Origin of the sequence: Limnohabitans sp. MORI2, assembly GCF_027925025.1 — a bacterium.
Lineage (GTDB): Bacteria > Pseudomonadota > Gammaproteobacteria > Burkholderiales > Burkholderiaceae_C > Limnohabitans.
The window spans coordinates 1,015,923-1,131,265 of the sequence record NZ_AP027058.1 but is presented as its reverse complement, the minus strand read 5'-3'; the positions used below and the strand labels follow the sequence as shown (position 1 = coordinate 1,131,265).

Annotated in this window: 107 protein-coding genes, 1 other RNA gene and 1 pseudogene (2 of these 109 cut by a window edge); 50 read left to right on the top strand and 59 right to left on the bottom strand. The window is 55.1% G+C overall.

Going from position 1 to position 115,343, the window contains the following annotated elements; genetic code table 11:
• The 3 genes in view from moaA to glp are tightly spaced (at most 24 nt apart) and all read left to right on the top strand, a layout consistent with a single transcriptional unit that may run on beyond the window.
• On the top strand, window positions 1-353 hold the 3' end of the coding sequence (gene moaA / locus QMG27_RS05735; protein WP_281814189.1) for a GTP 3',8-cyclase MoaA. The gene continues 811 nt to the left of window position 1, outside the view; only the last 353 of its 1,164 coding nucleotides appear in the window; its start codon lies off the left edge, out of view; the stop codon is at window positions 351-353.
• Window positions 354-377: 24 nt separating this feature from the next.
• On the top strand, window positions 378-1,016 hold the full coding sequence (mobA, locus tag QMG27_RS05730; RefSeq protein ID WP_281814187.1) for a molybdenum cofactor guanylyltransferase MobA: 639 nt from the start codon (window positions 378-380) through the stop codon (window positions 1,014-1,016).
• Entirely contained in the window at window positions 1,013-2,296 is a 1,284-nt protein-coding gene (gene glp / locus QMG27_RS05725) for a gephyrin-like molybdotransferase Glp (RefSeq protein ID WP_281814184.1), read from the top strand. Before mobA ends, glp begins: the two co-directional genes overlap by 4 nt.
• A 47-nt stretch (window positions 2,297-2,343) precedes the next feature.
• Here glp and QMG27_RS05720 read toward each other — a convergent pair whose 3' ends face one another.
• The 4 genes from QMG27_RS05720 to QMG27_RS05705 all read right to left on the bottom strand — a co-directional run bounded on the left by QMG27_RS05720 (window position 2,344) and on the right by QMG27_RS05705 (window position 8,242).
• Entirely contained in the window at window positions 2,344-5,445 is a 3,102-nt protein-coding gene (locus QMG27_RS05720; protein ID WP_281814181.1) for an efflux RND transporter permease subunit, read from the bottom strand.
• 20 nt (window positions 5,446-5,465) lie between these two features.
• Window positions 5,466-6,908: an efflux RND transporter periplasmic adaptor subunit gene (locus QMG27_RS05715; RefSeq protein WP_281814178.1), complete on the bottom strand. Its 1,443-nt coding sequence runs from the start codon at window positions 6,906-6,908 to the stop codon at window positions 5,466-5,468.
• 96 nt (window positions 6,909-7,004) lie between these two features.
• Window positions 7,005-7,457: a ribonuclease HI gene (rnhA, locus tag QMG27_RS05710; protein WP_281814175.1), complete on the bottom strand. Its 453-nt coding sequence runs from the start codon at window positions 7,455-7,457 to the stop codon at window positions 7,005-7,007.
• Entirely contained in the window at window positions 7,454-8,242 is a 789-nt protein-coding gene (locus QMG27_RS05705) for a methyltransferase domain-containing protein (protein ID WP_281814172.1), read from the bottom strand. Before QMG27_RS05705 ends, rnhA begins: the two co-directional genes overlap by 4 nt.
• Here QMG27_RS05705 and gloB point away from each other — a divergent pair.
• Together gloB and QMG27_RS05695 are read left to right on the top strand one after the other, a co-directional pair.
• A complete protein-coding gene (gene gloB, locus QMG27_RS05700) occupies window positions 8,241-9,023 on the top strand; it encodes a hydroxyacylglutathione hydrolase (protein ID WP_281814169.1) in 783 nt (260 codons plus the stop codon). The genes QMG27_RS05705 and gloB overlap by 2 nt on opposite strands.
• Entirely contained in the window at window positions 9,020-10,348 is a 1,329-nt protein-coding gene (locus QMG27_RS05695; protein WP_281814167.1) for a transglycosylase SLT domain-containing protein, read from the top strand. Before gloB ends, QMG27_RS05695 begins: the two co-directional genes overlap by 4 nt.
• Window positions 10,349-10,384: 36 nt before the next feature.
• On the opposite strand, the gene recR is transcribed toward QMG27_RS05695, so the two are convergent.
• From recR to dnaX, 3 genes are read right to left on the bottom strand one after another with little or no spacing between them, the layout of a single operon-like run.
• The gene (recR, locus tag QMG27_RS05690; RefSeq protein WP_281814164.1) at window positions 10,385-10,981 is read right to left on the bottom strand and encodes a recombination mediator RecR; all 597 of its coding nucleotides are present in this window, start codon (window positions 10,979-10,981) and stop codon (window positions 10,385-10,387) included.
• 11 nt (window positions 10,982-10,992) lie between these two features.
• The gene (locus tag QMG27_RS05685; protein WP_281814160.1) at window positions 10,993-11,316 is read right to left on the bottom strand and encodes a YbaB/EbfC family nucleoid-associated protein; all 324 of its coding nucleotides are present in this window, start codon (window positions 11,314-11,316) and stop codon (window positions 10,993-10,995) included.
• Window positions 11,317-11,345: 29 nt separating this feature from the next.
• Complete coding sequence (gene dnaX / locus QMG27_RS05680) at window positions 11,346-13,247, bottom strand: DNA polymerase III subunit gamma/tau (protein ID WP_281814157.1); 1,902 nt, start codon at window positions 13,245-13,247, stop codon at window positions 11,346-11,348.
• A 35-nt stretch (window positions 13,248-13,282) separates the two neighbouring features.
• Between dnaX and ffs the strand changes: the two genes are divergently transcribed.
• Window positions 13,283-13,379, top strand: an RNA gene (ffs, locus tag QMG27_RS05675) — signal recognition particle sRNA small type.
• Window positions 13,380-13,469: 90 nt separating this feature from the next.
• Window positions 13,470-13,712: a hypothetical protein gene (locus QMG27_RS05670; RefSeq protein ID WP_281814156.1), complete on the top strand. Its 243-nt coding sequence runs from the start codon at window positions 13,470-13,472 to the stop codon at window positions 13,710-13,712.
• Window position 13,713: 1 nt separating this feature from the next.
• Here the strand turns inward: QMG27_RS05670 and cyoE are convergent, their stop codons facing one another.
• From cyoE to QMG27_RS05655, 3 genes are read right to left on the bottom strand one after another with little or no spacing between them, the layout of a single operon-like run.
• Window positions 13,714-14,592: a heme o synthase gene (gene cyoE / locus QMG27_RS05665; protein ID WP_281814154.1), complete on the bottom strand. Its 879-nt coding sequence runs from the start codon at window positions 14,590-14,592 to the stop codon at window positions 13,714-13,716.
• Window positions 14,593-14,608: 16 nt separating this feature from the next.
• Window positions 14,609-15,280, bottom strand: a complete 672-nt coding sequence (locus QMG27_RS05660) for a hypothetical protein (protein ID WP_281814152.1) — start codon at window positions 15,278-15,280, stop codon at window positions 14,609-14,611.
• A 5-nt stretch (window positions 15,281-15,285) separates the two neighbouring features.
• Window positions 15,286-15,996, bottom strand: a complete 711-nt coding sequence (locus QMG27_RS05655) for an SURF1 family protein (protein ID WP_281814150.1) — start codon at window positions 15,994-15,996, stop codon at window positions 15,286-15,288.
• A gap of 54 nt (window positions 15,997-16,050) precedes the next feature.
• On the opposite strand from QMG27_RS05655, the gene QMG27_RS05650 reads away from it, so the two are divergent.
• Entirely contained in the window at window positions 16,051-16,251 is a 201-nt protein-coding gene (locus QMG27_RS05650; RefSeq protein WP_281814147.1) for a DUF2909 domain-containing protein, read from the top strand.
• A 19-nt stretch (window positions 16,252-16,270) separates the two neighbouring features.
• On the opposite strand, the gene QMG27_RS05645 is transcribed toward QMG27_RS05650, so the two are convergent.
• From QMG27_RS05645 to QMG27_RS05620, 6 genes are read right to left on the bottom strand one after another with little or no spacing between them, the layout of a single operon-like run.
• A complete protein-coding gene (locus QMG27_RS05645; protein ID WP_281814144.1) occupies window positions 16,271-17,134 on the bottom strand; it encodes a cytochrome c oxidase subunit 3 in 864 nt (287 codons plus the stop codon).
• Between the two features lie 7 nt (window positions 17,135-17,141).
• On the bottom strand, window positions 17,142-17,846 hold the full coding sequence (locus QMG27_RS05640) for a cytochrome c oxidase assembly protein (protein ID WP_281814141.1): 705 nt from the start codon (window positions 17,844-17,846) through the stop codon (window positions 17,142-17,144).
• Between the two features lie 5 nt (window positions 17,847-17,851).
• Window positions 17,852-19,456, bottom strand: coding sequence for a cytochrome c oxidase subunit 1 (locus QMG27_RS05635; protein ID WP_281814139.1), 1,605 nt, complete (start codon window positions 19,454-19,456; stop codon window positions 17,852-17,854).
• 38 nt (window positions 19,457-19,494) lie between these two features.
• On the bottom strand, window positions 19,495-20,286 hold the full coding sequence (gene coxB, locus QMG27_RS05630) for a cytochrome c oxidase subunit II (protein WP_281814136.1): 792 nt from the start codon (window positions 20,284-20,286) through the stop codon (window positions 19,495-19,497).
• 57 nt (window positions 20,287-20,343) lie between these two features.
• Window positions 20,344-20,574, bottom strand: a complete 231-nt coding sequence (locus QMG27_RS05625; RefSeq protein WP_281814133.1) for a hypothetical protein — start codon at window positions 20,572-20,574, stop codon at window positions 20,344-20,346.
• A 12-nt stretch (window positions 20,575-20,586) separates the two neighbouring features.
• On the bottom strand, window positions 20,587-21,234 hold the full coding sequence (locus tag QMG27_RS05620) for a c-type cytochrome (RefSeq protein WP_281814130.1): 648 nt from the start codon (window positions 21,232-21,234) through the stop codon (window positions 20,587-20,589).
• Between the two features lie 107 nt (window positions 21,235-21,341).
• On the opposite strand from QMG27_RS05620, the gene QMG27_RS05615 reads away from it, so the two are divergent.
• Genes QMG27_RS05615 through QMG27_RS05600 form a run of 4 tightly spaced genes read left to right on the top strand, consistent with a single transcriptional unit; the run spans window position 21,342 to window position 25,018 of the window.
• Window positions 21,342-22,325: a COX15/CtaA family protein gene (locus QMG27_RS05615; protein ID WP_281814128.1), complete on the top strand. Its 984-nt coding sequence runs from the start codon at window positions 21,342-21,344 to the stop codon at window positions 22,323-22,325.
• Between the two features lie 6 nt (window positions 22,326-22,331).
• The gene (locus tag QMG27_RS05610) at window positions 22,332-23,039 is read left to right on the top strand and encodes a c-type cytochrome (protein WP_281814126.1); all 708 of its coding nucleotides are present in this window, start codon (window positions 22,332-22,334) and stop codon (window positions 23,037-23,039) included.
• A complete protein-coding gene (locus QMG27_RS05605) occupies window positions 23,036-24,334 on the top strand; it encodes a cytochrome c (protein WP_281814124.1) in 1,299 nt (432 codons plus the stop codon). The genes QMG27_RS05610 and QMG27_RS05605 overlap by 4 nt, the downstream gene beginning before the upstream one ends.
• 54 nt (window positions 24,335-24,388) lie before the next feature.
• Window positions 24,389-25,018 (top strand): hypothetical protein, encoded by a 630-nt coding sequence (locus QMG27_RS05600; RefSeq protein WP_281814122.1) that lies wholly within the window; start codon window positions 24,389-24,391, stop codon window positions 25,016-25,018.
• Here QMG27_RS05600 and QMG27_RS05595 read toward each other — a convergent pair.
• The gene (locus QMG27_RS05595; RefSeq protein ID WP_281814120.1) at window positions 24,996-25,286 is read right to left on the bottom strand and encodes a hypothetical protein; all 291 of its coding nucleotides are present in this window, start codon (window positions 25,284-25,286) and stop codon (window positions 24,996-24,998) included. The two genes, QMG27_RS05600 and QMG27_RS05595, sit on opposite strands and share 23 nt — an antisense overlap.
• An 85-nt stretch (window positions 25,287-25,371) precedes the next feature.
• On the opposite strand from QMG27_RS05595, the gene QMG27_RS05590 reads away from it, so the two are divergent.
• On the top strand, window positions 25,372-26,244 hold the full coding sequence (locus QMG27_RS05590) for a formate/nitrite transporter family protein (RefSeq protein ID WP_281814118.1): 873 nt from the start codon (window positions 25,372-25,374) through the stop codon (window positions 26,242-26,244).
• Here QMG27_RS05590 and QMG27_RS05585 read toward each other — a convergent pair.
• Window positions 26,241-26,894: a DsbA family oxidoreductase gene (locus QMG27_RS05585; protein ID WP_281814116.1), complete on the bottom strand. Its 654-nt coding sequence runs from the start codon at window positions 26,892-26,894 to the stop codon at window positions 26,241-26,243. The genes QMG27_RS05590 and QMG27_RS05585 overlap by 4 nt on opposite strands.
• A gap of 71 nt (window positions 26,895-26,965) precedes the next feature.
• Here QMG27_RS05585 and trxA point away from each other — a divergent pair, with 71 nt between their 5' ends.
• On the top strand, window positions 26,966-27,298 hold the full coding sequence (trxA, locus tag QMG27_RS05580) for a thioredoxin TrxA (RefSeq protein WP_108283933.1): 333 nt from the start codon (window positions 26,966-26,968) through the stop codon (window positions 27,296-27,298).
• Window positions 27,299-27,508: 210 nt separating this feature from the next.
• Entirely contained in the window at window positions 27,509-28,771 is a 1,263-nt protein-coding gene (gene rho / locus QMG27_RS05575; protein WP_281814112.1) for a transcription termination factor Rho, read from the top strand.
• Between the two features lie 7 nt (window positions 28,772-28,778).
• On the opposite strand, the gene QMG27_RS05570 is transcribed toward rho, so the two are convergent.
• The 4 genes from QMG27_RS05570 to QMG27_RS05555 all read right to left on the bottom strand — a co-directional run bounded on the left by QMG27_RS05570 (window position 28,779) and on the right by QMG27_RS05555 (window position 34,288).
• On the bottom strand, window positions 28,779-29,732 hold the full coding sequence (locus tag QMG27_RS05570; RefSeq protein ID WP_281814110.1) for an alpha-E domain-containing protein: 954 nt from the start codon (window positions 29,730-29,732) through the stop codon (window positions 28,779-28,781).
• A 2-nt stretch (window positions 29,733-29,734) separates the two neighbouring features.
• Window positions 29,735-31,180 carry a circularly permuted type 2 ATP-grasp protein gene (locus QMG27_RS05565; protein WP_281814108.1) on the bottom strand — a complete coding sequence of 482 codons (1,446 nt, stop codon included), beginning with the start codon at window positions 31,178-31,180 and terminating at the stop codon, window positions 29,735-29,737.
• 45 nt (window positions 31,181-31,225) lie between these two features.
• Complete coding sequence (locus tag QMG27_RS05560) at window positions 31,226-33,745, bottom strand: DNA internalization-related competence protein ComEC/Rec2 (RefSeq protein WP_281814106.1); 2,520 nt, start codon at window positions 33,743-33,745, stop codon at window positions 31,226-31,228.
• 111 nt (window positions 33,746-33,856) lie between these two features.
• Window positions 33,857-34,288 carry a surface-adhesin E family protein gene (locus QMG27_RS05555; RefSeq protein ID WP_281814104.1) on the bottom strand — a complete coding sequence of 144 codons (432 nt, stop codon included), beginning with the start codon at window positions 34,286-34,288 and terminating at the stop codon, window positions 33,857-33,859.
• A gap of 133 nt (window positions 34,289-34,421) precedes the next feature.
• On the opposite strand from QMG27_RS05555, the gene QMG27_RS05550 reads away from it, so the two are divergent.
• The 4 genes from QMG27_RS05550 to QMG27_RS05535 are packed head-to-tail and all read left to right on the top strand — an operon-like array spanning window position 34,422 to window position 41,997.
• Window positions 34,422-37,880 carry a transglutaminase family protein gene (locus tag QMG27_RS05550; RefSeq protein WP_281814102.1) on the top strand — a complete coding sequence of 1,153 codons (3,459 nt, stop codon included), beginning with the start codon at window positions 34,422-34,424 and terminating at the stop codon, window positions 37,878-37,880.
• A 44-nt stretch (window positions 37,881-37,924) separates the two neighbouring features.
• Window positions 37,925-40,561, top strand: coding sequence for a circularly permuted type 2 ATP-grasp protein (locus QMG27_RS05545; RefSeq protein ID WP_281814100.1), 2,637 nt, complete (start codon window positions 37,925-37,927; stop codon window positions 40,559-40,561).
• Between the two features lie 3 nt (window positions 40,562-40,564).
• Window positions 40,565-41,509: a transglutaminase family protein gene (locus QMG27_RS05540; protein ID WP_281814098.1), complete on the top strand. Its 945-nt coding sequence runs from the start codon at window positions 40,565-40,567 to the stop codon at window positions 41,507-41,509.
• 32 nt (window positions 41,510-41,541) lie between these two features.
• Window positions 41,542-41,997 carry a RidA family protein gene (locus QMG27_RS05535; protein ID WP_281814096.1) on the top strand — a complete coding sequence of 152 codons (456 nt, stop codon included), beginning with the start codon at window positions 41,542-41,544 and terminating at the stop codon, window positions 41,995-41,997.
• On the opposite strand, the gene QMG27_RS05530 is transcribed toward QMG27_RS05535, so the two are convergent.
• The 10 genes from QMG27_RS05530 to QMG27_RS05485 form a co-directional block, all read right to left on the bottom strand.
• On the bottom strand, window positions 41,994-43,283 hold the full coding sequence (locus QMG27_RS05530) for a TolC family protein (protein ID WP_281814094.1): 1,290 nt from the start codon (window positions 43,281-43,283) through the stop codon (window positions 41,994-41,996). The genes QMG27_RS05535 and QMG27_RS05530 overlap by 4 nt on opposite strands.
• Window positions 43,280-46,387 carry a CusA/CzcA family heavy metal efflux RND transporter gene (locus tag QMG27_RS05525; protein ID WP_281814092.1) on the bottom strand — a complete coding sequence of 1,036 codons (3,108 nt, stop codon included), beginning with the start codon at window positions 46,385-46,387 and terminating at the stop codon, window positions 43,280-43,282. Before QMG27_RS05525 ends, QMG27_RS05530 begins: the two co-directional genes overlap by 4 nt.
• A complete protein-coding gene (locus QMG27_RS05520; RefSeq protein WP_281814090.1) occupies window positions 46,387-47,481 on the bottom strand; it encodes an efflux RND transporter periplasmic adaptor subunit in 1,095 nt (364 codons plus the stop codon). The genes QMG27_RS05525 and QMG27_RS05520 overlap by 1 nt, the downstream gene beginning before the upstream one ends.
• Before the next feature lie 58 nt (window positions 47,482-47,539).
• Window positions 47,540-47,968, bottom strand: a complete 429-nt coding sequence (locus tag QMG27_RS05515) for a hypothetical protein (protein ID WP_281814088.1) — start codon at window positions 47,966-47,968, stop codon at window positions 47,540-47,542.
• 7 nt (window positions 47,969-47,975) lie between these two features.
• Entirely contained in the window at window positions 47,976-48,554 is a 579-nt protein-coding gene (locus QMG27_RS05510; RefSeq protein ID WP_281814085.1) for a hypothetical protein, read from the bottom strand.
• A 47-nt stretch (window positions 48,555-48,601) separates the two neighbouring features.
• Window positions 48,602-49,660 carry a rod shape-determining protein gene (locus tag QMG27_RS05505; protein WP_281814082.1) on the bottom strand — a complete coding sequence of 353 codons (1,059 nt, stop codon included), beginning with the start codon at window positions 49,658-49,660 and terminating at the stop codon, window positions 48,602-48,604.
• 150 nt (window positions 49,661-49,810) lie between these two features.
• Entirely contained in the window at window positions 49,811-50,002 is a 192-nt protein-coding gene (locus tag QMG27_RS05500) for a hypothetical protein (protein ID WP_281814080.1), read from the bottom strand.
• Between the two features lie 190 nt (window positions 50,003-50,192).
• A complete protein-coding gene (locus QMG27_RS05495) occupies window positions 50,193-51,335 on the bottom strand; it encodes a branched-chain amino acid ABC transporter substrate-binding protein (protein WP_281814078.1) in 1,143 nt (380 codons plus the stop codon).
• 32 nt (window positions 51,336-51,367) lie between these two features.
• Window positions 51,368-51,814: a DNA polymerase III subunit chi gene (locus QMG27_RS05490; RefSeq protein ID WP_281814076.1), complete on the bottom strand. Its 447-nt coding sequence runs from the start codon at window positions 51,812-51,814 to the stop codon at window positions 51,368-51,370.
• Window positions 51,814-53,283, bottom strand: a complete 1,470-nt coding sequence (locus tag QMG27_RS05485) for a leucyl aminopeptidase (protein ID WP_281814073.1) — start codon at window positions 53,281-53,283, stop codon at window positions 51,814-51,816. Before QMG27_RS05485 ends, QMG27_RS05490 begins: the two co-directional genes overlap by 1 nt.
• A 24-nt stretch (window positions 53,284-53,307) precedes the next feature.
• On the opposite strand from QMG27_RS05485, the gene lptF reads away from it, so the two are divergent.
• The 15 genes from lptF to QMG27_RS05410 all read left to right on the top strand — a co-directional run bounded on the left by lptF (window position 53,308) and on the right by QMG27_RS05410 (window position 68,472).
• Window positions 53,308-54,396: an LPS export ABC transporter permease LptF gene (gene lptF, locus QMG27_RS05480; protein ID WP_281814071.1), complete on the top strand. Its 1,089-nt coding sequence runs from the start codon at window positions 53,308-53,310 to the stop codon at window positions 54,394-54,396.
• Window positions 54,397-54,410: 14 nt separating this feature from the next.
• A complete protein-coding gene (gene lptG / locus QMG27_RS05475) occupies window positions 54,411-55,511 on the top strand; it encodes an LPS export ABC transporter permease LptG (protein ID WP_281814069.1) in 1,101 nt (366 codons plus the stop codon).
• A gap of 7 nt (window positions 55,512-55,518) precedes the next feature.
• Window positions 55,519-55,875 carry a CbiX/SirB N-terminal domain-containing protein gene (locus QMG27_RS05470; RefSeq protein WP_281814067.1) on the top strand — a complete coding sequence of 119 codons (357 nt, stop codon included), beginning with the start codon at window positions 55,519-55,521 and terminating at the stop codon, window positions 55,873-55,875.
• Between the two features lie 62 nt (window positions 55,876-55,937).
• Window positions 55,938-57,104, top strand: coding sequence for a nucleotide sugar dehydrogenase (locus tag QMG27_RS05465; protein WP_281814065.1), 1,167 nt, complete (start codon window positions 55,938-55,940; stop codon window positions 57,102-57,104).
• 23 nt (window positions 57,105-57,127) lie between these two features.
• Window positions 57,128-57,931 (top strand): phosphatase PAP2 family protein, encoded by an 804-nt coding sequence (locus QMG27_RS05460; protein WP_281814063.1) that lies wholly within the window; start codon window positions 57,128-57,130, stop codon window positions 57,929-57,931.
• Window positions 57,928-58,857: a lysylphosphatidylglycerol synthase domain-containing protein gene (locus QMG27_RS05455; RefSeq protein WP_281814061.1), complete on the top strand. Its 930-nt coding sequence runs from the start codon at window positions 57,928-57,930 to the stop codon at window positions 58,855-58,857. Before QMG27_RS05460 ends, QMG27_RS05455 begins: the two co-directional genes overlap by 4 nt.
• A gap of 12 nt (window positions 58,858-58,869) precedes the next feature.
• Window positions 58,870-59,883: a glycosyltransferase family 2 protein gene (locus tag QMG27_RS05450; protein ID WP_281814060.1), complete on the top strand. Its 1,014-nt coding sequence runs from the start codon at window positions 58,870-58,872 to the stop codon at window positions 59,881-59,883.
• Window positions 59,880-61,442, top strand: coding sequence for a glycosyltransferase family 39 protein (locus QMG27_RS05445; RefSeq protein ID WP_281814058.1), 1,563 nt, complete (start codon window positions 59,880-59,882; stop codon window positions 61,440-61,442). Before QMG27_RS05450 ends, QMG27_RS05445 begins: the two co-directional genes overlap by 4 nt.
• Complete coding sequence (locus tag QMG27_RS05440) at window positions 61,439-62,977, top strand: glycosyltransferase family 39 protein (RefSeq protein WP_281814056.1); 1,539 nt, start codon at window positions 61,439-61,441, stop codon at window positions 62,975-62,977. Before QMG27_RS05445 ends, QMG27_RS05440 begins: the two co-directional genes overlap by 4 nt.
• Window positions 62,974-63,660 (top strand): phosphatase PAP2 family protein, encoded by a 687-nt coding sequence (locus QMG27_RS05435; protein WP_281814053.1) that lies wholly within the window; start codon window positions 62,974-62,976, stop codon window positions 63,658-63,660. The genes QMG27_RS05440 and QMG27_RS05435 overlap by 4 nt, the downstream gene beginning before the upstream one ends.
• Window positions 63,661-63,691: 31 nt before the next feature.
• Entirely contained in the window at window positions 63,692-64,699 is a 1,008-nt protein-coding gene (locus QMG27_RS05430; protein ID WP_281814051.1) for an NAD-dependent epimerase, read from the top strand.
• Window positions 64,700-64,757: 58 nt separating this feature from the next.
• Window positions 64,758-65,699, top strand: coding sequence for a CysB family HTH-type transcriptional regulator (locus tag QMG27_RS05425; RefSeq protein WP_281814047.1), 942 nt, complete (start codon window positions 64,758-64,760; stop codon window positions 65,697-65,699).
• Between the two features lie 8 nt (window positions 65,700-65,707).
• Complete coding sequence (locus QMG27_RS05420; protein ID WP_281814045.1) at window positions 65,708-66,871, top strand: pyridoxal phosphate-dependent aminotransferase; 1,164 nt, start codon at window positions 65,708-65,710, stop codon at window positions 66,869-66,871.
• A gap of 10 nt (window positions 66,872-66,881) precedes the next feature.
• The gene (locus QMG27_RS05415; RefSeq protein WP_281814043.1) at window positions 66,882-67,508 is read left to right on the top strand and encodes a ParA family protein; all 627 of its coding nucleotides are present in this window, start codon (window positions 66,882-66,884) and stop codon (window positions 67,506-67,508) included.
• Between the two features lie 13 nt (window positions 67,509-67,521).
• A complete protein-coding gene (locus tag QMG27_RS05410; RefSeq protein WP_281814041.1) occupies window positions 67,522-68,472 on the top strand; it encodes a cyanophycinase in 951 nt (316 codons plus the stop codon).
• Here the strand turns inward: QMG27_RS05410 and QMG27_RS05405 are convergent.
• The 6 genes from QMG27_RS05405 to hrpA all read right to left on the bottom strand — a co-directional run bounded on the left by QMG27_RS05405 (window position 68,469) and on the right by hrpA (window position 76,985).
• A complete protein-coding gene (locus tag QMG27_RS05405) occupies window positions 68,469-68,786 on the bottom strand; it encodes a hypothetical protein (protein WP_281814039.1) in 318 nt (105 codons plus the stop codon). The two genes, QMG27_RS05410 and QMG27_RS05405, sit on opposite strands and share 4 nt — an antisense overlap.
• Window positions 68,787-68,805: 19 nt before the next feature.
• Window positions 68,806-69,060, bottom strand: a complete 255-nt coding sequence (locus QMG27_RS05400) for a MoaD/ThiS family protein (RefSeq protein WP_281814036.1) — start codon at window positions 69,058-69,060, stop codon at window positions 68,806-68,808.
• Window positions 69,061-69,070: 10 nt separating this feature from the next.
• Entirely contained in the window at window positions 69,071-70,414 is a 1,344-nt protein-coding gene (locus QMG27_RS05395; RefSeq protein ID WP_281814033.1) for an FAD-dependent oxidoreductase, read from the bottom strand.
• A gap of 12 nt (window positions 70,415-70,426) precedes the next feature.
• On the bottom strand, window positions 70,427-72,274 hold the full coding sequence (locus QMG27_RS05390; RefSeq protein ID WP_281814030.1) for an aldehyde ferredoxin oxidoreductase family protein: 1,848 nt from the start codon (window positions 72,272-72,274) through the stop codon (window positions 70,427-70,429).
• A 15-nt stretch (window positions 72,275-72,289) separates the two neighbouring features.
• Entirely contained in the window at window positions 72,290-72,766 is a 477-nt protein-coding gene (locus tag QMG27_RS05385) for a 4Fe-4S dicluster domain-containing protein (protein ID WP_281814027.1), read from the bottom strand.
• Between the two features lie 100 nt (window positions 72,767-72,866).
• On the bottom strand, window positions 72,867-76,985 hold the full coding sequence (hrpA, locus tag QMG27_RS05380) for an ATP-dependent RNA helicase HrpA (protein WP_281814025.1): 4,119 nt from the start codon (window positions 76,983-76,985) through the stop codon (window positions 72,867-72,869).
• 79 nt (window positions 76,986-77,064) lie between these two features.
• Between hrpA and argA the strand changes: the two genes are divergently transcribed.
• The gene (argA, locus tag QMG27_RS05375; protein WP_281814023.1) at window positions 77,065-78,411 is read left to right on the top strand and encodes an amino-acid N-acetyltransferase; all 1,347 of its coding nucleotides are present in this window, start codon (window positions 77,065-77,067) and stop codon (window positions 78,409-78,411) included.
• Between the two features lie 67 nt (window positions 78,412-78,478).
• Here argA and QMG27_RS05370 read toward each other — a convergent pair whose 3' ends face one another.
• On the bottom strand, window positions 78,479-79,033 hold the full coding sequence (locus tag QMG27_RS05370) for a hypothetical protein (RefSeq protein ID WP_281814021.1): 555 nt from the start codon (window positions 79,031-79,033) through the stop codon (window positions 78,479-78,481).
• 51 nt (window positions 79,034-79,084) lie between these two features.
• Window positions 79,085-79,672 carry a disulfide bond formation protein B gene (locus QMG27_RS05365; RefSeq protein ID WP_281814018.1) on the bottom strand — a complete coding sequence of 196 codons (588 nt, stop codon included), beginning with the start codon at window positions 79,670-79,672 and terminating at the stop codon, window positions 79,085-79,087.
• A gap of 43 nt (window positions 79,673-79,715) precedes the next feature.
• Between QMG27_RS05365 and QMG27_RS05360 the strand changes: the two are divergent.
• From QMG27_RS05360 to QMG27_RS05335, 6 genes and pseudogenes are all read left to right on the top strand, one after another.
• Window positions 79,716-80,240, top strand: a pseudogene (locus QMG27_RS05360) (cysteine dioxygenase); the annotation flags it as partial.
• Window positions 80,241-80,309: 69 nt separating this feature from the next.
• Window positions 80,310-81,941 (top strand): rhodanese-like domain-containing protein, encoded by a 1,632-nt coding sequence (locus QMG27_RS05355; RefSeq protein WP_281814542.1) that lies wholly within the window; start codon window positions 80,310-80,312, stop codon window positions 81,939-81,941.
• A gap of 55 nt (window positions 81,942-81,996) precedes the next feature.
• Window positions 81,997-82,269, top strand: a complete 273-nt coding sequence (locus tag QMG27_RS05350; RefSeq protein WP_281814016.1) for an oxidative damage protection protein — start codon at window positions 81,997-81,999, stop codon at window positions 82,267-82,269.
• A 6-nt stretch (window positions 82,270-82,275) separates the two neighbouring features.
• Complete coding sequence (gene mnmC, locus QMG27_RS05345) at window positions 82,276-83,829, top strand: FAD-dependent 5-carboxymethylaminomethyl-2-thiouridine(34) oxidoreductase MnmC (RefSeq protein ID WP_281814014.1); 1,554 nt, start codon at window positions 82,276-82,278, stop codon at window positions 83,827-83,829.
• An 11-nt stretch (window positions 83,830-83,840) separates the two neighbouring features.
• Window positions 83,841-85,190, top strand: coding sequence for a chromate efflux transporter (chrA, locus tag QMG27_RS05340; protein ID WP_281814012.1), 1,350 nt, complete (start codon window positions 83,841-83,843; stop codon window positions 85,188-85,190).
• Between the two features lies 1 nt (window position 85,191).
• The gene (locus tag QMG27_RS05335; protein ID WP_281814011.1) at window positions 85,192-86,499 is read left to right on the top strand and encodes a leucine-rich repeat-containing protein kinase family protein; all 1,308 of its coding nucleotides are present in this window, start codon (window positions 85,192-85,194) and stop codon (window positions 86,497-86,499) included.
• 13 nt (window positions 86,500-86,512) lie between these two features.
• On the opposite strand, the gene QMG27_RS05330 is transcribed toward QMG27_RS05335, so the two are convergent.
• A complete protein-coding gene (locus tag QMG27_RS05330) occupies window positions 86,513-88,417 on the bottom strand; it encodes a PhoX family phosphatase (protein WP_281814008.1) in 1,905 nt (634 codons plus the stop codon).
• 96 nt (window positions 88,418-88,513) lie between these two features.
• On the opposite strand from QMG27_RS05330, the gene QMG27_RS05325 reads away from it, so the two are divergent.
• Window positions 88,514-90,022 carry a Ppx/GppA phosphatase family protein gene (locus QMG27_RS05325; RefSeq protein WP_281814006.1) on the top strand — a complete coding sequence of 503 codons (1,509 nt, stop codon included), beginning with the start codon at window positions 88,514-88,516 and terminating at the stop codon, window positions 90,020-90,022.
• A 75-nt stretch (window positions 90,023-90,097) separates the two neighbouring features.
• Window positions 90,098-90,535 (top strand): hypothetical protein, encoded by a 438-nt coding sequence (locus tag QMG27_RS05320; protein WP_281814003.1) that lies wholly within the window; start codon window positions 90,098-90,100, stop codon window positions 90,533-90,535.
• Here QMG27_RS05320 and QMG27_RS05315 read toward each other — a convergent pair.
• The 4 genes from QMG27_RS05315 to asd form a co-directional block, all read right to left on the bottom strand.
• Window positions 90,504-91,004 (bottom strand): histidine phosphatase family protein, encoded by a 501-nt coding sequence (locus QMG27_RS05315; RefSeq protein ID WP_281814001.1) that lies wholly within the window; start codon window positions 91,002-91,004, stop codon window positions 90,504-90,506. The two genes, QMG27_RS05320 and QMG27_RS05315, sit on opposite strands and share 32 nt — an antisense overlap.
• A gap of 10 nt (window positions 91,005-91,014) precedes the next feature.
• Window positions 91,015-93,144, bottom strand: coding sequence for a polyphosphate kinase 1 (gene ppk1, locus QMG27_RS05310; protein ID WP_281813998.1), 2,130 nt, complete (start codon window positions 93,142-93,144; stop codon window positions 91,015-91,017).
• Window positions 93,145-93,217: 73 nt separating this feature from the next.
• Window positions 93,218-93,577, bottom strand: coding sequence for an MAPEG family protein (locus tag QMG27_RS05305; protein WP_281813996.1), 360 nt, complete (start codon window positions 93,575-93,577; stop codon window positions 93,218-93,220).
• 79 nt (window positions 93,578-93,656) lie between these two features.
• Window positions 93,657-94,532 carry an archaetidylserine decarboxylase gene (gene asd / locus QMG27_RS05300; protein WP_281813993.1) on the bottom strand — a complete coding sequence of 292 codons (876 nt, stop codon included), beginning with the start codon at window positions 94,530-94,532 and terminating at the stop codon, window positions 93,657-93,659.
• Between the two features lie 56 nt (window positions 94,533-94,588).
• Here asd and QMG27_RS05295 point away from each other — a divergent pair, with 56 nt between their 5' ends.
• A complete protein-coding gene (locus tag QMG27_RS05295) occupies window positions 94,589-96,220 on the top strand; it encodes an aminotransferase class III-fold pyridoxal phosphate-dependent enzyme (RefSeq protein WP_281813991.1) in 1,632 nt (543 codons plus the stop codon).
• Between the two features lie 54 nt (window positions 96,221-96,274).
• On the opposite strand, the gene QMG27_RS05290 is transcribed toward QMG27_RS05295, so the two are convergent.
• Window positions 96,275-96,883 carry a hypothetical protein gene (locus QMG27_RS05290; RefSeq protein WP_281813988.1) on the bottom strand — a complete coding sequence of 203 codons (609 nt, stop codon included), beginning with the start codon at window positions 96,881-96,883 and terminating at the stop codon, window positions 96,275-96,277.
• Window positions 96,884-97,110: 227 nt separating this feature from the next.
• Here QMG27_RS05290 and QMG27_RS05285 point away from each other — a divergent pair, with 227 nt between their 5' ends.
• On the top strand, window positions 97,111-98,229 hold the full coding sequence (locus QMG27_RS05285; RefSeq protein WP_281813986.1) for a glycosyltransferase family 1 protein: 1,119 nt from the start codon (window positions 97,111-97,113) through the stop codon (window positions 98,227-98,229).
• On the opposite strand, the gene lplT is transcribed toward QMG27_RS05285, so the two are convergent.
• The 4 genes from lplT to QMG27_RS05265 all read right to left on the bottom strand — a co-directional run bounded on the left by lplT (window position 98,230) and on the right by QMG27_RS05265 (window position 102,523).
• Window positions 98,230-99,435, bottom strand: coding sequence for a lysophospholipid transporter LplT (gene lplT, locus QMG27_RS05280; protein ID WP_281813983.1), 1,206 nt, complete (start codon window positions 99,433-99,435; stop codon window positions 98,230-98,232).
• Window positions 99,436-99,846: 411 nt separating this feature from the next.
• The gene (locus QMG27_RS05275) at window positions 99,847-100,908 is read right to left on the bottom strand and encodes a glycosyltransferase family 1 protein (protein WP_281813980.1); all 1,062 of its coding nucleotides are present in this window, start codon (window positions 100,906-100,908) and stop codon (window positions 99,847-99,849) included.
• The gene (locus QMG27_RS05270) at window positions 100,905-101,675 is read right to left on the bottom strand and encodes a UDP-2,3-diacylglucosamine diphosphatase (RefSeq protein WP_281813977.1); all 771 of its coding nucleotides are present in this window, start codon (window positions 101,673-101,675) and stop codon (window positions 100,905-100,907) included. Before QMG27_RS05270 ends, QMG27_RS05275 begins: the two co-directional genes overlap by 4 nt.
• On the bottom strand, window positions 101,675-102,523 hold the full coding sequence (locus QMG27_RS05265; protein ID WP_281813975.1) for a GNAT family N-acyltransferase: 849 nt from the start codon (window positions 102,521-102,523) through the stop codon (window positions 101,675-101,677). The genes QMG27_RS05270 and QMG27_RS05265 overlap by 1 nt, the downstream gene beginning before the upstream one ends.
• Before the next feature lie 216 nt (window positions 102,524-102,739).
• On the opposite strand from QMG27_RS05265, the gene QMG27_RS05260 reads away from it, so the two are divergent.
• Window positions 102,740-103,408 carry a lysophospholipid acyltransferase family protein gene (locus QMG27_RS05260; protein ID WP_281813973.1) on the top strand — a complete coding sequence of 223 codons (669 nt, stop codon included), beginning with the start codon at window positions 102,740-102,742 and terminating at the stop codon, window positions 103,406-103,408.
• Here QMG27_RS05260 and QMG27_RS05255 read toward each other — a convergent pair.
• Genes QMG27_RS05255 through QMG27_RS05245 form a run of 3 tightly spaced genes read right to left on the bottom strand, consistent with a single transcriptional unit; the run spans window position 103,398 to window position 107,085 of the window.
• On the bottom strand, window positions 103,398-105,200 hold the full coding sequence (locus tag QMG27_RS05255; protein WP_281813970.1) for a TRAP transporter large permease subunit: 1,803 nt from the start codon (window positions 105,198-105,200) through the stop codon (window positions 103,398-103,400). The two genes, QMG27_RS05260 and QMG27_RS05255, sit on opposite strands and share 11 nt — an antisense overlap.
• A complete protein-coding gene (dctP, locus tag QMG27_RS05250; RefSeq protein WP_281813968.1) occupies window positions 105,200-106,225 on the bottom strand; it encodes a TRAP transporter substrate-binding protein DctP in 1,026 nt (341 codons plus the stop codon). Before dctP ends, QMG27_RS05255 begins: the two co-directional genes overlap by 1 nt.
• A gap of 8 nt (window positions 106,226-106,233) precedes the next feature.
• Window positions 106,234-107,085, bottom strand: a complete 852-nt coding sequence (locus tag QMG27_RS05245) for a TRAP transporter TatT component family protein (protein WP_281813966.1) — start codon at window positions 107,083-107,085, stop codon at window positions 106,234-106,236.
• Window positions 107,086-107,239: 154 nt separating this feature from the next.
• Here QMG27_RS05245 and ppk2 point away from each other — a divergent pair, with 154 nt between their 5' ends.
• The 4 genes from ppk2 to QMG27_RS05225 are packed head-to-tail and all read left to right on the top strand — an operon-like array spanning window position 107,240 to window position 110,616.
• Window positions 107,240-108,121, top strand: a complete 882-nt coding sequence (ppk2, locus tag QMG27_RS05240) for a polyphosphate kinase 2 (protein ID WP_281813964.1) — start codon at window positions 107,240-107,242, stop codon at window positions 108,119-108,121.
• Window positions 108,122-108,180: 59 nt separating this feature from the next.
• Complete coding sequence (locus QMG27_RS05235; RefSeq protein ID WP_281813962.1) at window positions 108,181-108,576, top strand: diacylglycerol kinase; 396 nt, start codon at window positions 108,181-108,183, stop codon at window positions 108,574-108,576.
• A 30-nt stretch (window positions 108,577-108,606) separates the two neighbouring features.
• Entirely contained in the window at window positions 108,607-109,299 is a 693-nt protein-coding gene (locus QMG27_RS05230; protein ID WP_281813960.1) for a hypothetical protein, read from the top strand.
• A 24-nt stretch (window positions 109,300-109,323) separates the two neighbouring features.
• A complete protein-coding gene (locus QMG27_RS05225) occupies window positions 109,324-110,616 on the top strand; it encodes a CorA family divalent cation transporter (RefSeq protein ID WP_281813958.1) in 1,293 nt (430 codons plus the stop codon).
• A 226-nt stretch (window positions 110,617-110,842) separates the two neighbouring features.
• Here QMG27_RS05225 and phoR read toward each other — a convergent pair whose 3' ends face one another.
• The 6 genes from phoR to pstC form a co-directional block, all read right to left on the bottom strand.
• The gene (gene phoR / locus QMG27_RS05220; RefSeq protein WP_281813956.1) at window positions 110,843-111,991 is read right to left on the bottom strand and encodes a phosphate regulon sensor histidine kinase PhoR; all 1,149 of its coding nucleotides are present in this window, start codon (window positions 111,989-111,991) and stop codon (window positions 110,843-110,845) included.
• A 218-nt stretch (window positions 111,992-112,209) separates the two neighbouring features.
• Complete coding sequence (phoB, locus tag QMG27_RS05215; RefSeq protein WP_281813954.1) at window positions 112,210-112,896, bottom strand: phosphate regulon transcriptional regulator PhoB; 687 nt, start codon at window positions 112,894-112,896, stop codon at window positions 112,210-112,212.
• A 17-nt stretch (window positions 112,897-112,913) separates the two neighbouring features.
• Window positions 112,914-113,615 carry a phosphate signaling complex protein PhoU gene (gene phoU, locus QMG27_RS05210; protein ID WP_281813952.1) on the bottom strand — a complete coding sequence of 234 codons (702 nt, stop codon included), beginning with the start codon at window positions 113,613-113,615 and terminating at the stop codon, window positions 112,914-112,916.
• 12 nt (window positions 113,616-113,627) lie between these two features.
• Complete coding sequence (pstB, locus tag QMG27_RS05205) at window positions 113,628-114,404, bottom strand: phosphate ABC transporter ATP-binding protein PstB (protein ID WP_281813950.1); 777 nt, start codon at window positions 114,402-114,404, stop codon at window positions 113,628-113,630.
• A gap of 18 nt (window positions 114,405-114,422) precedes the next feature.
• On the bottom strand, window positions 114,423-115,277 hold the full coding sequence (pstA, locus tag QMG27_RS05200; protein ID WP_281813948.1) for a phosphate ABC transporter permease PstA: 855 nt from the start codon (window positions 115,275-115,277) through the stop codon (window positions 114,423-114,425).
• Between the two features lie 9 nt (window positions 115,278-115,286).
• Window positions 115,287-115,343 carry the 3' end of a phosphate ABC transporter permease subunit PstC gene (gene pstC, locus QMG27_RS05195; RefSeq protein WP_281813945.1) on the bottom strand. It continues 936 nt past the right edge of the window, so only the last 57 of its 993 coding nucleotides appear in the window; its start codon lies off the right edge, out of view; it ends in the stop codon at window positions 115,287-115,289.

The window sequence follows — 115,343 nt, the reverse complement described above, 5'->3', positions numbered from 1 at the left end:
GCGCCCTAGGCGAAACAGCTCAGCGCTGGGGCTATGCCAACGCAGCGGGCGTGTTTGACCCAACCTTGGGTGAAGTGGGCGTCATCAGCAGTGTCACCCAAGCGTTTTGCCGCGACTGCAACCGCGCACGCCTTTCGACCGAAGGCAAGCTCTACCTGTGTTTGTTTGCCACGCAAGGCTACGATTTGCGCACACTCATGCGTGATCAACAAGCCAGCGATGCCGACATAGCCTCTGCCATTGGTCACATTTGGCACAAGCGCGACGACCGCTATTCAGAACTACGCGCCTCTATGCCTGCCGAGAACGCACCTGCCGTGCGACGGGTTGAAATGAGCTACATCGGCGGCTAAACCACACCCCCATAGAACGTACACATGACGCACACCATCTCCCCTCAAGACATCACTGGCCTGATCTTGGCCGGAGGACGAGGCAGCCGCATGGGCGGCGTGGACAAAGGCTTGCAAAACTTCAATGGCATCCCGCTGGCCCTGCACACACTCATGCGCTTAGGCCCGCAAGTGCAAAGCGTGATGGTCAACGCCAACCGTAACCTCTCAGCCTACGAGTCCTTTGGGGCTGCCGTCTGGCCTGATGCATCGGCTGACTTTGCAGGCCCCTTGTCAGGCTTCTTGGTGGGGCTAGAGCGGGCTGAAACGCCCTATGTACTCACCGTCCCATGTGACACCCCGCGTCTGCCGCTTGATTTGGCTGAGCGCTTGGCCGAAGCCTTGGTCCGTGAAGACGCAGACATTGCCATGGCCGCAGCACCTGAAACCGACGAACACGGCCACACACAAGTTCGCACACAACCTGTATTTTGTTTGATGAAGATTGAGTTGTCTGAAAGCTTGGTCAAGTTCACCCACAGCGGTGGCCGCAAGATTGACGCTTGGACCGCGCAACACAAAACAGTTGTCGTTCCATTTAATAGCAAGAGCGATGACCCGCTGGCTTTTGCCAACGTCAACACCTTGACTGAACTGCAAGCTTTGGAAAACGCCGCGCCATGAAAAGTATTGACGACATTGCAGCAGCCCTGCAAGGCTACGACCCACAAGCGTTGAGCGTCGACCAAGTCAACGCGTTCTTGCACGAACTGGTGCAACCGGTTTCGGTCGATGAATCGCAAGACGTGTTTTTGTTCGACGCCCTCGGTCGCGTACTTGCCAAGGATGTCATCTCCCCCATCAGCGTGCCCGCGCACAACAACTCTGCCATGGATGGCTTTGCATTCGACGCCGCGCAGCTGCAAGCGAACCAGCCACTCACGCTGCGCGTGGTGGGCACGGCATTGGCTGGCAAAGCGTGGCAAGGCAAAGTGAATGCCGGCGAATGCCTCAAGATCATGACAGGCGCCATCATGCCCGATGGCTTAGACACTGTCGTGCCTCAAGAGTTCTGCCAAATTGAGAACGCACACGATGTGACCACCGTCACCATACCGCCCAACATCTTGAAAGCCGGTGACAACCGCCGCTTGTTGGGTGAAGACCTGATGCAAGGCCAGCCTGCTTTAAAGGCGGGTCAACACCTCACGCCCGCAGCCTTGGGGCTGATCGCGAGCCTTGGCCTTCCCGATGTGCGCGTACACCGCCGTTTGCGCGTGGCCTACTTCTCCACCGGTGATGAAGTGTTGAGCTTGGGTGACGCCCCCCGCGAAGGCGCTGTGTACGACAGCAACCGCTACACCGTGTTTGGCCTACTCACACGCCTAGGCTGCGAAGTCATAGACATGGGTGTGGTGCGTGACGATCCTGCACTCTTAGAGGCTGCCTTTGCGAAAGCCGCACAAGAAGCCGATGCCATCATCACCAGCGGCGGCGTGAGCGTGGGCGAAGCAGACTTCACCAAAGCCATGATGAAAAAGCTTGGCGATGTGGCGTTTTGGAAAATCGCCATGCGTCCTGGCCGCCCCATGGCTGTGGGGCGCATTGGCAAGTCGGTGCTGTTTGGTTTGCCCGGCAACCCCGTGGCGGTGATGGTCACCTTCCTTGCCTTTGTGCGCCCTGCTCTGCTGCGCATGATGGGCAGCACCGCCCAACCTGCGCCACTGTTGCGCGCCAAATGCTTAGAACCCCTGCGAAAAAAAGCAGGCCGCACCGAATACCAACGTGGCTTTGTCAGCAGCGCAATCGACGGCACGCTGCAAGTGCGCACCACAGGCAACCAAGGCTCAGGCGTGCTGAGCTCGATGGTGCAAGGCAATGGTCTCATCGTGCTGCATCACAACCAAGGCAATGTCGCGATAGGCGATGAGGTGGATGTGATGATGTTTGAAGGCTCTATTTAAGCGCCCTCATCCACGCCAAGCGTCAAGCGTGAATTCGAAGGTGGGTGTCAGGCACCCACGTCCTCATCTTCATGGCGCACATCAATCGCGCCTGGCACTTTTTGGCGTGCAAACAAGGTGTACATGGTGGGCACCACAAAGATGGTGAGCAAAGTCCCCAAGCTCATGCCGCCCACAATGACCCAACCAATTTGTTTGCGGCTTTCAGCGCCCGCACCGGAAGCCAAAGCCAAGGGAATAGCACCGAGCACCATCGCCCCCGTAGTCATCAAAATCGGACGTAACCGCAATGTGGCAGATTGCGTGACAGCTTCAAACAGCTCCATGCCTTCATGCCGCAGCTGATTCGCAAACTCCACAATCAAAATGCCGTGCTTGGTGATCAACCCCACCAAGGTGATGAGACCAATCTGACTGAACACGTTGAGCGTTCCGCCGCTGAACTGCAGGGCCAGCAGTGCCCCCACCATCGACAACGGAACCGAGAGCATGATGACCAGCGGATCGACAAAACTTTCGAACTGCGCCGCCAGCACCAAGAAAATAAACAAAAGCGCCAGCACAAACACCACCACCAACGAACCCGATGATTTAACGAACTCGCGAGAAGTGCCGTTGAGGTCTGTCGAGTACCCCGGCTTGAGCACTTTCTGCGCAGTGGCATTCATGAAAGCGATGGCCTCACCCAGCGAATACGTGGGCGACAAGTTGGCGCTGATGGATGCGCTACGGCGCTGGCTAAAGTGATTCAACTCTCGGGGAACCACCACCTCTTTGATCTTCACCAACGCTGACAGCGGAATCATGGCATCGCCTTTGCCTCGAACAAATACACGCTCGATGTCGTCGGGAGTATCTCGACCCGTCGATGCAGTTTGCACAATCACATCGTATTGGTCACCCTCACGCTTGTAACGGGTCACTTGGCGTCCACCCATCATGGTTTCTACCGCACGGGCGATTTGTTCCACGGGCACCCCCATATCAGCGGCGCGCTCGCGGTCGACCTCCATGCTGATTTCTGGCTTGTTCAAGCGAAGATCAGTGTCCACACTCACAATGCCTGGGTTCTTCGCAATTTCCTCTTGAAAACTACGCACCACTTGCGCCAAGTTTTGATAACTGTCCGACGTCAAGATCACAAAGTTCAATGGACGCTCACGAAACGGCTGTCCCAGCGAAGGAGGCGTGATTGGGAAAGCTGTCACACCTGGCAACCCAGCGACCGCCGGCGTCATATCCCGCGCGATCTCCAAGGTGGTCTTCTTACGCTCTTCCCAAGGCCTGGCTCGGTAAAACACGTTACCTTGCGCCACTGTTGGGTTACCGACCACTGTGAAAATTCGATCGAACTCGGTGTATTTGTCGGCCATTTTTTCTAGGGCCAAGGTGTAGCGCGTGGTGTAGTCCATCGTGGCACCATCAGGTCCGTTGATGACCGTCAAAATCACACCACGGTCCTCCATCGGCGCCAATTCACTCTTGGTGGTTTTGAGCAAGGTCCACGTACCAATACCAGCCAGCACCATCACACCGACCACCAACCAACGACGAGACATCACGCGTCCAAAAACAACACCCTGCGACAAAGTCCATTTCAACAAACGACCATAAGCATTGGAAATACGCTGGAGTTGTACTTCCATGGTGCGATCAAACCAACTCGGGTTGTGGCTGTGCTTGAGCATGATCGAGCACATCATGGGTGACAAGGTCAAAGCCACAAAACCCGACACCACCACCGAGCCCGCTAAAGCCAAAGCAAATTCGGTAAACAACTTACCAGTGCGTCCTGGCGTGAAGGCCAATGGCGCATACACAGCGGCCAAGGTCATGGTCATGGCTACCACGGCAAAGCCTACTTCCTTGGCGCCTTTGATCGCCGCATGAAACGGCGACATGCCCTCTTCAATGTGGCGATAGATGTTTTCGAGAACCACGATCGCGTCATCCACCACCAAACCAATAGCTAACACAAGCGCCAGCATGGTCAGCGTATTGACCGTGAAGCCAAACATGGCCATCAACGCAAATGTGCCGATCAAACATACGGGAATGGTGACCAACGGAATGATGGATGCACGCAGCGTGCGTAAGAACACAAAGATGACCAGAGCCACCAAGACAGCGGCTTCCAAAATGGTCTGATAGACCGCCTTGATTGATCGATCAATGAACACCGAGTTGTCATTGGCAACCTCAATCTCAACTCCAGGTGGCAAGTTCTCTTTGATCTTAGGAATCATGTTGCGCACGGCTGCACTCAAATCCAATGGATTTGCAGTGGCATTGCGAATCACGCCCAGGGTAATGGCATCTTTGCCATTCAATCGTGTGGCCGTACGCTCGAGCTGTGGCCCCTGCTCCACACGCGCGACATCACCAATGCGCACCTGAATGCCATTGACTGATTTGATCACCACATTGGTGAATTCTTGTGGGGTTTGTAAATCAGTCGATGCGGTGACGTTGAATTCACGTAACTTGCTCTCAATACGGCCAGCTGGCACTTCGACATTCGAGCGACGCAATGCATCCTCTACATCTTGTGTGGTCAGTTTGTAGGCTGCCAGTCGATCGGGATCGAGCCAAATGCGCATGGCGTATTTGCGCTCGCCATACACACGCACATCTGAAGCACCGGGAGCGGTTTGCAACATGGGTTTGGCAATTCGATTGGCGTAGTCTGTGAGCTGCAACACGTTCAAGGTGTCTGCGCTGAAGGACAACCAAATCACAGGAAACGCATCAGCTTCCACCTTGGCGATCACTGGCTCGTCAATCCCTTGCGGTAAGCGCTGACGCACACGGCTGACTTTGTCTCGCACATCGGCTGCGGCGGAATCTGCATCCCGTGAAAGCACAAAGTTCACGGTGATTTGACTTTGCTCTTGACGACTCAAAGAGGTGATGACATCCACACCTTCAATGCCAGACAGTGAATCCTCTAAGACCTTGGTCACTTGAGACTCCACCACGGCACTCGAAGCGCCGGTGTATTTGGTCTCTACCGTCACCACGGGGTTATCAATCTTGGGATATTCGCGCACGTTTAGCCGACTGAACGACACCACTCCCACCAGCACAATGAGGAGTGAGAGCACGGTGGCGAACACCGGACGACGAATAGAAATCTCAGGCAACTGCATGTGAGCTCTTTGGGTTCGGTTTAGCGGCTTGCCGCAGACGAGGCGTCGCTAGCTGCCCCGGCAGCAATCGACGCTGATGCACCCACAGCACTACCCGAAGCAGCTGCAGATGCAGGGCTGGCGGCCCCACGTCCAAGCTCCACCACCCGTAAGGCAGAACCGTCTTTTTGCAAGCGCTGTTGACCGGCAACTACTACTGTGTCCCCTTCTTTCAAGCCCTCGACAATTTCCACTTGACCGCCGCGACGAAGTCCCAGCTTGACCTCCACACGCTGGGACACCAGCTTTGTATCAGGGGGTAACGCAGGCGCACTGGCTGCGGCGCTGGCAGCAAGTGCAGGCAACTCTGCAGGATCCACGGCTTTGATGACAAACTGCTTGCCACCCTGCGGCACGATAGCTTCTTCAGGCACCACGAGGGCATTGGGTTTGACTGCAAATACCGCCGTCACACGGGCAAACATACCCGGACGCAAGGGGCCGTTTTGATCTCCACCTGCCGTTGTTCGTGTGCGATCAAAAAGATTAGGCGGACAGCCCAAACTTTGAGGTGAAGGTTGAATCGAGCCCCGGCTAGGCGATTGCGCTGGCGCAGGAATCGTCACCTTGGTGCTGGTCGCAGCAGACGCTGGGGCAGCAGGCGCTGACACAGCCCCTTTATTGGCAGCCGATACCACGGGCTCGCCAGCTGTATTGGCCAAAACAGCACGCACCCCAATGGATCGACCATTGGCGTCAATCAGCGGATCCACCGCTTCAACTTTGGCTTTGAACATGCGCCCTGGAAACGGATCCAACTTGACTTCGATGGTTTGCCCTGGCGTGACTTTGGTTTGATAGCGCTCGGGCAATCGGTAATCCACATAAAGGCTAGCAATATTCTCTAAGTTGATGAGATCAGTGCCATCTTTGACGTAATCACCCACGTTGACACTGCGAATACCCACCACACCATTGAAAGGGGCGATCAAACGCATGCGGTCGAGACGAGCACACGACAAACCCAACTGAGCCTCAGCCACTTGAAGGGCCGCAGCACTTTCATCCAATGATCGTTGTGCGATGAAGTTTTGAGCCACTAGCTCTTGGTTACGTTTGTGGTTGGCACGTGCGATCGACATTTGCGCCAGTGACTGCTGAACTTCTGCACGCTGCAAGGTGTCGTCCATTTGCACCAACACTTGACCAGCGCGGACACGTGCACCATCTGCAAAGCCTAAAGCCAGAACACGACCAGCCACTTCTGGGCGCAGCATGATGTTTTGCGACGAGCGCAGACTCCCTACCGCCTCAGCGTCGTCACGCAGGGTGATTTTCTTGACTTGGCTGATCTCAACCCCACTCGGACGTGGGCCAGCTGTCGTATTCGCGTCTGTCTTTGGCGACTGCAACCACCAAGCCAAAGTTGAGGCACCCACAATGCCCACGACAGCCACAATGGAATGCATTTTTTTGAAAGCCATGACTCAGATTCTTTTAAGTTATACAAATACGCGGCTTGCAATGTACCAGCCCAACCAAGCCAACGAAAGAGATTTACCTAGGCTTCACACAAGCTGTCACCGACCCGACAGGGCCAACGCCACGCCTCTGTTAGCCAAACCATCAGCCCGCTCGTTGTCCACATGCCCCGCATGCCCTTTGACCCAGTGCCACACGATGTCGTGGTCGCCTTGATGGGTTAGCTCATCGAGTTGCTGCCAGAGATCGGCATTCTTGACTGGCTGCTTTGCGGCCGTGCGCCAGCCACGCGCTTTCCATCCATGAATCCACTCCGTGATGCCTTTACGGACATACTCGCTGTCTAGGTACAAGGCCACTTGGCAAGGACGCTTCAAAGCACGCAAGGCCTCGATCACCGCCAAGAGTTCCATGCGATTGTTGGTTGTTTCTAGCTCACCGCCAAACAACTCTTTCTCTTGACCTGAAGGTGAACGCAGCAACACCCCCCAACCGCCGGGACCAGGGTTACCTTTGCACGCACCATCTGTGTAAATCTCAACCGTGTTCATTCCATTCCTTTTGATGCAGTGTGTGCCGCCGACTGCACCGCCGTGTTGTTGGCTGCACTAGAAGCCGAAGTCACGACAGCTGCGGCTCTGGGCGCTGATTTTTTCCAGGCGGGTGACATCAGACGCAAGCCTTGCACACGTTTGACTGCCACCATTCCATAGACTGAACCCAAGATGGGCCACCAGCGAACGCCCGCCTCGTCCATCCAATCCCAGCGCTTCAGCCAGCGCTCGGTCTTCACTGCTGGCCGATAGCAACCAAAGCTGGTGGACTCCACCTCAAAGCTCAGTAGTTGGAGCCAATCACGCAGCCTGCGCTGCCCAATGAAATCCCCCACCTGCGAAAAACCACGCTGACAGCTCTTGCTCAAACCCCACAAGCTGTTGGGATTGAATCCACAAATCACCACACGCCCTTCAGGCACTAACACGCGCTCAACCTCACGCAAGGTGGCGTGTGGGTCGTAGCTCAGCTCCAATGTGTGTGGCAAAACCAGCAAGTCCAAACTGGCACTCGGAAAGGGTAAGGCTTCATAGTTGGTCAACAACAGGTCTCGCCCCAAGGGCCACGGCTCAGGCTGTGCATCACAAGCCAGCCAGCGGTGCGGCATGCGATTGGCCTGCAAACCGTCGAGTGCGGGAAACCCAAGTTGCAAGGCATGAAAACCAAACACATCCGCCACCGCACGGTCTAAATAGGTTTGCTCCCACGCGCACAAATACTGGCCTGCAGGAGAAGCCAGCCAGTCAGGCAAACTATCGGTTTTTAAAGGTGTGGATGACATGAAACTGATTGCACTGCCCGCGTTCTCTGACAACTATCTCTGGTTGTGGCAACAAGACCAACTGGCCGTGGTCGTCGACCCTGGTGACGCTGCACCTGTATTGCAAGCACTGGCCAAAGACGGGCTGACATTGGCAGCCATTCTAGTGACCCACCACCATGCCGACCATGTAGGTGGCGTGCGTGAACTGCACCTGGCCACCGGGGCCCAAGTCTTTGGACCTGCACGCGAAGATGTGCCAGCGCCCTTCACTCCCGTCATGCAAGGCGATGCATTTGAACTGCTGGGTCAAACGGTGCAAGTTCTGGATGTACCAGGCCACACGGCTGGCCATGTGGCCTATGTGCTACCCAACGCGCCCCACAGCCCTGTGCTGTTTTGTGGCGACACCTTGTTCTCTGGCGGATGCGGTCGTATTTTCGAAGGCACGCCTGCTCAAATGCTGGCCTCATTAGATCTTTTGGCTTCACTTCCTGCGCGCACACGGGTGTGCTGCGCCCACGAGTACACTCTATCCAACTTGCGATTTGCGCTCGCCGTAGAACCCAGCAACATCGACTTGCAAACCTACGCAGCACACTGCCAACAACTCAGGGCTCAAGGTGTTCCCACCCTACCCGCCCAGTTGGCCACTGAATTGCAAATCAACCCGTTTTTACGGGCTCGACACCCTGATGTGCGACACGCTGTTGCACAGCACGCTGGACTCTCAGCGCTCGAACAAACCGACGATGTGGCTGTCTTTGCAGCACTTCGCGAATGGAAGAACGATTTCAAATGAGATTTCTACTCGCTGTTTTTAGCCTTAGCCTTGTCCTGCTCACGGGCTGCGCCAACTTGGCCGACCCCCAAAGCACAGGGGGCTTGAGCCCCATCACCAAAGGCACGGTCAAACGTGATGGCGTTGCCAAGCTCGACTTACCCAACGACCTGTGGGAGCGCATTCGCAAGGGCTACAAAATGCCTGAGCTGGAAAACGAGTTGGCCAATGACCGTACCCAGTGGTACGCCTCCAAGCCCGATTATTTGCAGCGCATGACTGAGCGCTCCAACAAATACCTCTATCACATCGTTGAAGAACTCGAAGCGCGCAATATGCCCACCGAGTTGGCCTTGCTGCCTTTCATTGAGAGCGCCTTCAACCCACAAGCCGTATCGAGCGCACGCGCCAGTGGCATGTGGCAGTTCATGCCTAAAACAGGCAAAAGCTTTGACCTGAAACAAAATGCATTTCGCGATGATCGTCGTGATGTACAAGCATCCACTCGCGCCGCACTCGACTACCTTGAGCGCCTACACAAAATGTTTGGCGACTGGCACTTGGCCTTGGCTGCCTACAACTGGGGCGAAGGCAATGTGGGCAAAGCCATTGCACGCAACAAACGCGCTGGTTTGCCCACTGGCTACACCGACCTGAACATGCCGATGGAAACACGCATGTATGTGCCCAAGCTGCAGGCCATGAAAAACATCGTGGGCAACCCACCCCAATACGGTGTGGTGCTGCCCAGCATTCCTAACCACCCCTATTTCCAAAGCGTGCCCTTGCCACGCGACATGGACGTGAGTGTGGCCGCCAAGCTGGCTGAAATTTCAGAGCCAGATTTCAAGGCACTGAACCCTTCAGCGCACCGTCCGGTTTTGCTCGCGGCAGGGACTGGCAACATCCTGCTTCCCTGGGACAACGCCGAAGTGTTTCAACGCAACTACGAGGCCTCCACCCTGGGTCGCATGGCTACATGGACAGCGTGGGTGGCTCCCACTACGATGAAAGTGGCCGACGCCGCCAAGCGCGTGGGCATGAGCGAAGCAGACTTTCGCGCCATCAACAACATCCCTCCGCGCATGCTCATCAAAGCTGGTTCTGCGCTGCTAGTGCCACGTAGCGCCAATATGTTGGGTGATGTAGCCGCCCAAGTGGCTGACAATGGCACACTCGACCTCTCCCCCGAAGCGGTGGCCAAACGCAAGGCTGCCAGCAAAGGTAAGAACGCCAAAGGCACCAAAACAGCCTCAGCCAAAGACAGCAAAGGCGCAAGCAAAAAACAAGCGGCTGCCAAGAGCGACAAAAAAGGCAAAGGCGACACCAAGGTCGCGAAAAAATAAGCAGCGCCATCGCGGGGCCAGTTGCGGCCCCGAGCTTTATGCGTCGCGCCGATCCACCAACGCATGGGCAATGGTGCCCAAATCGACATACTCCAGCTCACTGCCCACAGGCACACCACGGGCTAGGCGTGTGACTTGCACGCCGCGCTTCTTGAGCGCCTCATTCAGCACATGTGCCGTGGCCTCGCCTTCGGCCGTGAAGTTGGTGGCCAAGATGACTTCTTTCACAACACCATCGCTGGCTCGATCCATCAACTTGTGCAACCCAATGTCTTTAGGACCCAACCCATCCAATGGGCTGATGCGGCCCATCAACACAAAGTACAGACCTTTGTAGGCAGAAGTGCGCTCCACGGCGGATTGATCGGCTGGGGTTTCCACCACACACAAACGCGTGGTGTCGCGCCCTTCGTCTAGGCATGTGTCACACACGGGCTGGGTGGTAAAGGTGTGGCAACGCTCGCAATGCTGCACTTGGGCTGCGGCTTGGTGCAGGGCCTGAGAAATCATCTCGGCCCCCTCACGGTCGTGTTGCAGCAGGTGATACGCCATGCGTGAGGCCGATTTCACCCCAACGCCGGGCAAACGGCGCAGGGCCTGAATCAGGCCTTCGAGCACAGACGTATCGCTCATCTCTTAGGCAATCAAAACGGCAGTTTCAAACCAGGAGGCAAGCCAGCGGTGAGCTTGCTCATCTTGGCTTCACTGGTTTCAGCGGCTTTGCGCACGGCGTCGTTGAAGGCGGCAGCCACCAAGTCTTCGAGCATGTCTTTGTCGTCTGCCAATAGGCTGGGGTCAATGGTGATGCGTTTGACCTCGTGCTTACACGTCATCAACACCTTAACCAAGCCTGATCCTGACTCGCCAGTGACTTCGATGAAGGCCAATTCATCTTGTGCCTTCTTGAGGTTTTCTTGCATGGCTTGGGCTTGCTTCATCAGGCCCGAAAGTTGTCCTTTGTTGAACATGGTGTCTTCCCTTTTTACAAAACTAAAAATTAAAGCGGCTTGATGCTGCCCGGCACGATCTTGGCACCGTAGTCGCGCATCAAACTCTGCACAAATGGGTCGTTGAGGATGATGGCCTCGGCCCCTGCTTGGCGTTGCGCGGCGGCGGCGGCATTACGTTTGGCTGGGCTGTCTTGCACGCGGCCCACCTCGACGCTCAAGCGCACGGGGTAGCCTGCGGTTTCAAGGGCTTTTTGCAAACGCTCGCGGCTGTTTGGACTGTTGAGCGATTCACGCTCAACGCGCAGCATCCATGTATCGGTGTCACGCGCGACGAGCTGGGACTGCAAGCCCAACTCGCGCACCAAGGCGTTGATGGTCTCAGCAGCCGACATCTCCATCACCAGCTTGTGCCAAAACTCACCTTCTGGCGTGGCCTCTATGAGGGGCACTTCGGTGGCGGGGACTTGAAGCTCGATCGCTGCACTGGGCTCGGCTTGTTCACGCACAGGAATGGCAACCACAGCGGCATCCGAATCATGGTCGTATTGCGGGCTATCAGCACCTTCAGGGTCGTAGCTGGGGTCATCCTCCCAAGGTGCCACCTCACGGGGCTGCATATCGCGCACGGGCAAGGCTTGCACGGGGGCTGAAGGCTGGGGCTCGGGTTGGCGCTGTGTAACTACGGGCGGCGCTTGCACTGCAGTCGTTTGTACAGGTGCTGCTGCAGGTGCTTGAGCCACTGGCTGCGCAACAGGTTTTGCCGCAACTAACGCGGGCGCCAGAGGGGCACGTTGCGGATTAATTAGAGTTTTTTTTTCAGCCGAGGCCGAAGCGGAACTTGCAGCTTGCGGTTTGAACGCCAGCAAGCGCAGCAGCACCATCGTCAGTGCTGCGTATTCGTCGGGGGCTAACCCCAGCTCTTGACGGCCGTGCAGACTCAAGCTGTAGAGCAACTGGGTTTCGTCGGGGGGCATCACACCTGCCAAACGCGCCATCTCAGCAGCTTCAGGGTCTGAGGCGTCGGCTTCTGCCATGTCGGGCACAGCCTGCAACACGGCCATGCGTTGCAAAACCATTGACATGTCTTCTAATGTGGCTGCGGCGCTAAGGCCATTGAGTCGCAGCGCTTCAGAGGTTTCGACCACCGATTTGCCATCGCCATGTGCCAAAGCTTCGATCAAGCGGAACACATGCGAGCGATCTGCACTGCCCAACATTTGACGCACCGCAGCTTCTTGCAACTGACCACCGCCGTAGGCAATGGCTTGGTCGGTCAAGCTCAGCGCGTCACGCATGGAACCACGCGCGGCACGGGCCAACAAGCGCAAAGCTTGGGGCTCAGATTCAATGTTTTCTTGGCCGAGCACATGGCCCAAATGCTCCAGTACAGTTTCAGGCGCCATGGGGCGTAGGTTGAACTGCAAGCAGCGCGACAGCACGGTAACCGGCACTTTTTGCGGATCGGTCGTGGCGAGCACAAATTTCAAATATTCCGGCGGCTCTTCGAGCGTCTTCAACATCGCATTGAACGCGGTGTTGGTGAGCATGTGCACCTCATCGATCATGAAGACTTTGAAGCGGCCTTGCACAGGCTTGTAAACCGCTTGCTCTAGCAAGCTCTGCACTTCATCCACGCCACGATTGGATGCGGCATCCAGCTCGGTGTAATCGACAAAGCGACCTGCATCAATGTCGGTGCAAGCTTGGCACACACCACAAGGCTCAGCAGTGATGCCACCCGTGCCGTCTAAACCTTGGCAATTGAGTGATTTGGCCAACACCCGCGACACGGTGGTTTTGCCCACACCGCGTGTGCCCGTGAACAAATAAGCATGATGCAAACGTTGCGTGGTCAACGCATTGGTCAGCGCCTGCACGACGTGCTCTTGCCCCACCATCTCCTTGAAGGTTTTGGGGCGATATTTGCGAGCGAGCACGAGGTACGACATAAGCCAAGCATTCTATGTGACCTACAATAGCCCTCGACGGGCCTCCTCACATGGTGAAGCGGCCAACCGGGTCAGGTGGGGAACCAAGCAGCCCTAACTGTGGAGCCAGTGCTGAGGGTCGGGCCCGTCACCTTCCCCGCTCACGCCATTCAACACACGCGAAAACCCTAGCTCCGTTTGTTCCCAATCCGCCTAAACTGAGGCCGATCTTTTGGGGAACTTATGAAGTTGCATCGCTTCTTTTTGATTGTTTGGCCATCGGCACTTGGCGCAGCGTTGATGGAAATGCTGGTCTTTTCTGTGCTGGACCCCATGGAGATTCCCAGTGTGGAACACGCGCTGGGCGTCACTTCACAAGGGGTCTACACCATGGCCTTTTTTGCATTTTGGGCCGCCATCAGCTTTGCTTGCACATTGACACTCTTTTTAGCTCAGCCCGTCAATGGCAAGCACGCACCGCTCTGATTTAAAAAAGATAGTGATCGAGCAACAGCGCTGCAAACAACGCAGACAAATGGATGAGTGAAAAGCGAAAGGTTTTACGTGCTAACTCATCCGAGTATTCGCGCATAAGTGCAACCGCATAGGCAATGAACCCCACACTGAGAACCATTGCCACAGACAAGTAAAGCCACGAACTCATGCCTATGGCAAATGGCATCAAGCAAGCCGCCATCAACAACACGGTATAGAGCAAAATTTGCAAACGCGTGAAGCGATTGCCATGCGTCACAGGCAGCATTGGCAGACCCGACTTGCGATAGTCCTCCACACGATACAAAGCCAGCGCCCAAAAGTGAGGCGGCGTCCACAAAAAAATAATCAAGAACAACAGCAAGGCTTGCGGTCCCACCTCGCCCGTGATGGCAGCCCACCCCAAGAGCGGAGGCATGGCCCCGGAAGCGCCACCGATCACAATGTTTTGTGGCGTCATGGGCTTGAGCACCAAGGTGTAAACCACGGCATAGCCAATGAAGGTGGCAAAGGTTAACCACATGGTCAATGGGTTCACACAGACATACAAAATGAATGAGCCCAATGCGCACAAAACCAGCGAAAAACCCAAAGCTTGTGCATCCGACAATTCACCCCGAGCCGTGGGTCGCCATGCGGTGCGGCGCATTTTGGCATCCAAGGTTTTCTCGACCAAACAGTTAAAGGCCGCAGCTGCACCAGCCACCAACCAAATGCCTAAACAAGCCCACACAATGCGAATCCATGCATCGAGCGAGGGCCAGCCAGGAATGGCCAACACCATGCCAATCAGGGCGCAAAAAACAATGAGTTGAATCACGCGCGGCTTGGTGAGCGCGTTGTACTGACGAAAGACGCTGGTGGTCATCATGTGCATGTTCTCGTCATCAACGCCCAGGCTTGTCCCACACTGCGCTGGACATGAGCAACTTCTGCAGCATGTTTTTTGCGGCATTGGCTTGTTTGCCTGTCATATCGGCAGGCATGCGCAGCATGGCATGTCCTTGTGGATCCACCACCACCAATTGCATCGTAGCGTCGTCGCTTGCACCTAACCAAGCGTCTAGCACGGCGGGGGAAGCACGCAGCACAGTTGTGTCTGCCAGCAAAGGCTGGACTTCCGGATTGATGGGCGCATCGTCTGCGACCAGCCAAACACGGTCCACACGGTCTTTGTCTTTGTTGAGCATTTCGCGCAATTGGCGTTGAATGAACAAGTGCTGAGCACAGTCGGCTGCACACGCACCGCTTCCCGCATTGACCAACAACCATTGCCCCTTGAGCTCAGTCAGCGCGATTGGCTGAGCCTGCGCATTTGTGAGCATGACATCAGGCATGGGGCGCGCTGGGTGAATCAGTTCACCAAAGTTGGCCTGCCCCGTGGGCTTGATGACAAAAAACACAAACATGGCCAACAGCACTGGCAATGAACACGCCAAAAACATAGCCAACAACTTGCCGTGCCCCGAAGGAGGCAAAGCTGTCAAATGCGGATCAGGCATTGAGTGCACCGACAAACTCAAAGGCTCATCGGGCGTTACGGATTTAGAGTGAGTCATAAAAATTACACGTTGACTGAGCGGTAGCTACTGCGCACAAAAAAGGCCAACAACAAGGCCGCCATCAGGAACCATTGTGCCGCATAGCCTTTGTGCATTGGCGCTTTGTCGGTCACTTCAGGCCACTCTCGAACCAACCCATCTGCGCCATCAGTTGAAGCCTGCCAAATCACAATGGGTTGAAGCGGATAGTTTTGTGCTGCTTGGATTTCATCCAGACGGATACGCGTGCGCAACGCCCCCGTATCGCCCACAGACTCCGTCACAAATGCAGGTGCTTTTTGGGATGGCACAACAGCTCGGCCCTGAATCTCCACCAAGCCTGTAGGCGCAGGCACTTGTGGCAACACGCTACGCGACGCCCCCCATCCTACCCAGCCACGATTGACCAGCACGCGCACTTGCGTCCCATCAATTTGCAAAGGGATCATGACATGCACGCCGGGACGACCTTGGTATTGCTGATTGTCGAGAAAAAATTGTTGCGCAACATCGTAATGCCCGCGCACCATGACCGCCATGCCATCTACCTCTTTGGCATCGACCAACTGCGAGCCGAGCAACAAAGGATTCACTGCTGAGCGCTCATCGCGCAGGGCCACCTGGTGCTCGACCTCTAGCCCTTTCGTCCACTGCCACCAACCTAAACGTAGAAAAACCGCCATCAACAAAACCGTGGCAATGAAGGGAATCCAACGAAATTGAAATTGACGCATGGTTTAGGAAAAAGTGCGGATAATTCTGCACATCACATATCGCGGAGATAGGTCATGATCGGCAAATTGCTTGCAGTCTTGTTGCTGCTGATTATTTTGGGAAGTCTCTTCACTGCCCTATACCGGTTGACCCACAAAAAAGAAGACAGCGCAACAGTCGTCAAGGCTTTGACTTTGCGCGTCGGATTGTCAATCGGCTTATTTATTGCACTATTTGCAAATTACTATTTTGGCCTCATCCCCTTGCGAGGATGAAGCCAGTCACTTGCGCTGATTACAGCCAGTAAACGAACACGAACAAGATCAACCAGACCACGTCCACAAAGTGCCAGTACCAAGCGACAGCTTCAAAGGCAAAGTGGTTGTGTTCTGAGAAGTGGCCTTTCATGCAACGGCCCAAAATCACGATCAACATGATCGTACCGAGCGTCACGTGCATGCCGTGAAAGCCTGTCAAGATAAAGAACGTCGCGCCGTAAATACCAGCCCCCAAAGTCAGGCCCAATTCGCTGTAGGCGTGCGCATATTCATAAGCTTGAAAACCCAAGAAGATCGCACCCAACAGCACTGTCAGGGCCAAGCCCCAAATCAGGTGTGAACGGTTGCCTTTGATCAAACCCCAGTGCGCCCAAGTGAGCGTGGCGCCTGAAGTCAACAACAGCAAGGTGTTGATCGCTGGAATGCCCCATGGCCCCATCGGTGTGAATGGGTCACCCATAGGACCGCTCGATGGCCAAGCTGCGGTAAAGCCCATGTAGGGATTCAATGCCTCTTCGTAGCTGGCCAGCTCAGGCAATGCAATGCGGCGAGCGTAGTACAAGACGCCAAAGAAACAGGCAAAGAACATCACCTCCGAGAAGATGAACCACACCATGCCGGTGCGATACGAGCGGTCTTCCCATTGGGTGTAGCTGCCATTGAGATTCTCGTGAATGATTTCGCCAAACCAGCCAAACAGCACATACACAATCATGGCTGCGCCAAGGGGCATGGCCCACGCGCCCTCAGGCATGGCGTTGACTTTCAAAATCAGGCCCAAGGCCATCAAGAAAATGCCAATCGACAGTGTCGTCGAGTAGTTACTGGCTGCAGGTACAAAGTAATGCCCTTTAGCGTCGGCTCCAGTGGTATGGCTCATGGTTTCCTCACAATTTCAATTGGCTGTTATTCGGTGATGCATCCGCCTGCGCTTTGACTGCTTCAAAGAAAGTGTATGAAAGCGTCAAAGTATTCAGGCCGGGATCAATGTCATTGCTGATGTAAAAAACAATCGGGAGTGTTCTGACTTCTTTCGCAGCAAAAGTTTGCTGATTGAAACAAAAACACTCGACTTTTTGAAGGTAAGACGCCCCGTTGGCAGGCGTCACACTCGGAATGGCTTGTCCGACAAAAGGCTCACGCGTGACGTTCTCGACCACATAGTGGGTGTAGACCATTTCACCGGGATGAACCTGCATCGAAAAGTGCTCTGGCTTGAACGCCAAACCAGCCCCTGGCATGGCATGGCTCAAAAACTGAACAGTCACCAACCGAGAGGTATCGACCTGCGTGTTGCCAATGGCCGCCACCGCCTGTGCATTGGTTTTGCCGTTGATGCCGGTCCATTTGCAAATCACGTCATACAACGGAACCATGGCAAACCCCAACGCCGAGAACATCAGCGCCACGCCTGCCAGTCGATAGGCAAGGCGCAGATTCTTTTGATCAAGGCGTGGCGTGTGGGACATCGTTAGACGGGGCGAAATTTCCAGAGCGTGACCAAGAAAATACCAACCACCAACACGACCAGCTTCAATGCCAGTCGTGCGTTTTGGTTTTGGGTGTTTGAAGTTTCGTGACTCATCGCTCAAACGCCTCAATCAATCTTGGGCTGAACTTCGAAGGTGTGATAAGGCGCAGGAGATGGCACAGTCCACTCCAAACCAGTTGCACCTTCCCAGCTGCGGTCTTCTGACTTTTTGCCTTCACGAATGCACTTGAGCACGATGTAGATGAAGAGCAAATGAGACAAGCCCAAGATGAACGCACCCACTGTGGAGAGCTTGTTCCACTCGGCAAACATCAAAGGATAGTCAGGGATGCGACGTGGCATGCCTGAGAGACCCACCAAGAACTGAGGGATGAACGTCAGGTTCACGCCGAGCATCACGATCCAGAAATGCAAGCGACCCAGTTTTTCATCCAACATGTGGCCAGTCCACTTGGGCAACCAGTAATAGATCGCTGCCATGGAGCCCATCACGGTCGTGGGATACAAAGCGTAGTGGAAGTGAGCCACCATGAAGTAGGCGTTGTGGTACTGAGGATCGGCAGCGGCATCGGCCAACACCAAACCAGTCAAACCACCCCAACCGAAGAGGATGATGAAGCCCAATGCAAACAGCATGGGGGTTTCAAAAGTCAGCGAACCACGCCAGACCGTGGCGATCCAGCAGAAGAACAAGACTGCCAAAGGCAACGAGATCAACATCGTGCTGTACATGAAGTACATCTGTGCATTCACAGACATACCGCTGGTGAACATGTGGTGTGCCCACACGACAAAAGCCAAAGCACCAATCGTCCACATGCTGTACACCTGTGCTTTATAGCCGTAGGTTTCTTTGCGTGTGAAAGCGCTCAACACATGAGGAATCGCACCAGTGATCGGCAAGAGCAACACGTACACCTCAGGGTGGCCCATGAACCAGAAAATGTGTTGCCACAACACAGGGTCACCACCACCGGCGGCATTGAAGAAGTGCGTACCGAAGTGACGATCCATCAACACCATCGTGACGCCACCAGCGAACACAGGCATGATGGAAATCAACAAAATCGCAGTCACCAAGAAGCCGTGCGCAAACAAAGGCATCTTCATGAAGGTCATGCCAGGGGCGCGCATGTTGACGATGGTCACGATCACGTTGATCGAACCCAAGATGGATGACACACCCAACATGTGAATCGCAAAAATCGCGAAGTCCATACCCCAGCCGCTTTGCAGCGACAAAGGTGCATACATGGTCCAGCCTGTGTCAGCTGCGCCAGGGCCGATATTGGCAATACCCAAGAAGAAGGGCAAAGTCAGCATGACGGCAGCAGGTGGCAAGATCCAAAAACCCCAGTTATTCAAACGAGGCAAGGCCATATCGGGCGCACCAATGACCATGGGCAACATGTAGTTGGCCAAACCAGTTGCCACAGGCATGGCAAAACCGAACACCATGATCAAGCCATGCAAGGTGATGAGTTGGTTGAAGAACTCAGGCTGCATGAGTTGCAAGCCTGGCATGAACAACTCAGCACGTACGCCCAAAATCATGGCGCCGCCCATCAGCAACATCGTGATACCAAAAATCAGGTACATGATGCCAATGTCTTTGTGGTTCGTTGTTTGCAACCAATGGCGAATGCCACCGTGATGATGATGCGCATCATGTCCTGCATGAGCCATATCGTGCGTCATATCGTGTGCCATGAACTTTCCTTTGATACTGATTTATTGTTTTAAGTGGTTTAAGTGCCAGACTTTTGGCGGCTAGCAATCCATGCCTTGAATTCTTCTTCAGGCACCACATTCACCACCACAGGCATGTAAGCATGTTCTTTGCCGCAAAGCTCTGAACACTGGCCACGGTAAGTACCGGTTTTTTCGACCGTCGCCCAGAACTCACGCAAGAAACCAGGCACAGCATCACGCTTGACACCAAATGCAGGCACCCACCAGCTGTGGATCACATCGTTCGATGTGGTGATGAAACGCACTTTTTTACCAACAGGCAAGACCAAGGGATTGTCCACTTCGAGCAAGTAGTTCTCACCTTTGGCTTCCTTGTTGTCAATTTGCTCGCGAGGTGTGGTCAAGCGGCTGGTGAACTTCACACCTTCCGCTGGAAACTCGTACTGCCACATCCACTGGCTACCTGTGACCTTCACCACCAACTCCGCGTCGCTCTTAGAGTCTTCATACATCTTGACCGCGTGGTAAGCAGGAATGCCAAACACGCCATAGTCAATGACCAACAAAACCGCAAAAGGTGCCAACACAAACAACCATTGTTTGGTGGAGCGTGGTGCAGTAAAAGTTGCAGCCTTGTGACCTTGTGACTTGCGATGTGCCCAGAACGAATACAGCATCAGCGCCAAAACGCCACAGAAGATGATCAAGATAATGATCATGAAGAGGTTGTGCACATGCAGCGTCTCACGCGCAATCGGCGTCACTGGCTCCGGGAAATTCCATGTGTAACCTGCCAATACGCTTTGCGCCATCAATGCCGCAAACGCACCTGCCATCCATTTTTTCAAGCCCCGCATATCTTCTACCCTTTTATAAATTCTTGAAATGCTCATTTGGTCAATGACTTAAAAGCTAAACACAGACGAAACGCCTGCCAAGCCCGTCACAAAAACCATCACCATTGGCGTCACTGACCAAGCCATCTCGGTCAGCGTAGACGCGTGAAAATGCTCATCTGCATGTTTGTGGTGATGCCAGTGCGAGGCCAAGATGGCAACAAACACCACGGCAAACAGCACAAAAGAAGCCCCCAGCAACCACTCACGTGCCGCCAAGGTGAATTGCATATCAATCATGATCGTTGCCTTTTAACGAAAACGATTGGGTTGGATGGTTTGCATGGTGGTTGGCAAACTCTCCACATAGCGCGCAATTTCTTTGAGCTCTTTGTCCGAGAACTGCTTCACAACACCACCCATGATCGGGTTGTTGCGGCCAATTTGTGGCTTGTTTTCTGTTTTGTAAGCACGCAGCGCGGCATACACATAGTCCGCATGCTGCCCCGCGACCTTGGGATAGTTAGGGGCAATCGGCTTGGCCAAACCAGCACCGTGGCAGGCAATACAACCACCTTTTTCAACCAACGCTGCACCTGCAGCACCATCGATGGGCTTGGCTGGTGTTTCGGTGGTTAAACCGGTTGACTCGTAATAAGCCGCCAAATCCGCAGCGTCTTGCGCAGTGAGCGACAACGCGGTTGTCCCCATGGAAGGATGCTTGCGAGCGCCTGTTTTGTAATCATTCAGCGCAGAAACGATGTACCCTGCACTTTGCCCTGAGAGCATAGGCACGCGATACACCTCTGGAAAACCCGTGTGATAACCCTTAATACCGTGACAGCCCACGCACAATGCATTCTTCTGGCTACCTGCTTGTGGATCACCTTGTTGTGCATGAACGGAATAAAGTGGACTAAAGCACACTGCTGCAAGGAGACCCGCCATCAACTTCTTCATCTATTTCGCCTTTAGGGTTTGATCTAAATCAATAGGTATTATTAGCAATTACGATGAGAGCTACGGGCAGTAGTTACCACTAGAAAAAAGACTGAGAGAGATAAAAATTGCTAGAAAATCACAAAAAAATATTAATTTTTGGCATCTTGTTGGCATTTTGTGTCATCAGTCTAGGGGCGTATGTACGTCTTTCTGATGCCGGTCTCGGCTGTCCAGATTGGCCCGGATGTTATGGCAAGTTGCTGGGGGTGCCTGACACCCACCATGAAGTCAATGCCGCCGAGGCCGCATTTCCCCACGCTCCTGTTGAAGCGGCTAAAGCTTGGAAGGAAATGATCCATCGCTACCTCGCTGGCATTTTGGGATTAGTCATTGCAGCGCTGGCAATTTTGGCCATTTGGCCACGTCGCCAACCAGTGATTGGCCCTCAAATTTTTCTGGTTGGCTTGGTCTTGGTTCAGGCGGCACTGGGCATGCTCACGGTCACATGGTTGCTCAAGCCCGTCATTGTTACTTTGCATTTATTAGGTGGCATGCTCATCTTGGCCACCTTGGTGGGCATTCACGCTGGTCACACGACGCTCCACATTGACACCGCCACACCGTCACTGAAAAAAGCAGCATGGGCAGTCACAGCCATCATCCTGACGCAAATCGCCTTAGGCGGCTGGACCAGCGCCAACTACGCAGCCATGGCCTGCGTGGACTACCCGCTCTGCCAAGGCCAACTCATGCCTGCGGATATGGATTGGTCACACGCTTTTGTGTTCAACCGCGAACTGGGTCAAACCAGCGATGGGCAAATGCTCAGTCTGCAAACGCTCACCGCCATTCACTGGACACACCGTAGTTTTGCCCTGGTTGTTCTAGCCGTCTGCGTGGCGTTTGGCATGCGCCTCAAACAACAAGATGACACGCGCCCCTTTGGCCATTTACTGATAGCCGCGGTGTTGATACAGGTTCTGCTAGGCATCAGCAACGTCTGGCTGCAATGGCCTTTGGGCTTGGCTGTGTTGCACAACACTGGCGCCGCTATCTTGCTGGCTGTGTCGGTCTACACCACCGTGCAATTGCAGCGAGCCACAAGCTGAGCCTCTATGAAACATCTCATTAGCCTTTCGTTGACTTGCGTGATGCTTCTGGCCCATGCAAGCGCACACGCATCGGACATGACCGAACGCATCAAACCCTGTGAGGCTTGTCACGGCGATCAAGGCCGCGCTGGCCCAGATGGGTACTACCCACGCTTGGCTGGTAAGCCTGCGGGCTATCTGTTCAACCAAATGCAAAACTTCTCGCAAGGTCGCCGCCACTACACCATGATGCGACGCATGATGGACCCACTCTCGGCTGAATACCAGCGCGACATGGCCCATTACTTTGCCTCCCTGCAAGTGCCCTATTTGCCACCGAGCACGCGTGGTGTCAGCCTCAACAGCACACAAATGGCACGCGGCAAACAATTGGCATTGCAAGGTGATGCAGCCCTGCAAATTCCAGCATGCAACAGCTGCCATGGTGAAAACCTCATGGGCAACACCGCCCATGTCCCCAGCCTGTTGGGCTTGCCATCGGCCTACCTTGGCGCTCAGCTTTCGGCTTGGTCTTTGGGTGAGCGCTCGACTGTCGCCCCCGACTGCATGGGCGAGATTGCCAAACGCCTCACGGCCTCCGATGCTGCAGCTGTCACCGGCTGGCTAGCCGCGCAGCATGTGCCAACCCAAAAGAATTCGCTGCAAGCCACGCGTCTTGCCCCCAAGACACGCTGCGGCAGCGCACCTGAACTTCAGGGAGCGCCGCAATGAAACAAGGCTTGCACACCTCCAAATGGCTAACACGCCTTGCCCTCGCCAGCCTGTTGTCACTCAGTGCATGGGTGGTCTGGGACAACTGGGGACGATTCATTCATCCCATTGAATCGGGCATCACCTCAACCACATCTGACGCGACCGACACGCTCGCACGCGGCAAATACTTGGCACACATCGGTGGCTGCGTGGCCTGCCATACGGCCAAGGGTGGCGACACCCTAGCTGGTGGCCGACGCATTGACACCCCCTTCGGCGCGGTCTTCAGCAGCAACCTCACGGCATCGAAAACAAATGGTCTTGGTGATTGGCGCGAGACCGATTTCGCCACAGCACTCAGCTGGGGACGTTCACGCAATGGCCGTTTGCTGTTACCCGTGTTTCCCTACAACCACACCAGCGTGTTCACCCCTGATGATGTGCACGCCCTGTTCTTGTGGCTACAAACCGTCCCCGCGGTCGAGCAAGCACAACCGCCCCACCAGCTCACGTGGCCGCTGGGCACACAGCCCGTGATTGCTGTTTGGCGATCACTCTTTTTCACGCCCACACCTTTCAAAGCCAACCCCAACGAATCTGCCGAGTGGAACCGCGGGGCCTACCTCGTTCAAAGTGCTGGCCACTGTGCTGCTTGCCACGGACAGCGAAACGCCTTGGGTAGCTTCCCCAAGGTAGATGATTTGTCTGGTGGATTTTTATCGCCTCAAATGTGGATGGCCCCCAGCTTGACCGAGCCCACACAAACCAGCCTGAGCACCAGCACACTCAGCGATACGGCCCATTTGCTGCGCGTAGGACAGACTCAACAGGCCCACGCCAGTGGTCCGATGGCCGAATTTGTGCAGTACTCGGGCCAACACCTGACGCAACCCGATGCTATGGCGATTGCGACTTATCTGAAGTCGAACATCAAAGTCAGCTCGGATGCAAACACGCCACTGAATGCGCCATTGGCCGCATCTTCCCCCGCCGCACACACGCTCTACAAAACCCATTGCGCCAGCTGCCACGGTGACAACGGTGAAGGCAAAGTACAAATCTACCCCGCACTGGCTGGCAACCCTGCAGTGATGTTGGCACGACCCGACAACTTGATTCAAATGGCGCTTTACGGCGGCTACGGACCTAGCACCACAGGACAACCGCGCCCTTATGGCATGCCACCGTATTTGTTCACCCTCAACAACCAACAAATCGCCGATGTACTCAACCACATTCGCAGCCAATGGGGCAATCAAGCGCCTGCTGTGAGCCCTATGCAGGTGGACCGAGCACGTGCTGCGCGTTATTAAAAATATTTGCTGGTCAGCGCTTAAGAATTCTCAATTCATACCGATGCCGATGGGATGGCAGAAGAAACGACTGAAGTAGCACAAGAAGATTCCACGGCAGACACCCAAGCGGTGTCTGAGGGCGTTGACGCGCCCGTTGAGGTGGCACAAACCTCTGACTCCGATGCGCCACCCGAGGGCGTCGAGACCGCCGAAGAGGTCGTCGATGCGAAGCCGTCTGGTGAAGATACCTCTGCCGACAGCATGGCAGAAACACCCTCAGTTGTCGAAACAGCGCCCCCTCCCGAGACGACCGAATCAACCAACGCCGAAGTCAATGCTCCGCAAGAGCCAGATGACATTCAGCCTTTCGTCGACAGGGCGTTTGAAACCATCCAACACGAAGTCGAGCACAAAGAGCTGGACGCGTTTTTGCGGGCTCACGTCAAAACTTTCCGCGAAGAATGGGACATTTGGCCTGACAGTGCCAAGGATGCTTACATGCACATGATGACGTCTCAGTTGTTGCAGCGCAAAGCGGCCAACACACGCATCATGAATTACGAAGAATTCAAGTTGCCGGTGCCCTCGGCACAAACCAAATTGTTTGAATCGATCAAGCAGTCACAAGTCAAGCCCCAAAAGTGCGTGCCTGTGCTTTTGCTGCCACCGAATCTACGGCCTACTTACGCCCTGAAGAAGTAGTTTTCGCGGCCAAGTACTCAGCCAAACTGGCGTTATTCAGGCGCACACCACTGTCTTGTGCGACCGCGCCTCGAATCTGTTTGATCAACATCCCTTTGACATCGCCCTGCAGGGCCTGCGAACGCAGCTCGATGTAGCGCACTTGCGCTTTGGTTTTGTCCATGTTCGATTCAAACATGGCCTGCAACCACAAGCCATCGTCGCGCGTACCCGACTCTAGCTCGCGCAAGACCAAGGCACGCACCATATTGGAAGGAGGTTGAGACATGAATCGACTCCGAAAAACAAATGAGTACACCAATTCTGCCAGTTGAAGTAGTAAATTAGCCAAATCAACACCAACGAAACACACCATGCCCGAACTCTTTGGCTCTGATGCCTACGCCCCCAAAGAAATTGCCCTCAAGGTTGAAACCGTGGGCGTTGCCAAAGCGCACATGGCCACCCTGCCCTTGCTCATGCTGGGCTTGCTGGCGGGGGCATTCATTGGCTTGGGCGGCATGTTTTTTGTCATCATCAAATCGGATGCGAGCCTGAGCTTCGCCATCAGCCAATTGCTCGGCGGTTTTGTGTTTTGCTTAGGTCTGATCTTGGTGGTCATCGCAGGCGCTGAACTCTTCACTGGCAACAACTTGCTGGCCATGGCTTGGGCCGATGGGCAAATCACCAGCCGCGAAGTGCTGCGTAACTGGGTGCTAGTGTGTGCGGCCAACTTAGTCGGAACCACCGGCTTGGCCTTGCTGGTGTACTTGAGCGGTCACACCCACGCCAATGGCGGTGCGATTGGCAATACCGTCTTGAAGATCGCGTTCGCCAAGCAAAACTTGGTATGGCACGAAGCCTTCTTCAAAGGCGTTTTGTGCAATGTGTTGGTGTGCATGGCCGTGTGGATGGCCATGGCGGGCCGCAGCGTGGTGGACAAAGTGTTGGCCATCATCTTTCCGATCACTGCTTTTGTGGCTGCAGGGTTTGAGCACAGCATTGCCAATATGTATTTCATGCAGCTCGCACTCATCATTCAATACGCGGAGCCTGCTACTGCGATGAATGTCATTGGCGCTGCAGGCAACACGCTCACAGTGAGCGGCATGTTGGGCAACTTAGGCCCCGTGATTTTGGGCAACTTGGTGGGTGGCAGCGTATTTGTGGGATTGGTCTACCACTTGATTTACCGCGTGGCCGCAGCGGCATCGCCAAACGCGACGCCGTTGATTGAAAAACGTTAATCGTCGGTAGCGGCGTTCATCGCCTCCACCATGCCTTGAAGCAAGGTTTCGGCTTCGTGCGCGCCAGACAAACCTACCTGTCGATTGAAGATAAAAAATGGCACACCCGTAATGCCCATCTCACGCGCGGCTTTGTCGCTGTCAATGGTTTGGCTATGCAAGGCTGAGTTTTGCAAATGCTGCTCAGCCGCAGCACGGTCCATGCCCGCAGACTGCGCAACGTCCATCAATACCGAAGCCTCCGTCAAATCGAGGCCGTCAATGAAATAGGCTTTGAAAAAGGCTTCTACCATTGCATCTTGTTGCAGGCCTGGCTCAGACACAGCGATCAAACTGTGCGCCACTACCGTGTTGGGCTGACGACTGATGTTGTCAAATGCGAATGCAATCCCCACCTCTTTACCGACAGCGGCCACTCGGTCATAAATCGCGGAGGCATCTTCCCCAAACTTGCGGCTCACATAATAGGCTCGGGCCATGCCCTCAGGAGGCATGTCGGGGTTGAGCTGAAATGTGTGCCACTGCACCACAGGGTCCACATCGGGGTGCTGAACTGCTAAAAGTGCCAAAGCTCGCTCTAAGCGGCGCTTGCCCACATAGCACCAGGGGCACACAACATCGGAGACAACATCAATGGTGAGAGTTTTCATGGGGATACTTGGTTTCTGCCACAATGCCCCCAACTGTAGCTCTATCGCCAATTGAAAGAGGAAATAAAACCATGGCCAGCGATTTGATCAAACACATCACCGACTCCAGCTTTGAAGCAGACGTCCTGCAAGCTGACAAACCCGTCTTGGTGGACTACTGGGCCGAATGGTGCGGTCCTTGCAAAATGATTGCCCCCATCTTGGACGAAGTGGCTACCGCCTACGAAGGCAAGCTCCAAATCGCCAAAATGAACGTGGACGAAAACCGTGACATCCCAGGTAAATTGGGCATCCGTGGCATCCCTACCCTGATGGTGTTCAAAGGCGGTCAACTCGCTGCCACCAAAGTGGGCGCCATGAGCAAAGCCCAGTTGACTGACTTTATCAACCAGCAATTGGCCTGATTCTGCGTTAAACGCCCTCAACAAAAAGCCTGCAGATGGTTCGTCTGCGGGCTTTTTTCCTGTCATAATTCGAACCGAATTCACCTTGCAGCCCATGAGGCTACTCGGCTCCCCATCAGGGCTTGAATTCCGGTCTAGAGGTATTTCTCTCCTCGCAGCGACCTCCCCCCACCCTATTTGTTTAACGAACTCCCGTATTGGAGTCCCAAGATGCATCTGAACGAACTCAAGGCACTGCACGTGTCTGAAGTGCTGAAACAAGCTGAAGCCCTCGAAATCGAAAACACGGGCCGCATGCGCAAGCAAGAGCTGATGTTTGCCATCATCAAAAAGCGTGCCAAAGCGGGCGAACAAGTGTTTGCCGACGGCGTGCTCGAAATCTTGCCCGACGGCTTTGGCTTCTTGCGTAGCCCCGACACCAGCTACACCGCATCGACAGACGACATCTACATCAGCCCCAGCCAAGTGCGCCGCTTTAACCTGCACACCGGCGACATGATTGAAGGCGAAGTGCGCATCCCAAAAGATGGCGAGCGTTACTTCGCTTTGACCAAACTCGACAAGGTCAACAACGACCTGCCTGAGAACAACAAGCACAAGGTCATGTTTGAAAACTTGACCCCGCTCTTCCCGCGCGAACAGATGAAGTTGGAACGCGAAATCAAAGGCGAAGAAAACATCACCGGCCGCATCATCGACATCATTGCGCCCATCGGCAAAGGCCAACGCGCCTTGGTCGTCGCACCGCCCAAGAGCGGTAAGACCGTGATGATGCAGCACATCGCCCACGCCATTTCGGCCAACTACCCCGACGCCCACATGATGGTGTTGCTGGTGGACGAGCGCCCTGAAGAAGTGACAGAAATGCAGCGCTCGGTCAAAGCCGAAGTGATTGCCTCGACGTTTGACGAACCCGCCGCACGCCACGTGCACGTGGCTGAGATGGTGATCGAACGCGCCAAGCGTTTGGTCGAACTGAAAAAAGATGTGGTCATCTTGCTCGACTCCATCACCCGCCTTGCCCGCGCTTACAACAACGTCGTGCCTTCATCGGGCAAAGTGCTGTCAGGCGGTGTGGACTCCAACGCCTTGCAACGCCCCAAGCGCTTCTTTGGTGCAGCCCGCAAAGTAGAAGAAGGTGGCTCACTCACCATCATCGCCACGGCCTTGGTCGACACCGGCAGTCGCATGGACGAAGTGATCTTTGAAGAATTCAAAGGCACAGGTAACTGTGAAATTCACCTCGACCGCCGCTTGTACGAAAAGCGTGTGTTCCCAGCGATTCAACTCAACCGCAGCGGCACCCGCCGCGAAGAGATGTTGTTGCCACCTGAGATCTTGCAAAAGACCCGCATCCTGCGCCAGTTCATGTACAACATGGACGAGATCGAATCCATGGAAATGGTGTTGAAGAGCATGAAGGCGACCAAGTCCAACGTCGAGTTCTTCGACATGATGCGTCGCGGCGGTTAAGCCGCCATCAATTCGGCATCAAAAACTCTCGGCTGATACACGCGCCTATTTCATTCACGCGGTCTAAGAACTGTGTGAGATAGGCGTGTAATCCGTTGGCCAAAATTTCTTCGATGCGGCCAAATTCCATTTCCGCGCACAGCTTGCCGGCTCGTCGATAGCTCTCTAACGAGCGGTCATCCGACACCATCGCAATATTGCTCACGACTTCCTTCATGCATGCATGCAAGGAGCGCGGCATATCCGCGCGCAAGATCAACAACTCGGCCACACGTTCGGGGTGAATCACATCGCGATACACCTTGCGGTAAATCTCAAAGCCGGACACGCTGCGCAAAATCGCGCTCCAGTGGTAGAAGTCGTGTTGCTGGGCTTTCTCGCTGCCATCGGCAAATAAGTCGCCATGCACGGCGTGGAACTTCACATCCACCAGGCGTGCGGTGTTATCAGCACGCTCAAGGAAGGTGCCCAAGCGCATGAAGTGCAAGGCTTCGTCCATCAACATGGTGCCCACGGTCACGCCGCGTGAAAGGTGCGAACGGAATTTGACCCATTCAAAAAACTCCCCAGGGTCGCGCTCTAGCAAACCGCCCTTGAGCAAACGATTCAACTCCAACCAAGTTTGGTTTTGTGTCTCCCAGACTTCGGTGGTCAGGGTGCCACGCACCGCACGTGCGTTCTCACGCGCAGCACGCAGACACGAGATGATGGAAGAAGGGTTGCTCTCGTCCTTCACCATGAACTCCATCACGCGCTGAGGCGTGACATCACCATGACGCGCTTGGTAGGCGGGCAGCAACTCGCTGATGGACAGCAAGCCTTCCCACCCCAGCAACGCCACTTCAGCAGATTGCGGCAGCAACGAGGTTTGGTAGTTCACATCCAACAAACGTGCGGTGTTTTCAGCCCGCTCGGTGTAGCGGGACATCCAAAATAAATGGTCGGCAGTACGGCTCAGCATTTTCAAACCTCAAGAATCCATGTGTCTTTGGTGCCGCCGCCTTGAGACGAGTTCACCACCAGTGAGCCTTCTTTCAGCGCCACGCGGGTCAAGCCGCCGGGCACCATTTGCACGCTCTTGCCACTCAGCACAAACGGGCGCAAGTCGATGTGGCGTGGCGCAATGCCGCTTTCCACATAGGTCGGGCAGCTCGACAAACTCAGTGTGGGCTGCGAGATGTAGCCATCGGGCTTGGCCTTGAGCACAGCACGAAACTCCTCAATCTCAGCCTTGGTTGCCGCAGGTCCGACCAGCATGCCATAGCCCCCTGCACCGTGGACTTCCTTCACCACCAGCTCACTCAAATGCGCCAGCGTGTAATCTAGGTCTTCCTTCTTGCGGCATTGGAAAGTCGGCACGTTGTTGAGGATGGGCTTCTCGCCCAAATAAAACTCAATCATTTGCGGCACGTAGGGGTAGATCGATTTGTCGTCGGCAATGCCCGTGCCCACGGCGTTACAAATATTCACATGCCCGGCTTTGTAGACCTCCATCAAGCCCGCGCAACCCAAGGTGGAGTTAGGTCTAAACACCTGTGGGTCTAAGAAATCGTCATCCACTCGGCGGTAAATCACATCTACACGTTTAGGCCCGCGCGTGGTGCGCATGTAGACAAAGTTATCTTTCACAAACAGGTCTTGGCCTTCGACCAACTCCACACCCATTTGTTGCGCCAAGAAAGCGTGTTCGAAGTAGGCGCTGTTGTACATGCCAGGTGTGAGCACCACCACCGTTGGGTTGTCGGTGGTCGATGGGCTGCTGGCACGCAAAGTCTCTAACAACAAGTCGGGGTAATGCGCCACGGGGGCCACGCGGTGCTGACTGAACAACTCAGGGAAGAGTCGCATCATCATCTTGCGGTCTTCCAGCATGTAGCTCACACCGCTGGGTACGCGCAAGTTGTCTTCGAGCACGTAGTACTCACCATTGCCTTGGGCATCGGGCGCACGCACGATGTCAATGCCACTGATTTGCGAATACACCTTGTGTGGGACATCGACCCAACGCATCTCAGGGCGGTATTGGGCGTTGTTCAAAATTTGTTCGCTGGGGATGATGCCCGCTTTGAGAATGCCTTGCTCGTGATACACGTCATGAATGAACATATTGAGCGCATTCACCCGCTGTACCAAACCCTTTTGCATACTGGTCCACTCATGGGCGGGGATGATGCGGGGAATCAAATCAAATGGAATGAGGCGTTCAGTCCCAGCACCGTCTTCGTCTTTGTCGCCGTACACCGCAAAGGTGATACCGACACGGCGAAAAATCATCTCGGCTTCTTCGCGCCTGTCGCGCATGGTTTGTGGATCTTGGCGCTTGAGCCAGTCCAAGTAGTTCCGGTAGTGGGGGCGCACCGCGCTGTCTACAAATGGCAGCTGGGCATACATTTCATCAAACTTGTGCATATCAGGGAACTCCTGCACTCTCTTACGCAAGTAAAGTGCCAGCTCTCAGAATACGTGTTGCCAATAGCGTTGTCTTTGATTTCGCTCACATTGCACCAACTTGGGGTGTTCGCTGCGCCAAGTCGATGCACCACAACGGGGTGTTTGCACCACGAGCACCCCTAAGTCGCTGTAGCGCTGCAGCACATCCGGCCTTGGATGACCGAAGCGATTGCGGTAGCCCGCTTGCACGATAGCGATGCTGGGATCAACCGCTTCTAAAAAAGCTTGCGTCGACGATGTGGCGCTGCCGTGATGCGGCACCAGCAACCAATCGGCTTGCAGAGCTTGGCCGCTTTGTAATAGCGCTTGCTCTTGTGCAGCTTCGATGTCGCCTGCGAGCAAGGCAGACACATTTAGGGCGTGAAAGGCTGCACCGATTGTGCTTCTGGTCTCCAACCGCGAAGCTGTCACGCGCAACACACAACTCAGCGCATTGGGCTTGAGCTTGCGTTCATAGTCAGCCGCGCTTGGGTGCAACACCTCAAACTGAACCCCATCCCATGCCCACGACTGCCCGCGTTCGCAGCGTTGCATCGCACCCAACTGTTGCAGCGGGTGTTCGGTCGCAATCGACGTCAACACACCGGCTTGCGGTTGCATCGCCATCACCGCAGGTGCGCCGCCACTGTGGTCGCTGTCTTGGTGGCTGATGATGATGCGGTCTAGCCGCTCTCCCCATGCACGCAGCAGCGGCACGAGCACGCGTTGGCCTGCATCGGTCTCAGCCGAGTAGCGCGGCCCTGTGTCGTAGAGCAAGCTGTGCGTGGCGGTGCGCACCAACACGGCATGGCCCTGCCCCATGTCAACCGCCACCAATTCAAACGTGCCGTGTGCTGGGCGCGGTGTTTGCCAGCTGAGCACGGGCAGCACCAAGGCCAGGCTAAACCAACGCAGCCACATGGGCACGCGCATGGCCCACACGCTCATGCCTACTAGCGCGGCTGCCCCCGCCCACAAAGGTGCAGCCGGTGCCGACCACTGCGCCCACGACACACCCGCGCACGCTTTGAGTAGCCACACTAACCCCTGCAAAGCCTCTGCCGCCACGCTCCACGCAAATGGCAACACCAGCCCTAGCATGCACAGCGGTGTGATCACCAAGGTCACCCACGGCACAGCCAGCAAGTTGGCGAGCAAGCCCACGACAGACACTTGGTGAAACAGCAGCAAGGTCAGCGGGGCCAAGCACACACTCATCAGCCACTGCTCGCGCCACATGCGTTGGGCGGCGGCCCACAGCGAACTGACAGCGACTTGGTCATGAGAACCAGAAGCAAATAACACCCCCACCGCCACAAAGCTGAGCCAAAACCCTGCCTGCATCAACGCCCACGGGTCTAGCGCCAGGACCACCGCACACACGGTCAGCCACACCTGCATCAAAGGCCAACGCAAGCCATACACGCGCAGCAGCGTGACCACCCCAAGCATCCACACCGTGCGCTGCGCGGGCACACCCCAGCCGGTGAACACCGCATACGCCAGCGCCACGATGGCGGCACATGCACTGGCAGCAATAGGTGCAGGAAGCCACAAGCTCCAAGGCTTGCGAGGCGACCACACATCGCTGCGCCGCCACAACCAGCCCACACACAGTGCCGCCAGCCACGCGAGACCCGTGATATGCAAACCCGAAATTGCCATGAGGTGCGCCACGCCCGTGGCACGAAACACATCCCAATCCGCACGCTCAATCGCCGCTTGGTCGCCCACCAACAAGGCCGCCACAACGCCCGCCATGGCGCGGTCAGACACGCGTGCATCAATGGCGCTGCGCACATGCTGACGCAGCCGCTCCACAGGGTATGCCCATGTACCGCCCAGCCACTTCGGCGGCGCATCTTTGGCTCCGTTACGCACATAGCCCGTGGCTTGCAGGCCCTGCTCCCATAGCCACAGCTCGTAATCAAAACCATGCGGGTTGATGTGGCCATGCGGCGCTTTGAGGCGCACAGCCAGTTGCCAGCGATCGCCGGGGCGCAAGTCTGCGGGCGGGGCTTGCACTTTGTCGTCACTGCCATTCAATCGGTTGCCATACCAACCCAGCAGCAACTGTGGCGGCAGCTGCACCCGTGCGCCATCGTTATCACGGGCCGACTCCACCTTGAAGCGAAACCGCGCACTGTCTTCCATGCGCTGCGGCAAGTTGGCCACGATGCCCACCACGTGCAAAGTGCGGCCTTCGATTGCGGGGTTCAGAGCGCTTTGTGCATAGTGACTGGCCCGTGCGCCTGCTTGTGCAAAAGCCAAAGTGCAGGCCAGCGCACACCAAACCACTGAATGCCAAATAGCGCTAGCTGAAGCACGCGAAAACAAAGCCAAGGCGCTGCGGACAAAAGGAAAAACATCTAGCCGCGTGAACGTAAATCCCCAAGCATCCAAGCGAGCGACGGCATACGCCAACATAAGCGCCGTCGCACCCAAACCCCAATACACCTCACCCGCCCACAACTGCGCCTGCTGCAACTGCAAAGCCGTGCCTGCGATCCAGCCTAAGGCGAAAGGTGTGATGACAGAAAACATGGCCGCATGTTCGGCCCAACATTGCGGAACGTGGGCGATGCCCACTCACAAGTTAAAAAGCCCCAGCCATTCGGCAGGGGCTTTCGCATCCAAGGGTTTGTCGGCTGGGCTTTAGCCCGAAGCAGCTTTAGAGCCGCCGCACACTTCTTTCTTCAAAGCGGCCAGATAAGTGTTGGGGCGAATTGGGTATTCGCGTGGACGCCATTCGTGCACATCGTCCGAGGCCACTTCTTTGCCTTTGCCCATTTGCTTGTCAAAGTAGCTCACAGACAGGCGGACCACGGTGTCGTTCTTGCAGTACATGCGCACGCGCAACATCATCGACTTGTAGCTCTCACCCGTGGGTGTCTTTTCAGCCTTGGGCAAGTCGGTCAACACCCAAGCAAAACGCGAGACATGCACAGGCATAACGGCTTCTTTGTCGAAGTAGTACGTGGCTTCTTCTTCTTTGACCAATTCGCTCCACTCAGCCGAAGCAGGCGCAGCCCAAGCCAAAAGGCTGGTCAACACAAAAGCAACAACAGAAAAATGGCGTGAGCGCATGGTGGGTGTCAAAGATAAAACTGAGTTGCCTAGGGTATCGGCGGGGCATCAGAAAACTTGAGCCCACCTAGGCCACCCGATACGCACCGCTTTGGCGCATCAAGCATGGCGCGTGTTTTGCTAGACAAACTATATGTCTATCCATGCCGCACTCCACCACGTCACCCATTACAGCTACGACCGACTGGTTGAGTTAGGCCCGCAGGTCATTCGCTTGCGCCCTGCCCCACACTGCCGCAGCAACGTCATTTCATATTCTCTGAAGGTCGAACCCGAGCATTTCATCAACTGGCAGCAAGACCCCTTTGCCAACTACCAAGCCCGATTGGTGTTCCCTGAAAAGACGCGTGAGTTCAAAGTCACGGTGGATTTGGTGGTGGAGATGGCGGTCTATAACCCGTTTGACTTCTTCCTCGAACCACATGCTGAAAAATTTCCTTTCAATTACGGCCTGTCATCAGCCCTTGAGCTTGCGCCGTATTTAGTCACAAGCCGTTTCACTCCCAAATTGAAAGCGTATTTCAAGACCATTGATTTCAAGGCCTTGAAGCGAGACCCCATCCGCACCATCGACTTCTTGGTGGACATCAACCGCAGGCTGCACGAAGACATCGCGTACACCATCCGCATGGAGCCCGGCGTGCAAACGCCAGAAGAAACGCTCACCCTACGCAGCGGCTCTTGCCGCGACAGCGCATGGTTACTGGTCAACCTACTACGTCACTGCGGCTTGGCAGCGCGCTTTGCCTCGGGCTACCTCATTCAGCTCGCACCCGATGTGAAGTCGCTCGACGGCCCCAGCGGCACCGAGGTGGACTTCACCGACCTGCACGCGTGGTGCGAGGTGTACCTGCCCGGCGCTGGCTGGATTGGGCTTGACCCCACCTCGGGCCTGCTGGCCGGCGAAGGCCACATTCCGCTGGCGTGCACGCCACAGCCATCAAGCGCCGCCCCAATTGAGGGTTTGATTGACGAATGCGAAGTCACGTTTGAACACGAGATGAAGGTGACGCGCGTGCTCGAATCGCCCCGCGTGACCAAGCCCTACAACGAAGACCAATGGACCGAGGTGCTGGCCTTGGGCGACGAAGTGGACCGCCGACTGCAACACGGCGACGTGCGATTGACCATGGGCGGCGAGCCCACTTATGTGGCGGTGAACGACCGCGATGCACCAGAGTGGAACACTGACGCCCTCGGCCCCACCAAACGAGGGCTGGCCACCGAACTGGTGCACAAACTGCGTGCGCAATATGGCCAAGGCGGTTTCTTGCATTTCGGCCAAGGCAAGTGGTACCCGGGCGAGCAGTTGCCACGCTGGGCGCTGGGTATTTACTGGCGCACCGACGGTCAACCCTGCTGGCACAACCCCGCCTTGTTTGCCGACGAGCGCGAGCCCAGCCACTACACCAGCGAAGACGCGCATCGCTTCATCACCAAGCTGGCCGATAAGCTCAAAGTGGGCGGCGACCACATCACCCCCGGCTTTGAAGACACGTGGTACTACCTCTGGCGCGAGCGCCGTTTGCCCGTGAACGTGGACCCGTTTGATTCCAAACTCGACGACGAGTTAGAGCGCGTGCGCCTGCGCCGCGTGTTCAGTCAAGGGCTAGAGCACACGGTGGGCTATGTGCTGCCCTTGCAACCGAATGGCGTCACAGGAACATGGAGCAGCGGCCCGTGGTTCTTCCGCGATGAACGCATGTACCTCGTGCCGGGCGACTCGCCCATGGGCTACCGACTGCCGCTCGACTCTTTGCCTTGGGTGAGCGAAGGCGACTACCCCTACACCCACGCGCAAGACCCCTTTGCCGAGCGCAAAGCCCTGCCCCACGCGGCCGCGCTGCGTGCGCAGTACGCGCACCACGCCCGTCACACGCACTACAACGCCCACCAAGTGGGCGGCGGGTTTGCGGGCGGCGGCACGGTCAGCTTGCAAGGTGGACTTGAGGATGGCATTCCCGAGTTGGGCCACCCCATGCCGAACAAACACCAGTCGGCCCACTGGATCACGCGCACCGCCATGTGCGTGGAGGTGCGCGACCCCTCGCGCGCCAACGGCCCTGCGGTCGAACGTGCGGCGATGGATGCCCCACAAGGCGTGATGTATGTGTTCATGCCGCCGCTCAGCCACCTCGAGGACTACCTCGATTTGCTCAGCGCCGTCGAAGCCACCGCCGAAGAGCTGGGCGTGCGCATCGTGCTCGAAGGCTACCCGCCGCCACGCGATGCGCGCCTGAAGGTGCTGCAAGTCACGCCCGACCCCGGCGTGATTGAGGTCAACATCCACCCCGCCCACAACTGGCTAGAGCTGGTAGAGCACACCGAGTTTTTGTACAAGGCCGCGTTTGAGTCGCGCCTGTCTGCCGAAAAGTTCATGACCGATGGCCGCCACACCGGCACAGGCGGTGGCAACCACATCGTCATGGGCGGCGCGACACCTGCGGACAGTCCGTTTTTGCGCAAGCCCGAGTTGCTGGCCTCGCTCATCCTCTACTGGCACAACCACCCGAGCTTGAGCTATTTGTTCAGCGGCATGTTCATTGGCCCCACCAGCCAAGCCCCGCGTGTGGACGAAGCGCGCAACGACCAAATTTACGAGCTCGAAATTGCGCTGCGCGAAATCCATCGCAACCGCCAAATTTATGGCGCGGACATGCCGCCGTGGCTTGTGGACCGCACTTTGCGCAACGTGCTGATTGACGTCACTGGCAACACCCACCGCAGCGAGTTTTGCATTGACAAGCTGTACTCGCCCGACTCGTCTACGGGTCGCTTGGGGCTGTTGGAGCTGCGTGCATTTGAAATGCCCCCCCACGAGCGCATGAGCATCGTGCAGCAGTTGCTGTTGCGTGCGCTGGTGGCTCGCTTTTGGGAACAGCCCTACCTCGCGCCCGCCACACGCTGGGGCACTGAGCTGCACGACCGCTTTTTGCTGCCCCACTTCGTCAAGGCCGACTTTGACGATGTGCTGACCGAGTTGGGCGACTGCGGTTTTCAGTTCGACCCCGCTTGGTTTGCGCCGCACTTTGAGTTCCGCTTTCCCCGTGTGGGCGAGCTGCACAGCCAACACATCAGCCTCACGCTGCGCAACGCGTTGGAGCCTTGGCACGTCATGGGCGAAGAAGGTTTCAGCGGCGGCACGGTGCGCTATGTGGATTCGTCGCTCGAACGCATTGAGGTGCATGTGAGCGGCCTCAACCCCAGCCGCCACACCATCACGGTCAACGGCCACGCGCTGCCCCTGCAACCCACGGGCACGGTGGGCGAATACGTGGCGGGTGTGCGCTACCGCGCGTGGTCGCCCGCGTCGGCCTTGCACCCCACGATTGGTGTGCACGCGCCGCTGACCTTTGACATCGTGGACACCTGGATGAAACGCTCGGTCGGCGGCTGCCAGTACCACGTGGCCCACCCCGGCGGGCGCAACTACGACACCTTCCCCGTCAACGCCTACGAGGCCGAAAGCCGCCGCTTGGCGCGCTTCTTCCCCATGGGCCACACGGCGGGGCAAATGGCCATTCCACCCGCGACGGTGGGCGTGGCGGCGAGCAAAGAGTTCCCCTTCACGCTCGACTTGCGGCGCGTTTGAGTGAAGCTTTAAACACCGAGGAGCAGTGAGACAATGCATGCACCGTGCAACAGACCACCTCAGCCATCTCGGGAACGCTCCCTTCACTGCGTTTGATTGACGCCGTGAAACGCATTGCGCCCCAGCCAAACAGCCAACACTTTGACGAACTGCAAGGTGAGGGCTCGCCTTGGCCAAGCTTTTTTGAACAACTCGGACAGACCGACCTCGACGAACTTGACCGCCGCACACAAACACTTGCGCGGCAAGTGCGCGACAACGGCATCACCTACAACGTCTATGCCGACCAAGGTAATCCACAACGACCATGGTCGCTTGATCTGTTTCCGCTCATCCTCAGCCCTGAGAGTTGGCAGCACATTGAAACCGGTGTGAAGCAACGGGCCTCGTTGCTAGAGCATGTCATGGCGGATGTGTATGGTCCGCAGCAGCTCATTCGCCAAGCCATGATTCCGCCCGCGTTGGTGCACGGCCACCCCGGTTACTTGCGCGCCATGCATGGCGTGGCACCAGTGGGCGGCGCACATTTGCACATCGCCGCATTTGACCTCGCGCGTGGCCCAGACGGGCAATGGGCCGTGGTGGCGCAGCGCACGCAAGCGCCATCGGGCTTGGGCTACTTGCTGGAAAACCGCTTGCTGATTTCGCGCCAATTCCCGCAAGCATTTGAGGCCATGCACATTCAGCGCTTGGCCGCCAGTTATCGCCTATGGGTGGAATCGCTCAAAGCGCACACCACCGAAGGAGCCAATGCGCATGTGGCTTTGCTCACCCCCGGCCCCTACAACGAAACATATTTTGAGCACACCTACTTGGCACGTTACTTGGGTCTGACCTTGGTGGAAGGTCATGACCTCACAGTGCGAGACGAACGCGTGTACCTGCGAACGCTGCGTGGCTTAGAGCCTGTCCATGTGCTCATCAAACGCGTGGACGATGCATTTTTAGATCCGCTGGAGTTGCGCCCTGATTCCAGCCTAGGCATCCCTGGCTTGTTGCAGGCTGTTCGTGCGGGCAATGTAGTGCTGGCCAACACACCAGGTTCAGCGTTTTTGGAGTCCCCAGCCTTGTTGGGCTTCTTGCCTGCTTTGAGCAAAAAACTCTTGGGCGAGCGCTTGCTCATGCCCGGTGTGGATTCATGGTGGTGTGGCGAACACGCTGCGTTGTCCTCCGTGTTGCCACAAATCGAGCACATGGTCATCAAGCCCACCTATGCCAAGTCCACCTTGCATGGCACGTTTGAGGCCACCTTGGGCCGATCACTCACCCAAGCGCAACGCGACGAATGGGTGGGGCGCATCACCCGTCAACCTGAGCACTACACCTTGCAAGCCTATGCACCGTTGTCGCAAATGCCCACCTGGAAAAATGCGACCGAAGGTATTGTGCCGCGCTCAGTCATGTTGCGCGTCTTTGCGTTGCGCGATGGCACAGGTCAAGGCGCAGATGCGTGGCGGGTGTTGCCTGGTGGCTTAGCTCGCTTGGCGAGTGCCGAGGCCGACATTGCTTCCATGCAACGCGGTGGCAGCAGCGCTGATGTGTGGGTGCAAACGCATGCCGACGTGGACCGCAGCAGCTTGCTACCCAAATACAACTCGGCGGCCGAATTCAAACACCGCGAGCGCATGGTCACTAGCCGCTCTGGGGAAAACTTGTATTGGCTGGGTCGCTACACAGAACGCAGCGAAAACATGGTGCGCTTGGTGCGCTTGTGCTTTGAGGCCCTGAACAGCGAAACACCAGCCTCGCACAACTTGTGGGCATGGCTGCAGCAAATGGCCCAGCGCGAAGGCTTGGTCCCTGAAGGTCTGCCCGCCACACATAGCGCCAGTGACACAGCCAGCACCGCTCACATGGGCGGTCGTCGCCGCGTGTTTGAACGTGCCCTCATCGCAGGGCTCAACGAAGGCAAGCACAGCACCAGCGTGGGCTACAACTTGCGCGCTGTGCAGCAGGCGGCCTCGTCACTGCGCGAGCGTTTGTCCACCGAGTTGTGGAATGCGATTGTGAATTGTGTCCATCAATTCAACACCGATTGCGCGCATGCGGGCACACCCGGCAAGTTCTCGGCAGTACAAGCCATGCAAGCACTCGATGCAGCCAGCGCGGCACTGGCTGGCATCACGGGCGGTCAAACCGACCGCATGACACGCGACGACGGCTGGCAATTACTCAGCATCGGTCGCCATGTGGAACGCCTAGGCTTTTTATCCTCTGCACTCGAATTGGCTGTGGAAGTCGGCGTGTTTAACAGCACAGCAGACGAATCCGACGCGTCAGAAGACAATGCCTCACACTTTGCAGCGCTGTTGTCGTTGTTTGACAGCACCATCACCTTCCACGCACAGTACCCACAAAGCCGCGAGCTCGCGCCGCTCTTGAGCCTGTTGGTGCAAGACGATGAAAATCCACGCTCGCTCGCATGGGTCGCACGCACGCTGCGTGGCCGTTTGTCCAAGCTTGCAAACACACCCATGGGGCAAGCTGACGCCTTGGCACGCTTGGTTCCGAATTTGCAAGACACCGACTTGGTTGCACTATGCACGGCCAACGACGCAGGTGTATATGCCCATTTGCGCGACTGTTTGACGCACTGCACTGAAGCAGCATGGCAAGTCTCGGACGCCATTTGCGCGCACTATTTCAACCATACCGACGATGCCGACAGCGTGGGAGCCTGACCGATGTTGCTCTACATCACCCACACCACCACATACCGCTACGACCCGCTGGTGAGCACCGCACAGCATATGGTGCATTTGCTACCACACAGTTCTGAAACACAAACTGTCAGCGAAGCCTTTTTGCACATCAGCCCCGAACCAGCCAGCCGCAAAGATGCCGTGGATGTGTACGGCAATGTGCGCACGTTCTTTTCGCTGCCTGTCGCCCACGAAGTCTTGACCATCACAGCCCACAGTGTGGTGGACACCCACTTTTTGCCCTACCCGCCTGTGCAAGCGCTAGACACACCGGCTTGGGAAAAAGTGCGCGCCCATTTTGGGTACCACGCCGGTGCGGCTTGGGATGCAGCCAACGAGTTTGTGTTTGCATCCACTTATGTGCAACCGCACCCCGACTTTGCCGAGTACGCCCGTGCGAGCTTCACCCCAGGGCGCCCCGTGTTGATCGCTGCATGTGATTTGATGCACCGCATCCACACCGAGTTCACCTACGCGTCGGCCAGCACGGATGTGAATACGCCTGCCTTGGAAGCACTCAAAAAACGCCAGGGCGTTTGCCAAGACTTCGCACACATTCTGCTGAGCTGCTTACGCACGCTGGGTTTAGCCGCTCGTTATGTGAGCGGCTATTTGGTAACCCATGTGCCAGAAGGCCAAACCCGATTGATCGGCAGCGATGCCTCACACGCCTGGGTGTCCATCTATGTGCCGGATGTGCAAGAAGACGGCACACTCGCCACCCACGGCCAATGGTTTGACCTTGACCCCACCAACGATCGCTGGGGCTTGTTGTCGCCCGGCATTGATTTTGTAACGCTGGCCATTGGTCGCGATTACGCCGATGTATCCCCCGTACGTGGCGTCATTCACGGCGGCGCAAGCCACACGCTTGAAGTTGGCGTCACCGTACAACCTGCCTCTGAGCTCAGCGCGACCCCTGATTAAAATTGCGAGCCTCACCCATCAGGACTCTTCTCATGAACGTTTACGACCAACTCCAAGCCTTGAACATCACCCTGCCCCCCGTGGCGGTGCCTGCGGCGGCCTATGTGCCATTTGTGCAAACCGGCAACTTGGTGTTTTTGAGCGGCCACATTGCCAAACAAGACGGCAAGGTGTGGGTCGGCCAACTGGGCAAGACCATGCAAACTGCCGAAGGCGCAGCCGCAGCGCGCGCCGTGGCGGTGGACCTGCTGGGCACACTGCATGCCGCCGTGGGCGACTTGAACAAGGTCAAGCGCATTGTCAAAGTCATGAGCTTGGTCAACTCCAGCCCCGACTTCACCGAACACCACTTGGTGACCAACGGTTGCAGTGAACTGATTGGCCAAGTGTTTGGCGACAAAGGCGCACACGCACGCAGCGCGTTTGGCGTGGCGCAGTTGCCGCTGGGCTCGTGCGTGGAAATTGAGTTGATCGCTGAGATCGCTTAATCGAAATCCCACATCTCATGCAGATCAAGGCGGATGAGCGCGAGCAGCTCCGCCGCCTCAAGCTGCATGCGCTGCGCGGCATGCAAGTTGTCGCTGGCCATGCGCCCAATCAGCAGCACATCGGCCAAGGTGCCCTCACCCAAGCTGTAGGCTTTGAGTGATTTGTCGGCTGCCATGCCTTGACGCTGCGCGGCTGATTTCAATTGCTCAGCCGCTTGACGCTTGTTTTGGTAGGCCGACCACAAGCCTTCAAACACCGCACTTTTTTGTTGTTCGGCCAGCACCACTTTGTCGCTGGCGGCTCGCGCCTCGGCCAAAGCCGCACTGTGGTGATGCCACCTGGCCGTGCCCGGCAAGGGCACAGAGAGCAACACGCCATTGACCGTTTCTGCGCCCCCCTTGTCGCGGCTGCTGAACACGCCCACGGTGGGGTCGGGCAAGCGCTCGCGCGAGGCGCGGTCTGCACTCAAGCGCAAACGCTCGGCCTGCAAGCGCATGAGGTTGAGTTCGTGGTTTTTGTCCACATAGGCTTGGCGCAGCTCGTTCATGCTACCGGCCATGGCGGGCAAACCAGGTGCATCGCGCAACACCGTGCCGCTGGGCAAAGCCAAGCTGGGAAAGCGACGCTGCAACACCGCTGCTGCGCTCACACGCTGCGCTTGCGCCACGGCCAAGGCCGCTTGTGTGCGCTCATGCTCGGCACTGGCCAACTCGGCATCGAGCTTGGACACCTCGCCATGCTTGAGCTGCACCTGCGTCATGCGTTGCATCTTGGAGGTGAGCTCTAGCGCGGTGCTGGCGTTTTGCTCAGCGGCCAAAGCATTGAGATAGACGAACCAAAGTTGAATCAACTCGCGCCCGCCTTCGTGCAAGGCATCGGCATAACCGAGCTCGGCATAGGCTTGGGTTTTGTCTTCGAGCGCCGAGTCCACGCCCCACTTGCCCCAAAAACGCAAAGGCGTTTCGATGCTGACTGTTTTTTCATGCCAGCGGGCACCACCACTGATTTGCTCTTGGCGATGCTGAGATGTGCCACGCACGGTGAACTCATGCGGCCCAGCCCCAACCACTTTGGCGCGGGCCAACCAGGCTTCTTTTTCGGCACGCGCCGCTTGCAAGCCAGGGCTGTTGATCAACGCCTCGCGTGCGGCCGCCTCGCTGGGCAAATACACCGACAGGACCGAGACTGACGATTGAGTCAACGCCACCGAATCTGCCGCAAACAAAGCACCGTGCAGCGTCATGCACACAGCGGCACACCAAGCACGGGATGCGATTCGCTTCATGGCTTTCTCCCTAAATGACGTTGCACAAACACAGGCCACGGGATGGCCGTGAGCTCGCCAAAGCGTTCAAACAACTTGGGCAACAGCAAGAGCGTGAGCAAGGTCGAACTCACCAAACCACCCGTCACCACAATGGCCAAGGGGCGCTGAATTTCAGAGCCAGGCCCCGTGGCAAACAGCAGCGGAATCATGCCCAGCGCGGTGATGATGGCGGTCATCAACACGGGTCGCAGTCGACGCTCGGTGCCCAAACGCACCACTTGGCTCATCGGCTCACCGTCCATCAAACGCTCGTTGAAGTGCGTGACCATCACCACCCCGTTGAGCACCGCAATGCCCAGCAAAGCAATGAAGCCCACCGAGGCAGGCACCGACAAATATTCGCCCGACACCGCCAAGGCCACCACCCCGCCGACCAAGGCAAACGGGATGTTGAGAAACACAATGACCGCTTGCACGGCGGAGCCAAAGGTAAACACCAAGATGGTGAAGATCAAGGCCATGGCCGCCGGAATGACCAACCCCAAACGCGCAGCTGCGCGCTGTTGGTTTTCAAACTGACCGCCCCATACCAAGTGCACGCCCTCAGGCAACTGCAAAGCAGCCACGGCTTTTTGGGCGTCAGCCACATAGCCCGTGAGATCGCGGCCATCGACCGACACCTGCACGCTGGCAAAACGCTGGCTTTGTTCGTGGTCGACGCGAATGGGACCATCCATCAAGCGCACCTCCGCCAGCGAGCTGACCAACCAGTTGCGACCATCCGGCGCATGCATCGCGATGTTTTTAAATGTCTCCACACTTTGCCGCGCCGCCTCTTGGCCTTTGATGACCAAGGGCACACGCACCCCGTCTTGCAGCACAACACCCAACGTCTCGCCCTCAATTTGATTTTTCAAGGCTTGCTGGAAACTCTCCACACTGAAGCCCGCTTGACCCAAGGCCGTGCGGTTCAAACTCACGGTCACGTATTGCAAGCCTTCGGCTTTGGGCGCAATCACCTCAGCGGCCCCTTCGACCTTGCGAACGGCTTCGGCGATTTGCCGTGCAGCGGTGTTGATGTGCTCAAGGTTGCTGCCAAACACTTTCACAATCACATCACCGCGAGCACCTGTGAGCATTTCAGACACGCGCATTTCAATCGGTTGTGTGAAGCCGTAGACCAAACCAGGAAATCCGTCTAACACTTCACGTAAATGGCGGATGACATCGTCCTTGTTGCCGCGCCACGTGTTTTTGGGTTGCAGAACTAAGAAGGTATCGGTCTCGTTCAAGCCCATGGGGTCCAAGCCTAATTCATCAGAGCCTGTGCGCGCTACGATAGATTTAACCTCTGGCACATTGTCCAAAATGGCTTGCTGCACACGGGTGTCCATTTCCAGCGAGGACGCCAGTGAGATGGATGGGATCTTCTGCAATTGCACCAACACATCGCCCTCGTCCAATGTGGGCATGAAGGTTTTGCCCACCAGGGTGTACAGCACCACCGCGACCACCAATGAGCCGAGTGACACACGATACAACCACTGAGCTTGGGCCCACACACGGTCACGCCAGCGCACGTATAGCGCGTGAAGTTTTTGCACCACAGGCGGCTCATGTGTGCCCTCTTCCTGCAACAGCCAAGAGGCCAAGGCGGGAATCACCGTGAATGCCATGAGCAGCGAGGACGACAACGCCATGACGATGGTGAGTGCCACTGGTACAAACAACTTTCCCTCCAAACCTTCGAGGGTGAGCAAAGGCAAGAACACCACGCCAATGATGAGCACGCCCGAAGTCACCGGCTTGACCACTTGCTCTACCGCACGCAATAAGATTTCTGTTTTGCTCAAACCGTGTTTGCCCGTGTGCGTAGCGAACGCGGCCTCGATGTTCTCGACCACCACCACCGCTGCATCGACCAACATGCCCAGCGCAATCGCCAGCCCTCCCAAGCTCATCAGGTTAGCGGTCAAACCAAACGCACGCATGAGCAAAAACGTCGAGAGCAAGGACAACGGCAAGGCCACTGCCACCACCAATGCTGCACGCATGCCGCCTAAAAATACATACAAGGTGATACACACCAAGACTGAGGCTTCGATGAGTGCGCGAATCACGGTGTTGGCCGCACGCTCCACCAATTCGCCTCGGTTGTAGAAAGTATGAACTGTCATACCTTTGGGTAATCGTGGAGCGAGCTCGGTAAGCTTGGCATCCACGGCCGTGACCAACTCCCGCGCATTCACCCCTCGCATACCCAGCACCAGCCCTTCTACAGCTTCGCCTTGTCCATCGTGGGTCACTGCGCCATACCGCGTGAGTGCACCTAGGGTGACCGTGGCCACATCATCCAACTGAACCTTGCGCTGTTGGCTGATTGGAAGACGCAGGGCTCGCAGATCGTCTAGCGTTTTCACTGCGCCCTCAACGCGCACGACCAAGGCCTCTTCGCCGGCAGTAATGCGACCTGCACCATCGTTGCTGTTGTTACTTTGCAAGGCTTCGCGCAGATCGCTCAAGCGCACGCCCAAGGTAGCCATCTTGGCGCTGTGCGGAATCACCTCAAAACTTTGGACCTCGCCGCCGAGCGAGTTGACTTCGGCCACACCGGCGATGATGCGCAACTCGGGACGAATCACCCAATCGAGTGCACGGCGACGCTCGGCCAAGCTGTAGTCCGCACCTTCGACGGTGAACATGTAGACCTCGCTCAGCGGCGTGCTGATGGGGGCCAAGCCGCCGCTCACACTGGCGGGCAAGTCGCGCATCACACCATTCAAGCGCTCGGACACTTGTTGGCGTGCCCAGTAAATGTCAACGCCTTCGTCAAAGTCAATCGTGATGTCGGCAATGCCGTATTTAGAGATGGAACGAACGATGCGTTTGTTGGGGATGCTGAGCATTTCTTGCTCAATGGGCTTGACAACCCGCTGCTCCACCTCTTCGGGTGTCATGCCAGGAATTTTGAGAATGACCTTGGCTTGCGTGGGCGAGATATCGGGGAACGCGTCAATCGGCAAGTGGAACCACGCATACACGCCAGCCAGCGCCAGCAGCAGCGCACAACCCAGCGTGAGACCACGAAATCGCAGGCTCAGACGAATGAGGTAATCAAACATCACTCGTCCTTTTGCAGCAAACCGCGCAAAGCCGCAATGCCCGACACCGCCACTTTGCGTTGAGGCGTCAAGGCGGCTTCGACAAACGCCGTGTCGTCCGACGAGGACAGCACGTTCACGGGCACGGCCTCAAAGCCTTGCTCAGTGGTGACAAACAGCCACGGCTTGCCGCGCCATTGGGTGAGTGCACGTGCGGGCACCAGCCACTGCGTATCGGGCTTGGCCGTCGCACCTTTGCCCTTGGGATGCACCGTGACCGAGACGAGCTCGCCCGCTTGCAAGCTGCCGCGTTGCGTCACACTGGCGCGGGCACGGGCAGATTGGGCCGCATCGACCGAGCGGGTCACGCCCAAGAGCTTGGCTTTGGCGTTGCGCGCTGGAATTGAAATTTCATCACCCGCTTGCATGAGCGAGGCTTTCTCGTTGGAGAGCTGCATGTCCAACTGCAGCTGGCTGCTGTCAGCCACTTTGACCAACACACTGCCCGCCTCCACACGCTGGCCCACAGTACCTGCTGTGTCCACCACCACACCGGCAATCGGCGCTTTCAAGGTGCCGGTGGCGTAGCTGGTGTTGGCGTCAAAGCGCACACCGGCAGCCGACAACTCGGCTTCGCGCGAATGCAGCTGCGCTTGTGCGGCTTCTTGCTTGGCACGACTGAGCTGCAAGCGTACGGCTGGGATGATGCCCTCGTCAAACATGGCTTGGTCGCGTTGGGCTGCGGCGCTGGCGTTTTTGTAGTCGAGTGCGGCTTCATTCAATTGACGCCGCGCGTCCCCCAGCATGGGGCTGGTGAACTGCACCAAGGGTGTACCGGCTTTCACCGTGTCGCCGACGCCCACCAACCAACGTGACACTTGGCCCGGGTACGGTGCAGATACGGCCACCTCTTTGCCGGGCGGGGCCACGACCGAGGCGGTGACCAACACAGCCCCCGCATTGGCTGCCTGTAGAGGCGCGACTTGCACGCCCAACGCCGTTTGTTGTTTGCTACTCAGCGGCAAGGCGACCGATGTCGCTGTTTGCGCCCATGCGCTCGGACTGGCCCAAGCACAAGCGAAGACAAAAAAAATAAAACGAGGAATTTGAATCACAACGGACTCCCACAGATGGAATGAAAACGGCCTCGCAACGAAGCAAGGCAACGTGACATCAAGCCATCAAAACAGGGGGAGCAAGTGTGGGAGGCCGCGATCCGAGCGCGTAGAGATGTCGCACGACACGCTTGAATGAAGCGCGCAGGTGCGAGGGTATGACTGAGGTGAGAGCGCCAGCAATGAACAACAACCAAGCGGTAGCAATGCTGATCCACTCGACATCGCTCACATCCAATTGCACTTCTCGAGGATAAGACGTCACCACGCCGACAGCAGCAGACTCGTCGTCTGCATCGTTTTGGAACGTCACTTCAGACAAATCATGCGTATGCATGACATGCGCCACATCCATGCCGTCCATGTGCAGCCCCGAAATATGTGATGCCCCGTAATGCGCATGCAAAAACGGCCCCAAGGCCAACAGCACCGTGAGTGAATATTTCAGCCAAACGCCAAAGCAACGACAAACTAAGGGAGTTTTCACACCACCATCATAGCGCTGCAACACAAGCCTTGAACTGTGCCATCGGCGTTTCTGTACTCTGACCGACAGGCGGGAATTTAGACAAATCAATCACCACCGCAGGCTGCTTACTCAGCAAAGGAAATAGAAGACTGAGATTTCTCCCGTGATCAGTTACCCAAGTTTGCAGCTCATGCTTTTTGGTGTCTTGATATTCGGCACACACGCTGTTCTTCTTGCAGCTGATCTTGTGCCCAGCAAAGCGGCGCACGCTGACATCCTCTACACCGAGCTCAATACGTGGAATGGCAAAAGGTTTGATGTCTTTCCCGCTCGTGCTGAGTTGATGGTTTTGACCAATCACCGACAACAGCATGGGCTTGCCTCGTTCACGCTTGGCCACCACCGAGCCGGTGAATGCGAATTGGGTGTATTTTTTATTGAACTTGCTGGTGTAAACATGCATCAGCGTGAGCTGGCAGCTGGGTTCCTTTTTGTTCTTCTTGGTAGGCTTGAAAGCCATGCGAGAAGCCTCCCCCGACACATCCAAAGTCTGACGCGCTGCGAAAGCAGGCTGAGCAAACACCTGCCCAATGACAAGTGCCACGCCCCCCATCCATACGAAAGGCCGACGCAGCCTAAAAGCTTGGGGCATCAATCTGCCGTGAAAATGCCGCTGACGCTGTGCAATTGATCCAAGGCCATCCCGCAACCGCGTGCCACGCAAGTCAGCGGATCTTCGGCAATCAACACGGGCAATCCTGTCTCCTCTGAAATCAAACGATCGAGGTCACGTAACAAAGCTCCACCACCTGTGAGCATGATGCCGCGCTCAGCAATGTCTGAGCTCAATTCAGGCGGTGTACTTTCTAGGGCAATTTTGACGGTGGACACCAAGTTGTTGAGTGTGTCCGTCAATGCTTCCAAAATTTCAGTAGAGCTGATGACAAAGCTTTGTGGCACGCCTTGGCTCAAGTTACGTCCCGTGATTTCCATCTCCATGACCTCCCCCGTGGGAAAGGCGCTGGCAATTTCCTTCTTGATGCGTTCTGCGGTTTGCTCACCAATGAGCATGCCAAAGTTACGACGGATGTAGTTCACGATGGCTTCGTCAAATTTATCGCCACCAATGCGAGCACTGTTTTTGTACACCATCCCCCCCAAGGAGACGATGCCCACCTCAGTGGTGCCGCCGCCAATGTCCACCACCATCGAACCACAGGGTTCGGTCACAGGCAAACCCGCGCCAATGGCTGCGGCCATGGGCTCTTCAATCAAGTACACCTCCGACGCGCCAGCCCCTAGGGCTGACTCACGAATGGCACGTCGTTCAACTTGGGTTGAGCCACAAGGCACGCAAATCACAATGCGCGGACTGGGCTTGAACAACATGTGTGGATGTGCGAGCTTGATGAAGTGTTTGAGCATCACTTCGGTCACGGTGAAATCTGCGATCACACCGTCTTTCATTGGGCGGATGGCCTCAATCCCCGATGGCACTCGCCCCAGCATGGCTTTGGCATCATTGCCGACAGCCAGCACAGAGGTCTTTCCGTTGAACTTACCTTCTTTTTTGATGACCACCACCGAAGGCTCATCCAGCACGATGCCGTCTTCCTTGGTGTAAATCAGGGTGTTAGCAGTCCCTAGGTCAATGGCAATATCGGTCGAGAAAAATTTGGTAAATCTAGAAAACAAAATAACCTCGGGCATTAGATTGGTTGCGCGAGATTATCAATAATTCAACAAAATTGGTCCATACACCTGAGGGCGTATTTATTTTGAAATTAAGCCCTAAAAATAACCCATAAGATTTCAAATAAAAAGGCGTCCGTTTGGACGCCTTGAAAAAGTAGTGCCTGATTAAGCCTTAACTGCACGCAACCCTGAGTACATGCGTGAAGCTGGGCGACTGCGTTGCTCAGCCTCTTGAGCCAATTGAGCACGAATACGATCGAATGTTGCTTTGATGCCCGTTTTTTCGTTGGACACAATTTTGAAGCGCTGCTCCACAGCAATATTTGGCGATTCGATATGAACGACTGACTTATCCAATTTAGGCTCCTGAGAACTTAGTCAGGAATCAACGCACCAGGCTTTTATCTGGTGGACAGATTTTTGAAAAAAATGAATGTCAAATCGAACACAAACACATAACTCTTTGATTTATATAGATTTCCATCATTAAAAAAATATAAAAAAACCACCCGAAGGTGGTTTTTCAAAGGCTAGAGCGATCAAAAACTCATCGAACCACCGCAATTTGATCACGTTTACCGGCTTTGAAGGTGTACAGCGTGAGGGCGCCGTTTTTGATATCGCCTTTGGCATCAAACGAAATGGTGCCTGTCACACCTTTGAAGCCGTTGGTCTTGGCCAACTCTGGCAAGTACTTGGCTGGCTCAGTCGATTTGGCACGTTGCATGGCGTCGACCATGACGTAAACAGCGTCATACACATAGGGAGAATAAAGCTTCACATCGTCGTTGAAACGTTTTTTGAATTTAGCGCTGAAGTCGTCCATGCCCTTTTTCAAAGCACCATCAACACCGCCCGCTTCGGCGCACACCACTTGACCATCCGCCATGGCATCCCCCGCCAGCTTGATCATCTCATTGGTGCAAATACCGTCACCCCCCATGAACTTGGCTTTGATGCCCAGTGACTTCATTTGCTTCATCATGGGGCCACCTACAGCGTCCATGCCGCCAAAGAAGATGATGTCGGGTTTCTTGCCTTTGAGCGTGGTCAAAATAGGCATGAAGTCGGTGGCTTTGTCGGTGGTGAATTCATGCGCCACCACGTTGCCACCAGCGGCCTTGACCGCTTTTTCAAACTCTTCCGCCACACCTTGACCGTAGGCCGTGCGGTCATCGATCACGGCGATGGTTTTGCCTTTGAGTTCATTCACCGCGTAGCGACCTAAGGTACCCCCTAAGTGGACATCGTCTGCCACCACACGGAAGGCAGTTTTGTAGCCTTGTCGTGTGTACTTTGGATTGGTCGATGATGGTGAAATTTGAGGGATGCCGGCATCGCTGTAAATCTTGGATGCAGGAATCGTAGTGCCCGAATTCAAGTGTCCAATGACACCACTGACTTTGGCGTCAACCAGTTTTTGTGCCGCTGCTGTCCCTTGCTTGGGATCGGCAGCATCGTCTTCAGCCACCAATTCGAATTTGATTTTTTTGCCATTGATGCTCACGCCCTTGGCGTTGATTTCTTCAACCGCCAAACGAGCGCCGTATTCGTTGTCTTTACCCAGATGCGCGATGGCGCCGCTCACAGGCCCAACGTGACCAATTTTCACCACTTGTTCTTGTGCCAAGGTCAAACCACTGAGGGTGGCCAATGTAGCAACGGCGGTCAACTTGAGAGAAAAATGCATGCAAAAACTCCTGAAAAAGCAGAACAGAAAAATCAGGCCGAAGTGTCCTTCAACTTCAGATCATGACGCGTGATGGAATACCCGCGATCAGCGTAGTGTTTCCAACGGGCTCGGGCTTGCTGGCGATCGTCGTCGTCCAGTGTGACCACTTCAATCGTACGTTCAAATCGTTCAAAGCCAGCGGGCACAGCAGAACCTAAGTTCAACAGCACTTGATGATGCGGCAACTCGGGGCCTCCATCAATTTGAGCAGCCAGCACGATAGGCGATGCCATCAACTGCTCTGCTGGACTGCCCGCGCGGCAATGGGCGATGAACTCCAGCGGCGCGAACGTCCAGAGCAACGTGTCTAGAGATTGCAAAGAGGTTGCAGGCCCAGTCACCACCACACGCGCGCCACTGGCAACCGCCTTGCGCAACAAGCGGCAGGCATAGGCCAATTTGTCAGGCGCGTTGAAGTGGAACGCAATCTCAGTCATCAGGCTTTGGCGCGTCGTGTCGTTTTATTCTGGTCCGCCAACAAGTACTGGAGCAACAAGCCCACGGGGCGACCTGTCGCGCCTTTGGCCGCACCGCTCTTCCAAGCCGAACCGGCGATGTCCAAATGCGCCCAAGGGTAGTCTTTGGCAAAGCGCTGCAAGAACTTTGCAGCGGTGATGGAGCCGCCATCGCGCCCTGCCACGTTGGCTACATCGGCAAAGTTGGATTTAAGACCTTCGGCGTACTCCTCGTCCAAGGGCAAGCGCCAGCAGGGGTCGAGCGCGGCTTCGCCTGCGGCAAACAAGGCATTGGCCAACTCGTCTGAAGGCGAGAACAAACCGCTGCGGATATGCCCCAGCGAGATCACGCACGCGCCAGTGAGCGTGGCGATGTCAATCACAGCGCGGGGCTTGAAACGCGCGGCGTAGGTCAAGGCGTCGCACAAAATCAAACGGCCTTCAGCGTCGGTATTCAGCACCTCAATGGTTTGGCCGCTCATACTGGTGATGACATCACCTGGCTTCAAAGCCGTACCGTCAGGCATGTTTTCGCAAGTAGGAATGAGGCCGACCACGTTGATGGCAGGCTTCAAATGCGACAAGGCCTCAAATGTGCCCAACACGCTGGCAGCGCCACACATGTCGAATTTCATTTCATCCATGCCAGGGCCTGGCTTGAGCGAAATACCGCCCGTGTCAAACGTGATGCCCTTGCCCACCAACACGGTGGGCGCTTCGGTTTTCGCAGCGCCCGTGTACTGCAACACGATGAAACGCAAAGGCTCCACCGAGCCACGCGCCACGGCGGCGAAGGAACCCATGCCGAGTTTCTCGATGTCTTTGGGGCCCAACACTTGGCATTTGATGCCAGCCTTTTTGCCCAACTCTTGCGCCACCTTGGCCAAGTGCGTGGGTGTGGCGTGGTTGGCGGGGCGATTGCCCCACTCTTTGGCCAGCGACACACCGGCCACTTGGGCCTTGGCCCATTCGAAGGCAGCTTTGGCTGCTTTGGTTTTTTCGGCGGTGGGCAAGGCCAACACCACACGTTTGAGGGTGGAGGCCTTGGCAGAGGGTTTGGTAGCGGTGTACACGTAGCTCGCATCGGCTACAGCTTGAGCAGCAGCCTGAAGACGCTGGTCTGTTGCATCTGTCAGACACACCGTCAGATGCGCCGGTTTAGCCGCCTTCACAGCATTCACTGCCGCGGTGACAGCTTTTCGAACTTGAGCGGCAGAGCCGTCAGCGGATGACACCAGCACCACGCGCGAGGCATTCACGCCCTGAGGCTGCCACACCGTCAGAAGCCTGGCTGGGCTGTCATCCAGGTCGCCACTTTTGCGGGCATTGACAATAAGTTGCGACAAAACGCTTTTGCTAGGCTTGTCCTTGGCTGATACCAAGATAATCAGCGCATCGGTTTTATGCGTGGCTGCAGCGTGTAAATCTAGGGTCTTGAGCTCGAAGTTCATAATTGCGGTTTTCCTCTGTTGCTGATGTTATTCCATTCCTCTATTCGTAAAGAGCTCGCGCGCAGTTTTGGCGCCACGCTGATCGTCTTGGTCACCATTGTGATGACCATGATGCTCATTCGCACCCTTGGGCAAGCCTCGGTCGGTAGCGTCAATCCAGCAGAGGTCACCTTGATTTTGGGCTACACCATGCTGGGGCAACTGCCCATCTTGCTCACTATGAGTCTGTTTATTTCGGCTGTTGGCACGCTTTCACGCATGTATTTAGAGAGCGAGATGGTGATCTGGCTAGCAAGCGGCAAGGGACTTCGGGCATTGGCAAGACCGATGATTCGTTTTGCTTGGCCTATGTTTTTGAGTGTGTTTGTGCTCATGCTGATCGTTTGGCCTTGGTCTAACGAAAAAATTGGCGAATTGAAAAATCGTTATGAAAAACGCGGTGACCTAGAACGCGTGGCGCCCGGTCAATTTCAAGAGTCTGCCAGCGGCCTGCGCGTGTTCTTCATTGACAAGGAAAGCATCGACAACAAGGAAGGCAAAAACGTCTTTATTTCTTCCACGGATCACAACAAACAGTCCATGACTTCCTCAAAAACCGGGCATGTTGAAATCATTGATGATGAACAATACTTGGTCCTTGAGGATGGTCAACGCGTTGAGCAGACGATTGGCAAAACTGAAATCAAAATCACGCAATTCAAGCGTTACACCACCCAACTCAACCCATCCGCAACAACGGCGGAAAAGCCTCCACTGAAAACCGTTTCTAGCTTGGATTTATTTCAAAATCCGACCCCCGGAAATTTGGGTGAGCTCGGATGGCGACTAGGCGTGGCATTTTCGGCTTTCAATGTCATCATCATTGCCCTCGCCATCACCAGCGCTAACCCGCGTGTGGGTCGTGGCGGCAACCTCGCACAAGCACTTCTTATCTTTGTGGTGTATTTCAATTTGATCAACCTAGGCCAAACTTGGGTGGGTTCGGGCAAGACTCAGCTCGCGACGTTCTTCGTGGCTTTGCATGGCGGTGTTTTCTTATTGGCCTACACATGGCTCACGGTAAGACACAACAACTGGAACTGGCGCCAGTTGCTCAAACAAGCCAGACCTTAAAGGCAGACCAACGCATGAAAACCCTGCGCAAGCTCATTCACACAGAGGTATGGATCTCTGTGGCCTTTGTCACGCTTTGCTTTGTGGCTCTGTTTTTTTTCTTTGACTTCATCGATGAGTTGCCCAATGCCGGCGGCAACAACAACATCTACCAACTCAAGCACGTGTTTGGATTTGTACTCTTATCTGTCCCCAATCACCTGTATGAGCTGCTTCCCATCACTGTGTTGATTGGCACCATTTTCGTGATGTCAAGGCTTGCACAAAGCTCTGAATTCACGATTCTTCGAACCAGTGGACTGACCCCCATCATGGCACTTCGCAGCCTACTCGGACTGGGTTTTGCGTTTGTGCTCATCACCTTTGCCGTTGGCGACTACCTCGCCCCCATCAGTGACCGATATGCACAGCTGCTCAAATCGACTTATTTAGGCACCCAACTGAAAGTTGGCCACACGGGGGCTTGGTTGAGAGAAAACACAGCTGATAAAAAAATCTTTTTAAATATCAATGAACTCTCAGGAGATGGCTCACCCAGAGACATTCGTATTTTTGAGTTCAATACATCAAACGAACTGATTGCTCTGAGCAAAGCACCGAGTGCTCAAATTGAAAACGACATCTGGACGCTCAGAAATGCTGAACGCAGCGAATTGATCAACCAAGCTGGCAAAGCACGCCTGCAAGTCACCCATCAAGAGCAACTACGTTGGCCATCTGAGATCACCAGCGAAATGATCTCTGTTGCCATTCTCAAACCCAGTCGGATGAGCACCATTGACCTGTTTCAATACATTCGGCATCTGAGCGCCAATGGACAAACCACACAGCGCTTTGAAATTGAATTTTGGAAAAAAGTGTTTTACCCACTGAGCTGCTTAGTGATGGTTGTTTTGGCACTGCCATTTGCCTACTTGCATTCACGCAGTGGCAATATTGCCAGTAACGTGTTCGGCGGAGTACTTGCAGGCATCAGCTTTTTCTTACTGAACAACGTGTTTAGTTATTTGGGAAATATCAATAATTGGCTACCCTGGTTTGCTGCCGCTGCACCTGGAATGCTCTATTCCATTGCATCACTCACAGCGTTTGGTTGGCTCGTGATACGTCAATAGGTCTTGCATGCACGCCGTCGTTTTATTTGCACATGGATCTCGCGATCCACTTTGGCACAAACCCATACAAGCGGTTGCCGAACGCATTGCTCAGCGTTCACCTGACACCCTTGTGCGTTGTGCTTATCTAGAACTCACAGAGCCAGATTTACCACATGTTGTAGACGAACTCGTCATGACAGGCGCCAACACATTACGTGTTGTGCCGATGTTTTTGGGTGTCGGCCGTCACGCACGTGAAGACTTGCCTGCATTAATCGAAGCGTTGCAAGCTAAGCACCCCTCGGTGGAAATCCTCTGCCAATCTGCGGTGGGCGAACATCACAAGTTATTAGATTTATTGGCTGATATCTCACTGGAATAAGACAAAGCTGCAAAGTAGGTCAAATGTTAGAATCACGGGTCTATTTGATCGCGTGAAAACTTATGAAAATCGCCATTGCAGGCACGGGTTATGTCGGCTTATCCAACGCAGTTTTACTAGCACAGCGTCACGAAGTTGTCGCACTCGACATCTCAGATCAACGCGTCAATGCGATCAATGCGCGTCACTCCCCCATCGATGACCGCGACATAGAAGCCTATTTGGCTGAAAAAACACTGAATTTGCGCGCCACGCTCGATCCCGTCGAAGCCTACACGGGCGCTGACTACGTGATCATTGCCACCCCCACCGATTACGACCCCCAGACCAACTACTTCAACACCCGCTCTGTTGAATCTGTTGTCGCCGATGTCAAACGCATTGCGCCCAAAGCAGTGATGGTGATCAAGTCCACCGTCCCTGTGGGTTTCACCGAAAAAACGCGAACCGACCTAGGCACCGATCAAATCATCTTCAGCCCTGAATTTTTGCGCGAAGGCAAGGCCTTGCACGACAACCTATACCCAAGCCGCATTGTGGTGGGTGAAGTATCAGAACGAGCTCGTGTGTTCGCTGGCTTGTTGCAAGAGGCCTCTCTCAAACCAGACGTACAAGTGCTCTTTACCGGCAGCACGGAAGCTGAGGCCATCAAACTGTTTGCCAACACCTACTTGGCCTTGCGCGTGGCCTACTTCAACGAACTCGACAGCTACGCAGCCTCGCACAAATTGGACACACGCCAAATCATTGACGGGGTTTGCCTCGATCCACGCATTGGCAGCCACTACAACAACCCAAGCTTTGGTTATGGTGGCTATTGCCTGCCCAAAGACACCAAGCAACTGTTGGCCAACTACAGCGATGTCCCGCAAACCTTGATTGGTGCCATCGTCAGTGCCAACAGCACACGCAAAGACTTCATTGCCGATGACATCCTGCGTCGCCAACCCACCACGGTGGGCATTTTCCGTCTCATCATGAAAGCCGGCAGCGATAACTTCCGCGCCAGCAGCATTCAAGGGGTGATGAAACGACTCAAGGCCAAGGGTGTGCGTGTTGTTGTGTACGAGCCCTTACTCACAGAGGCTGAATTTTTCAAATCCGAGGTCACCCATGATCTCGCCGCCTTCAAATCGCAATGTGATGTGATCGTGGCCAACCGTCAAACAGCAGAGCTCAATGATGTGGCAGACAAGGTCTACACGCGTGATCTGTTTGGCAGCGACTGACGCGACGCCCCCTCCTATACCGCATGCAAGCCACTTTGTCGTCGCCACCTAACGCACGTCTTTGGTTCGTGGTGGCGACACTCCTCATTGCGACGGGCGTTTTCACCCAAGGGGCTGACTGGCATCCAAGCCTGATGCTTGCGCTGAATCACGCGGCTGGGCAACTGCCCGACACACTATGGTCATGCATCACGGTGTCTGGCTTGGGATGGGCTGTTCTGATTCTGGTCAGCATCATGCATCGTGGCGATTTGGGGGCACGCATCGTGCTCACCGCTTTTGTCATCGGTGGCATCGTGACACACACACTCAAACCCTTGCTCAGCTTTCCTAGACCTGGTGCCGTATTGCCTTTGGATGTGTTGCACTTCATAGGTAACCCTGTCATCAACCATCACTCCATGCCATCCGGTCATGCGATTGCGGCGCTTTCTATGGGCACCCTTTGGGTTTGCTTGATTCGTTCGCAACAGCTTTCACGCTGGCTTGAGTGGCTGTCATGGGCGACGGTGTTGTTCATCGCTGTCTCGCGCATCGCTGTCGGCGCACATTGGCCTGCAGATGTCTTGGTCGGCTCGGGTTTAGGCTTGATGGTGGGTTGGTTCGCCTGGCGCTTCCCTTTTGCATGGCCTCGCCACAGCGCACATGCTTTCCCATGGCTTGCCGTTTTGGTTGAAGGCCTTGGCGCCCTAGCGGCCTTCACGATCAACGAAGGCATGCCATTGGCTTTGATTTGGCAAGGTGCGCTCGGCGGCATTGCGATTTTTAGCATCATGTGGCGCATTCACAGTTGGCGTTCTCTAGCCGCACCCGAAAACACCGCATGAAAAAATCACCCAAAAAATTGTGGGCATCCATCGGCGTCACACTCATTGCCATCGCGATCATGGCTTGGATGCTGCGCGCGGTCGACTGGCCCGCTGCGATCAGCGCATGGGAACGTGTACCTGTGTACATCTGGCTCATCAGCGCCATTGGTCTAGCCGCCAGCCATCTTCTACGAGCGGGTCGCGTGCGTGCTGAGTGGCGCGACACCTTAAACATGGGTTGGCGAGAAGCTTGGGGATTGATGGTTCGACACAGCTCTTGGGTTGTACTCGTGCCCATGCGCGGTGGCGAGGCCATTTATGTGTGGGTGTTGCACCGTCAAGGCGGCATTTCGCTGCGTGAAGCCAGCATCAGCTTACTACGCCTGCGCATTCAAGACATGGCAGTACTGGGCGGCTTGTCCGTAGCCTTATTTGCCCCGTTTTCTATCGAAATCAGCCTCGCACTCTCCGTGGTGATGATGGCATTGGCTATGTGGATACTGCCGCTGAGCTGGAAATGGCTGATGTACCGCATGTCTCGCAAAGAAGGCGCTGAACCTTTTCAAGCACCGCCCCCTGCTTGGGAAAGCTGGATTTACGCCATTTCGAACTGGATTCTCAAAGCATGCGCCATCGCTTGGCCACTTTGGATCATGCTGCCCATCGATTTTCGAACCGCTTTGCACGGATCCGTAGGGGGCGAGCTCGCCGCTACACTTCCCTTGCAGCCTCCAGCAGGGTTTGGACCCTATGAAGGCGGTGTTATTTTTGGCATCCAATGGACGTCCTCACTGCCTTGGCAAGACATCGCAGCCACAGCCTTGGCCGTGCATTTGCTTGCATTGGCGGTCACCGTAGGTTCAGCCACTGTGGCACGTATCCTGGGTTGGAGCCAAAAACCGTTGCATCGCCTTGACGGGGCCCAAGCCACATTTTCTCAATAAGGTTTTCACATCATGTCAGACCCCATCACACACATGCCACAGCACACCTTGTCTGTCGTTGTCCCGATGTACAACGAGCAAGAGAATGCACCTTTGCAAATCGATGCGGTGCAAGACGCGCTGAAGCACTACCCCATGCCCTGGGAAATGATCTTGGTCGATGATGGCAGCTCTGACAACACTGTGACCGCGTTGCTCAAACGCGCCAAAGAAATTGGCCCACACATCCGCGTGGTCGAACTGCGCCGCAACTTCAAACAAACCGCAGCCATGCAAGCCGGTATTGATGCGGCACGTGGTGATGTGATCGTCACCATGGACGGTGATTTGCAAAACGACCCACGCGACATCCCCAAACTCGTGGCGCGCTTGCTCAACGAAGACCTCGACATGGTGGCCGGTTGGCGCCAAAAACGCCAAGATGGCTTCATCTTGCGCAAATTTCCCTCCATGATTGCCAACACCTTGATTCGCAAAGTCTCGGGCTTGGATTTCAAAGACTTGGGCTGCAGCCTCAAAGCCTTTCGCGGTGAAGTGCTGCGCAAGGTTCGCTTGTATGGCGAAATGCACCGTTTCATTCCAGCGTGGCTGGCTACCGTCACCTCACCCCGTCGCATGGCCGAAGAGCCAGTGCGCCACCATGCACGCGTGTTGGGCGAATCCAAATACGGCATTTCGCGCACCTTCCGCGTGATCGTTGACCTGTTGGCGATGTACTTCTTCTTGCGCTTTGGCACACGCCCTGGTCACTTCTTTGGCGGCATTGGTTTGGTGTTCTCCGCCTTGGGTAGCTTGATCTTGTCGTACTTGGGGCTTCTCAAATTGTTTGGCGAACAAGTCGGTGGCCGCCCCTTGCTTTGGCTTGGCTTTTTCTCGTTATTGGCAGGTGTGCAAATGCTGACCACTGGCGTGCTGGCCGAAATCTTGATGCGCAGCTACTTTGACCAAAGTGGTGCGCGCTCGTACCACGTGATGCGCAACGACACGCCCGCGCCAAACGACGGCTGGCATCACGCACAAGCATGACCCAGCTTGGCAAGCCCTTTCGCTGGACCAGCGCGAGCTGGGTCGCCATCGCTCTGCTGAGCCTGTATTTGGTTCGCCTCGCAGGGGCACCGTTATTTGATGTGGACGAAGGGGCTTTCGCTGAGGCTTCTCGTGAAATGCTAGTGTCTGGCGATTGGGGGCACACCACGCTCAATGGCGCAGACCGTTTTGATAAACCCATCTTCATTTATTGGTGCCAAGCCGCGCTGATGACTGTGTTCGGCGCTCACGACTGGGTGGCACGCTTACCTTCTGCGTTAGCAATACTCGTGGCCACCTTTGGTGTCTGGCGGTTTGCAGCACAGCAATGGGGCCAAGCCGCAGGCCAACGCGCCGCCTTCATGCTGGGTTCTAGCTTGGGTTTGCTCGCCATTGGCCGTGCAGCCACCGCAGATGGGATGCTCAACGCTTTGCTCATTGCCACGAGCTTATGTTTATGGACCTTTACCTCCAACGGCTCTCGCACGGCACTGCGCTGGGCTTATGTGTGGTGTGGGTTAGGCTTGCTTACCAAAGGGCCTGTGGCTGTGCTCATTCCTGGCGTCACCCTGTTGATCTGGTCTTTGGTCAGCGACCGTGGTCGTACCGCCTTGAACGCCCTTTGGGAACCCAAAGGTTGGCTGCTGTTGCTGGTCATCGCCCTACCTTGGTACGTCTATGCCCTCCACCGCCATGAAATGGCATTTGTGCAAGGCTTCTTTTTGAAGCACAACGTCGAGCGCTTCACCGGCACGCTAGAGGGACACGGTGGCAATCCGCTGTACTACGTGATGGTGTTGCCGTTGCTGCTCTTGCCGTGGTCACCTTGGTGCGTGCGTTTGTTAGGCAGTGTGCGCACGCAATGGACCGATCCTTTGCAACGCTTTTTGTGGGTCTGGGTACTGTTCGTACTAGGATTTTTCTCGCTCTCTGGAACCAAGCTGCCCCATTACATGCTGTACGGCCTCACACCTTTGGTGTTGCTGATCGTGGCTCAGTCTGTCAAAAACCCAGCGTCTGCGGCTTGGCAAGCCTTGCTGTGGATTTGCACGGGACTGACCTGTGCTTTGGCATTTGCTGTGCCACACATCGTGGCTTGGGGCGCCACCACTGTCAAAGACACCTGGGTGCAGCCCTTGCTGGCGAGTGCACCTGATAGCTGGATAGTTCAAGTCGCCGCTGCGGGTGTGGCCTTGGTCGGTGCGGTGCTTGCCATCACCCGTCGTGGGGACGCATGGGCGCGGTTGATGACCTGCGTTTGGTTGGTCAGCATGCTCTGGATCGGCATCGTGATTCCTTGGCTGGGCCAAGTCCTTCAAGCACCTTTCCAAGAGGTCGCTACTTGGGCACGCCAACATCACCCCGAAGCACGCATCGTGCAGTGGCGCATGCACCAGCCCAGCTTTGCTTTTTACCTCGGCACGCCCACCACACAACAACCACCCACAGCCAGCGATTGGGTCATCGTGCGCCACGACCGCGTCGAAGGCCTGCCCATGAACCGGTATGAAACAGCCCACAGCCATCGCGGACTGTTGCTACTCAAGCCTTTGCCATGAACCGTCCCACACCTACCCTGCTTGCCATCCTTGTGATGTTGTCACTGGCCTTGCTGGGCCTGAGGATGTTTGAATTCACACTCAGCGGTGCTGGCTTGCATGTGGATGAAGCCCAGTATTGGTTGTGGTCGCGTGACCTGCAATGGGGTTATTTCTCGAAGCCTCCGGTACTTGTTGCACTCATCACCGCATCAACGGCTGTGTTTGGCAATTCACTGTTAGGCGTCAAAGCCTTGGCCATGACGTGCTGGATTCTCAGTGCCTGGGTGCTGGGCTGGTTGGCCTACCGCATGAGCGGCATGCGCACAGCCATCTATGCTGGCGGTATGTTTTCAGCCACATTAATTTCAGGCTTATTGGGCTTGAGCGTGACCACGGATGCGCCGCTGACCTTGTGCTGGGCTCTGTGCATGGTCACACTTTGGCTAGCCGCTCATGCATCTGGCGCTCGCGCCATTGGGTGGTGGATCGCCTGTGGCTTGTGCTTAGGGCTGGGCGTGCTGTCAAAGTACAGCGCCTTGGCTTTGGGCATTTCTGCCCTGTGGCTCTTGATTGCTGCACCCTCGACACAACGTCGTTCCGTCTTTTTAGGCGGCCTGCTTGCCAGCGCAGTCGCCGTGCTGGTGTTGTTGCCACACCTGGCATGGAACATCACGAACCACTGGCCTACAGCCCAACACACATTAGAAATCACCGTCCAAGAAACAGGCTCGACCGTGGCCCACGGTGCAGGCGGTTGGCGCCGTGTGTTGGCCTCTGGTCTTGAATTCTCTCTGGGACAACTGCTGATCCTGGGGCCAAGCGTGTGGTTGATGTGTTTTTGGCTTTGGCGAAAACAACGCTCTGGCACCTCTGCACCCATGAGCACCAGTCACCATGCGGGGGTCATGTGGTCTGTACGCACCTATGCTGCAGCTTTTGCACTGCCAATTTTGGGCCTCGGACTGATTCAAGCGCTCAACTCCAAAGCCCTCATCAACTGGTCTGTGCCCATGGCATTGGGCGTGTGCTTGTGGTTGGCGCATTGGGCCAATACGCAAGAGCTTTCACTGAAACGTTTCGTCTTGGCGTGCCTCACAGGTGTTGCGCTCAGCGGATTGATTGCCACGGGGGGCGACATCAAGCAATGGGTCGGTGTGCAAACCCAAGCCAACCAATCCAAGTGGGATATCTGGGGTCGCATGCGCGGTTGGGATGAGTCATTGCACGCCCTTGAACCCGCGCTTGCACCCTACCGCGAACTTCCGTGGTTGACAGGCGATCGCAGCACCTTGGTGCAAGCGGCATACAGCCTCCGCGCACTCGAACCCAAGCTCTATGCGTGGAACAGCGATGGCAGCGTGCACCACCACTTTGAATGGAAACAGCCCTGGCCCGCGAATGCCGATGCCAAAGCTGTGGTGTGGCTCAACCCCAATGCACCGCATCCACTTTTGCTCAAGCGTTACCCTCAGGCTCGCCAACTGGGCGAAGCGCAATCGGGCCGTGTGACGCTGCAAGCCTGGCTGCTTGAAACACAAGGCAGCAAGCCATGACACGTCCTCAGCGCCACGAGGTGCGCCTCTGGCTGGCTTTGAGTCTGATCTGCATCGCGGTTTACTCGGCGTTTCCAACGCTGGATTTAGCAGTCGCTCGCTGGTTTTACACACCTGCACAAGGGTTCATCGCTGACCAATGGTCTTGGGTGAGCACTTGGCACATGAGTGTGCCTTGGGTGGGACGCGCCATGCTGATGTGCAGCTTGCTGGTGTGGGTGGCGGGCCGACGTTTCATATCGCCCGCCACCCAACGCAAAGCCCTCGCCTTGACCGCCTGCCTCATCGTCGGGCTCTGGCTCATCATGCACGCGGGGTTCAAAGACCACTGGGGTCGCGCGCGCCCAAGCCAAGTCAGCGCGCTCAGTGGCACCGAAACCTACACATCCCCCTTGGTTCCTAGCTCGGGCTGCGAGCGCAATTGCTCATTCATGAGCGGTCATGCAGGCACAGGATTTGTACTCATGGGCGTTGGTGCACTTGCCACCACACGCACACGCCGACTCTGGTTGGCCATTGGCTGGACAACAGGCTTGATGCTGGGGCTCATTCGCATGGCCCAAGGCGGGCACTTTTTAGGCGATGTGCTGTTTGGCGGCTTATTGCTGTGGGGCTGCGCATGGTCTACCCGCTGGATTTATGTCCGATGGCGGGCTCGTCGCAGACTCAAAGTACAGCACTGATCCGCACCAGTTTTTGCGGGACAATCGCCGCATGAAAGTACTTCTCACTGGTTGTGCCGGCTTCATCGGCATGCATGCAGCGCAACGACTCCTCGCCCGCGGCGACGAGGTGGTTGGCATTGACAACTTCACCCCCTATTACGACCTCAAGCTCAAGCATGCGCGCATGCAGCAATTGCTGGACAAGCCCAACTTTCGCTTCATCGAAGAAGACCTGGTCAATATGGCAGCCATTGAGAACCAGCTGGGTACTTGGCGTCCCGATGCCATTCTTCACCTCGCTGCACAGCCTGGCGTGCGCTACTCCATCGACCACCCCCATGTGTATGCGCAATCCAACTTGGTCGCCTTCTTGAACATTCTTGAATGGTCTCGCCACTGGCAAGTCAAGCATCTGACGTATGCCAGCAGCTCTAGTGTGTATGGCGGCAACGAAAAACTGCCTTTCAAAGAGACGGATCCCGTTGACCACCCTGTCAGCCTGTATGCTGCCACCAAGCGCGCCAATGAGTTGATGGCGCACACCTACAGCCACTTGTACGGCACGCCCACCACAGGCTTGCGTTTCTTCACGGTGTATGGGCCTTGGGGACGCCCTGACATGGCCCCCTTTAAATTCGCAGATGCCATCATCAAAGGGCAACCGATCGAGATATACAACCACGGTCAACAAATGCGCGACTTCACCTATGTGGACGACATCGTGGAATCTACCCTGCGCGTGCTCGACCGCCCCCCCGTGGCGCAAACGTTTGCCAAAGGTCAAGAGCCGGGTTGCGCAGAGAGCTGGGCCCCTTATCGTGTGTTCAACATCGGCAACTCGGACCCCGTGCAACTCATGGACTTTGTCCACACCATTGAACAGGCCGTGGGCGTGCAAGCCAACAAAATCATGAAACCCGCGCAACCGGGCGATGTGACCGCGACTTTTGCCGACACCTCTGAACTGGACGCGCACATCGGCTTTACGCCGGCTACCCCCCTGAGCACTGGCATTGCCAAATTTGTGGCGTGGTATCGCGACTATTACAAAGCATAAAGAAACGATTAGTTAGATGATCAAGGCATAATGACGCGGCAAATCACAAAGCCACGCCATGAACCTACATCAGTTCCGTTTCGTCCAAGAAGCCGTCCGTCGCAACCTCAACCTCACCGAGGTGGCCAAGTCGCTTCACACCTCGCAGCCGGGCGTATCTAAAGCCATCATTGAGTTGGAAGAAGAGCTTGGCATCGAAATCTTCTCGCGCCACGGTAAACGCTTGAAGCGCGTGACTGAGCCAGGCCAACACGTGCTGCGCAGCATCGAAGTCATCTTGCGCGAAGTGGGTAATCTCAAACGCATTGGCGAACAGTTCAGCGCCGAGGACAGCGGCACCCTGTCCATCGCCACCACCCATACCCAAGCCCGCTACGTGTTGCCCGTTCCCGTGGCTAAGCTGCGCGAAACCTACCCTAATGTGAACATCAGCCTGCACCAAGGTGCGCCTGCCCAAGTGGCACAAATGGTGATGGACGAAGTGGCCGAGATTGGCATTGCGACCGAGTCGCTTTCTGAATACCCCGAACTCGTCACACTGCCGTGTTACGAGTGGGAACACATGTTGGTGATCCCCAAATCACACCCGCTCGCGGGCAAAGTGCGCATCACACTCGAAGACTTGGCGGCTGAACCCATCATCACCTACCACCCATCCTTCACAGGCCGCACCCGCATTGACAAAGCCTTTGCCGCCAAGAACCTGACGCCGCGCATCGCGCTGGAAGCCATTGACTCTGACGTGATCAAGACCTATGTGCGCTTAGGTTTGGGTGTGGGCATCGTGGCCGAAATGGCCGTGAAAGATGGCTTGGATGACGACCTGGTCGCTCGCCCCGCTTCGCAACTCTTTGGCAAAAACGTGGCGCGTATTGCGTTCAAACGCAGCGCCTACATTCGCCACTTTGTGTATGACTTTGCCGCGCTCTTAAGCGATCGCCTCGACCGCAACCTCATCATGAAGGCCCTCGATGGCCACCCCACTGACTTCAATATGTGAGCCCTGTGATGACCACACCGCACCTCGACACCAAGTTCCCCAAAATCGGCACCACCATTTTCACGGTCATGTCGGCATTGGCCACCGAAAAAAATGCCGTCAACCTCGGCCAAGGCTTCCCCGACTTTGATTGCGACCCCAAGCTCGTCGCCTGCGTGAACGACGCCATGACCCATGGACTCAACCAATACCCGCCCATGACGGGTGTGCCTGCGCTGCGCGAAGCCGTGGCCGACAAGATTGAGTCGCTCTACCAGCACCGCTACGACCCCACCAACGAAATCACCATCACCGCGGGTGCGACACAAGCCATCCTCAGCATCATCCTGGCTGTGGTGCGTGCGGGTGATGAGGTGATCGTGCTCGAGCCCTGCTACGACAGCTACATCCCCAACATCGACATGGCGGGCGGCGTGGCCGTGCGCGTGCCACTCACCCCCGGCACATTCCGACCTGACTTCGACAAAATTGCGGCGGCCATCACCCCCAAGACCCGCGCCATCATCGTCAACAGCCCGCACAACCCCAGCGCCACCGTGTGGACGCGCGAGGAAATGCTCAAGCTGCAAGAACTGCTCGCGCCCACCAACATCGTGCTCATCAGCGACGAGGTGTACGAGCACATGGTCTACGCGCCGCTGCAACACTTAAGCGCCTCCAGCTTCCCCGGTTTGGCCGAGCGTGCGTTCATCGTGTCGAGCTTTGGCAAAACCTTCCACGTCACCGGCTGGAAAATTGGCTATGTGGCTGCGCCTGCGGCGTACAGCGCCGAGTTCCGCAAGGTGCATCAGTTCAATGTGTTTACGGTCAACACGCCTGTGCAACACGGCTTGGCGGCGTTCCTCAAAGACCCGCAGCCTTATTTGCAACTGCCGGCGTTTTACGCCGCCAAACGCGACCTGTTTCGCCAAGGCTTGGCCAACACCAAGTTTGAGTTGTTGCCCTCAGAGGGCAGCTACTTTCAGTGCGTACGCATCGACAAATTGGGCGTACCCGAAAAAGACCTGAGCGAAGCCGACTTCTGCAAATGGCTCACCACTGAAATTGGCGTGGCTGCCATTCCTTTGTCAGCTTTTTACGCCGATGGTTTTGACCAACGTGTGGTGCGCTTTTGCTTTGCCAAAAAAGATGAAACATTAAAACTAGCGCTGAGCCGCTTGGCTCGCCTGTGAACGCAAACCTATGAAAGTTATTGTTGTTGCTAACCCCAAAGGGGGCGCTGGCAAATCCACCTTGTCCACCAACATCGCGGGCTACTTTGCCAGCCAAGGGCACACCGTCATGCTCGGCGATGCCGACACTCAACAGTCGTCCAAGCTCTGGCTCACACAACGCCCCGAGGTGCTTCCCAAAATTTCCACATGGGAATACGAAGCCGATTTGGTTCTCACCGCCAAACCGCCACAAGGCACAACGCATGTGGTGATTGATACGCCCGGTGGCATCAGCGGTTGGCGACTCAAAGAAGTCATTCTTCGGGCAGACAAAGTCATCGTGCCTGTTATGCCCAGTTTGTTTGACATGCAAGCCACACAAAACTTTTTGCTCCAACTCGTCAGCATCACTCAAGGCTTGCCTACCGACGTACGCGTCATTGGTAACCGTGTGGATGCACGCACCATCTCTGCATCGAACCTGCGTCAATTTGTCGAGTCGCTTGACGTGCAAGTGCTGAGCTATTTACGCGACACGCAGTACTACTTGCACATGGCTGCGCATGGTTTGTCCTTGTTTGACATCACGCCATCCAAAGTCGCCAAAGACTTAGAGCAATGGCAACCTATTTGCAAATGGCTCGACCAAGACTGAGGCATACAAAGTGATGCCCCTCCTCTCTCGTCGTTTGCTCTTGGGTACCGTGGTATGCACCGCACTGCCTTTGCATTTAGCAGCGCAAACACTGACACAAAACGCCAAAAAATCAGGCCATCTGGTCATCATTGGCGGTGCAGAGGATCGCCAGCAAGATCGAATCATTTTGCGCAAATTCTTAGAGCTCAGTGGCGGTCCAACGGCAAAGATTCGTTTCATCACGGCAGCCAGCGGTGTGCCCGATGCGGTATGGGCCAGCTACCAAGCTGTGTTCAGAGATTTAGGTGCACTCGACTGCGAGGTCGTGCCCATGCTGACGCGCGAAGATGCATCCAAGCCTAACGTGATCAGCCAAATTGCCAATGCGGATGGCATCTTCATCACCGGGGGGGACCAAACACGGCTCATGGCTTGCTTGTGGGAGTCGCCCGCATTTCAGGCCCTGCACCGCGCATTCTTTGTCAACGGTGCCTGTGTCGCTGGTACCAGTGCTGGGGCTGCCGTCATGTCGCGCCACATGCTGGCACAAGGCACGCCCACCGCAGCGCCACAAAAAGACACCGTATCCACTGACATTGGTCTAGGCTTTGTGGCCAACGCCATTGTTGACCAACATTTTTCACAACGTCACCGCTTGAGTCGCCTGCTCTCAGCCATTGCCCAACGTCCGGATCTTTTAGGGGTAGGCATTGACGAAGACACAGCCCTGATCATTGAACCCAATCAGTCCATCGAAATTGCGGGCAAAGGCTCTGTGACCTTGGTCGACCCTCGCCGAGCACGCACCAATCGCGAGGCCATTGAAGACGGCGACAAATTAGAAATGTTGGGGTTGCAGCTGCATGTGTTGCCCGCAGGTAGGCGCTATGTCCTGCCGCCTTTGACCAAAGCACGTAAGCCCAGCTCACCGTTTGGCGATGCCCTTGAACAACTGGCTAAACCTGGCCCTATGCGTGGTTAGCCACCACCGCGCTGCATGAACAAATCGAGGCGCCGCATGAATCGTGTGCGCACAGTCTCATCAACATCATCAAAGCGATAGTGAACCTCTAGCCTAGGCATACGCAACAGCGCGATACGTCGCTCCGGCAACACCTGCCATTGCAAATGCAAGATGCCCTCTGTTGAAGATGACTCATTTGGAATGTGGACATGGGCTTGCGTTGCTTCACAGTGCCACACATGCGCAACTAGGGCCGCATCGAGCCACTTCAGCCACTCTTGATGCGTACAGCCCATCTCGCGAACGAACTGCGCGGCGTAATGCGATTGCATCTTGTGTGAATGAGATGAACTAGCCGCCTGCAATGGGCGGCCAAATTGCCAAGGCGTCGGCCTCTTTCAAGCAAGTGCTGCCACGAACTTCTGGGGCAATGTAGTGGCCATTGACCAAGACCAAATGCACCAGCTGGGGCGGCAAAGCAAAAGGCGCCAAGATATCGAGGATCGTATCGGTCTCAGCCACCTCCAACTCCATCTGGTTGCCCACACGCGCGTGCGCTGGCAAATAGTCGGTCAGGGTGGCAAAGAGTTTGAGTGTGATTCGCATAGCACGCGCATTATGCGCGGCGGCGCGTATCGTTCGCGCCATGCCAGTGACCTTGTCCTTGCGCACATGCAAGGTAAGCCTCAACCAACAAAGTGGGATCAAGCAAGAGTTTGTCTTTCCACTCACCCAAGTGAATGCGCCCTTCTACCAAGCCGCGCATCACGCCCACATGCTCAGTCCAGCCCACACTGTTGCAACCCACCATCACATCGCCACTGAATTGCAAGCTCAGATGCTTGCCATCCGCTGTCAAAGCAACGTGTTCGCCACCGGGCACGCCTTGCCAGTGACCAAAACTCGTAGAGATCAAGCCCAAAGTGTCCAACACGTTGATTTGTGTCACACCCTTGAGCTCCGTGTGTTGCCCCACCATATTGAGTGCAGCCACACGGGCTTGCTCTGCAGCGTTGGGTTGAATGGCGCTCACGATGGTGGTCCCACTGACCTTGTCATAGGCCTCGGCGCAATCACCTGCCGCATAAATGCCAGGCACATTGGTTTGCAAACGCTCATCGGTCAGCACGCCCTGCAAGCAAGTGATGCCGGAGTCTTTGAGGAAAGCGATATTCGGTTTGACACCCGTGGCACTGATGACCAAATCAGCTTCGATTTTTTGACCGTTAGACAAACGCACCCGCAAAGGCGCATCCGTCGGAGGATCCCCCAAACCCACCGTTTGTGCCAGCTTAGACAGCACGCCCGTAGGTGCATCCTGCGTAGGCACAATGGCCTCTACCTTCGCTCCTGTGAACACCTGCACGCCTTTGGTCTCGCACCAATCGCGAATCATGCCGCCCGCCACAGGACCCATCATGCGAGGCACCATGCGGTCGCCCATTTCCACCACGCTCAGCTTGACGCCACGCGTCGCCAAGGCTTCCATGATGATGCAACCAATAAAGCCAGCACCCATTTGCAACACGCGTGCACCCGGCTTGGCCAGTTGCTGAATGGCGCGCGCGTCATCCAGCGTCCAGCAGGTATGTACCTGCGGGCTGTCAATCCCAGGAATGGGCGGTTGCACAGGCTTAGAACCCGTCGCAATCAACAAACAATCAAACGCCAAGGTTTGCCCGTTGTCCAACACCACTTCTTTTTTTGTAGGGTTCACCGATTGGGCACGCGCACGCACCAGCTCAACGCGCAATTGCGCAAAGTGGTCATCCGACTTGCGTAGGTAAGTGCCACGCTCATCGACATTGCCGATCAGCAAGTAAGGAATGGCCATGCGCGAGTACGGTGGCTCGTGCTCGTCCCCCACCACGATGATGCGGTCTTGCGGAGCGTGTTTGCGCAGCGTTTCCGCTGCAATCACGCCCGCTGGGCCGGCTCCCAAAATAACGTGCTGGCGCATGGCGTGTATCCCTTACAAACCCAAACGTTTCTTGGTGTCCGATGTGGGGCGGCCTTCGCTATCCCAACCGCGCGCAGCATAGTACTTGGGCAGCATCTCAGGCAGCTTGCTGACAATGCCTTTGCCGGGACCAGTTTTAGCAGCCTCGGTGAGCAAGCGCTTGGGCAAGGAGTCATCCGCCTTGGTAAAGCCTGCCGCGTTGTTGAACTCTCGCTCCATGTTCCAAATGCGCTCACCAATGTGGTTGAGGTGTTCCATCGTGAACTCTTCACCGCAAGCCGCTTGCACTTGCGGAGCCACATCGGCCAAAGTCCAAGCAAAGCTAGTGAAGATGCACACGCCAGCTGAGTCAAACGCCGCCGTAGCATCTTGGAAAGCTTTGACCAATTCTGGTTTGCCTTCATGCTCGGTGGGCTCTGTCTTCACGGGAATACCCAACACTTCAGACGCGATGGTGTAGCCACGCAAGTGGCAAGCACCACGGTTAGATGTGGCGTAGGCCAAGCCAATGCCTTGAATCACACGGCCATCGTAGGCAGGAAACTCTTGGCCTTTCACACTCATCGACAAATCGGGGTGACCATATTTGGCTGTGAGGCGCTTAGAACCCAAGCCAATCTCTTTACCAAAACCAATACCGCGTGCCGTCATATCGGCCAATTCGCACAGGGCTTTGGCTGAACCGAAAGGTGCCTCGGTGCCAATTTGCTCTTTGGTCAACACACCCATTTCATACAACTCCATCACCGCACCAATGGTGGCACCAAAGCTGATAGGGTCCATGCCTTCTTCGTTACAAATCAGGTTGGCGTATTGCAGAGCTTCGAGGTCATTCACGCCATTGGCGGCACCCAACGCCCAAGCCGCTTCGTATTCCAAGCCGCCTGATGCGCCCCAGTACTCGGGCTTGTTTTGCACGGAGAAATGGGTCTCGTCAATCTTGCTGATACGGCCACACGCAATCGTGCAACCAAAGCAAGCTTGATTAGTCACCAAATGCTTCTTGCCATCGGTCGCGCGGGGCGTGGCCATGGCTTCAGCCGAAATGTCTTTGGCACCTTCAAACTGCACATCACGGTGGTTGCGTGTGGGCAAAGCGCCCACTTCGTTGATGACGTTCATCAACACCTGCGTGCCAAACGTGGGCAAACCTTGGCCCGTCACACCGTTCTCGGCCAACACTTTTTTGGCTGCCTGTGTGGCCACCATAAAAGCTTTGGGGTCACGCACATTGCCAACACCCAACGTGCCGCGCACCGCGATGGCCTTGAGGTTTTTGCTACCCATCACCGTACCTACGCCAGAGCGGCCGGCGGCGCGGTGCAAATCGTTCACCACTGCAGCGTAAAGCACACCGTTCTCGCCAGACTTGCCAATGCTTGAAATGCGCAAGAGTGGGTCTTGGTGCATTTGCTTGAGCTTTTCTTCGGTCTTCCATACGCTTTGACCCCATAGGTCTGAAGCATCGCGTAACTCGGCATGGTCGTCGTTGATGTACAGATAAACCGGCTTGGCCGATTTACCTTCAAAAATCACCATATCCCAGCCAGCCATTTTCAGCTCAGCCCCCCAGTAACCACCGGAGTTTGAGCAAGCAATGGCCCCTGTGAGCGGACCTTTGGTGATGACTGTGTAGCGTCCACCTGTAGACGCCATCGTGCCTGTGAGTGGGCCTGTGGCCCAGATGATTTTGTTCTCGGGTGACAGCGGATCAACCTTGGGATCGATTTCGCTGGTGAGGTACTTTGACCCCAAACCACGAGACCCCAGATAGTCGCGTGCCCATTGCATATTGAGAGGTTCAGATTTGACGGTACCTGCCGTCAGATTGACGCGAAGAATTTTTCCAGCCCATGACATGTGTGTTCTCCTCGATCAAGCTGCAGAAGGTTGATTGCCCAGTTTGTCCGCCCACTGTTTCATGCGGTCCAAACCTGTCCAATTTGCGTCAATGAAGGTGATCGCGCCTGTGGGGCAAGCCGATGCACAAGCAGGGTCGCCACCGCACAAATCGCACTTTTGCACCTTGCCGGTTTCCTGCACGTAATTGACTGTTCCGAAGGGGCAAGCAATCGTGCACACCTTGCAACCGACACAGGTCGATTCGCTCACCACCTTGGCGCCCGTCACTTTGTCAACCGTGATCGCCTCAACAGGACATGCGTGTTGGCACCATGCCTCGTCACACTGGGTGCAGGTGTAAGGCACTTTTTTGCCGGTGTGGTGGAAGTCAAACACTTTGATGCGCGACTTGGCTGTGGCAAAGGTGCCGTAGTTCTCAAACGAACACGCCATCTCGCACTGCATGCATCCTGTGCATTTATCCGGATTGATGTGCAAAACTTTTTGCATCCCAGTCTCCTATGTATTGGTTTGCATAGGATTGTGAGAGCTTTGCACGTCAGGGCTTATCAGTGAATTCCCCTAGTACCCGAAAGGGCTTCACGCGGGTTCAGTAACTCAGCTGCTGCCAAGCCTTATCCAGCCGCTTCACACTCACCGGCTGCGGCGTGCGCAGCTCTTGCGCGAAGAAGCTCACGCGCAGCTCTTCGATTAGCCACCTGAACTCTTGCATGCGCGCATCGGTCACGCCTTTGCGCTCTGCCACGAGGCGCCAATACTTTTGCTCCAGCGGTTTGAGTTCGGCCAGTTTGGTGGCGTCGCGTGCGGCATCGGCTCTCAGTTTGTCTAGACGAAGCACCACGGCTTTGAGGTAACGCGCAAAGTGCTGCAGCTGCGTGTAGGGCGTGTCGGCGATGAAGCGTTTGCCCACCAAGCGTTGCAGCTGTTGCGCAGCATCGGCCACGCTATCGGGGCTGATTTTGGTGTCTTTCACTTTGCGGCTGGCCGCTGCAAATTCGGTCAGCACAGTGCCTGCCAAGCGGGCCACTTCATTGGCAATCAATGTCAGTCGGCCACGGCCTTCGTCAAGGCGGCGTTTGAAATCGGCCTCGCTCGTGGGCAATGGGTCAAGCAAGAACGCGCGGTCCAAAGCCACATCCAATATTTGCTGCTTGAGCTCGTCCGAGGTGCCCAAGCTCATGTACGCCACCGACATTTTTTGCAAGTCAGGCAAGTTCTTCTCAAGGTACTTGAGCGCGTCTTTGATTTGAATGGCAAACAAACGACGCAAGCCCGCACGGTGTTTGGTGGCGGCCACCTCAGGCTCGTCAAACACTTCAATGCACACAGCATCGCCCACATCCACCAGCGCAGGAAAACCAATGAGGGTTTGTTTGCCTTTGGTGATTTCCATGAGCTCAGGCAGTTCACCAAAGGACCAGCTGGTGTAACGCTGGTCCGCAGGCGCAGAAGCGGCAGAACCACCACCAGAAGGCGTTGAGCGATGCGGGGCAGCGGGTGACGATTTCTGTAAAGCATGAGGAGCCCGCTGCCCCGCATCGTTCGACGCCGCAGCACCGTCAACGCCAGCAACAGAAAGCGACCCCACACCTTTCAACGCAGCCAAAGCCTGAAACGCCCCCCGAGCCTGACTTCCCAACTCAGCCTTCAGCGCACCCAAATTGCGCCCATGCCCCAACTGCCGCCCATGCTCATCCACCACGCGAAAGTTCATGAACAAATGCGGCTGCAACATATCCAGCTTGAAGTCCGCACGCTTGATGTCCAGCTGCGTTTCAGCACGCACCAGCTTCAACAGCGCATCCGTCAACGAACCCGCGCCAAACACCTCAGTCGCACTCAAAGCCTCCGTCAAACGCGCCGCGCTTTCAGGCAATGGCACGAGTCGTGAACGCGGTTTTTGATGCAGCGTTTTCAGCAGCGCATGCACTTTTTGATTGAGCATGCCGGGTACCAACCACTCAGCGCGTTCTTCGCTCACTTGGTTCAACACAAAGAGTGGCACGGTCACGGTCAGGCCGTCTTTGGCGTCGCCAGGTTCGTGCAAGTAGTCAGCCGTGCAGTCCACACCGCCCATGCGCAATGTTTTGGGAAACGCTTGCGTGGTGATGCCCGCCGCTTGGTGGCGCATCAGCTCGTCGCGGCTCAGGCACAAAAGCTTGGGCTGGCGTTTCACTTCATCGCGGTACCAATGCTCCAGCGTGACCAAGCTGCACACATCGGCGGGCAACTGCTGGTCGTAAAACGCATAGATCAGCGCGTCGTCCACCAACACGTCTTGGCGGCGCGATTTGTGCTCTAGCTCTTCCACTTGCGCAATGAGCTTTTGGTTGGCTGCGAGGAACGGCAGCTTGGTGTCTAGCTCGCCCGCTACCAGCGCTTCACGAATGAAAATTTCACGAGCCCCCGAGGGGTCGACTTTGCTGTAGCTCACACGGCGACCGTTGTAGACCACCAAGCCGTACAGCGTGGCGCGTTCCAGCGCTTTGACCTCGCCGGCTTTCTTTTCCCAATGCGGGTCGAGCAATTGTTTTTTCAGCAGATGGCCGCCCACTTGCTCCAGCCATTGCGGCTCGATGTTGGCCAAACCTCGACCAAACAAGCGCGTGGTTTCCACCAGCTCGGCCGCCACCAGCCAACGGCCAGGCTTTTTGCGCAAGTGCGCGCCGGGGTGGCGGTAAAACTTGATGCCGCGCGCACCCAAATACGCCTCATCATCATCGAGCTTGCAACCCACGTTGCCCAACAAACCCGCCAACATCGACAGGTGCAATTGCTCGTAGCTGGCGGGCAAAGTGTTGATGCGCCATTTGTGTTCGGTCACCACCGTCAGCAGCTGGGTGTGCGTGTCACGCCACTCGCGCACGCGGCGCACGTTGATGAAGTTTTGGCGCAACAAGGCTTCGTATTGGCGGTTGCTCAGTTTGTGTTCCGAGTGCCCCGTCACACCCACCGCTGGCTTGCCAGACTTTTGTTGGCTTTGCGGCTGTTTAACTGCCAACTGGTGCTTGATGCTCGCAGGCACATGGGGCTTGCCACCGCGTGAGTTTTCAAGCCACTTCCACAAGTTGAGGTAGCCGCTGAATTCACTCTTGTCGTCATCAAACTTGGCATGTGCTTGGTCAGCGGCGGCTTGCGCTTCCAAAGGGCGGTCGCGCACGTCTTGCACGCTCAGGGCCGAGGCGATGATGAGCACTTCGTCCAAAGCGTTGCGCTCACGCGCTTCCAAAATCATGCGCCCCACGCGGGGGTCGAGCGGCAACTTGGCCAACTCGCGGCCCACGTTGGTGAGTTCGTTGTCATCGTCCACCGCGCCGAGTTCGCTGAGCAACTGGTAACCATCGGCAATCGCTTTGGGGCGCGGCGCTTCGAGGAACGGGAACTGTTCCACGTTGCCCAAGTGAAGCGACTTCATGCGCAAGATCACACCGGCCAACGATGAACGCAAAATTTCGGGGTCGGTAAATTTCGTTCTGCCGTTGAAATCCACCTCGTCGTACAAGCGGATGCAAATGCCGTTGGCCACACGGCCGCAACGGCCAGCGCGTTGGTTGGCTGCGGCTTGGCTGATGGGCTCGACCATCAACTGCTCCACTTTGCTGCGCCAGCTGTAGCGCTTGACGCGTGCCGTGCCTGCATCAATCACATAGCGAATGCCAGGCACGGTGAGCGAGGTCTCGGCCACGTTGGTGGCCAGCACGATGCGGCGGCCACTGTGGCTGTCAAACACGCGGTCTTGCTCAGCTTGCGACAGGCGTGCAAACAGCGGCAACACATCTGTCCCACGCAACACCGGGCTGTGGCTCAGGTGCGCACGCAAGTGGTCTGCTGCTTCGCGAATTTCGCGCTCGCCCGGTAAGAACACCAAGATGTCGCCTTGCTGGCTGGGGTTGCTCCACAGCTCGTCCACGCCGTCGGCTATGGCGTTGTTCAGGTCGTAGTCGCGCTTTTCTTCAAATGGGCGGTAGCGCATTTCCACCGGAAAGGTGCGGCCCGACACCATGAGCACCGGCGCTGGACATAACACCATGCCCCCACGCTCCCCCACTTCGTGTGGGTCGCTGCCCCCCGAGGGGGCTGAGCCCGTCTTGGGGCGGCCCTGCGCCGGTCTCATTGACGCAAAGTGCTGGGCAAATCGATCTGCGTCAATCGTGGCCGAGGTGACGATGATTTTCAGGTCAGGCCTGCGCGGCAAGATTTCGCGCAAATAGCCCAGAAGGAAGTCGATGTTCAGGCTGCGCTCGTGCGCCTCGTCGATGATGAGGGTGTCGTACGCTTTGAGCAGCGGGTCGGTTTGCGTCTCGGCCAGCAAAATGCCGTCGGTCATCAACTTAACCGACGCGTCTTTGCTCAAACGGTCTTGGAAGCGCACCTTGTAGCCAACCACCTCGCCCAGCGGCGTTTTGAGTTCTTCGGCTATGCGCTTGGCCACCGAGCTGGCAGCGATACGTCGGGGCTGGGTGTGGCCGATGATCTGCTTGCGCTGACCAGGCTTGGCGTTAAGACCTAGCCCCCGCCCCAAAGCCAGCGCCATCTTGGGCAGCTGCGTGGTTTTGCCCGAGCCCGTTTCGCCACACACGATGACCACTTGGTGCGCCTGCATGGCCGCCATGATTTCCTCACGTCTGGCCGAGACGGGCAACGATTCTGGAAATTCAATTTGGAAGGGAGCGGACGAAGACAAAACGGGCACAAACTTGATAGACAATTCGCAATTATCCCTGCCCGCCCTTCTCCTTGGGCGCCGAACCCTTTACCCGCAGCAAACCAGCCGCCAACCCGTCGATATGTCTGCCGTTTTTGACTTCACCTTTGTGCCTTGGTTTCGCTCGGTCGCGCCCTACATTCACATGCATCGCGGCAAGACCTTTGTCGTGGGCATCGCGGGCGAGGCCATTGCCGCAGGCAAACTGCCCAACTTGGCACAAGACTTGGCGCTCATCCAAAGCATGGGTGTGCGCATTGTGTTGGTCCATGGGTTTCGCCCACAGGTGAACGAACAACTCGCCGCCAAAGGCCATGTGCCGCAGTATTCACACGGCATGCGCATCACCGATGGCGTGGCGCTCGACTGCGCGCAAGAAGCCGCAGGCCAACTGCGCTTTGAGATTGAAGCCGCCTTTAGCCAAGCACTGCCTAACACCCCCATGGCGGGCGCTACTGTGCGCGTGATTTCGGGCAACTTCATCACCGCTCGCCCTGTGGGCATCTTGGACGGCGTGGACTTTCAACACTCAGGCCTGGTGCGCAAGGTGGATGTGGCAGGCATCACCCAAACCTTGGCAGCAGGTTCGATGGTGCTCATCTCGCCGTTTGGCTTCTCGCCCACCGGCGAAGCGTTCAATTTGACGATGGAAGAAGTCGCCACCTCAGTTGCTACTGCGCTGCAAGCCGACAAGCTGATTTTTGTCACCGAGACACCGGGCATTCGCATTCGTCCCTTGGAGCCTGCCAGCGATGACAACCCCATCGACACAGAGCTGCCCTTGGATGCGGCCAAGCAACTGCTCAAGACACTCCCCCACACCACAAACCCGTCTGACATTGCGTTTTACTTGCAACATTGCGTCAAGGCCTGCGAGACCGGCGTGGAGCGCAGCCACATCTTGCCGTTCGCCGTGGATGGTTCGCTGCTGCTCGAGGTGTACATGCATGACGGCATCGGCACCATGGTGGTGGACGAAAAACTCGAAGAGCTGCGCGAAGCCACGCACGAAGACGTTGGCGGCATCTTGCAACTGATTGAGCCGTTTGAAAATGATGGCACGTTGGTCAAGCGTGATCGCAACGAGATCGAACGAGATGTGGGCCAATACACCGTGATTGAACATGACGGCGTGATCTTCGCCTGTGCAGCACTCTATCCCTATCCCGAAGCAGAAACTGCCGAGATGGCCGCGCTCACCGTATCGCCCCAATCCCAAGGCCAAGGCGATGGCGAAAAAGTCTTGAAGCGCATCGAACAACGCGCACGCAACAAAGGCCTCAAGAGCATTTTTGTGCTGACCACACGCACCAAGCACTGGTTCTTAAAACGCGGCTTTGTGCAAGCCGACCCCGACTGGCTGCCCGAAGCGCGCAAGCGCAAATACAACTGGGACCGTAAGAGCTTGGTCTTGGTGAAGAAGCTGTAATGACAAACGGGGCTGAAAAGCCCCGTTTCTTTTTTATAAGTAAACAGTGACCACCACTGTTGCTGTTTCAGCTTAGTCCACAACGATTAGGCGCTTTAACGTAACGAACCACATCTGTGCCACTAGCAGCAACAGGAATGATCAAAAATGCCGTTCCTGCGATCTTTAAGTCCTCAACAACACGACCATCACCAGACGCATCAACACCAAGAGTAGTTGATTGCATTCCCACACCTAAAAACACACTTCCGGGCTCAGATAAGCCTGAACCAAAAGCTTTTGTGATCGTTAATGTTCCATTACTAAATATGAAATCTCTCCCTTCAAGAAACTCCCCTTGATGAATGACTTTTTCTTGGGCGATAGCCTTAACAATAAAGCTGCGTCCTGCCGACTTCACATCAATTGCTTCAACCGTGTCATGAACCAATTTAGAGTTTGGAAAAACAATTGAACTCAGGTATTTCTTACCAACGTTTTTTCCAGTTTCTGCCAAATTTAAATAACAGCCATCTAAATTTGATATTTTCTTGACTTCGCTAAATCCCAAGTCGTTCTTTGGGCGCGTCGACATGCATGCTGACAATAGCGATACAAGGAACAATGTACAAACCGTACGCATAAAAAACTCCTTGTGGCATGCGATTTTATTAATTAATTTTAATTATAAATCTCAAATGCCTAGGAATTTATCGTCCTTTTTGACCTCTACCTTTGCATCTACTGGTTCGTCATCATTCAAGTCAATGTCATCCGAAACAGGCTTTTGCAACACACGCACGACAGTGGCCAAGGCCAACAAACCCAAGCCGACAAATGCGACGAACGACCAGTTGGCAATCGACCCGCCCAAGAAAGTCCAGTCCACTTTGGAGCAATCGCCACCGCCTTTGAAAATCATCGGAATAGCGCGTTGCAACGGAAAGGTTTCAATCATGCCGTAGAAGTCGCGGCCGCACGAGACCACCTCGGGCGGGTACCACTGCAGCCAAGTTTGGCGTGCCGCAACATACGCGCCACCACCAGCCAACAACACCAGCCAGCTGCCTGCAATCAGCGCCGTCTTGCGCCCAGACAAGCCAGCACCTAGCACAGCCACTAAGGCCATGAGCACCATCACATAGCGTTGCACGATGCACATGGGGCACGGCACCAAGCCCACCACATGCTGCAAGTACATGCCAAACGACAGCAAGCCAGCACAAGTCAGCAAGATGAACAACCAAATACGACGGGGATGATCCAAAAAATTTACAAGCACAACTGTCTCCAAGGGGGCTGAGTTCGATTGTCGCTGTGAAACAATGGAGGTCTTGGCCGAAAAGCCAAAAAACCAGAGACAAGCCATGACTTTACGTACTCCACAGCTCGCCGATACCCCCCGTTTACACAACTTCGTCACCCAGCTCGATGCCCTACTCAAAAGCACCAGCGACGAAGCTGCCATTTTGGCGAGTGGCAAACCTCTGTTGGCTGAATTGGTGGCAAACGACGATTGGCTGCCAGAAGAATACGCTCAGCCCAACCCCGAGCGTTACCAACAGTTCTTGCTTTACGCCGACCCCGATGACCGTTTTTCGGTGGTGAGCTTTGTGTGGGGCCCCGGCCAAGCCACGCCCATCCACGACCACACCGTGTGGGGCATGATCGGCATGCTGCGTGGCGCTGAGCTGTGTCAGCACTTCGCCAAAACAGCACAAGGCCAATGGCAACCCAGCGGCGAACAAAGCCGCTTAGACCCAGGCCACGTCGAAGCCGTCTCACCCACCATCGGCGATGTGCACCGCGTGTGGAACGCGCTGAGCGACCAAGTCTCCATCAGCATCCATGTGTACGGTGCCAACATTGGCAAGGTCAGCCGCCATGTGTTCCATGAAGATGGCACGGTGAAAGATTTCATTTCAGGCTACAGCAATGCCAAGGCTGAAGCACCGCTTGAGTTTCCCCTCGCTCCTTACGTCCGCATTCGCGAAACCCTCTTGCAACGCCAAGAAATCGCGCTTCTCGATGTGCGCGAAGAAGACCCCTTTGCCCAGTGCCACCCGCTGTTTGCGGCCAATATTCCTCTGGGCCGAGTGGAGGCCGACGCATGGCGGCGCATTCCACGCCTCGACACCTTCGTGGTCGTGTACGACAACGGCGAAGGCTTTGCTTTGAGCGCCGCGCGTACCTTGAAGCGCATGGGCTACACCCAGGTGCATTTGCTCGACGGTGGTCTGAAAGGCTGGCAAGCCGCAGGCGGCGAAGTGTTTCGTGACGTGAACGTGCCCAGCAAATCGTTTGGCGAGTTGGTCGAATCCAAACGCCACACGCCCTCGCTCTCAGCCCAAGAAGTCAAAGCGCTGATTGACGCCAAAGCCGATGTCGTGGTGATGGACGCACGCCGTTTTGACGAATACCAAACCATGAGCATTCCCACCGGCATCAGTGTGCCAGGGGCCGAGCTGGTGTTGCGTGCGCGGGCGCTTGCGCCCAATGTCTCCACACGCATCATCGTCAACTGCGCGGGGCGCACCCGCAGCATCATTGGTACGCAGTCGCTCATCAACGCGGGCATTCCCAACCCCGTGAGCGCCCTGCGCAACGGCACGATTGGCTGGACTTTGGCTGGCCAAGAACTCGCCAAAGGCGCGAGCGAACACTTCCCCGAAGTGGACGACGCCACCCGAGCCAAAGCCGCCGCCAGTGCCTTTGCCGTGGCCATGCGCGCCGGCGTCAAGCGCGTGAACTGGGACGAGCTGCAAGCCATGCTCGCCGACGCCACACGCACCACCTACTTCTTTGATGTGCGCACGCCCGAAGAATTTGCCGCGGGCCACTTGCCCGGCGCACGCAGTGCCCCCGGTGGCCAACTGGTGCAAGAAACCGACCACCAAGCCACCGTGCGTGGCGCACGCTTGGTGCTGTGCGACACCGACGGCACACGCGCCAACATGAGCGCCTCGTGGCTCGCCCAAATGGGCTGGGAGGTCTACACCCTCAAAGAGGTAAAGCCTGAACAATTCAACGACACCACCGTGCCCACTGCACGCTTGCCCGACACCGCGCATGGGGTGAAAGGCACCGACGTAGCCAAGGTGAAGGCCTGGGTGTCTGACCGCAACAGCCACACCGTGGTGCTCGATTTCAGCACCAGCGCACAGTTTGTCAAAGGCCATATTCAAAACGCGTGGTGGGCGCTGCGCACGCAATTGCCCGAGTGCCTGAAAACCGCACACAAAGGCAACCGCTATGTGCTCACCTGCCAAGACGGCAGCGTGTCGCGCTACGCGGTGGACGAAGTCAAAGCACTCGTCAAAGACGGCATCGACGTGGTGTGGCTCGAAGGCGGCAACGCCGCATGGGCTGCTGCAGGACACGGCCTCAAAAGTGGCGACAGCCAAATGGGCTGCGAACGCATCGACCGTTACCGCCGACCCTACGAAGGCACCGACAACCCCGTGGAAGCCATGCAGGGCTACCTCGACTGGGAGTTCGGCCTCGTCGAACAACTGGGGCGCGATGGCACACATCACTTCAAGGTGATTTAAATATTGCTACAGTCTTGGCTGAAGTTTTTAACCCTCATCTCAAAGAATCACACACATGTCACGCACCGTTCAATGCATCAAACTCGGCACAGAAGCAGAGGGCCTCGATTTGCCACCCTACCCTGGTGAATTGGGCAAACGCATTTATGAAAGCGTCAGCAAGCAAGCGTGGGCCGATTGGATCAAACAACAAACCATGTTGGTGAACGAAAACCGTTTGAACTTGGCCGACCAACGCGCCCGTGAATACTTGAAACGCCAAATGGAAAAACACTTCTTTGGCGACGGCGCTGACGCTGTGCAAGGCTACGTGCCGCCCAGCGCTTAACACCGCGTGACGAGTTGGTGTCACACCCAAGCCAGCTTTGACGAGCTGGCTTTTCTTGCGTTATGGCACAGCTGGGCCATAGACGCACAGCGTCCGACCCACCTGCATGTGGTGGCACACACGGCTCTACCGCTGCAAGCCCATGCGGTGTTGCATGCCACTGCAGACCACCCCGAACTTCGACCCTTGGCCCAACAACTGGCGGAGCAATGCTGGGGCTTGTTGCCAGGAATGCACCGTTTGCGGTTTACACACGCACACGATCCCAATGCCCATTTACTGCTCACGCTGTGCGTGGGCGCACACGATGCGTGGCCCGAGTTTGCACAAGTGCTGCGTTCGCACCCAACTGGCCCTTGCCCCATACCCCACGACACAGCAGCGCTGAGCCATCGCACGGTCACCGTCATCGGTGCTGGCATTGCGGGCGCAGGCACAGCGCGTGCGCTGGCCGAGCGCGGCTGGCAAGTGACGGTCCTCGATGCCGGAGACACGCCTGCCGCTGGTGCATCAGGCTTGCCTGTGGGCGTGGTCGCCCCGCACACCTCACATGACGACAGCGGTGTGTCACGCCTCTCGCGTGCGGGCCTGCGCTACATGGCGCAAACCATGCGCCGCTTGTTGGTCGAGGGCGTGGACTGGGGCAGCACCGGCGTACGCGAACGCCGCCTGCCTGGCAAAACCCGACGCGGTGGCGTGCCCTTGAGCTGGCTGCATGAAGACGCACACACCGCGAACGACTGGACACACAAAGCCCCACCGCCAGCACCCGACGATGCGTACTGGCACCCACATGGCGCATGGCTGAGGCCTGTGCAATTGGTGCGCGCGCTGCTAGATCACCCCAACATTCACTGGCAAGGCAACGCGCATGTCGATGCGTTGAAATGCATCACAGACGAAGCAAGCCCACCCAGTCAGTGGCAAGTCTTGCAAGGCCACACTGTGCTTGCTGAATCTGCTCGCGTGGTGTTAGCCGCCGGACCAGGCTCTGCGGCGCTCATCGCCACTGCCACGACTGACGGCAGCGCACCGCGCATCAACCCGCTGCGCGGGCAAATCTCTTGGGGCTTGATGGCCGATGTGCCTGCAGGCGCGCACATGCCCGCCACACCGGTGAACGGCAACGGCAGCTTTGTGCACAACATCAGCTCGCCCAATGGCCCCGCTTGGTACACGGGGGCCACGTATGACCGCATCCATGGTGATGCTCGTTTGCTCGATGCCGACCACGCCGAAAACTTAGAACGCTTGCAGGCTTTAGAGCCAGACACAGCGGCGGCTCTCGCGCCTTTGTTTGCCACTGTGGGCACCGACAGCCCGCGCGTGCATGGCTGGGCGGGAGTGCGATGCGGCGTGCACGACCGTTTACCCATGACGGGCCGTGTGCCCGACGCGCCTGAGGGTTTGTACATGAACGCCGCCATGGGTTCGCGTGGACTCACATTGGGTTTGCTGTGCGGTGAATTGTTGGCCGCACAATGGCACGGCGAGCCGCTGCCCATCGAAGCGCGCTTGGCGAAGTTTTTAGATGCGACACGCTTTCAACCCAAAGCCTGAACACACACCACATGACACACACGACTACAGAACACACCGCCCCATCAGAAGTGAGCCTTGCCCAAGCGTTTTGGTTTTGGCTCAAACTCGGTTTCATCAGCTTTGGTGGGCCTGCAGGGCAAATTGCCATCCTTCACGAAGAGTTGGTGGAGCGTCGCCGCTGGTTGTCTGAGCGACGCTTTTTGCACGCACTCAACTACTGCATGGTGTTGCCAGGGCCTGAAGCTCAACAACTCGTCACCTACATCGGCTGGCTCATGCACAAGCGTTGGGGCGGCGTGGTGGCGGGGGCTTTGTTTGTGTTGCCGTCACTGCTCATCCTCATCGCGCTGTCTTGGGTGTACATCGCGTTTGGCGATGTGCCTTGGGTGGCGGGTTTGTTCTTTGGTATCAAGCCTGCGGTCACCGCCATCGTGGTGCAAGCGGCACATCGCATTGGCTCGCGTGCGTTGAAAAACAACGTGTTGTGGGCGATTGCCGCCGCTTCGTTTGTGGCCATCTTTGCGCTGGATGTGCCCTTCCCGTTCATCGTGGGCTTTGCAGCGGCGGTGGGGTATATCGGTGGACGTATCTCGCCACACACATTTCAAACCGGCGGTGGGCATGGTGCCTCCAACGCTTCGTACGGCCCAGCCTTGATTGATGACCACACACCCACACCTGCACACGCGCATTTCAGCTACGCAGGTTTGATGCAAGTGTTGTTGGCCGGTGCCGTATTGTGGGCCGTGCCCATGGGTGTGTTGTGCGCCGTGTTTGGGTGGGAACACAGCTTCACGCAAATGGGTTGGTTCTTCACCAAAGCGGCGTTGCTCACCTTTGGCGGCGCGTATGCCGTGCTGCCCTATGTGTACCAAGGCGCAGTCAGTCAATACGGCTGGGTGACGCCCACGCAAATGATGGATGGCTTGGCCTTGGGCGAAACCACACCTGGTCCGCTCATCATGGTGGTGGCATTTGTGGCTTTTATCGGCGGCTATGTCAAAGCGTTGCTGGGGCCTGAGAGCTTGTTTGCCGCGGGTGCATTGGCCGCTTGCTTGGTGACGTGGTTCACGTTTTTGCCGTCGTTCATCTTCATCTTGGCCGGTGGCCCGTTGGTGGAGAGCACGCACCGCAACCTCAAGTTCACTGCGCCACTCACTGCCATCACCGCTGCTGTGGTGGGCGTGGTCATCAACCTCGCCTTGTTCTTTGGCTATCACCTGCTGTGGCCCCAAGGATTTGACGGAGCATTTAATGTGCGCTCGGCCCTGATTGCTGTGGGTGCTGCCGTGATGCTTTTCAAATACAAGCGCAGCGTGATGGAAACCATTGGCGTGTGCGCCTTGGTGGGTTTGACTGTGAAGCTCATTCCACTTTGATATGCACACACTGGAACAACTGCGCAGTGGCGAACTCACAGGCATTCAGCGCCTACAACTGCGCTGCGGCTTGACCGAATTTCCGTGTGAAATTTTCGAGCTGGCCGACTCGCTGGAAATCTTAGATTTATCTGGCAACCAACTCAGCGCCCTACCCGATGACTTGCCACGCCTGCACAAGCTGCGCGTGATTTTTTGCTCCGACAACCCGTTCACCGAACTGCCCGAGGTGTTGGGCCAGTGTGCGCAGTTGAGCATGGTGGGCTTCAAAGCCAACCGCATCACGCATGTGCCTCCCAAGGCGTTGCCGCCGCTGTTGCGCTGGCTCATCTTGACTGACAACGCACTCACGAAACTGCCTGCAGAAATTGGGCAATGCACGCAGATGCAAAAGCTCATGCTGGCGGGTAACCAGCTGAGCAACTTGCCGCCCGAGTTGGCCCAGTGCACGCGCTTAGAGTTGCTGCGCATTTCGGCCAACCAATTGACTGAACTACCCAATTGGTTGCTGCACATGCCTCGCCTAACTTGGCTGGCTTTTGCGGGCAACCCTTTCACGCAAGCGCTTGAAACACAAGCCTTGACCAACGCCCCCACCCCGCAAATTGCATGGCAGCGCTTGCAAGTTCAGCAGCAGCTAGGCGAAGGTGCATCAGGCGTGATTCATCAAGCGCAGTTGCACACAGAAGAAGGCGAACAAGCTGTTGCCGTCAAACTCTTCAAAGGTGCTGTCACCAGCGATGGTTTGCCCGGTTGCGAAATGGCCGCCTGCATGCATGCAGGCACACACCCACACGTGCTGTCAGCCATGGCACGTGTGACGGCGCATCCTGATGGGCAGCAAGCGTTGGTCATGCCACTGATTGCACCTGAGTTTGGCAACCTCGCGGGGCCACCCAGTCTTGAAAGCTGCACGCGCGATGTGTATGCACCCCACAAACGCTTGAGCTGGTCTGCCACACAACGCATCGCCAAAGGCATAGCGGCAGCGGCGCATCATTTGCACACACGTGGCATCTTGCATGGCGACTTGTATGCGCACAACATCTTGCACACGCCAGAGGGCGATGCGCTGCTGAGTGACTTTGGCGCTGCCGCGTTCTTCGATGTGAACGATGCAGTACTTGCCAGCGGTTTAGAAAAGCTCGAAGTCCGCGCTCTGGGTTGCTTGCTCGAAGAGTTAGCTGCGCAGTGCGATGCACAGCAAGCCAGTGTGATTCAACTCAAAGCACTGGCGCATCAGTGCTTGGTCGACACCCCTGCCAAGCGCCCTAGTTTGGCCGAGGTTTGTACGGCATTAGAAGGCTAAGCGCCTTAACGGCTCAAAGCCCCACCACCCGACCATCGCGACGTGAGATCGCGATGATGGATGAACGAGGCACAGCATCGCCGCCTTGCGGAAAGTGTGACGGGGCCAGCTTCTCGCCCGGGTGTTGAATGCCGACAAACATCGTCTTTTGATCGGGCGTGAAGGCAATGCCCGTGATCTCGCAAGCCACAGGCCCCACCAAGAAACGTTTGATCTCGCCCGTCACAGGGTTGGCGCACAACATTTGGTTGTTGCCCATGCCTGCAAAGTCTTTGGCGTTGCTGTAGTCGCCATCGGTTTGAATCCACAAGCGGCCATCTCGGTCAAACGCCAAACCGTCGGGGCTGTTGAACATGTTCTCTGCCGTGATGTTGGCTGAGCCTGCGTAAGCGTCTTTGTGCAATGCGGGGTTGCCTGCCAATGCGAAGATGTCCCAGGTGAAGGTGTGGGCCGTGTGGTCGTTGCCCTTGGGCGTCCAACGCACGATTTGGCCGTACACGTTTTTGGGGCGCGGATTAGGGCCGTTCACGGCTTGGTTGGGTTTCACACCACGGTCGCTGTTGTTGGTGAGGGTCACGTACACCTGTGCTTGGGTGGGGTGCGCGGCAATCCACTCGGGGCGGTCCATCGTGGTAGCCCCTACCACTGTGGCGGCCAAACGGGTGTGTACCAACACATCGGCTTGGTCTTTGAAACCCGCGTCTGTGGTCAGCCCGTTCTTGCCGTGCGTGAGTTCCAACCATTCGCCCTCGCCTTCTGCTTTACCATCGACTGCGGCAAAGCGCGCGACATACAAAGTGCCTTCGTCCAGCAAGTCGCGATTCGCTTTCGGGTTTTTAGCGTCGAATTTTTTGGCAGACACAAATTTGTAAATGTGCTCGCCCTTCTCATCGTCGCCCATGTAGACCACCACATGCCCGTCTGCGTTCACCACCACCTCGGCGTTTTCGTGTTTCACACGGCCCAAGGCGGTGCGCTTGATGGGGGTACTGGTGAGGTCCATCGGGTCAATCTCGACCACCCAGCCGAAACGATTGGGCTCATTCGGGTTCTTGGCCAAGTCAAAGCGCTCATCGAACGGGTGCCAGTTGATGCCCGCACCTTTGGCGCTGATGCCGTAGCGTTTGAACGCTGCGTTGTCAGGCAAGCTCTCAGCGCTGCCAAAGTAGCCATTGAAGTTTTCTTCGCACGTGAGGTAAGTGCCCCAAGGCGTGCGGCCATTCGCGCAGTTGTTGAATGTACCCAAGGCCACCGTGCCACTCGGGTCGGCTTGCGTTTTGAGTAACGCGCTGCCCGCCGCCGGACCGCTCAAACGCATCTCGGTGTTAGCAGTGATGCGGCGATTCAAACGTGCATTGGGCTGAACTTTCCAAACACCGGCCACACGGCGCACTTCAAACACGCTCACACCGTGCGCAGCTTGGGCTTTGCGGGTGTCTTCTAAGCTGCTGCAGCGCCCATTGGCAAATAGGTATTCGTAATTGGCGTATTCGTTGTTGACGGCAATCACACCATGGTCTGCGCCCAAGCAGAAAAAACTCATGCCATCGTTGTTGTCGCCGATGGATAAGGCTTGGCTTGCGGCTGTACCGCGTGTTTCGGGATCAAACGCACGCCCACCTGGCAAGATCGCATCGCCCCATGATGCCAACACGCGCCACTGGTACCCCGCTGGCACGCTGACCGTATCCAAAGAATTAGCGGCAATCGGGGCAAAGCCAATGGCAGGTCCGATACGCTTTGATGCCGCACCCTGTGCCGCCTGGGCCAAACTCTGACCACCCAAAAACAAACCAAGCCCAGCCCCCGCTGCACCGAGCCAATGACGGCGGCTGAGAGCGGCATCCACCATGCGACTGAAATCAGTTTCATCAGGACGGGGGTGGTTGCGTTGGTCGTTTTCATCAAAGGTATTCATCACAGCCTCATAGTCAAGAAATGAAGCGCACTTTAAGCACCCTTCGTGACAGTGCTGTGACATATTTTTGTCACAAATAAACAGTAATATTGTTTTATGAAACATGGCACACTCCTGGCAGCGATTGATTTAGGTTCGAACAGCTTTCGTCTTGAAATTGGGCGTTATGACCACGGTCAAATTCAGCGTGTCGCCTACCTCAAAGAGACGGTACGCCAAGGCAATGGCTTGGACGAAAACCGCAACCTCACCGACGAGGCCATGCAACGCGGCTGGGACTGCCTAGCCCGCTTTGCCGAACGTGTGTCTGGTTTTAAAAAATCACAAGTGCGTGCCGTCGCCACCCAAACTTTGCGTGAAGCCAAAAACCGCGATGTGTTTTTGAAAAAAGGCTGCGAAATATTGGGCTTCCCGATTGAGGTAATTGCAGGCACCGAAGAAGCGCGCTTGATTTACCAAGGTGTGGCCCACATGCTGCCCAGCAACCAAGACCACCGATTGGTCATTGACATTGGCGGTCGCTCCACAGAACTCGTATTGGGCCAAGGGCTAGAAGCCACTAAAACTGCCTCGTTCCGCGTGGGCAGCGTGGCATGGTCGATGAAATATTTCCCCACCAGCGAATTCACCGAACAAGCGTTTTACCGCGCTGAAATTGCCACACAAGCGGTGCTGGAAGAAGCCCTCTCCACCTACCCACGACACGCGTGGAGCAAAGCCTATGGCGCATCTGGCACTGTGGGTGCTGTGGCCGACATCTTAGCGTTGGCTGGATTTCCTGAACGTCAGATCACCCTCGATGGGTTGGATTGGTTGGTGAAGTGCTTGGTTCGCGCGGGGCATGCCAGCAAAGTGCAATTGGAAGGCCTCAAAGAAGACCGACGCGCGGTCATTGGCGGTGGCGTGAGCGTGCTGCGTGCTTTGATGACGCTGCTGAAAATCGACACCCTGCATGTGGCGCAAGGAGCCCTGCGCCATGGCGTGTTGTTTGAGATGGTGGAACGTGAAGACCACAACACAGACACGCGTGATTTGTCGATCCAACGTTTGGCGGTGAAGTTTGCGGTCGACTCGGCGCAAGGCCAACGCGTTGGGCGTGTGGCCGCCCATCTGTTGCAGCACATGTATGTGGAGGCTCAAAACAGCGAAGCCGAAACACTGGAGCGCCTTTGCCGCAAACTGAGTTGGGCCGCACAGCTGCACGAAGTGGGTGTAGCCATCTCCCACAGCGACTACCACAAGCACGGCTCTTACATCTTGGACAACGCCGATCTACTGGGGTTTGGCATGCCCGAGTTGCACCGATTGGGCTTGCTCATCCTCGGACAACGCGGCAAACTGAAAAAATTAGAAGACGAATTACAGGACGATGAATTTGCCAAGATGCTCATGGCGTTGCGTGTCAGCCTGATTTTGTGCCATGCACGCAAAGACCCCGCCTATCAAGCACTACGCCTGAATTGCGACACACACAAGCGGCGCATTCACTTGCATGCACATGAATCGTGGACACAAGAGTTTCCACAGTCCGCGCATTTGCTGAAGCAAGAAAGCACCGCTTGGGCCAAAGCACCATGGTCTTTTGAGTTTGTGACAAAACCATGACATATATGACACTAGGTGGTTTGATTTAAACGGTATAAACTGTTTACTCTTTTTTTGAATCTCAAGGAATCAACAGTGAGTACAACTGCTCAAAAAACCATCGTTCAAGCTGCCGTTAAATCACGTGCAACCACAAAAACTCCAGGCCAAAAACCAGCCGCTAAAAAATCTGTGGTCAAAAAGGTCGCTGCCAAACCAGTTCGCAAAACAACAACGACCAAAGCACCTGTCAAAGCCGCTCCAGCCAAGCCCACCAAACCTGTGAAAGCAGAGAAGCCTGCCAAGGTTAAAAAACCAAAGTTGGTGCGCGACAGCTTCACCATACCTAAGGATGAATACGTGGTCATCGACAGCCTCAAAACCCGTGCAGGCAAGCTCGGTCAAGCGGTCAAGAAAAGCGAACTGTTACGTGCAGGCGTCAAAGCCCTCGCCGCCATGAGCGACATTCAGTTCAAAGCTGCCTTGAGCAACGTACCAACCATCAAGACCGGTCGTCCCAAGAGTTCGAAGTAAGTTCTGGGCAGGCGACGGTCAGCAACACCGTTTGGGGTTGACCGTCGCGTATGCGGGTGCGCAGCCACCACACACCGCCCTTGCGCACAGGGCATGTGTGCTCTTGCATACCCAAGAGCTTGGCCACCAGTTGACCCAAATAAGGTTGGTGCCCCACCAGCAACACAGATCCTTTCAACTGAGGACCTGTCTCAGGACTCCACTTCAGCAGAGTCAACACATCGTCGACTGAGGTTTCTGGCACCAGCTCATCACGTAGTTTGAATTTTCGTCCCAACGGGGCTACGGTTTGCTGAGTTCGCCTCGCAGGGCTCACCAACACACGGGTTCCCTCTGGTAGGTGACGGTCTAACCAAGCAGCCATGCGCATGGCTTGTCGCTCGCCTTTTCGAGTGAGTGAGCGTGACAAGTCATCACCACCCTCGGGCGCCACTTCAGCTTCTGCATGACGCCACAAAATCAAATCCATGCTCGACCTCTCATGGTTTTGTCGCGTATAACGCCATCAACGCGGCTTGCGCCCCGTGAAGTGGCACAGGAACGGTTGTTTGCGCTGCTTTTCTGGTGGCACGCTTGGGCTTGGCAGCCTGCACGCGGGTGTACTCGCCATCCGCATTCAATTGCCACGCATCCACGTTGTCATGCAAATAGGCCACCAAACATTCATCAATCACGCGCTGGCGAATGGCTGCATCTTCAACAGGCCACGCGACCTCCACTCTGCGCAGCATGTTACGGTTCATCCAATCGGCACTCGATAAATACAAAGATTCATCGTTGCCCGTACGGAAGTAAAACACGCGTGAGTGTTCCAAGAAGCGACCAATGATGGAACGCACACGGATGTTGCTTGCCACACCCGGGCGTTGCGCAGGCAACATGCAAGCGCCACGGATGATGAGGTCAATTTGCACCCCCGCTTGCCCCGCGTGAACCAACGCCTCCATCAGCTTTTCATCGGTGAGCGTGTTCATCTTCAAGATGATGCGGCTGGCCACCCCTTGCGCGGCAGCGTGGGCTGTTTTCTCTACTTTGTCGATCAAGCTGCGTTGCAGTTGGAACGGCGCAATCATCAGCTTGTTCAAGCGTGGAATCTTGCTTTGGTTAGCCAACAAATTGAACACACTTTCCACATCTTGCGTGAGCTTCGGGTCACAGGTGATGTGGCTCAAATCGGTGTAGAGCTTGGCCGTGCGTGGGTTGTAGTTACCGGTGGACAAGTGCGCGTAGCGACGAATGCTGCGCCCCTCTCGGCGTGTGACCAACAGCATCTTGGCATGCGTTTTTAACCCCACCACACCGTACACCACCTGCGCCCCAATGTATTCCAGCTTCTCAGCCCAGTTGATGTTGGCCTCTTCGTCAAAGCGAGCTTTGAGCTCCACCACCACCGTCACTTCTTTGCCCCGTTGCACCGCTTCTCGTAGCAGCTCCATCAACACCGAATCTGCGCCGGTGCGGTAAATGGTCTGCTTGATGGCCAACACATGCGGGTCACGCACAGCTTCACGCAAAAACGCCAACACACCATCAAAGCTCTCGTAGGGTTGGTGAATCATCACATCGCCCTGTTGCAAGCGATCAAAGATAGAACCATTCGTCACCATCTGCTGCGGATAGCTGGCGGTGTAACGCGGGAACAACCACTTGGGGTTATCCACCAAATCAATCAATTGGTTCAAACGCACCAAATTCACAGGGCCGTGCACACGGTACAGCGCGGAATGCGGCAGCTCAAACTGCTGCAACAAGAATTCCGACAAATATTCAGAGCAACCTGAAGACACTTCCAAGCGCACAGCTTGTCCGTAATTGCGATGCACCAAACCTTGCCGCAACGCGGTGCGCAAGTTTTTCACATCTTCTTCGTCCACCGACAAATCGGAATGGCGCGTCACACGAAATTGGGAGAACTGCCCAACGTCGCGCCCCGGAAAAAGGTCTTTCAAATGCGCACGAATCACGCTGGAGATGGACACAAACAACTGTCGCTTGCCACATAACTTTTCAGGCAAGGCGATCAAGCGGGGCAAGCTGCGAGGCACTTTGACAATTGCAATTTCGTTGTCTCGCCCAAACGCGTCTTTGCCTGACAAACGCACGATGAAGTTGAGCGACTTGTTAGCCACCTGAGGAAAAGGGTGCGCAGGGTCTAAGCCCACTGGCAACAACAAGGGACGCACTTCGCGTTCGAAAAATGTTTTCACCCATTGGTGTTGCGCCAAGGTACGCTCACCGTGCGACAAGATGCGCACCCCCTCTTTGGCAAAGGCCGGCATCAACACATCGTTGTAGAGCGCATATTGCTCATCGACCAAAGCATGAGCAACTTTGCTTAGCGAATGTTGGGCATGTGCACCTGCAGCGTCCAAAGGCGCTTTGGGGTGCTCGACGCTGTTGTGCAGCGCTGCACGCACTTCAAAAAACTCATCCAAGTTGGACGACACGATGCACAGGTAGCGCAGACGCTCTAACAGCGGCACATCATCGCGCTTGGCCCAATCGAGGACACGTGCGTTGAACGCGAGCAAACTCAAGTCACGGTCTAACCACGCAACGTGTGAGGCTTTGTATGTATGCAACTCTTTGCTTGCGGAACCGATCGTCATCTATGCACCTATCTAAGTACAACTAAGTTTGCCGCCTCATCATGACAAACGTGTGACATTTATGACGGTTAACTTAATTCACATACACACTGGTCGCAAACCGTATGGATGCAATTAGCAAATATGACACCCAAGAAATATTTGCCACAGCCAATAAGGCAAGCCCTAGCAAAGTCAACCTATTTCCAATCGCTCGCTTTTTAAATGCCAACTCGCCGTCGTTTATGCCTTTCGTATGGAAGTGAATCCCTGCAATCAAGAAAACGCTCAAGCCAGCAATCATCCACCACGGAAATCCATTGAGTTCTAAAGTCGCCATCATCATCAAACCTAAAGGCACATTTTCAAAAAAATGTTCCTCCATCTGATGGGCCGACCATTTAATGAGAATCAATGTCAGCAGACCAGAAAAAATTGCAGTTGTGAAAAGCACTCATACCTCCAAATCATGCCGAGAAAAAACTCAGTAGGCTTGTAAGGTATGACAGGGTGATGACACTGCTCACCGCCTCTTAAATCTTACGAAACAACGCCTCACCCATTCTTAGACGGACACCGTTTTCTATGCCTTCAACCAACGCAAAGCCTGGAGGCAAAAACATCAGGATGGTTGATCCGTGCTCAAACCACCCTATTTCTTGTCCCTTGATGTAATCAACATCGCAGTGAATTTCATTCGGACCTCGATAGCGCAAATTCAACAACACATCTACCGCGTGGAATCGCATACTTGCCACTAGAACAGCCGCCACTGGCACCAGCAAAAACTGCAATCCTTGCAGGGTCTGCATTTGCAATACCGCTCGTTCGTTCTTGCAAAACAACTCTCTCACCCGGCTCAATGCTATGGGGTTCACATTCCATGTATCGCCAGAAATATAGGTCACATGATTCAAATGCGCGTCACACGGCGCATGAAATCGGTGGTACATGCTGCTGGTCAAACGCATCGTCACAAACGCACCGCCTTCTAACAATTGGGGCCATCTCTGCACCAATTCTGGAGAGCTAAGCAAGCTGCTCAAGCTGTAGGGAAACCCTTTGGCTTGAAAGACTATGCCATCTCGAATTTCACCGCACGCTCCCACGATGCAATCGCACGGAGACGTCATCACATCGGGGCTGGCATCTATCGGACGTAAACCGGGCTTTAGTTCACGCGTGAAGCACGCATGCAAGCTGTCGAAGGTTTGTTGCTTGGCTTCCGTCAAATCCAGATCTGTGAACCAGCTCCACACAGCAATGGAGCCTTTGACGATCCATGGGTGACGCAACTGGCTCCACCACCCCATCAACCGTGTCAATGTGATGCGAGGAATGCGGTTGGTCAACAAAAAATTCAAATCTTCTTGCAAAAACCAAGTTTGAAATTTATTTCGAATCTTCATCGTCTTGTCACTTAATCTGAATACAACGGTGTGTCTCTTACACAAGGAAATCAACTGTGAACACCACTTGGATGAGTTTGGGCGCACTAGCGGCATTGGTGCCCACTGCGTACCAACGTTTGCAACTCTCACGCGCCAAGCATCGATCGCTGGCAGGACACTCGCGTATGGCTAAGCGTTTGGCGCGTTTGCTACCCGGCTACCATTTTGATGATCAAATGTTCTTTAAATGTGACAACGCGCCATTTGATGTTGCGAATTCGCGTCGCCAGGCATTTTTTAAACTCGCAGAGGTTCTCAAAGCGCGCCACCCGTTGAGCATTCAAGCTACGGCAGCGGCGCGAGAAACCATCTCGGACATGCAATTCATTTCGGCATACCGTGTGCCGTTTCAATTCAGCCTCTTGGTGCAAGAACACCTGAAGGTTGGTTCGTTCTTTCAATCTGCCACGGGTGTGTTTGTCACCGATTTGGATGGTCAATCGTTTTATGACCTGACCGGCTCTTATGGCGTCAACGTGTTCGGTGCTGATTTTTATAAAAAGACCATGGCAGAGGGCCTTGCCAAAACACAAACCTTAGGCCCCACCCTGGGGGCTTACCATCCATGTGTGGCAAGCAACGCAGAACGGCTAAAAAAAATTTCCGGCATGGACGAAGTGTCATTTCACATGTCAGGCACAGAGGCGGTCATGCAGGCTGTGCGACTGGCGCGTTACCACACCAAACGTAAAAACATTGTGCGCTTTTGTGGCGCGTACCACGGATGGTGGGAGGATGTACAGCCAGGACCTGGCAACCCAATGCCTCCTCGAGAAACCTACACACTCAGCGACATGAGTGAACGAAGCTTAGATGTCATTCGTCAACGTAAAGACATTGCCTGTGTGTTAGTGAACCCCTTACAAGCCTTGCACCCCAACAGCAACGCCCCTGGAGACAGCACGTTGGTAGACGGCAGCCGAAAAGCGGCATACGACCGACAAGCCTACACAACATGGCTCCACAAATTACGCCAAGCATGCACCGAAAATGGTGTGGTGCTGATTTTTGATGAGGTGTTCTTAGGCTTTCGTTTAGCCCACGGTGGCGCACAAGAATATTTCGGTGTCAAAGCTGACATGGTGACTTACGGCAAAACCTTAGGTGGGGGATTTCCTGTGGGCGTGGTGTGCGGAAAAAAAGAATGGATGCACCGGTTTCGTCCCGAGCGCCCAGCTGATATTTGTTTTGCTCGCGGTACATTCAAAGAGCACCCAGTGGTCATGGGAGCCATGGCTGCGTTCTTAGACCAAATCGAAACTCCTGAAATCAAAGCTCTGTATCAAGGTCTAGACGAGCGATGGAATGCGCGTGTGGAACGCTTTAACAACGCCATGCAGAGCCATGACATACCTTTGCGAGCCGCAAATATGTCCAGCGTCTGGACGATTTATTACACACAGCCAAGCCGCTACCACTGGATGCTGCAGTACTACCTGCGCATCCACGGCTTGGCCTTAAGCTGGGTCGGCACAGGACGTTTGATTTTCAGCTTGAACTACAGTGATGCAGATTTTGAAACAGTGGTCCAACGGTTTGTTATGGCCGCAACACAAATGAAAAATGACGGCTGGTGGTGGCAATCAGCCGAGCTCACCAATAAGCGTATCCGTCGCAGTATCCTGAAAGAAACCTTGTTTCGATGAAACAAAAAAGCGTTCAGGTCTAACACCTGAACGCTTTTTTGAATGACGCGGTGATCAGTGACTGGTGTTCAGAAAGTTCTGGTCAAAGCGTTGACCACGCAACAACTGCAGAGGTGCCTTGTGGTAGAGGTACACATCATGGAATGGGTCGGTAAGGATTTTGGTCATCCATACCAAACCAGTTTGCACATCCTTGATGAAGCACAAGTGGATGGTGCGAAACAACAAACCTGCCACGCCTAAGGCTAACCACGCATAGCCCACGGCATCAGAAAATTCAACCCATGTTTCGTGCGTCGGCACAACATCAAACATACCTGGGAAATAGTAAATCACTAAAGGCAGCAATACCCAGATGCTGAGCAACACAACTTTGCGACGCAAATTAAAGCCTACTTTGATTTCTTCTTTGAACTCATTGCTGGCTTGGTTGACATGGTCATAGCCCAAGGGCTCGAAAAAGAAATGGCCCGACTGTCGCGCCACCATAGACACTAACCACGCCAACAATGCAGCCCACGCTGGATTGATAAATAACAAAGCGTAAGAAATCAAAAAGCAAATTGCGCTGAGCAAGTGCAATGATTGATTGATGCGGCAGTGGTGGTAATAGCGATGGTCATCCCAGCGTTGAATGCGCAGTGCTTCTAAAAAGTTTTTCACGTTTAATGTTCCTCATGTGTGGAAAGACATCGCCATCATGAGCTTGTCATGTGAAAAAACGATGACAAACACAACTGCGCAACATATGAAATAAAAACGTCAAATAACGGTCATGTCATCAAGTTGTTAAATTCAGCAGCCAACATGAGGATATGGAACTATCGCCAAACACGCCCATCACAGTTGAAAACTTCGAACCCGCGAAGCGCTTTTTACGAATCGCAGTTGTGACCGAAACATGGCCCCCCGAAGTCAACGGGGTAGCCGTCACACTCGCCAAGCTGATTCACCATTTAGGCTTGCGTCATCACACTATTCAATTGATACGCCCGCGTCAAGACAAGCACGATGAAGGGCATGAACAAACGGGTTGGTCGGAGTTGCTGTTGCGCGGTTTACCGATTCCTCGCTACCCACAACTCAAGCTCGGTTTGCCAAGTAAGAAAGCCCTTTTGAAAGCTTGGAGTACCAAGCGCCCAGACTTGGTCCACATCGCCACCGAAGGGCCGTTGAGCTGGTCAGCCCTGCAAGCCGCGCACATCCTTCGTCTGCCTGTGACGTCTGATTTTCGAACAAACTTTCACAGCTACTGCCAACACTACGGCGTAGGCTGGCTGAGTAAGCCCATCGTGGCTTACTTGCGCAAGTTTCATAATCGCACCGCCTTCACCATGGTGCCAACACAAGCCATGAAGCAGCAGCTCGAAACGATGGGTTTTAAAAACTTGAAAGTCGTAGCGCGTGGCGTAGATACCCAACTTTTTCACCCAGAGAAACGAAGCGAATCCATGAGAAACAGTTGGGGCGTATTGCCTGACACCTTGGTGCTGCTTTCGGTGGGCAGATTGGCTGCGGAGAAAAACTTAGACCTCACTATTCAAACCTACCAAGCCCTCATCGCTGCGGGACGCCCCGTGAAGATGGTGTTTACAGGTGATGGCCCGATGCGCGCGGTGATCGAATCAAAATGCCCCGATGCTATCTTCATGGGCATGTGCACCCACGAACAATTAAGCACACTCTACGCCAGCGCTGACTTGTTGCTGTTTCCAAGCTTGACCGAAACCTTTGGTAATGTCACCTTAGAGTCCTTGGCAAGTGGTACGCCAGTTTTAGCCTTCGACTGTGCAGCAGCCAGTGATTTCGTCACTCACCACGAGAACGGCTGGCTGATCGACAGCGATGCGCCACAAGCCTATATCCAACGAGCGTTAGACATCACCAGCGACGCAAAAACCTTACACCAAGCACGTGCGTTCACAAGACACAGTGTGACGCACTTAGGTTGGGATGAAATTGCAGGGCAAGTGGAAACCATCTTCCAACGTGCGATTGAAATCGGCTGATTACCGAAACTGCCGCCACAGCAAGAGGCACAGCGGCGCAATCCCGCCAATCAGCAAAACACTCAGCAACACCATGATGTAGGTCAGTGGCACATCAAATGCCAGCAAAGCGCTGTAAGCTGACAGCATCAGGAGCACGGATAGGTTTTCGTTGAAACCTTGAACCGCAATTGATCGACCTGAGCTCAACACCTGCATACCTCTGTGTTGCAACAAGGCATTCATAGGCACTAGCAGCATACCGCCAGAAACACCAACGGCCAGCAAAAGAGGTAGCGCGATCCATAGTTCTGTGATGGTGACCATCACCGGCATTAGCACCGCCAACAACAATCCCCAAGGCAAGGCCTGTCGGGCTGAGTGGAGCTTGAATGATCGCCCAGCTAGGTACGCACCTGCAATGACCCCCAACGCTACCAAAGCTTGTAAATAGGCAGCAGCCTTTAGGGGCATGTTCAATGAATTTTTAGCCCAAACCAAGACGGCAAATTGCATCACGGCGCCAACGCCCCAATACAAGGTGGTGACATATAAAGAAACACCTCCCAAAGGATCACGCCAGAGTCGCTGGTTAGATTTCCAAAAGGTTGATGGGTGTACTGCATGCCATGTCAACGGCACAATTTCTCCCCGCTTGCCCATCGTTTGAAAACCTAGCAATAACATGACTGAAATCGCATATACCCCCAAGATCACCATCATGGCTATGAAGGTTTGCGTGTGCACCATTCCATCAATCGGCACGCTCGATTCGGACAACCCAGTCAACGCCCCGCCCGCGGCAATGCCAAAAATGACAGATACCACCATCGACACCTCAATCCACGCATTGGCACGTACCAATAACCGAGCAGGTACGGACTCCGTCGCAATGCCGTATTTGGCGGGGGCATACACAGATGCAGCAAGACCTACGAGAGCAAATGCACACAGAGGTTGAATGCCTGCCAACAATGCAAGAACCCCCAGCATTTTGAACGCGCTCATGGCAGCCATCACACGTCGCTTGGAAAATGCATCCGCTACAGGGCCCACCACCGACGCCAAAAGCACATATGCCAAGGTCAGTGAGAACTTTAAAAGTGGCGCCCACCAGCCCGGATAGCCTTGTTCATTCAGAAAGTAAATACCCAAAATCAGCAGAGCGTTATCTGCCAGTCCAGAAGTGAACTGGGCAGCCATTAAAAAATAAAACCCTTTAGGCATTCGGTAGCTTCATCTCCCAAACTTTTACGTCGTTCGCCAATGCGCTAAGCCCATGACAAGAATGACACGTAGATGTTTCTCCAAATTTTCCAATCCATGCAACTTACTCTCGTGCTCTGCTTGCTTCACAACAAAAATTTCGTGGCGATGTGGGAATTCGATAGAAATTGAATTGGGAACAAACCCCACAGGCGATTGAATATGAATCGCTGGAAACCGCCCTTCGAACCGATTGGCACATGTAAATCGCGTGGTTCGTTGCTTTACAAACTCATCGATAGATGCGAACAAATTTGGTAGCAGTTGTTCTTTGACATCGCAGTAATCCATCCAGCGATGCGTGTCACGCAAATAGGTCTCAAAGACAGAATCACTGAGACTATTGGGTAAAAAATAAAGCGGACTCACAGATCAACCCTGACTAAGACCTGGTTTTCTACGCAAGATTTGAACCACATGCTCTTCGAACAATCGGGTCGACTCATCCCAGCTGAATGACAAAGCTTGCGCACGCGCTTGTGAACGTGGAACCTTCAGCGCCTCAAGACTGGCGTATGCCAAATCTTCATGCAGCACGCCACCTTTGTACTGATGCAAATCGTCTGTATTGCAGTGCAACACTTCCAACGGCCCATCGACTGGATAAGCCGCCACAGGTGTGCCACATGCCATCGCTTCGAGCATGACCAAGCCAAACGTCTCGTTACGACTAGGAAACGTGAACACATCTGCACTGGCATACACATGTGCTAACTCATCGCGAGGCAACACACCTAACCAACGAACATGGTGGAACTTTTCTTTCAGCTCTTTCTCAAGTGGCCCTACACCGCACACCACTTTGCTGCCATGCCAAGGCATGGCCAAAAAACTATCAATGTTTTTCTCGTAAGAAACACGGCCCACATACAAAGCAACTGGTCGCGGTAAGTCTTCTAAAGCTGGGTGATTGGCCACTGTATCGGCATAAGAAAATAAGCTCATGTCTACGCCGTGTGTCCAACGGCGTAAGTTCTTGAAACCCCAACCGTCTAATAAACGCATTACGCCTTGCGTGGGAACCAAGACCCCAGCAGAGGGTTTGTGGAAATAACGAAAAATTGCGTACCCCAACCAAAGTGGGATGCGCAATGCCGCTTTCAAAACTTCTGGAAAACGCGTGTGAAAGGCTGTTGTGAAAGGCAGCTTGTGTTTCAAGCAATATTTGCGCGCGGCCCAACCCAGTGGGCCTTCAGTGGCGACATGAATCACTTCTGGCTGGAACGCATCCAACTGGCGCGCCAGTTGTGCATAGGGTTTGACGGCCAAATCAATTCCAGCATACCCAGGGCAAGGGCGCGTTTTGAACAAGTCTGGGTGAATAACCTCTACGACATGCCCCTTGGCATTGAGCTGGTCAACCAACTCAACCAAGGTGGTAACCACACCGTTGATTTGAGGACGCCATGCGTCTGTGACAAGGGCAATTTTCATGCAGCTTTGGCTAACTCGGGTTTATCTAAAACAATGGGTTCTGTTTGCCAGTAAAGCAAGGACAACTCACCTTCTGCGTTTTCCACCAAGGCACTTCGGCTCTCGACCCAGTCACCATCGTTGCAATACAACACTCCATTCACATCACGAATTTCGGCGCGATGGATATGGCCGCACACCACCCCCTGATAGCCATGTTTGGCGGCTTCATGTGCGACCGCATTTTCAAAGTCAGTCACGTAGTTCAAGGCTTTTTTCACCTTGTGCTTCAAGTACGCCGACAGCGACCAGTACGGCAAACCCAAACGACCGCGCATGTTGTTCAAGTAGCGGTTGAGTTTGAGCGTGAACTCATACAAATAGTCACCCACATAAGCCAGCCATTTCGCTTGCTGAACCACGGCATCGAAATAGTCGCCATGAATCACCCACAACTGGCGGCCATCCGCCGTTTTGTGAACAGCCTCATCCAGCACCTCAATGCCACCGAAGTGGTGGTCTAAAAAGTGACGTGCAAACTCATCATGGTTACCTGGAACGTAGACCACGCGGCAGCCCTTACGTGCTTTACGTAAAAGTTTTTGAATCACGTCGTTGTGTGCTTGCGGCCAATACCAACGGCGACGTAATTGCCAGCCATCAATGATGTCACCGACCAAGTACAAATAGTCACTGGTGTTCTCTTTCAAGAAGTCCAACAACGCATCGGCCTGACATCCGGGTGTGCCCAAATGCAAATCGGAGATGAAGATGGCTCTGTAATGCATCAAGCACCCAAGAAGTGTTTGCGGTAACGCGGTGGCATGTCGTTGATCTTCATCAACATGGGCAAGTCAGCTGTATTGAAGTCTGGGTCCCATGCAGGAGCGCCAAGCACTTTGGCGCCCAAGCGCAAATAACCTTTGATCAGGGCTGGTGGTTCAAATGCAGGGTTTACCTCCCACTGATTCACGGGCAATGCCAAGCGTGGAGTCACCTGGTTCTCCACACCCGCCAAATGGGTTTGTTTGAGCTGATGCCAAATGCTGGCTGCCACTTCACCACTCACCACACCTTGGTGCAGCATGGGAATACTGGCACAACCAATCATCACATCGAGCTTGTTGCGCACCATGAATTCAGCCAACGCGCCCCACAAAGCCATGATCACGCCACCATGGCGATGCTCAGGGTGTACACAGCTGCGACCGAGTTCCACCATGCGTTCTCGGTATTGGCGCAAGCGTGTCAGATCAAATTCCAAATCTGAATAGGTGCTGCCAATGCGCTTGGCTTGTGCAGGTGTCAACACACGGTAGGTGCCGATGACTTGCTCCGTCACATCGTCGCGAATGATGAGATGTTCACAAAAATCATCAAACAGATCGATGTCATGGCCTGGGATGGTGTCTTTCAATCGGGCACCCATCTCCGTAGCAAACACGTCATAGCGCAGACGCTGTGCTTCACGCACCTCGTCCTGGTGCTTAGCCCATTCAACAATCAGGCTTGGGCGGGTTTCTGTTTTTTGTGCTGCGACAGAAACTTTTTGATCGTTAAGATCGTTTCGATGAAGCGACCCCCGTGGCATATCGATGAACGACAAAGGCATGGTGGGGTTAGGCAGTTCTTTCATAGATGCTCCTTGGTAAATCAATGCATTGATTCTTGTCAGGGCATGTGAATTGCTCGCGAAGGTTGCGTGAAATATTCGTGACACAAGCGCATCAAACATTCACCAATCTGTCATACATCGCACCTATGCTTCATCGCATCTATGTTGACTAGCTATTTAAGACTCCTGTATGCCTTCGGCCGTGCGTTTTGGATTTTGTGGATCAAATTTCCACGCATGAACCGAGATAAAAAACTTCAAGCCATTCAAGCATGGTCTCAAGAGACTTTGAAAATTTTGGGCGTCGAAGTGGTTCATGAATCTGCCATGAATCAAATCGAAAAGACCACATCTCCCCTCATGTTGGTGGCCAACCATGTGTCATGGATCGATGCACTGATCATTCAATCCATTCGCCCTAGCATCTTTGTGGCAAAAGCTGAAGTCAAGCGTTGGCCGATTGTCGGCAGCATTGCCAAGGGCTGCGGTGTTGTATTTGTTGACCGTGGCTCACCCAGCTCTGCCAGACGCATGGTGGATGAAGTCTCTAGCGCGCTACATCATGGTTACTGCGTGGCAGGCTTCCCTGAGGGAACGAGCAGCGAAGGCAATTCGGTCAGCCTATTTCATGCCAATTTATTTGAAGCCGCCATCGACCATCACATTCAAGTGCAACCTCTCGCCATTCGATATACCAATCCACAGACAGGCGAGTTGTGCTTAAAAGCTGCTTTCATCGGCGACATCGGGTTTATGCAATCGCTGCATCAAGTCATCACCTCGCAAGGCATTCAGGTCAAAGTCCATGCGGGTGACATGTTGTCTCCGCAAGGACATTCCCGCAGAACCTTGGCGCATTTATCGCACCGCAGTGTAAGCAGCCAGCTCGAACTGCTCAACGCATAAACGACATCATAAAATTCGGCAACCCAGTGGCCAGCAACGGCAACCAAGAAATGGTCAAGGTGCCCACAAAGATGGCCAGCAAAGCAGGCGCCACAGAAATGGCCACTGTACGAAGCGGCTGTTTGAACACAGCCGATGCAAAGTAGATGTTCATGCCAGCAGGCGGACACAAGAAACCCATTTCCATATTGGCTAAAAAGATGATGCCAAAGTGAACGGGGTCAATGCCGTAGCTGGTCGCCAACGGCAGCAGCAAAGGCACGAGCACCACGATGGCGGCATAGACTTCCATCAAGGCACCAGCAGCAAACAAGAACACATTGAGTGCCAACAAAAACACCCATTTGTTTTGCGTCACGCCCTGCACCCATTCGGTGGCCAAATCGGGCACGCCAGCATCGACCAAGTAATTGGTCAAACCCAAAGCCATCCCCAAAATCAACATCACCCCGCCGATAATTTGGGTACATTGCGACAAGGCCTCAACCAATTTCTTGGCATCCAAATCTCGGTGTGCCCAAGCTTGTGTGACCACGGCATAGATAGCCGTCAGTGCGGCACTCTCGGTGGGTGTGGCCATGCCACTACCCAATGAGCCAATAGCGACTACTGGCGCTAATAACTCCCACTTCGCACGCGACGCCGCGTGTCGCAAAGCCGCGATGCTAAAAGCAGGTTGAGCTTGTTCAACAGAACGCACAGCACCATGACGCAAATACCCCCCGAAGATAAGCAAGCACACCACCATCACCAACGCAGGCACAACGCCTGCTAAAAACATGGTGTTGATGGGCACACGCGCAATAATGGCGTACATGATGAGTGGCACTGAAGGTGCCAACAACACCCCCAGCGCACTGGCGCTGGTCACCAAGCTGATCCCTTTGCGGTCTGGGTAGCCCACGCCTTGCAACAACGGCAACAGCAAGCCACCCAAAGCAAGAATCGTTACACCGCTGCCACCCGTGAAGGCGGTGAAGCACGAACACAGCACGGTGGCGGCAATCACAGTGCCTGTTTTACCGCCTCCAAACAAAGCCACAAAGACAACACCCAAGCGCTGAGCAGCACCCGTTCCAGCGAATATCAATCCAGCTAAGGTGAATAAAGGCAGAGCCGGCAATGAAGGATTGACCGTGATTTGATAATGCGACAACGCAATAGACGCCAGCGGCAACCCGTCTTGCCAAAACAGAGCCAACGCCAAGCCACCCAGCACCGCAAAAATCGGCGCACCAAACGCCAGCATCAGTATCAAACCAACCACCCAAGACCACAGCGGTAAAGCGTCACCATCCAAGCTGTAGGCCAAGCAAGCCCCCAACAACGGCGCACTCAGCGCGCACAACCACTTGATGGCGATATGCTGACTACAGCGTGCACCCAGCTTCATCCCCAAAATGGCAAAGCCCACGGGCATGGTGGCCTGAAACCACCACACTGGAATGCCATAGGCCAAGATTTGCTCAGCCGACATTTCACTCAGCACCAACGCACCACTCGCCCAGGCCAGCACGCCACACACCGCGGCAGCACCCAACTGTCCAACAGCGTACAGACGGGGCACCATCACACCCAAGCTGGTGAGATGGCCAAAACGCTCTGCAGCAATCGCGCCACACATGGCCATCAACAAACCCAAATGCTGAACCACCACCGGTGCATTTTCAATGCCCTTGCCCATCAACGGCCGCGACAAAATTTCCACCAACGGAATCAACGCCATCAAAGCCAACGCCAAAGCGGCTAGACCTGCATCGGCTTGCGATAAGCCACGCAACCAGCGCCTCATCATTTGCCCTTCCCTGCGCGATACGCCTTCAAGTGGCGAAACACCTCGTCAAATGTTTCAGCGGGAACCAAGGTGCCACGAATGCGTGGGTACAGCTTGTCAGCCAACTCTTGCCAAGCGCGCATTTGTTCTGCGTTCGGCTTATTGACCACCAAGCCTCGCTTTTTCATGGCCTCCACCGCTTCCTCAACCTCTTGACGTGCTTTGGCGCGGATTTGTGCCCCCGCTTTGTCGCTGGCTGTGCGAACCGCCGCTTGGGCTTCGGGCGTCATGTCATCCCATGATTTTTTGGTGACCACCAAAGCACCCACAATCGGTGCCCAGTTGATTTCAAGCATGTTGGGGGCCATGGTGTAGACCTGACTGGCCAGCGCAAAATATGGGGTCGAGGGCACCACGTTGATCATGCCGGTTTGCACCGAAGGCAAGATGTCGCTAGTCTCCAATGGCACAGGGGTGTAGCCCATGCTCTTCATGATTTCTTGCTGGTCGGCTTCGCCTCCCCATGCAAAGAACTTCATTTTTTGATAGTCCTCAGGTTTAAACGCAGGGTCTTTCGAGAAGAAACGCACCCAGCCTGCATCTCCCCACGCCAATACGACAAACCCTTTGTCGAGAAATTTTTTCTCCATCGCAGGGCGCATTTTTTCGCGCACATAGTCCACCTCATCCCACGACCTGAACAACAAAGGCATGGACTGCAAGGCTGCAATCGATGGCTCGATTTCGCGTAACCCTACGACAGAGAGCAACGCGCCTTGCAACTGACCAATGCGCATGCGACGCGCCAATTCAGTCTCACCGCCTTGGCTGCCATCGGGGTAAACCACAAACTTGGCACTGCCCCCTTGCGCCGTCCGCCAAACTTCGCCCACTTCCATCAATTGACGGTGGTAGAGCGAATTTTTAGGCGCCAGGGTACCTAGGCGCAACTGCTTATCAGGCGCAGACCATGCCGTGCTTTGCTGACACAACAACCCCATGGCGAGACAGATGGGCAAAATAGATTTAAAAAATAAAGACATAAGGACTTTCAAAAAAGTTCATCAATGGCGGAGAGCAACCATTGCGCACGCTCTCGCATCACTTCGTTTTGCAAGCTGGGCGCGCGTTTGCTGATGTCCAGCGCTTGCTGCAACAAATATTCAAACTGTTTGCGGTCTTCTGCAGGCAAGGCGATGGCTTCTGCTTTGGCCACAAAAGGCCCCGCCTCTTGCCCTTCGCCCAGCGCAATGGCTTGGTCAAAATACGTTTGTGCTTTTTGACGCGACCCGCCGACTTTGGCTGCTTCTAGGGTGCCCATCAAACTAGCCAAAGCGCCCTTGCCATAGGAAGGGTCGGTGCGCCACGCCATCTCTGCCAAACGCATGGACAACGGAAAATCAGCCACCACATCTGGGTCGTCTTTAGACATGGAAATTTTGCCCCCCAAAGAGGCTGCGGCCCAGTAGACCAACGGCACTTGCGCTGTCGTGAGCTGAGGCTGCTTCTTTGGATCGGATTGACGCAAAGCTGCCGCAAACCCAGGCTGACTGCGCTCGAGTGCTGTCATGGCATGGCGATGCGCGCGCGCATACAACTGTGCAGCACGGTCTCTCATCAACGCGGCTTGCTTGGGGTTTTTCGCATCTATTTTTTCAGCATCAAACGCAACGAAAGCGTAGGCGTATTGTGTGAATCCGGCTGACACCGATTCCGCCAATTTCAAATGTCCTGGTGTTTCTTTCAAAACCGATTCGGAAAACTTGAGATAAAAAGCACTCGCCTCTCTGGCCAGTTGCAAATCATCTTCACTCGACACGGCTTGTGTAGACAGTGCATTCGCCGTTTGGTCCACCATGAATGGGCGAACAGCACAACCTGAAAACAAGAGCGTCAATACCAAAGAAAAAATTAGGCAACGGTAAGGAATAAGAACACCTCGTCAAAGTGGATTAGAAATAATTTGAAAAATGTAAATCTGTCATATGAATATTCAATGACATGGCGTCATCAAATTGAAACAGTAAAGAGCCATCATGGGATTCAAAGGAATGACCATGGCAGAGAAACACCAACTCGATGAAGAGCAACTCCAACGCCTGCGCGATGACCTCTTAGACACGCTCGATGAGGAGCTCGAGATGTCCATCGACGAAGAAGGCCATCACACAGACCGCGTGAGCTACTTTCGAGAATTGCTGCGTTTGCAAGGCGAACTCGTCAAACTCCAAGACTGGGTAGTGGCAACCAAACAGAAAGTGGTCATCTTGTTTGAAGGCCGCGATGCAGCAGGTAAAGGTGGTGTGATCAAGCGCATCACTCAACGCCTTAACCCACGTGTGTGTCGTGTGGCAGCACTGCCCGCACCTAACGACCGGGAACGCACCCAGTGGTATTTCCAACGCTATGTGGCTCATCTACCCGCAGCGGGAGAAATTGTGCTGTTTGACCGCAGCTGGTACAACCGTGCAGGCGTAGAGCGCGTGATGGGCTTTTGCAACGACGATGAGTACGAAGAATTTTTCCGCACCGTGCCTGAATTTGAAAAAATGCTCGCACGCAGTGGCATCACACTCATCAAGTATTGGTTCTCAATCACTGACGATGAACAGCACGCGCGCTTTTTAGGTCGCATTCACGACCCACTCAAGCAATGGAAACTCAGTCCCATGGACTTAGAAAGCCGACGTCGCTGGGAAGACTACACCGTTGCCAAAGAAACCATGATCGAGCGCACGCACACGCCAGAGTCACCATGGTGGGTGGTGCAAGCGGTGAATAAAAAGAGCGCCCGACTCAATTGCATTCAGCATTTGCTTTCGCACTTCGATTACCACGAAATTGCTCATCCAGAAATTGAACTGCCTAAACGTGTACGCAATCCAGATTACATCCGTCACCCCGTGCCAGACAGCATGGTGGTACCAGAGATTTACTGACACACCGATCAACGTTTGCGTCACACCATTGTCACAGTCAATTTGTAAATTAGCACGCAATGAGTCAGATTCATGAAAACCTCCAAAAGCAGCGGCGCGGATTGAACCGTGTTATTCATGCGCTTGGCTACTCGTTGCAAGGGTTAAAAGCGGCGATGGATGAACCGGCATTCCGGCAAGAGGCATACCTTGCTTTTGTTTTGATTCCCTTGTCGTTTTATGTGGGCAACAACTGGGTTGAAATTTCACTTCTTTCAGGATCGGTTATTTTTGTTTTGACAGTCGAACTCTTAAACACAGGCCTAGAGTCTGCAATTGACCGTGTAGGCCCGCAGTGGCATGACCTATCCAAACGATGCAAAGACTTGGGCAGTGCTGCTGTTCTATTGAGCATTGTGCTTTGCTTGGCAGTTTGGCTCTCTGCCTTGATTTTGAAGTTCTCTCAGGCTGTCTGACGCCTATACAGCGTGAGCGCATAAGCAAGCATGCACCGCTTGATATTGGCTTTGGTTTTAACGGCATCGACGTGCAGTTACGCTGCACGCCCTTTCGTCACTGACGATGCCCGATTGACCAACGCCGAAAGTTGTCAACTGGAAAGTTGGTCTCGCAAGTACAAGACCAGCCATGAGTTTTGGGTATTACCTGCTTGCAACTTTGCTGGCAACTTCGAAATTACGGCAGGTGCTGGCAAGGCCACGACAGCAGGTCAAGCCAGCACCCACGACTTCATTCTTCAGGGCAAAACTCTTTTTCGCGAACTCAGCACCAATGGATGGGGTTGGGGTCTGGCGTTCGGCAAAGTCAACCACCCAGACATTTCGCCTGGTCCAAACTTGTTTGGCAACACCTATGCTTACATCCCCATGTCGTTTTCGACAAACAACGATCAAGTGATTTTTCACACTAACGTGGGATGGCTCAAAGACAAAGCCACGGGAGAACATCGTGCAACGTGGGGCATAGGTTCGGAAATACAAGCGACACCACGGATCTTGCTCATTGCTGAATCGTTTGGGGATCACCAAAACACCCCCTACTGGCAAATCGGCGCACGCTACGCCATCGTGCCAAACCTATTTCAGATCGACACGACCATTGGTCGTCAATTCAATGGTTCGATTGATACGCGTTGGATTTCGTTCGGCCTGCGGATGACACCCGACAAGATGTTCTAACGAGCAGCCAGCCATTGCTAAGTCATGTCACTTAAAAATTTAATCGATATGTTAAATAAACAAAAACTGGTGGATGGCATGGTGCACAGCCAGCAAATGCACAAACACGATGTGGTGGAATCTTTGCTTCAAAAGCAACACGATGCGGAGTTACAAAATTTCATTGCGAAGCAAAGTTCCACCGAACTAGGCGGCTACCTAGACGCACTCCCACTGAATGACGCAGTCAGATTGTGGAAAAAAATACCAATTCAGCGTGAAAACGATGTGCTATGGGAAATCTCGGACGAACGGCGCACTGCGCTAGCTGGTGATCGACAGCCAGGCTTTGAAGAAAGTAAAATTAATGTGTACGAGTTGATCGATGGCCGACTCAAAAATCTCCCTATTTCAGGCCGTCAAGACTTAGAAGGTGCAAAACCTATTTGGGTTGATTTGATCAACTCCACCAAGGCTGAGCGTATTTTTGTGGGGTCGCACTTTGGGGTGGAACTGCCAGACCCCATTGAGGCCACAGATCTTGAAGTGAGCGCGCGATTTCATGTAGAAGAAAACGACGACATCCACTTACATTCCAATTTTTTGTTTGATCGTGAGGAAAAATCTAAAAGCGTGCCTGTCGCTTTCATTCTGCACGGCGGTATTTTGTTTTCGCTGCGCAATGAGGAGCTGTCTGTGTTCCGTCTGCAACGTCGCAGAGCTCTCACACAGCCGGGCTATGTGACGGATTGCATTGATCTTTTGCTAGATCTCTACGGGGCAGATGTCGAGGTATCAGCGGATTCACTGGAAAACATTTATGCCAAATTGGGCGTTGTGGGGCGACACGTGTTGAGCGAAGCCATCACAGACCAAGAAGCCGCTGGTATTTTGGCGGATATTGCCGAGGAAGAAGATCAAAACGGACGTATTCGCAGCAATATCCTTGACACACAACGCGCATTGAGTTTTTTGATGCGAGGCAGACTGCTCACCGCGGATCAAATTTCAGACGCCAAGCAAATCCTGCGCAACATCGATTCGCTCAACAGTCACACCGCATTTCTTTTTGACAAGATCAACTTTTTAATGGATGCCACCATTGGCTTCATCAATATCAACCAAAACAAACGCGTGAACCAACTCACTGTCTTCAGTGTTGTGTTTATGCCAATCAATATCTTGGCAGGTGTGGGTGGCATGTCTGAGTTTTCCATGATGACAGAGGGCATTGCATGGCCATTGGCGTATGGTAGTTTTTTCGTGGGCTCAGGTTTTATCGGACTGATCACCTATGTATTGCTTAAGCACTTTGAAAAACGCCGTTTAAAAAAGTAATCTCAATTTTTATGACTTATCACAAACACGACATCTCAGAAATCAAGAGCAACGGATTGAGATATAGCCGTAAAAAAAATGGTTCCCCATTTGAAGGGAAAGGAAGAACTGGCGAGATGATGAGTTGCATCAAATGCGGCACACACAAACCCAGATCAACTGGTTCATTCCGCCGCCTTCTCAATACCAATCAGTTTTACTGTAGTGACTGTCGATCGGTGCCTGCTCAGGGGTGAAAACGCCAACGGTTTGCTGGAAATATCAATTTAAAGCAAGAACCGTGTCCCACATCGCTGGTAATTGATAAGCTGCCGCCATGGCGTTGCATGACATGTTTGACGATGGCCAACCCTAGCCCCGTCCCACCCGACTCGCGCGAGCGACTTCGATCTACACGGTAAAAACGCTCTGTCAGGCGTGGCAAGTGTTCAGCAGCGATACCTACACCAGTATCGCGAACCATCATCAGTAAACTGCCATCGATACCGTGATCGATCGACACATGAATTTGACCACCAGCGGGGGTATAACGCACTGCATTGCTCACCAAATTAGAGAGCGCACTTTGCAACTCGCGCGCCTCCCCCATCAGCACTGCATCGTCAAGAGCTGGATTACTCTCAAACAAAATGATCTGAGGCGCTGCACCTTGCAAAAGAGTGTCAGATAAGCCACGAGCCTCTAGCTCGCAAGTCTCCATCAAACGCTTCAAAGGCAACGCATTCAAAAAACTTGGGACAGGACTGCCCTCTAAGCGTGACAGGGTCAACAAATCTTCAACCAAGCCTTGCATGCGAGCTGCTTGGATCGACATCAAGCCTAAATAGCGATGCTGCTCCTCACCCGTGAGTTGAAGTGTGAGTAGCGTTTCAACAAAACCGGACATGACCGTGAGGGGAGTACGAATTTCATGTGACACATTGGCTACAAAGTCACGACGCATAGCCTCAGCTTGTTCCAACATCGTCACATCACGGGTCAATAAGAGTTGTTTGCCTTCCCCATAGCGATGGCGCTGTACAGAGATACGAACAGGTCGTTCCAACCGATGCCGATGCCCAGGAATAACAACTGGGTCAACTGGGTTCTCAACCGTCATGTAGGCGGTAAACGCTGGATCACGCAGCAAATTGCCAACGCGTTGCATCACGTCTCGCTCGGGGTGAATACCTAAATGCGTGGCTGCTGTCTGATTGCACCATTCAATTTGTGCATTGGCATCTAGCATCAACACACCATTAGGCGATGCTTGAATAGCGGACAAGAAATCTTTCAAGCGCTGATCACCTGTGGCGATGCTGCGCTCACGATCACGTAAGAGTTTGCGAGATCGATCTAAAACGACACCCCACCAACCTGATATTGACGGAACCATTGCCAAGTCCCCATGACGTAACCACGATCGAACGCGGTAACCTCGCCATGCATCCATCAGCATCCACAGCACCCCAGCTGCCAAAGCTGCGGACAGCAGATAAAAAGATTGGGGTTGTTTATCACTGACAACCGCCCACGAATAACCGATGGCGGCTCCAAAGGCTAAAAAGGATAGAAACGATAGAAAGCGACTAATCACAGAAACCTTAGATCGGTTTAAATTTGATGGGTGATTCTGTATCCTACGCCACGAACTGTCTCTACCATGCTTCCTGCCTCACCCAATGCTTCACGCAAGCGTTTGACATGCACATCGACCGTGCGTTCTTCAATGAACACATGATCCCCCCACACACGGTCAAGCAATTGGCTTCTGCTGTGCACACGCTCGGCGTGGTGCATCAAATAATTGAGCAATTTGAATTCTGTAGGACCCAGTTTGATGGGTTGATCATTGAAGCTCACACGGTGTGTCGAGCCATCCAGTTGCAAGCCGCCAATGCGCACCACGTCGCTGGCTTGCTCTGGCGCGCGGCGACGCAGCACAGCACGGATACGCGCTAGTAGCTCTTGGGTCGAGAAAGGCTTGGTGATGTAGTCGTCTGCACCGGCATCTAAGCCTGCAATTTTGTCGGGCTCGTCGCCACGCGCAGTGAGCATCAAGATGGGCGTGGTTTTGGTGCGCGGGTCAGCACGCCAACGACGCGCCAACTCAATGCCGCTTTGACCTGGCAACATCCAGTCCAACAAAATCACATCGGGCAACACCTCGTCGATGTGCTTTTGCGCGGCCACGCCGTCAGCAGCCAACATCGGCAGCATGCCGTTGTGGCGCAAATTGATGGCAATGAGTTCGGCAATCGCGGATTCATCCTCGACTACCAATACGCGTGCGGTTTTCATCTTGAGGCGACTTTCAATCAACTCATGGACGATTCAACATCGGCCAGTGGCGTGTGACGCACGTCTTCACCCTTGACGATGTAAATGATGAACTCAGCAATGTTTTTGGAGTGATCACCAATGCGCTCAATTGCTTTGGCGATGAACAGCAAATCCAAACTGGCCGAGATGGTGCGTGGGTCTTCCATCATGTAAGTGATGAGCTTGCGAACGAAACCATCGAACTCTTTGTCAATCTCGTTGTCTTCACGCAAGATGCTGACTGCCATCGGCACATCCAAACGTGCAAACGCATCCAACGCTTTGCGCAACAAGCCAGAGGCCAAATCGGCAGACACGCGCAAATCGGTCGAAGGCAGTGAACGGGGCGCTGAACCTTCAATGATGGACTTGACCATGCGTGCAATCTTGGCCGCTTCGTCACCCACGCGCTCTAGGTTAGCAGTGGTCTTGGACATGGCCATGAGCAAACGCAAATCACGTGCTGTCGGTTGGCGACGGCCAATAACAGAGGCAATTTCACGATCAATTTCAACCTCAAGGTGGTTGACTTTGTTTTCTGTCACCAACACATCTTCAGCAGCCTCTGGGCTGAACTGAGACAAGGCCAAAATGGCTTGGCGAATTTGGGACTCCACCAACCCCCCCAACTCCATCACGTGCGAGGAGATGTTGTTGAGGTCGGAATCAAACTGTGAGGACAGGTGTTTTTCTGGCATGGTGTTCTCCTATTAGCCGAAGCGGCCAGTGATGTAGTCTTCTGTGGCGGTCTTGTTGGGCTTGAAGAAAATTTGCTCTGTCTCGCCAAACTCCACCAATTCGCCCAAATACATGTAAGCGGTGTAGTCGCTGCAACGTGCGGCTTGCTGCATGTTGTGGGTCACGATGGCGATGGTGTATTCGGCTTTCAACTCATGCACCAACTCTTCCACTTTGCCAGTCGAAATGGGGTCGAGCGCCGAGGTGGGCTCGTCCAACAGCAAGACCGAAGGCTTCACGGCCACGCTGCGTGCTATGCACAAACGCTGTTGCTGACCACCTGAGAGCGACAAACCGTTTTGACCGAGCTTGTCTTTCACCTCGGTCCACAAGGCCGCTTTGGTCAAGGCCCACTCGACGCGTTCATCCATTTCGGTCTTGCTGAGGTTTTCGTACAAACGCACGCCAAAGGCGATGTTGTCGTAAATCGTCATGGGGAACGGCGTTGGTTTTTGAAACACCATGCCAATACGGGCACGCAGCAAGTTCAAATCTTGCTTGGGGTCGAGAATGTTTTGGCCGTAAAAGTTAATTTCGCCTTCGGCACGCTGGCCTGGGTACAAGCTGTACATGCGGTTCAAGGTGCGCAACAAAGTGGATTTGCCGCAACCTGATGGGCCAATGAAAGCAGTCACTTTGCGCTCAGCAATGTCCATCGTGACATTACGCAAGCCTTGGAACTTGCCATAAAAGAAGTTCAAGTCACGAACTTCGATGGCGTTTTTGGGTGCTGGTTTGTTTTCAGGCATTTTGAAATCCGATTGAAATTAGGAGCTGACTTTTTCGCGGAAGAACACACGCGCCAAGATGTTGAGTACCAACACGGTCAACGTGATTAACAAGGCACCGGCCCAAGCCAAGCGCACCCAGTTGTCATAAGGGCTCATGGCGAACTGGAAAATCACCACAGGCAAGTTGGCCATCGGTGCGCCCATATTGGTGCTGAAGAATTGGTTGTTCAGTGCAGTGAACAGCAAAGGTGCTGTTTCGCCACTGATGCGAGCCACCGCCAACAACAAGCCGGTCATCACGCCGCTCTTGGCTGCGCGCAAGGTGATGAAGGTCGATACTTTCCAGCGGGGTGCGCCTAAAGCAAATGCAGCTTCGCGCAAACTGCCAGGCACCAAGCGCAGCATGTTTTCGGTGGTGCGCATGACCACGGGCACGGCAATGAGCGACAGGGCCAAGCTACCGGCGTAGCCAGAGAAGTTACCGACCGTGGCCACTGCGATGGCGTATACAAACAAGCCGAGCACGATAGAAGGTGCAGACAACATGATGTCGGTCACAAAGCGGGTCAGCTCAGCGGTTTTGCTTTCGTCACCGTACTCGGTGAGGTAGATGCCAGCCAAGATACCTACGGGCGTCGAGACCAACACGGTCAAGCCCACAATCATCAAGCTGCCCACAATCGCATTGCGCAAGCCACCCCCTTCTGTGCCGGGTGCAGGGGTGTCGCTGGTGAGCAAGTTGGCATCCAAGGCTGACAGGCCGTTGGAGAACAACACATACAAAATCCAAAGCAACACGGCTAGGCCGACGGCCATAGCGGCCATTGAAAACGCCAAGCCCAGCAAGCTGGTGATGCGGCGCTTCATGTAAAGCTGTTTGTTCATGTCCATAAAAACCTCTTAGTTGCCTTTGGCTTTTTCAGCACGAAGAATCATGACCTTGGCCATGGCCAACAC

Coding starts and splice junctions, on each gene's coding strand:
- mobA (WP_281814187.1), top strand. CDS start 378: ATGACGCACACCATCTCCCCTCAAGACATCACTGGCCTGATCTTGGCC.
- glp (WP_281814184.1), top strand. CDS start 1,013: ATGAAAAGTATTGACGACATTGCAGCAGCCCTGCAAGGCTACGACCCA.
- QMG27_RS05720 (WP_281814181.1), bottom strand. CDS start 5,445: ATGCAGTTGCCTGAGATTTCTATTCGTCGTCCGGTGTTCGCCACCGTG.
- QMG27_RS05715 (WP_281814178.1), bottom strand. CDS start 6,908: ATGGCTTTCAAAAAAATGCATTCCATTGTGGCTGTCGTGGGCATTGTG.
- rnhA (WP_281814175.1), bottom strand. CDS start 7,457: ATGAACACGGTTGAGATTTACACAGATGGTGCGTGCAAAGGTAACCCT.
- gloB (WP_281814169.1), top strand. CDS start 8,241: ATGAAACTGATTGCACTGCCCGCGTTCTCTGACAACTATCTCTGGTTG.
- QMG27_RS05705 (WP_281814172.1), bottom strand. CDS start 8,242: ATGTCATCCACACCTTTAAAAACCGATAGTTTGCCTGACTGGCTGGCT.
- QMG27_RS05695 (WP_281814167.1), top strand. CDS start 9,020: ATGAGATTTCTACTCGCTGTTTTTAGCCTTAGCCTTGTCCTGCTCACG.
- recR (WP_281814164.1), bottom strand. CDS start 10,981: ATGAGCGATACGTCTGTGCTCGAAGGCCTGATTCAGGCCCTGCGCCGT.
- QMG27_RS05685 (WP_281814160.1), bottom strand. CDS start 11,316: ATGTTCAACAAAGGACAACTTTCGGGCCTGATGAAGCAAGCCCAAGCC.
- dnaX (WP_281814157.1), bottom strand. CDS start 13,247: ATGTCGTACCTCGTGCTCGCTCGCAAATATCGCCCCAAAACCTTCAAG.
- QMG27_RS05670 (WP_281814156.1), top strand. CDS start 13,470: ATGAAGTTGCATCGCTTCTTTTTGATTGTTTGGCCATCGGCACTTGGC.
- cyoE (WP_281814154.1), bottom strand. CDS start 14,592: ATGATGACCACCAGCGTCTTTCGTCAGTACAACGCGCTCACCAAGCCG.
- QMG27_RS05660 (WP_281814152.1), bottom strand. CDS start 15,280: ATGACTCACTCTAAATCCGTAACGCCCGATGAGCCTTTGAGTTTGTCG.
- QMG27_RS05655 (WP_281814150.1), bottom strand. CDS start 15,996: ATGCGTCAATTTCAATTTCGTTGGATTCCCTTCATTGCCACGGTTTTG.
- QMG27_RS05650 (WP_281814147.1), top strand. CDS start 16,051: ATGATCGGCAAATTGCTTGCAGTCTTGTTGCTGCTGATTATTTTGGGA.
- QMG27_RS05645 (WP_281814144.1), bottom strand. CDS start 17,134: ATGAGCCATACCACTGGAGCCGACGCTAAAGGGCATTACTTTGTACCT.
- QMG27_RS05635 (WP_281814139.1), bottom strand. CDS start 19,456: ATGGCACACGATATGACGCACGATATGGCTCATGCAGGACATGATGCG.
- QMG27_RS05625 (WP_281814133.1), bottom strand. CDS start 20,574: ATGATTGATATGCAATTCACCTTGGCGGCACGTGAGTGGTTGCTGGGG.
- QMG27_RS05620 (WP_281814130.1), bottom strand. CDS start 21,234: ATGAAGAAGTTGATGGCGGGTCTCCTTGCAGCAGTGTGCTTTAGTCCA.
- QMG27_RS05610 (WP_281814126.1), top strand. CDS start 22,332: ATGAAACATCTCATTAGCCTTTCGTTGACTTGCGTGATGCTTCTGGCC.
- QMG27_RS05605 (WP_281814124.1), top strand. CDS start 23,036: ATGAAACAAGGCTTGCACACCTCCAAATGGCTAACACGCCTTGCCCTC.
- QMG27_RS05600 (WP_281814122.1), top strand. CDS start 24,389: ATGGCAGAAGAAACGACTGAAGTAGCACAAGAAGATTCCACGGCAGAC.
- QMG27_RS05595 (WP_281814120.1), bottom strand. CDS start 25,286: ATGTCTCAACCTCCTTCCAATATGGTGCGTGCCTTGGTCTTGCGCGAG.
- QMG27_RS05590 (WP_281814118.1), top strand. CDS start 25,372: ATGCCCGAACTCTTTGGCTCTGATGCCTACGCCCCCAAAGAAATTGCC.
- QMG27_RS05585 (WP_281814116.1), bottom strand. CDS start 26,894: ATGAAAACTCTCACCATTGATGTTGTCTCCGATGTTGTGTGCCCCTGG.
- trxA (WP_108283933.1), top strand. CDS start 26,966: ATGGCCAGCGATTTGATCAAACACATCACCGACTCCAGCTTTGAAGCA.
- rho (WP_281814112.1), top strand. CDS start 27,509: ATGCATCTGAACGAACTCAAGGCACTGCACGTGTCTGAAGTGCTGAAA.
- QMG27_RS05570 (WP_281814110.1), bottom strand. CDS start 29,732: ATGCTGAGCCGTACTGCCGACCATTTATTTTGGATGTCCCGCTACACC.
- QMG27_RS05565 (WP_281814108.1), bottom strand. CDS start 31,180: ATGCACAAGTTTGATGAAATGTATGCCCAGCTGCCATTTGTAGACAGC.
- QMG27_RS05560 (WP_281814106.1), bottom strand. CDS start 33,745: ATGTTTTCTGTCATCACACCTTTCGCCTTAGGCTGGATCGCAGGCACG.
- QMG27_RS05555 (WP_281814104.1), bottom strand. CDS start 34,288: ATGCGCTCACGCCATTTTTCTGTTGTTGCTTTTGTGTTGACCAGCCTT.
- QMG27_RS05550 (WP_281814102.1), top strand. CDS start 34,422: ATGTCTATCCATGCCGCACTCCACCACGTCACCCATTACAGCTACGAC.
- QMG27_RS05540 (WP_281814098.1), top strand. CDS start 40,565: ATGTTGCTCTACATCACCCACACCACCACATACCGCTACGACCCGCTG.
- QMG27_RS05535 (WP_281814096.1), top strand. CDS start 41,542: ATGAACGTTTACGACCAACTCCAAGCCTTGAACATCACCCTGCCCCCC.
- QMG27_RS05530 (WP_281814094.1), bottom strand. CDS start 43,283: ATGAAGCGAATCGCATCCCGTGCTTGGTGTGCCGCTGTGTGCATGACG.
- QMG27_RS05525 (WP_281814092.1), bottom strand. CDS start 46,387: ATGTTTGATTACCTCATTCGTCTGAGCCTGCGATTTCGTGGTCTCACG.
- QMG27_RS05505 (WP_281814082.1), bottom strand. CDS start 49,660: ATGCCCGAGGTTATTTTGTTTTCTAGATTTACCAAATTTTTCTCGACC.
- QMG27_RS05495 (WP_281814078.1), bottom strand. CDS start 51,335: ATGCATTTTTCTCTCAAGTTGACCGCCGTTGCTACATTGGCCACCCTC.
- QMG27_RS05490 (WP_281814076.1), bottom strand. CDS start 51,814: ATGACTGAGATTGCGTTCCACTTCAACGCGCCTGACAAATTGGCCTAT.
- QMG27_RS05485 (WP_281814073.1), bottom strand. CDS start 53,283: ATGAACTTCGAGCTCAAGACCCTAGATTTACACGCTGCAGCCACGCAT.
- lptF (WP_281814071.1), top strand. CDS start 53,308: ATGTTATTCCATTCCTCTATTCGTAAAGAGCTCGCGCGCAGTTTTGGC.
- lptG (WP_281814069.1), top strand. CDS start 54,411: ATGAAAACCCTGCGCAAGCTCATTCACACAGAGGTATGGATCTCTGTG.
- QMG27_RS05470 (WP_281814067.1), top strand. CDS start 55,519: ATGCACGCCGTCGTTTTATTTGCACATGGATCTCGCGATCCACTTTGG.
- QMG27_RS05465 (WP_281814065.1), top strand. CDS start 55,938: ATGAAAATCGCCATTGCAGGCACGGGTTATGTCGGCTTATCCAACGCA.
- QMG27_RS05460 (WP_281814063.1), top strand. CDS start 57,128: ATGCAAGCCACTTTGTCGTCGCCACCTAACGCACGTCTTTGGTTCGTG.
- QMG27_RS05455 (WP_281814061.1), top strand. CDS start 57,928: ATGAAAAAATCACCCAAAAAATTGTGGGCATCCATCGGCGTCACACTC.
- QMG27_RS05450 (WP_281814060.1), top strand. CDS start 58,870: ATGTCAGACCCCATCACACACATGCCACAGCACACCTTGTCTGTCGTT.
- QMG27_RS05445 (WP_281814058.1), top strand. CDS start 59,880: ATGACCCAGCTTGGCAAGCCCTTTCGCTGGACCAGCGCGAGCTGGGTC.
- QMG27_RS05440 (WP_281814056.1), top strand. CDS start 61,439: ATGAACCGTCCCACACCTACCCTGCTTGCCATCCTTGTGATGTTGTCA.
- QMG27_RS05435 (WP_281814053.1), top strand. CDS start 62,974: ATGACACGTCCTCAGCGCCACGAGGTGCGCCTCTGGCTGGCTTTGAGT.
- QMG27_RS05430 (WP_281814051.1), top strand. CDS start 63,692: ATGAAAGTACTTCTCACTGGTTGTGCCGGCTTCATCGGCATGCATGCA.
- QMG27_RS05425 (WP_281814047.1), top strand. CDS start 64,758: ATGAACCTACATCAGTTCCGTTTCGTCCAAGAAGCCGTCCGTCGCAAC.
- QMG27_RS05420 (WP_281814045.1), top strand. CDS start 65,708: ATGACCACACCGCACCTCGACACCAAGTTCCCCAAAATCGGCACCACC.
- QMG27_RS05415 (WP_281814043.1), top strand. CDS start 66,882: ATGAAAGTTATTGTTGTTGCTAACCCCAAAGGGGGCGCTGGCAAATCC.
- QMG27_RS05410 (WP_281814041.1), top strand. CDS start 67,522: ATGCCCCTCCTCTCTCGTCGTTTGCTCTTGGGTACCGTGGTATGCACC.
- QMG27_RS05405 (WP_281814039.1), bottom strand. CDS start 68,786: ATGCAATCGCATTACGCCGCGCAGTTCGTTCGCGAGATGGGCTGTACG.
- QMG27_RS05400 (WP_281814036.1), bottom strand. CDS start 69,060: ATGCGAATCACACTCAAACTCTTTGCCACCCTGACCGACTATTTGCCA.
- QMG27_RS05395 (WP_281814033.1), bottom strand. CDS start 70,414: ATGCGCCAGCACGTTATTTTGGGAGCCGGCCCAGCGGGCGTGATTGCA.
- QMG27_RS05390 (WP_281814030.1), bottom strand. CDS start 72,274: ATGTCATGGGCTGGAAAAATTCTTCGCGTCAATCTGACGGCAGGTACC.
- QMG27_RS05385 (WP_281814027.1), bottom strand. CDS start 72,766: ATGCAAAAAGTTTTGCACATCAATCCGGATAAATGCACAGGATGCATG.
- argA (WP_281814023.1), top strand. CDS start 77,065: ATGTCTGCCGTTTTTGACTTCACCTTTGTGCCTTGGTTTCGCTCGGTC.
- QMG27_RS05370 (WP_281814021.1), bottom strand. CDS start 79,033: ATGCGTACGGTTTGTACATTGTTCCTTGTATCGCTATTGTCAGCATGC.
- QMG27_RS05350 (WP_281814016.1), top strand. CDS start 81,997: ATGTCACGCACCGTTCAATGCATCAAACTCGGCACAGAAGCAGAGGGC.
- chrA (WP_281814012.1), top strand. CDS start 83,841: ATGACACACACGACTACAGAACACACCGCCCCATCAGAAGTGAGCCTT.
- QMG27_RS05335 (WP_281814011.1), top strand. CDS start 85,192: ATGCACACACTGGAACAACTGCGCAGTGGCGAACTCACAGGCATTCAG.
- QMG27_RS05330 (WP_281814008.1), bottom strand. CDS start 88,417: ATGAATACCTTTGATGAAAACGACCAACGCAACCACCCCCGTCCTGAT.
- QMG27_RS05325 (WP_281814006.1), top strand. CDS start 88,514: ATGAAACATGGCACACTCCTGGCAGCGATTGATTTAGGTTCGAACAGC.
- QMG27_RS05315 (WP_281814001.1), bottom strand. CDS start 91,004: ATGGATTTGATTTTGTGGCGTCATGCAGAAGCTGAAGTGGCGCCCGAG.
- ppk1 (WP_281813998.1), bottom strand. CDS start 93,144: ATGACGATCGGTTCCGCAAGCAAAGAGTTGCATACATACAAAGCCTCA.
- asd (WP_281813993.1), bottom strand. CDS start 94,532: ATGAAGATTCGAAATAAATTTCAAACTTGGTTTTTGCAAGAAGATTTG.
- lplT (WP_281813983.1), bottom strand. CDS start 99,435: ATGCCTAAAGGGTTTTATTTTTTAATGGCTGCCCAGTTCACTTCTGGA.
- QMG27_RS05275 (WP_281813980.1), bottom strand. CDS start 100,908: ATGAAAATTGCCCTTGTCACAGACGCATGGCGTCCTCAAATCAACGGT.
- QMG27_RS05270 (WP_281813977.1), bottom strand. CDS start 101,675: ATGCATTACAGAGCCATCTTCATCTCCGATTTGCATTTGGGCACACCC.
- QMG27_RS05265 (WP_281813975.1), bottom strand. CDS start 102,523: ATGAAAGAACTGCCTAACCCCACCATGCCTTTGTCGTTCATCGATATG.
- QMG27_RS05260 (WP_281813973.1), top strand. CDS start 102,740: ATGAACCGAGATAAAAAACTTCAAGCCATTCAAGCATGGTCTCAAGAG.
- QMG27_RS05255 (WP_281813970.1), bottom strand. CDS start 105,200: ATGAGGCGCTGGTTGCGTGGCTTATCGCAAGCCGATGCAGGTCTAGCC.
- dctP (WP_281813968.1), bottom strand. CDS start 106,225: ATGTCTTTATTTTTTAAATCTATTTTGCCCATCTGTCTCGCCATGGGG.
- ppk2 (WP_281813964.1), top strand. CDS start 107,240: ATGGCAGAGAAACACCAACTCGATGAAGAGCAACTCCAACGCCTGCGC.
- QMG27_RS05235 (WP_281813962.1), top strand. CDS start 108,181: ATGAGTCAGATTCATGAAAACCTCCAAAAGCAGCGGCGCGGATTGAAC.
- QMG27_RS05230 (WP_281813960.1), top strand. CDS start 108,607: ATGCACCGCTTGATATTGGCTTTGGTTTTAACGGCATCGACGTGCAGT.
- QMG27_RS05225 (WP_281813958.1), top strand. CDS start 109,324: ATGTCACTTAAAAATTTAATCGATATGTTAAATAAACAAAAACTGGTG.
- phoR (WP_281813956.1), bottom strand. CDS start 111,991: ATGGTTCCGTCAATATCAGGTTGGTGGGGTGTCGTTTTAGATCGATCT.
- phoB (WP_281813954.1), bottom strand. CDS start 112,896: ATGAAAACCGCACGCGTATTGGTAGTCGAGGATGAATCCGCGATTGCC.
- phoU (WP_281813952.1), bottom strand. CDS start 113,615: ATGCCAGAAAAACACCTGTCCTCACAGTTTGATTCCGACCTCAACAAC.
- pstB (WP_281813950.1), bottom strand. CDS start 114,404: ATGCCTGAAAACAAACCAGCACCCAAAAACGCCATCGAAGTTCGTGAC.
- pstA (WP_281813948.1), bottom strand. CDS start 115,277: ATGGACATGAACAAACAGCTTTACATGAAGCGCCGCATCACCAGCTTG.